Genomic DNA, 115,343 nt, shown 5'->3' with positions numbered 1-115,343 from the left:
ACGGCTATGGCAGAAGATCCGGTACAGCCGCCGGAAGTAAAAAGCGGTCTCGGAACTGTACATTTCAAAGGCTTTATTAATAACGTGCCTTGCTCTATCGACAGTAAATTCCTGGATCAGACCGTTGATTTCGGTGAAATCAGCCGTAACGAACTGACCACCGGTACTTACCGTACAGATAGCAAAACATTTAATATCGAACTGAAAAACTGTGATACCAGCACGTATAAAACAGCGCAGATTCAATTCACTGCACCCACCGTTGAACTGAAAGACGGCACGGCAACATCCAAATATGTTGGTCTGGGATCAATCCAGAATGCCGGTATCGCACTGACAGACAGCGCCGGTAAAGCTATTGAGCTGGGCTCACGTTTCCCTGCTGAAAAATACACCCTGAACGGAGGCCGTGATCAAATCACTCCGCTGAACTTTGCTGCGTATGTGAAAGGTAACCAGTCTGCCGTTGCCGGTGAACAGGCAACTACCGGTCACTTCGATACCCCGGTTAACTTCCAGATTTTCTATCAATAACAGAATAGTGACTGAATAGTTTTTGTTTAATATATGCAGTGGTCTGCAAGGACAGCTCCCGCCACTGCATAATAAATTAGCGGCGGCTGGCATATCTCATGAAGCTCAGAACAACAATTAAAATAATAACAGCTTCTGTGGTTGCAGCGATTCAGATAAATACCGCATTTGCGGAAGAAGCCGTTAACTTTAATACATCCTTTTTAGATGCAGACAGTCAGGAAATTGATTTCTCCAAATTCAGCCGGGCTAATTATGTTATGCCGGGTACGTATCTTCTGGCTACAAAACTGAATAATAATGTTATTACCAGTGATGAAAATATTCTTTTTTACGTTCCGGATTATGATCCGGAAATAACCGTTCCCTGTATTACCCCTGAATTATTTTCACAGCTTGCCATGAAAGAAGAGTGGCAGAATAAAGCCGGCTGGACAGAGCAGGATAAATTACAGTGTCTTGATATCCGCACCATTCCTGATATGCAGGCAACGGGTGATATCGCAGGTAATAAACTCAATATCCTGATCCCTCAGGCCTATATGGCTTACAGCGATCCGTCATGGGATCCGCCGGAGCGCTGGGATGACGGTATCGCCGGATTTTTATTCGACTATAACGCCACCGCCACGTACAGCAAATACCAGCCCGGCAGTGATAACGATAAAAGCAGCAAAACGGATGTTGTCAGCTACGGTGATACCGGCGTCAATCTCGGCGCATGGCGTGTGCGTGCAGAATGGCAGGCAACCGGCGGCGACAGTGCGGAACACTCAAAACGCTGGCGCTGGAACCAGATCTACGCTTATCGCGCTATCCGCGATCTCAGTGCCCGTCTGATGTTCGGTGAACAGTATCTGACCTCCGAACTGTTTGAAAGCTTCCGCTACATCGGCCTCAGCATGGAAACCGATGAAAATATGTTTCCGCCGCTGCTGCGCGGTTATGCGCCGGAAGTTGCCGGGGTTGCCCGCACCAACGCCACGGTAATTATCCGCCAGGGCGAACGTATCATTTATCAGGAGCAGGTCAGTAAAGGCCCGTTCCGTATCCGTGACATGAACTACATCGGTGACGGCACACTGAATGTCACCATTAAAGAACAGGATGGCAGCGAACAGCATTTCACCATCGAAACATCCCGCCTGTCGATGCTGACCCGCCCCGGCCAGTTCCTGTTTAAACTGGCAGCGGGTAAACCGCTGTCAGATGATCACAAAACCGAAGGCCCGGATTTCGGAACAGGGAGTTTTTCCTGGGGGATGAACAACAACACCACGCTGTTCGGCGGCGTGCTGGCGGCAACGGATTACCAGAACGTATCATTCGGTATAGGCCGGGATATTGCACCGTTCGGGGTATTTTCCGCGAAAATCTCCTATTCCCGCGCGGATATGGGGAATGTTGCCGGCAAACAAAATAAAACAGGCGGTTCTTACAGTATCACCTATTCCAAAGAATTCGATGCCATTAACAGTCAGCTGACCTTCGCCGGTTACCGCTTCTCGGAGCGGGATTACATGACCATGAACCAGTTTGTCGATCTGCGCTACCGCGGCGGTAATACCGACAGCAGTAAAGAGATGTATAACATCATCTTTAATAAAGTGTTCCCGTCTCTGCGCATGAACGTTTATCTGAACTACAGCCATCAGACATTCTGGAACAAACCAAGCATCAACAACTACAGTATGACCCTCTCCCGCAACTTTGACTGGGGAGAGAAAAAGAACCTCAGTATGAGTATGTCAGCCTACCGGACAGAATCGGATTCGACAAAAGATAACGGCATCTACGCCAGTCTCTCTGTTCCGCTCGACGACAATAAAGGCATGTTCAGCTACAGCGGCAGTTACAATAAGAACTCTCACAGTAATAACGTTAACTATTACTCTGATATTGATAACTCGAGTAACTATTCACTGTCTGCCGGTGAAGGCGACGGTAAAGTCAATCTGGCCGGTTTCTATACCAATGAAGGAGGGAATAACTACCTTTCACTGAGCGGAACCTATATTCAGGATAATGTGATGACAGTATCCGGTCAGTCACGCGGCGGCTTTACCCTGACCCGTGAAGGCGCGGCATTCCACCGCAGCGGCAACAGTATGGCTCCGCGCATTCTGGTGGATACCAGCGGCACACCGGATATTGATGTGCGCGGTACCGGCAAAGCGGTACGGACCAATAGCTTCGGCAAAGCGATTATCCCGACCGCGACAGCCTACTCGCGCGGTCAGCTGTCTCTTGATCTCGATGCCATGCCGGATAATGCCGAAGCGCTGACATCCGTACAGCAGGCAACATTAACCTCCGGGGCGATCGGTTACCGGAAATTTAATGTTGTCGAAGGCTATAAAATCATGGGTATTATTGCTATGAATGATAATACTTATCCGCCATTCGGCGCCTCTGTCATGAATGACAAAAATGCGGAGATCGGCATTGTTGCTGATAACGGTTCAGCTTACCTGACCGGGATACAATCGGGCCAGACGCTGACGGTGGCCTGGAACGGGCAGACACAATGTACTGTCCGGATCCCGGAAATAAAGGATGATAACGTTCAGTTTACTATGCTGCTGCCATGCCAGTAAATCCGGCAGCACCGGTTTGTATTTAACAGAATTAACAGATAAATCCGTAAGGAACCCTGACATGAGAAAAGTGACCACCTTATTCTGCGCCGCACTGACCACCCTGGCTGCCATTCCGGTAACCGCAGGAGCCGCCATCGCACTCGACAGAACCCGTGTTATTTATAACGAAGGTGATAAAGCCGTGCCGCTGACGGTCACCAATGAACACCTCAGCAAACCGTATCTGGCGCAGTCCTGGATTGAGAACAGCACCGGACAGAAAATCACATCACCGGTATTTGTTACTCCGCCGGTGCAGCGGATTGAGCCTAACAGCAAAAGCCAGATTAAAGTGCAGCTCTCTCCGGAAGCCACCTCACTACCGGCTGACCGTGAATCGGTCTTTTATCTGAACGTCCGCGAGATTCCGCCGGCTGTTGAGAAAAGTAACGTGCTGCAAATCGCCCTGCAAACCAAGATCAAGCTGTTCTACCGTCCGAAAGCCATTCAGGTTCAGGAGCGGATGGAAAAAATCGCCGGTGCGGATGGCATCCGTCTGTCACAGAACGGCGGGCAGTACACCATTGAAAACACCACGCCATACCATCTGTCGGTCACCCGTCTGGATGCCACCGGCGGAAAAGAAGTGAAATTTGAGCCGCTGATGGTATCACCGAAAGCCTCCGCATCCTTCAGTGCTCCGGCGCTGGGTAATGCGCCGGTTGTTTATTACGTCAATGACTACGGTGATACCAAACCCCTGAAATTCAGCTGTGCCGGAAGCAGCTGTACCGTGCAGTCAGACAGCAAATAATGAACAGGAGGAACCGCCGATGACACTGACCATGCTTTTCCGTACCGGCTGCGCGGCACTGTTGTGCCTGCCGCTGATGGTCTCCGGCGGTTCTTACACCTATATCGATGTGTATGTCCGCGGGGAAATATTTATCGCACCCTGCAAAATTAATCAGGGCGATAATATCCTGATTGATTTTAAGGATGTCTCCACCACCCGGATAGACAACGACAATTACCGTGAAAAACTGGATTACCGGATAGCGTGTCAGGATAACCGCACCCGTGCCATGAAGCTGTATATCACCGGCACCTCTTCTTCCGTCGATTCCCGCTATCTTTCCACCAGCGTCAGTGATCTGGCGGTGAAATTTCTGGCAGATGACAAGCTGATGCCGCTGAATGAAAAAATAACTATTCAGTATCCGGTACAACCCGACATTATGGTTGTCCTGGCAAAGAAACCGGCAGTAAAACTGCCCGCCGGTGAATTCAATGCCACGGCCACTATCCATATCGATTATGAATAAGGAATTGTGATGCGACATTTAATCGCACCCCTGATGCTGTCCTGCCTTGCTCTGCCGGTATATGCCGCTACAGGGGTAGCACACAGTTCTGCTGAAATCCGGATCACCGGAAGGCTTCAGCCGCCGCCGCCCTGTAAAGTGAATAATAATGAAGAAATCCTGGTGGATTTTCAGCGCATCCAGATAAAAACACTGGAAAAATCAGACATCCGCAAAGAGGTGGACATCCCCTTTGTCTGTGAGCAGGACTCAGAGAATTTCAAATATTTCCTCACCGTTGACGGGCCGCGGGCACAGTTCAATAACAAACTGGTGAAAACCAATCAGAACAATCTGGGCTTTACCGCTGAACTTGCCGGGGTAAAACTGGATTTAGGCAAAGCACATCCGGTAAACAGCCGCAATCTGACATTAACCATTGTGCTGACCAAAAACCCGGACGGGGACGTCACGCCCGGCGCTTTCAGCGGCACCGGCACTGTGACAATGGAGTATTTCTGATGAACCGCCCTGCTGCTTTCAGTCTGTTATTCAGCGGCGCGCTGGCATTCTCCGCCGCCTTTATCCCGGCAAGCCATGCTGCCGATAATCTGCGGGTGACAGGGGAACTGTTTAACGACCCCTGTACGCTGCTGCCGGAAAATAAAGATTTGGTCGTGGATTTCAGTGATGTTTCCCTGCCGGATTTGTATGAGGGGGTTGAGGTCCGAAAATCATTCTCTCTGATCCTGTCTGATTGTGATACCACAGATATGAACCGCTTTAAGGTTAAATTCACCGGAACCGGCACCCCGGATATGCCGTCCTATCTCGCACTGGATCCGTCCAGTGACGCAGGCGGGTTTTCTATCGGCGTGCGGACAGACAATATTCCGCTGATCCCGCTGAATCAGTTTTCCAACGCCATGACCATTGCCGGCAACGGCGAAAACAACATCCGTTTTACCGCGTTTCTGCAGGTTGATCCGAAAGCAAAAGCCGATAAAACCATTAAGTACGGCGCGTTTAATTCCACCGCGTTTCTGACTATCGATTATTTCTGAGGCCGGTATGACCAGGATCTTCCGTTATATCAGTGTGCTGATCACACTCTTTTTATTTACACTGCCCGCGCAGGCAACGCTGTACAGCTACATTCTCCGGTCGGAAGGCAAGCCGAAGGATATCGATTATTACTACCGGATTACCGCCTGGACGCCGCCGCCGGCAGGCAGCGTGCATCCTTGTGTGAAAGTGGGTCTGACAAAAAAATGTTACGCCAATATTAATCACCGCCACACAAACGCAGACCGGGGCGGTATATCCTCCCGTAATAACAGCGAATTTCAGGGGCGCTGCCGGAATATGAACCTGATGACACTGCCGGATGCTAACGCCGTTTATAACTATATATATAATACCTGTTTCGGCGGACTGCCGTTTGACGGTGAAACCAATCACAAAGGTGATGTTATCCGTAACGAATGCGTAACCCTCTTTTTAACCAGCAGCCCGACCGCCGGTAACGGTTATATGTATCCGGATTCTGTCTGCGGCGTGGCACCACCACCGGGCGGTATTTGCAGTTTTACTGCTGACTATCCGAGCGCCATTCTCGATCACGGCCGGATTCCGGATAATGAAATTAACGGTGACCAGGCCAGCCAGTACCTGAGAATGAAATGCAGCAAAGATGCCACCGTCCGGATTTACTCGGTGAGTGATACAGAATCCCGCCTGAAGCTGAAAAATAACCTCTACAGCAAACTGACACTGAACGGCTATCCGCTGAACGCGTCCGGTGGTGGTGTGCCTGTTTTTGTGCGCGGGGATTATGAAGCAAACGCACTGCTGAAAAGCACACTGGAAACCACCGGGCCGGTGGAAGCAGGGCCTTTTATCGGTAATATATCCATTATTATGACCATTGACTGATCGTCTTTACGCGCCGGTATGCCAGTACCGGCGCTTTTCCTCCCGCCGCCCTTTTCGTGTAGAATAGCCGTACTTTTCACCACCACCGCAGGGCTTCCATGAAGAATGTCGATTATAAATCACTGAGATTGCTGGATCTGATTATCAAAGAGCAGGGATTCGAGAAAGCCTCAGCGAAACTCTTTATCACGCAGTCTGCGGTGTCCCAACGGGTAAAACAGCTGGAAAATCAGGTGGGTTCCCTGCTGCTGACACGCACCGTGCCGCCGAAACCGACCGAACTCGGGCAAAAGCTGCTGGGTCTGCTGTACCACGTTGATTTAATTGAACATGACGCTTTTGATAATGAAAGCGGCAACCACGTGGTCACTATTCCGATCTCCATTAACGCCGACTCCCTCGCGACCTGGTTTTTATCCGCTATCAAGCCGATCCTGGATGATCGCGCCATTCGTCTGGATATTAAGGTGGATGATGAGAGCCGCACACTCGACTATCTGCTCAAAGGGGAGGCGGTCGGCGCGATCAGTATGCAGCCGCTGCCGGCTGTCGGCGGTACCTGTGATTATCTGGGGGCGATGGATTATATTTTTGTCTCGAGCCCGGCCTTTGCGGAAAAATATTTCAGCAAAGGGGTAACCAAAGAGACTCTGCTGCGGGCACCGGTGGTGTCATTTAACCATTCGTCAGATATGCACCATATCTTTTTGCAGGAGTATTTCCGTTTAACGCCGGGAAGCCTGAACAGCCATATTGTGCCGTCATCAGAGGCCTATATCCAGCTGGTACTGCAAAATTCCGCCTGCTGTATGATTGCGGAACATCAGATTAAACATGAGCTTGAATCCGGACGGATGATTAATCTGGTGCCGGAACTGGTGCAGCAAAAACAGCTTTACTGGCACCGTTACCAGCCGGAATCCGGCACATTACAGCGGATTTCACAGGCCATCATTACTAACGCCAAAGATTATCTGACCCAATCCCCGGTGACCGCCTGAGCGGCGGCCACCGCAGGATCTGACGGAATTACAGAGATTGCCCGGCAGAGCCGAACAGACGCATCCGCTCTTCCACCCGCTCCGCGACCGGCTGTAATCCCTTCATAATCACTTTGCGCGGGTCGTTGATATCATGCGCACCCTGCTGTTCAAACTGCTCTTTCACGGACAGGCACCACGCGTACATATTTTCCGTATTAACGTTGATTTTCGCCGTACCGAGTGAAATCGCTTTCTTCATATCTTCATCAGAAATACCGGTTCCGCCGTGCAGTACCAGCGGCACTTTCACCAGTTGCGCGATATGCTGCATTTCCGCAAAGCCAAGCTTCGCTTTGCCTTTATACAGCCCGTGTGTCGAGCCTAGCGCCGCTGCCAGGCAATCCACCCCGGTTTCTTCCACCAGTTTCTGACACTCTGCCGGGTCCGCATAAATCACGTGAGAATTCACAATGCCGTCCTCACTGCCCGCGATAGTGCCCAGCTCTGCTTCCACTGACACACCACGGCGGTGCGCGTAAGTCACCAGACGTTTGGTTATTGCCAGGTTTTCGGCAAACGGCATATGTGAACCGTCGAACATCACGGAGCTGAAACCGGCTTTAATGGCCGCTTCGCAGGCTTCATAAGACTGACCGTGATCCAGATGCAGTGCCACCGGCACATCTATTTCCAGAAACTCCATCGCATTCACCACAATATCGTGAATACATTTCAGCCCGAGCATATGTTTTATGGTCCCGCCGGAGACACCTAAAATAACCGGGGAACGCAGTTGCTGTGCAACTTTTAATACTGTTCCTGTCCACTCCAGGTTATTAATATTAAACTGACCGACGGCGTACTGGCGTGCAAAAGCACGATTGAGCATATTCTCCATCGAAACTAACATCGGATTTCCCCTTGTTGGCGTATAACCGGAATTGAATTAAAAATCAGAATTTAATCAAAACCAGAATTAATCAAAATAATGTTTCAGATTTCTTTCGTATTTATTCACCGCATTATGGACATCCGCCAAATCCGGCATTGATTCGCGCACCCCTTTTTTCTCAATTGAGATGGCTGCTGACAGGCTGGCAAATAAAATAATATTCTCAATATGCCAGTTATAATGAACCCCGTACGTAAATGCGCCATGGAATATATCACCGGCACCGGTGGTATCAATCGCATTACAAATAAATGCCGGTGATATTGTCAGCATTCCGTTTTGCAGATACGCACAGCCTTTTTCACCCAGCGTAATAAATGCCTCACCCCGGGCCAGTTTATTCAGTTCCGTTAATGCCGTTTTTAACTGAATATCGGTGGTGAATTTATCAATCTCAATCAGATCACGGGCAAAGTTTTCACTGGCGACCAGATAATCGGTATATTTTGCCAGATTTAAATTGCTTTCCCGCAGTGACCCCGCGTCCATCACGACGCGGGCATCAGGCAGACGGGTCAGAATATATTCACTCAGCTCCGGTTCATGACCATCAATTAATACCGTGATGACTTCCCCTTTATCCTCCTGTGTCAGGCGGGTAATCAGCTCATCAATTTTCAGTTTCTCTTCAAATGTCATACGCGGCGGAGAGACCAGTTTGCGCGTAATAATTGTCCGGGAACCATTTAACTGATTCACTAATACAGATGCCAGCGGTGTGATCATTTCATCGTTAAAAATAACGTAATCGGTATTCACACCCACATCATGAAACTCATCAATAATTTTCTGACCATAGATATCGTGGTTAAGGTGTCCGGTAAAATAAATATCCTCACCCCACAATCCCAGTAACCATGCCGCATTGGCACAGGGTCCGCCGCCGCTTTCAATAAAATCGCCGGAGAAATTTTTGGTGTTCTCCTCCGGCCAGCGGTTAAGGAAGAAGAACTGGTCGAAGCAGGATAAACCGACAGAAATTACTGCCATAACAACTCCTTAAATCCTTTCGTCAGTATCATGTTTACTTATGTGCACGGTCTTTTTCCATTAATTCGTCATAGCTCAGGGTATCACCCACCACTTTGACGGATTTAAAGGCAAACGGCGCCAGTAATGCCAGAACCAGAACAAAACAAATCAGGTAAATCGCAATCTGACCGAAGTGAGTAAAGGCTTCACCGATAACAATGCCCCACACCGCGAAGTCAAAATCTGCAAAGGTACTGTTTTCGAAGCCCAGGTTACCCAGCGCCGGTAACAGCATGGCCGGTAAGAAGGCGAGGAAAATACCGCCGATAAAGGACGCGATAATACAGCCTTTTTTGCCGCCCAGTTTGTCTGCGAATACACCGGATGTACCGCCGCAGAAGAAGTGCGGCACCATGCCCGGGATAATCAGCGCCATACCCAGCCCACCGAGCATCAGCATGCCGACAAGACCGCCGATAAAGGAGCTGATAAAGCCGATCACCACCGCTGTCGGGCTGAAGGTAAAGAAGACCGCACAGTCAACAGCCGGAATTGAATTCGGGATCAGTTTCTGGCTGATACCCTGAAACGCAGGCACGAGGTCACCCAGGATTAAGCGCACACCGCTGTAAACAATCGCCACACCCACCGCGAACTGCAGACCGGTCAGGATGGAGAAGATCACCATATTCTGCTCAGTGATAGTGCTGATATAAGCGGAACCGGCAACGATGCTGCACACCAGATAAATCACGACCATCACAATACCGGTCGTTACGGTGGTATCGCGCAGGAAGCCCCATTTTTCAGAGATTTCAGTATCCGCAAATGAGTTTTCCGCTTTACCGACTTTCGCCGCAATCCAGGCAGACAGGTAATAACCGAGGGAACCAAAGTGCCCCATGGCAATACCGCCGTCTTCCGTTACGCGTTTGGTGTAACGCTGTCCGATCGCCGGTGAAATAGCAGACCAGGCACCCAGCAGGAAACCGCCGATAATCACCATTTCCCAACCTTTGAAATGCGCGGCCTGTAATACCGCCGAGAATAAGCAGGCTAAAAAGAAAGAGTGGTGACCGGTTAAAAAGATATATTTATATTTGGTAAAACGGGCAATCGCCAGGTTGAAAATAAAGCCGAGTAATAAAATACTCATGGTTTCCACACCCAGTAATTTCTGGGCAACAGACACAATCGCTTCGTTATTCGGAATAACGCCCCGGATATTAAAACCGGCTTCAATAATACCGCCGAGCGGATTCAGGTTTGCCACAATAACGCCGGCACCTGCACTCAGCATTAAATAACCGAGGATCGGTTTTAATGTCCCGGTTAATAATTTATTGACCGGTGACCGTAATGCCAGTAACCCCACCAGGGAGATAATCCCCATAAGAAAGGCAGGCTGACTGAATATCTCAGTCAGGAATGAGAGAATATAAGCCATAATTTAATTCCTGTAACAAGAATGAACTATCAGGACTGACTCAGTTTCAGTAAAGCGTCTTTAATATCTTCCGCAATTTTAGCTTTATGCACATAACTGCGGATCACGGCAACTTCACACTGCGGCGGAAATTGTGATGCCAGCTCTTTAATCGTGACATACAGATCCGCTTTCTCACCCACGGCATTGGCAAAATCCACTGAAGCCACATCGGCTTTTATGCCCATCTCCTCACAAATTTTTTTCACGTTATTGGCGGCCATTAATGAGCTGCCGATACCATTGCCGCACACTGTTCTTATTTTAATCATGCTGTCCTCTCTATCGACGTCCGGATAAACTGTAAAATCTGTTCTTTGTTATTCTCTTTTACAAACTCAGTAATATTATTTTCAATCAGATCAGCCACGGTCTGAATCAGATGAATATGGGTATCTGAATCTGTCGCGCTGATAGCAATAATGACATTGACCGGATCAAACTCCTCATGATGAAACACCAGTGGTGTACCGGTCACCACCACGGAGAACGCGGTTTTTAATGCCCCTTTTTCCGGTCTCGCATGCGGCATCGCCACCCCGGTATCCAGCACAATCACCGGCCCAAACTCATGATATACGCGGATCATTTCCTCAATATAATCAGGGGTACAGGCACCTGATTTTTGCAGTAACTCACCGGCATAGCGGATGCCTTCTTCCGGAGAGGCAAAATTCTGATTCAGGGATAACAGCCCGCTCTCAAAATGAATATCCAAAACCGAACTCCTGATGTGATTTTTTCTTATTTTAAAGATGGCTTATTTACGCCTAAATAAATAGCGACGAAGATCACATTCCGGTTTTAAGAATGTGAGGATGATCTCGTTTGCCTGAAATAGCGCTTTATCGTGTAAAGCAAAAAATATTTCTTTTAATTCAATTAATTACTTTTTACAGAAAATTTCGCTGTTTTTATTTTCCGGGCTGAATATGTGGCCTGAGTCATATTTTCACTGGTGAAAATAAGATGTTCATCACATTTTTGAGGGTACTGAGTTGTCACTTTGCGGGGCAGATCAAATTAAGGGATAAAATTGATTTCTTTTTAACCGGTGATAAAAAAAGAAGCCCGGCAACACTGTTTTTTGTGCCGGGCTTCTGTGCTGTTTTTGCTGATAAACGGATAATTACTGCATCGTCACCCAGAACGTTCCGGTGCCGCTGACAGCCGTAAACCGCTGATGAAATGACACCATTTCCGCCTGCGGATTCAGGTCACTGAATGCCTGCGGATGGAAAAACGCGGCCAGTGCCTCGGCGGCAAAAATATTCAGCGGGCTGTTGTAGAAATTATGGTAAACCGCCATCACGCGCTGTGATTTCACCGCCTCCAGCGAAGATAATCCCCGGCGGTTCATCAGCGCATTCATCTCTTTGTGCGCCGGTTCTGCCGGTGCGCCGTAGCCGAGCGTGACCGCCTCTGAACGGCGGTTATACTGTTTCCAGTCCGCGCCGGTCAGCACATAGAACTGCGGGTTGAGATGCAGGATATTTTCAATGCTGCTTTCCGCACCGTTTGCCGGCATCGTGTCACGCACCAGGTTATCACCCCCCGCAATCTCCGCCAGTTCACCGAATCCGGTACGTCCGTATAAACGGCAGCAGTCATTGCCGAATAATCCGGCGTTGCTTTCAATCAGCACGGACGGTTTTTGTTCCGGCAAACGCTGACGCAGTGCAGCCAGTTTAAGCCGGTAGTATTCCGAAAATTCCGCGGCCCGCCCTTCGGTTTCAAACAGCGTGCCGATAAGCTGAATACTTTTCGGGGTGTTCTCTGTCATGTCACTGCGGAAATCGATAAAAATCACCGGGATGCCCGCCGCTTCCAGTTGCGGCAGCAGGTTCGAGCTTTTCATCAGCCCGTAGGACGATTTGTGCATCAGTACCGCATCCGGTGACAGCGCCAGCAGGTTTTCGGTTGTAAAGGTCCCGTCTTTGCTTTTCGGCAGAACCGGTAACCGCGCCAGTTCCGGCACGGCCTCCAGGTATGCCGCTTCCAGATCCGGCGCATAATGCGCCAGGGTATCACTCCATCCGCTGAGAGAGGAAAAGTGGGTTTTTCCCGCCGCAATATCCACCGCCAGAATGTCACGGGCATCCGCAAGAAACAGCCGTTTGACCGGCGTATTCACCGCCACTGACCGTCCCTGTAAATCGGTGACAATTTGCGTCTGAGCACGGGCTCCCATGCTCAGCAGCAGCGTCATCATCAATAGGAATATACGCATAAAACGGGCCTCAGAATGTCACCAGATAATTCAGTGCGAATGTGCGCCCGCGCCCTTTATAGCTGTATAAGTCCGGTGCGCCGTACGCCGGGCTGTACAGGATAGGTGCGCGCTGTCCCCACACGGTGGTGTAATCTTTATCCAGCAGGTTTTCGACCGCAAAACTGACCTTACCGACCGGTAACTGATAGCTGCCGAGGAAATCGACGGTGTTATATCCGTCCAGTTTCTCCCCGTCCGCATCGGTCAGGCTGAAGGATTGCTGGCTTTGCAGACGCAGTGTCCAGTCTGACGGCTCCCAGGCCACATACGCGGTGACTTTTGACGGGCTGGCAAACTTAACACTCCATTTTTTCCACTGGTCGCCCGCTTTGGTCTCGGATTTGATCAGATTGAAATTGGTGCCGACACGCCAGTCAGTATCTGCGATCGCGTAATCCGCTGCCCCTTCCACGCCGTAGATCCGGCGTTTGTCATCTTTCAGGAAGATAGTCATATCTTTCTTATTGATGTCGTAGCTGCTGTCAGACAGTGAATAGTATGCCGCCAGCTGGGTTTGCAGGCTGTCCCCGGTGTAACGCCAGCCCAGCTCGAAGGAATTGACCTTGATACCTTTTACCCGCGTATCATTGATGTTCACACTGTTGAGCAGCGGATAATGACCATTGACCGGCGAACCGTAAGTGCCGGTACCGTAGAATTTGGCGATATCGGGAATTTCAAAGCCCTGGGAGAAATTAAACCAGGTCTGTTGTGTGTCGGTCAGGTTGAGCAGCACCCCGGCATTAAATAACAGGTTGTTGTAATCCGTTTCCCCGCCCGGTACCGCATCCGCTGAAGTGGCTTTGCCTTCCGCAATCAGCTGTTGCTGCTGATAACCGACAAAATCATCCACTTTATTTTTCGTGTACTGATAACGCACACCGCCGCTCAGGGTCACCAGCGGGTTGATGTCATAACTGCTTTGCAGAAACGCCGCCATCGTGGTGGTGGTGTAACCCGGATAACGCCCGGTGTTATAGGCGGAATCCAGTGTCAGTCCGTTACTTTCTTTGGCTTTTTGCAGATTAAAGAATTTCTGATTGGCACTGAATTTTTCATGCTCAGCATCCGCACCGTACGTCAGTGTCAGATTATCCAGCGGCTTGCTGTTAAAGGTGACTTTACCGCCGTAGAAATCGGTTTTCTGCTCTGATGCACTGATACTGCTGACGACATAATCCGGCTTTTTACCGCCCAGCGCCGGGAACGGATAGAAGGTCTGGGTTTCATCACGATAATACGCCTGAGCTACCAGATCCTGTCCCAACAGATCACTGTTGCTGTATTGCAGGTTCACCATATGGCGTTTGGTGCCCGGAATACGGTCAGAATCCAGCTTATCACTGTTATGCGCCGTGCCTTTCCCTAAGACGGCCGCAAAATCTTTACCGAGATCGATCCCGTGTTTGCCGTCAGATTCACTGTTGTAATACTGCGCCATCAGTTCCAGCGACTGATGCTCATCAATCATCAGTGTCCCGGAGCCCATCACATCCAGGCGGTCAGAATACTGAAGTCCGGTCTGGGTGTTATCGATCAGGATTTCGCGGCCTTTACCGTCATACCAGCCGCCGTAACGCTGATAAGCCACGGATAAACGCCCGTAAGCCTGATCATTACCACCGCTGACAGCTGCCGCCACATTTTCATCATGATCCGAACCGTTGCGGAACCCGCTTTTGCCGCCGATCTGAACTTCAACCTGTTTTTCTTCCTGACCTTTTTTGGTCACGATATTAATCAGACCACCGCTGCTGCCGCCGCCATACAGGGAGGTCGCACCGGAAATCACCTCAATATGATTGATATTGAACGGATCAATTGAATCCAGCTGACGGCTGTCACTGCGTGATGAATTCAGGCGCACGCCATCCACCATCACAATCATTGAGCGCCCGCGCATATTCATGCCGTAGTTTGTCCGGCCCTGACCGCTGACACTCATCCCCGGGATCAGCTGCGCCAGGATATCTTTCAGCTCTTTGCCGCCTTCCGCCTGCTGTGCAATATCCGCATTATCAATGACCCAGGTGGTCTGGGCCATTTCAGACACTGTCCGGTAGCTGCGCGAAGCAGAGACCACTATCGGTTCGCCGGAATCGGCAGAGGTTGCCGCCAGAACCTCCGGCGTGGTTAACAGGGTCAGGCAGGGTGTCAGTAGACAAAGGGAGCGGATGCGCATTGGTATCTTTCCTGTGAAGATCAAAAAAGTTTATTATCAGGCTGCTGATAATATTGACTGAGAATGATTATCACAAGAAGAAATATTTTCCATTTGCTTTCTGTATTTGGTTTTCAGGGAGTGACTATTCACTGTGATTATGCCGTTTTCCTATTCCCGGGCCAGCGCAATTCCGGTAATGGCTCCCTGCTGATAAATAACTTTTTTCCGTCCATCTGACAAATTCACTTTATAAATGCAGCCGGAAAGATCAGCGACATACGCGAGATCATCATCTGTGTTCATCGCCAGACCGATTGCTTCCCGGAACCCCCGGGCGATAACCCGGTGATTATGCAGCCCCGATTCGTTAAAATCCGCCACATTCAGGCTGTTACCATCCGGCGGAGCCCCGCGGTCTGTCCAATATAATCTGCCGTTCTGTAAATCAAGGCTCAGATCGATAGGTTCCGGTAACCCGGATAACAACACCGACATATCTGCTTCATTCATTTCGTTGCCGTCACTGAATTTATCCAGACTCAACCGGAAAATTCGGCCTTGTCCGCCTTTTGATGCCCCTTTTTGAGTCCAGTACAGGTCATTATTGGATGTATCAACGGCGATGCCTACACACTGGTCAGCAATATCCGCGACAGTGCTGCCCGCAGAACGTCTGCTGACAATTGTCTGTATGTTTTCGCCTTTGGTTGTACAACGCATCACAGCACCACCTTCACGATCACACCAGTACAACTCCTGCCGGGAACGATGTAAAAACAGTTGTTTTCCGGTCATAAATATACCCGGCGGTATCAGTAACTGCGGATTTTCCCCCCGCAACCCGCAACGTCCGACAGCACCGTCTTTTTTCGTAAATGGCGCGTCTCCCATGTTTGTCCAGTAAATAACCCGGTTTTCCGTATCTGCCACAATACCGTCGAGCATTCCGGGTACCGGTCCCATAATCACTGTCTGCGAAAAATCCTGCAGATCCAGCCGGATAATCTTATTTCCTTCCGTTTGCAAAAAGTACAGTACTGACTGTGTCATCATGTTTACCCCTCAGAGAAAACAACGGTAAAATTACCGAATCACCTTACCTGATATTTCATTATTGCGGGTTAATGAAAGATATAGCAGCTATCGTTTTTTTAGTAACACAATAACTGCCGCTGCTGTTTCCCGGAGCCCCGGGCAGTGATATAGTGCCGGGATAAAACCGGCACACTGCCCGGCGGCTGTTTCCCGAACCGGAGATGATTTTGAAAAAACACCCAGAGGATGCCCCTTTCCGGCAGTCACCCGAGGATAATTGCAGATTCACCTTTATCGATCTTTTTGCCGGCATCGGCGGGATCCGGCTGCCCTTTCAGCAACTGGGTGGTCGTTGTGTGTTCACCTCTGAGTGGGATAAATTCGCCCAGCGTACCTATTTTGCTAATTACGGGGAGATGCCTGACGGCGATATCACCCTGATCGCCGCAAAAGATATTCCGGATCACGATATTCTTCTCGGCGGTTTTCCGTGCCAGGCATTTTCACAGGCAGGTGCGCGTCAGGGGTTTAACGACACCCGCGGCACCATGTTCTTCGAAGTTCAGCGCATCATGACGGAGAAACGACCGAAAGCGTTTCTGCTGGAGAACGTCAAACAACTGCGCGGTCATGACGGCGGCCGGACGTTACAGACCATCCTCGATATTCTGCGCGGACAGTATGAACGGACCGTACCGGATAATATTCCGCTGAGTGAGGAGACGCGCAGTGCGTTATCGCAAAAACTGAACTATTGGGTTGATTTCCGTGTGCTGCGTGCCGCCGATTTCGGTATTCCGCAAAACCGCGAGCGTATTTTTATCATCGGTTTCGATCGCGACCAGTTTCCGGATGCGGATTTTGATACCTTATTTTCCTGGCCGGAACCGACTCATCAGCCCACCCGTCTCGGCGATATTCTCCAGAGCAAAAAAATACTGGCGGAAGATGCCGTGCGCTATAAAAAAGATCGTTTTACCATCTCGGATAAATTATGGGCCGGCCATCAGAAACGGAAAAAAGAACATAAAGCCAGAGGTAATGGCTTCGGATATTGTCTGTTTGATAAAAACAGCGAATATACCAATACCCTGAGCGCCCGCTATTATAAAGACGGTTCTGAGATCCTGATTGACCAGTCGCGGGACGGTAAAAACCCGCGTAAACTCACCCCGCGGGAATGTGCAAACCTTCAGGGATTTCCGGAAAATTATATTACCGATGCGGTTTCCCTGGGACAAATTTATAAACAGTTTGGTAACTCTGTCTGTATGACGGTTGTGGAAGCGATTGCAGAACAACTCACGGCGGCATTAGTGCGGGCTGGTGCATTACCGCCGGTAAAATAATCTTCCGGCGGCGTACCGCATATTTTCCCGGCGAAATAGGGTAATCTGGGTTTATTCCTGAAATCAGCGGCTGAAAATCCGATGGATGTACATGACAAAGAAACCCGCTCCCGGAATATGCGCGCCATCCGCAACCGGGATACCAAACCGGAGCACCATGTCAGAAAGCTGTTGCACCATAACGGCTTTCGTTTCCGGTTATATCCGGCAGAGCTTCCCGGCAAACCCGATATATGGATGGCAAAATGGCGGACGGTCATTTTTATTCACGGCTGTTTCTGGCATATGCACGATTGTGAGAAATTCCGTCTCCCCGCCACCCGGACAGAGTTCTGGCAAAAAAAATTATCAGAGAATAAGATCCGTGATGAAAAATACAGCGCAGAACTGCACCGCATGGGGTTGCGCACATTAATCATCTGGGAATGTGCCCTGACCGGGAAAACAAAATTGTCTGACCCGATGCTGCTGACATTAATAAAAACCTGGCTGATGAGCAGTGCTGTTTCAGGCAGTATTACGGACTCCGGATTAACGATCACGCCAGGCTGATACTTTATGACACGCACCCAACGCTTACTCACCTTATTACAGATCCTGAAAGAAAACCGTTATCCGGTCACAGCGGATTCCCTCGCCTCGCAATTACACATCAGTGTGCGTTCCGTTTACCGGGATATCGAAACCCTGCGCTGCCAGGGTGCCGATATTACCGGTGAGGCCGGTCTCGGCTATCAGATGAAATCCGGCTTACTGCTGCCGCCGATGATATTTGATGTTAATGAACTGGAAGCCTTAATTCTGGGATTGCGCTGGGTACAGAGTAATGCGGATGATGAACTGAAAGCGTCTGCTGCCCGGGCGGCCAATAAAATTAATGCCGTAGTGAAAAATGAATCCCGCGCTGTTTTCAGCGACAGCACATTATTTGTGCCCGCCTCACAGCTGACACAGGTCGATAATATCATTGCCGGGAAATTGCGCCGCAGTATGCGGGAAGAGCTGAAAATCAAACTGCATTATCAGGATAAAGAGGCACAGACCAGCAACAGGATTATCTGGCCGATTGCCATCGGTTATATGAAAGAGGTGCAGGTACTGGCTGCCTGGTGTGAATTACGGCAGAGCTACCGGCATTTCCGGCTCGACAGAATTCAATCCTGTGACATATTAACCGACAGACTGCCGTACCCGAAAAAATACCTGCTCGACCGCTGGCGCAAAGACGTCCTCTGCATCCCTCCTGACAGATTCTGACACTCCCCTCACCTATGATGATGCCTCGACACACTCAACAGGAGAGCATCATGAGCGGACTGACACTTTATACTAATGCAATGTCACGCGGGAATACCGTCGATTTATTTCTGAAAATTCTGGATGTGCCGTATCAGCGCACGGAACTCGATTATGGTGCGGATATGCATACCCCGGAATATCTGGCTATCAACCCGATGGGTAAAGTACCGGCATTAACCGACGGCGACCGTGTTATCACGGAAACAGCCGCCATCTGCATGTATCTTGCCGATAAATTTATTGAAAAAGGCTTTGCACCAGCGATTGATTCTCCGGAACGCGGCACCTATTACCGCTGGTTCCTGTTCACCGCCGGTCCGGTTGAAGCCGCCTTCACCGCCAAAGAGATGGGCCAGATACTGACAGAAGAAGAACAGAAAATGTCAGGGTTCGGCTCCTTTGACCGCGTAATGGCCTGCCTGGAAACCGGACTGGCTGATGCGGCACCGTATTTATGCGGCAACACCATGACTGCCGTTGATGTGTATACCGGCTATTTCCTGATGTTCCTGGCCAAGCATGACTTAATAACTATCTCTCCGGTCATGAAAGCGTATTTAGACAGTCTGACGTTAAACCCGGCATTTGCCGCAGCCTTCTCCGGAGAATAACAGCAATCCTCCCTACCATAAGGCGGATGCAAAAATACAGCATCCGCCATTTCTGCACTTTTCTTTACTGTGTATCCGCAGTACAGTTTCCTCATTAATCTCTTTACGGTAACTCACCCGGCAGAGGAAATAATGATAATGAACGCCCTGAAAATAATCGCATTCCCGGTTCTGCTTTTTATTTCGGCTTCCGGTTTTGCACAAACGGTTACCGCCTGGGGGGATACGTTATCTGACGCAGAAGCCAAAATAGCCCGTCAGGCAGAAAAAGCCGGTGCCGGATACCAGATAACCAGTGCCAGGGTCGGCTGGGTCACGTATGTTACGGCCATACTGACACCATTACCGGAACATCTGCAAACACCCCGCAATATTTCATCTGAAGAAAAATACATTCAAAATAATGCATTACCACGCAATGAAAATAAAAAAAATCACTGGCTGACTGAAAAGTAAAAAACTATTTTATTCACGGGTATACTATACAAAATAATTCTGTCCTCTTTATTACCCTGCATCATGACAGGCAAAACTCTGCTGAATGTTGCTGCCTGACATACCCGTCAAAAATTATCCTGCCGGTATCCGGTAGCCGAATATTAAAACTCACTGTAAATAGTCTGTAACCACATCCTGAAACACTATTATCCGCTATTCGGGCGTCTGTTTTACCGCAGGATAAACGGATATTTCAGGCTACTCACCTTATAAAAGCCGGCCAACCCGTTCCTCATGGTGAATAATATTACATAGCCATTCATGAAAAGCTGATAACAACATAAAAAATAGGTAATTCACAAAACATCAGAGGAATGATCTGACCAATCCGGAAGGAAAAGTGTAAGCATGTGTGTATTCACTATCACTGTTTCCGGAGGCGCTATCCGGAAAAGTCGAAACATATAACACCTGCTGAACCATTTCACTGAAATACAAAAAACAAACAATAACCAATTGAATAAAATATAAAAAATAATATTTCGCAATGAATTTATGCGGTTTTTTTCTTACACTAATTACACGTAAAAGATCGTTAAAACCGATCAATAATAACTCCATGATAGTTTTTACCTATCACGCAGCGCGTATCGATCGTTAATAACAATTTTTTATATTTTTATATGCCTTGTATATTTCATTACCAGATGATAATTATTTATACGCGGCGGAAGAGTAACTGCAATTAATATTATTACATCCGGATTTGTAATAAATTATTACAAGATATTACGATTTTTATTTTTCTCTTAATTAATATTACTCTCTGCTGAATCAGTATCGCTGTCATATAAGGAAGCATATCACACCTGTATCCTGTTATGGCCCGGTGAGTGGAATCTATTATGAAAAATAATCAGATATTACTGCATGATGTCGGCGCACTGATACGAAAGTTACGCAAAGAAAAAAGAATGAGTGGTGTTGATCTTGGTGCAGAACTGGGGATCAGTCAGCAACAGATCTCACGCTATGAAAATGCCACGAGTGAAATATCGGTATCAACACTCATTAATATACTTGCTGTATTTAATATAACACCTGTTGAATTTTTTACCCGTATATATGATACGGAACATCATTCTTTCAGAAAATACACCACCAGGCGCCGGTAAATACCGGTTAATCAATCTGTTAATTATTGTTGTTACGCATCAGGAAGAAACATCCTGTTTTTCGCCTCACATCAATAACCATAACAATAAAAAATATCTTATTTACATAATTTTTATGTTTTCCGGAAAATAAAAATTATGAAAAGGAATACTATGAATATTAAATTGTTTATCAGGGGATATCAGGGATCCTCTTATTCTGAATTCACCGCATTATCACTCCGGGGCTGGTTAGCCGCCGCCGGACTTCTCAGCCTGAGTACCGCAGTCTGTTTACAGACAGCACAGGCTGCGGATATCGGCAGTCAGAGTGGTACCAATATTACCGTTAACGATGGCGACCGGATCACCGGCGATACCGGGGATGCATCCGGAAACCGCTATGGTGTTCTGAATACTTATAACAATAACTCAGGAACCATCAGCCTCGGTAATAATGTCACTGTTAACGTGACAGACACGGCCAAATACGCCAAAGGCGTGGTTATTCAGGGAAATAACAGCGTATTAAACGCCAATGGCTTATCGGTGGATGTAAACGGTAAAAGCGCCATAGGTATTGACCTGTCCGGTAAAAAAGTACAGGCCAGCCTGGGAACCGGCACCCGTGTTAACGTTGAAGGAACCGGGATGGCAAAAGGCGTGGTGGTCAGCAATGCCTCCTCACTGACCGCCGATCGCCTCTCTGTTGAAACCAAAGGCGACAGTGGTATCGGCCTGTCCGTTAATGATTACGGCAGTCATGCCCGCTTGGGCAGCGGCAGCACAATCAAAACTAACGGAAGCGGCAGTTCCGGGGTTTATGTCGCCGGACTGAACGGCACATCATCTGAAGGCCCGGCGCATTTTACCGCCACCGGGCTGACCATCGATGCACAGGGATCCAGTGCATACGGTATGAATATCCAGAGTGGCTCGATTGTTGATCTGGGTACCGGCAGCAAAATTATGACCAACGGCTACAACGGCCAGGGCATCTGGAGCTTCGGAAAACTCAAAGCCGATGCTCTGACAATTATTGCGCGGGGTGATATCGCCAACGCACTTGAAGTCCGGGCGGAAACTGCCGACATCGGTGCCGGTAGTCACTTTTCCTCTGAATCCGGCGGTGGTCTGGTCACTAACGGTACCACTGCGGTGATTAATTTCACCGGCACAGCGGATAACCGTAATACCATTTTCGCCGGGGGCTCTTACGGTGCATCTGCTCAGTTTTCCGGCGCTAAAATTAACCTGAAAAACACCGATATTACGATTGATCGTAACGGCAGTCTGGCTCTGGGATTGTGGGCGCTGGGCGGCGGTGTCATAACCGGTGAAAATATCTCGGTGACAGGCGCTGCCGGTACCCGTGGTATCTATGCCATGACCAGCAGTCTGATTGATCTGACCGGCGGCCTGACCATTAATATGGCAACCGCTGATCAGATAGCGATTGCCACTCAGCACAATGACGGCTATGCCGCCAGCCGGATTAATGCAACGGGCAAAATGCTGATCAACGGCGGTATTCAGTCACGTGGCGGGCTGATCAATGTGGATATGACGTCCGGTTCACAGTGGACCGGGAACGCCTACAGCGATAACCTCAACGGCGGGCAGCTGAACGTCACCATGGACAACAGCCGCTGGAATGTCACGGATGATTCCGGCCTGGATAATCTGGTACTGAATAATACCACCGTCGATTTATCGCACCGGTTATCCGGCACCGGTTACTCAACACTGAGTATCGCCAATCTCAGCGGTAACGGCGCATTCACGCTGCGCACCGATATTGTCGGTGACGGCGATGGTGTCAACAACGCCGGTGATAAACTGGTGGTAACCGGTACCAGCTCTGGTGATCATTCATTAACCGTCTTAAACCGCGGCAGCCTGGCCACAACCGGGAATGAAATTCTGACCGTCGTGGAAACCGCAGATGGTACAGCTAATTTCACTTCCGCATCTGAAGTCGAGTTAGGCGGCTATCTGTATGATGTGCGTAAGAATGGCAATAACTGGGAACTGTACTCTTCCGGCGCCTATGTTCCGCCACCGGTAGTTCCGGATCCTGATCCTGAGCCGGAACCAAAACCGAAGCCGGAACCTGAACCTGAAAAACCAAAACCACCGATCACCACCACCGCAGATGCAGGCGGTAATTTCCTGAACGTGGGCTATCTGATTAACTACGCAGAGACTCAGACACTGATGCAGCGCATGGGTGACCTGCGCCAGAACGGCGGAGATAATAATGCATGGCTGAGAGGCTTCGGCGGTAAATTCAATTCCTTTGCCGGCGGTAAAATGAGCGGATTCGGCATGACCTACGGCGGTACACAGCTGGGCTTTGATAAACGTATCTCACCCGACACGCCGCTGTATATCGGTACCTTTGCGGGCTTAACACAAGGCTCGCCGGACTATCGCGGCGGGGACGGCACTGTCCGCTCATACCACCTGGGGCTTTACACCACCTATATGGCAGAGAACGGTTTCTATGTTGATGGTATTGCCAAAATTTCCCGGCTGAAAAATAAATTCAGCGTATCGGACAGCCAGAACAATACTGTCAGCGGCGACGGCAGCTCAACGGGGGTCAGTTTATCAGCGGAAGCAGGCCGGAAATTCAGCCTGAGTCAGACCGGCAATGGTTTCTATATCGAACCGCAGGCGCAGCTGACCTACAGCCATCAGGGCTCAGCCGGTATTCACGCCGGCAACGGCCTGAAAATCGACCTCAGCAACTATGATTCCACCATCGGACGCGCCGGTACGCTGATTGGGTATGAAACCACCACCGGTGACAACCGGATCAACGTTTACCTGAAAACCGGTTTTGTCAGAGAGTTTCAGGGCAATACCGACTATAAACTGAACGGCTCCCGCGAAGCCCACAGCTTCAAAGGAAACTGGTGGAACAACGGACTGGGCATCAGCGCCGGGATCAGCAAAAAACATACCCTGTATGCAGAGGCTGACAGCGCAACAGGCAACCGGTTTGATCAGTACCAGATTAACGGCGGATACCGTTTCAGTTTTTAATATAATTCCTTGTAATAAAGTGACAGCGGAGTATTGTTTAAAACAGAGACTCAACGTACTGATAGTTATTTTCCCGGACAGTTTTAACTCTAAGGAGCAAATAATGAGTACATCTAAAGACCTGCAGGTCAGGCCCTTAAAAACCCCTTCAGATTTATCTCCGGAAGCGACTCAATCCATCAGCGCTGCAATGAATGCGATACTCGCTGATATTTTCGCTATTTATCTGAAAACAAAAAACTTTCACTGGCATATGAGTGGTCCGCATTTTCGCGATTATCACCTTCTGCTGGATGAGCACAGTGAGCAGCTATATGCAATGACGGATCCGATTGCTGAACGTGTCCGTAAAATTGGCGGTATGACATTACGTTCCGTCAGCCAGATTTCAAAAATGCAAAGAATCAATGATAACAACGCGGACTATGTTGAACCGTTAGATATGCTCGCGGAACTTTGCGAGGATAATAAACAGTTAGCTGCGGAATTCAGAGAAGCACATGAATTAACATCCGGGTATGGTGATTACCCGACAACCAGCCTGATTGAAAACTGGATTGACGAAACGGAGCGCCGTGTTTGGTTTTTATTCGAAGCCTGCCGCGAAGCAAAAACATCCGGCCACTGATTATCAGGTTTTAAAACCAAATTGATCAAAGCCCCTGTTTCCGGGGGCTTTTCTTTATCAGGGGGCTTACAAAGACTCCCGCGGATAGTAGAAATCTGCTGCAGGTGATCGCCTCCCTTTCTTCCGTACCGGTATAAATTTTAGTTCCATACCGCATAACTATGGTTAATAATACTCATTATCGTTATTATTCGTCTTTCCGGGGCGCTATGGCTAATTTTTTTTATTTCAAACCTTCGGCTATTACACTTCATGTTTTCGTTGCCCTTTGTGCTGTACCTGCGTACTCACAAACAGCAAACAATAATACTTCTGATACCGTTGTTGTCAGTGCCGGGGCGCTGAAAGTTGACACTGCATTACAGGAAACTCCGCAATCCGTTTCTGTTATTACGCAAAAAGAGCTGGAAACCCGTGCACCGCAAAAACTGGATGAAGCACTGCGCTACACCGCCGGGGTAACAGCTCAGCCTTACGGTGCAGATAATGACACTGACTGGTTTAAAGTCCGTGGTTTTGATGCCGCGACCTATCTGGATAACAGTCGTTTATTCCGCGACGGGTATTATACCTGGCTGCTTGAACCTTACGGTTTCGAAAAAATTGAAGTTGTTAAAGGGGCGTCTGCGGTTCTGTTTGGCGAATCTACCCCCGGTGGTGCGGTAAACGTGGTGACTAAAAAACCGCTGTTTACCCCGAAAGGGGAATTTTTCCTTGAAGCAGGAAATAATGATCAGCGCGGGTTTGGTTTTGATGTTGCCGGTCATGCCAGCGATGATGGTGATATCCGTTACCGGGTAGTCGGTTTAATGAAACAGGCGGACGGTGAACTGGATAAAACGGATAACAAACGAATTTATCTGGCGCCTTCGCTTGCAATGGCACTTTCTGACGATACCATGCTGACACTGATGGCAACGTATCTGCATGATGACGGTACACCAACCAACCCGTTTTTCCCTGCAGCCGGTACATTGATCGATTCACCTTACGGTAAAATTAAACCGTCAGCGAATCTTGGCGAGCCGGATTATGATAAATACAAGCGCTCACAGTTTTCCGCCGGATATCTGCTGGAACACGATATTGACACAACCTGGCGTTTCACCCAGCGCCTGAATTATGGTTATAACTCACTGACGCTGCGCAGTGTGTATGCATTTCCGAACGCAGATACATCTGCAACCTCTCTTGCCCGCGGCGTTGTATTCCGTGACGGGAACAGCCAGAGTATCACATTCGATAACAACCTGACGGGACAGTGGGATTCAGAACGTCTGGAGCACACCCTGCTGGCAGGGGCTGAAATTCAGTATCACCGGACAAAAGGGGATGAACAGGACAGTTATGCATTCAGTCCGATCAATCCGTGGAATCCGGTCTACGGACAATACGTACCACTGGATCCGGCTGACAATATTAACCGGACAATCAATAAAACGCAGGCAAGCCTCTATTCCCGGTACCAAATCAAGCTGGACGGTAAATGGATTGGTGTTGCCGGGATGCGTTATGATCAGGTAAAAACTGAGAATAAAAATCAGACAGCTCATAACGATAAATCCCGGAATGATGGTGAGGTGAGTGTCAATGCCGGGCTGATGTATCTGGCGGATAACGGGTTATCACCCTATACCAGCTATTCACAGTCATTTGAAGTGATGAGCACCATCGACCCTGCGACCGGCGATTTGTATAAACCGCTGAAAGGTGAACAAATTGAGGCCGGCGTCAAATATACGCCTTCATTCCTCGATGGTTATCTGAATATTGCCTGGTTCAGTATTGAACAGAAAAATGCACTGGTTACCAATCCGGATACTTCTGTTGCCACACAGACAGGAAAAGTCACATCAACGGGCGCAGAAGCTGAAGGATTTGTGAAGTTGACTGATAATGTCAACGTTCAGGCATCCTATACCTACACAAATGCCAAAACAGATAATACCGGTGGTCAGGGACGTAAGCAGACTGCGCTTATCCCTGAGCACATGGCTTCCGCCTGGATCAATTACACACCGCCGGTAACCGGCAGCGGAGAACTGACACTCGGCTCCGGTGTCCGCTATCTCGGTAAATCAAAAGACAACCCGGCGAGCAGTGACCGCACGGTGTCCGCTGCGGCATTATGGGATGCTGCGGTCATTTATAAGCTGAACAAACAGTGGCAGCTTCAGGTCAATGTGAATAATCTGCTGAATAAAGAATATATTTCTGCATGTGATTATTACTGCTATTACGGCCAATCCCGTTCTGTTGTCGTTCAGACCAAATACAGCTGGTAGTTATGTTTGCACTGAATGATATCCGTGTTGTCCGTGACGGGAGGGTAATTTTATCCGTCCCGTCCCTGACCATCCCGGCAACGGAACTGACGGTTGTACTTGGCCATAACGGGTCAGGAAAATCCACCCTGGTTGATCTGCTGGCCGGTCAGACCCGGCCGGATCAGGGGGAAATTTTGCTGAATAATAAAAACCTCACCGCTTACACCAAACGGGAGCTGGCACAACAAGTGGCATTTTTGCCGCAAAAACTGCCGGTTTCTGCCGGGCTGACCGTTCGTGAGCTGGTCAGTCTGGGACGTTTTCCCTGGCGCGGCACATTTGGCCGCCGGCATCCGGAAGATAACATTATTATCTCACAAGCCATGGAGAGTGCCGGTGTCACGGAATTTGCACAAATACCCGCCGATAACTTATCCGGTGGTGAACGCCAGCGTGCATGGGTTGCCATGTTACTGGCACAGCAATCCCCGGTACTGATCCTCGATGAGCCGACATCCGCGCTGGATATTCATCATCAATACCAACTGATGAGGCTGCTGCAGGATTTAAACCGCACACAGCGTACCGGTATCATCGTTATCCTTCATGATCTTAATCTTGCATTGCAGTATGCAACCCATATTATCGCCCTGAAAAAAGGCAAAGTCGCGTTTGAAGGCGATGCTGCACTGCTGGAGGATGAAACCCGTCTTTCCGGATTATATGAAACCGCTATCCGGTTAATACCGCATCCGGGTACGGAACACCGAAAAGTGGCAGTCGTATGCAACTGATATTATTACGTTTAATTCGGTTATCCGCCCTGTTTTTTTTGATGTTCGCGGGAACAGGGTTGGCGGCTGTCACAATAAATGATGACCGTGGCGGGCACACGTTTGAAACCATACCGCAGCGGGTCGTGGTGCTGGACTGGGATCTGCTTGAACAAACGCTGTCATTAGGGATAACCCCTGCCGGAGCAACAGAAACCAGCGGTTACCGGCAGTGGGTCGGACTGCCGGTACTGACAGAAAATGTGGCTGACACCGGAACCCGGGCAGAACCGAATCTCGAAAAAATTGCCGGACTGAAGCCGGATGTCATCCTGGCGGGCGCATCACAGGCAGATCTGATTCCGCTGTTAGAACAGATAGCGCCCGTCGTTTATCTGACCAATTTTTCATCAGCAGATGATGCCGCTCCGGTGGCTATCCGTCACCTTAAAACGCTGGGGATACTTTTTGGCAGAGAACAGCAGGCTGATGAACAACTGGCTGCTTTAACGCAGCGGTTTACGGAGCTGAGCAATAAATTAGCGGCGGTCTATCCGCCGGGTACACGGGTTACTGTCATTCGCTTTTCCACGCTGACCACCGTCTTTCTGCCGGCTGATAATTCTGCTGTTAACTATGTACTGCGTAACCTTAGCCTGACACCGGCAATCCCCCTGGACGCGCAGCCCTGGGGAATCGCCCAGCGGCGGATCAACGTATTACAGGACGTCGGTGATGGCTATGTTCTCTGGTTTCGCCCTTTTCCTGAAGAAAAAAAACTGGCAGACACCCGTTTGTGGCAGGCGATGCCATTTGTGAAGCAGGGCAAAATCAATGGCGTTGCACCGGTCTGGAATTACGGTGGTGTCCGTTCATTGCAGCGGATGGCGGATGCCATTACGGATAGTTTGCTGGAGATTGCGCCCGCCTCATGAAAATCCGTTACCTTATACTCTTTCCGCTGCTGTTTATTCTGCTGATAGTGATTAACTTGCAGCTTGAGCCCGGCTTATCTCCGCAACAGCAACTCAGCCTGATTTTTACGCCGGAAGCGGCACAAACGTTTCCGGCTGTCTTTTATCTTTACGGACAATTGCCGAGACTGTGCATGGCATTGCTGGCGGGTGCAACGCTGGGGCTGACCGGCAGCCTGATGCAACAACTGACACAAAATAACCTCACGTCCCCGATGACACTCGGAACATCATCCGGTGCCTGGCTTGCACTGGTTATTTTATCTGTCAGTTTCAGTGAATTGTCTGCTGATTATGCCGTTCCTGTTGCAACCGCAGGTGCGCTGCTGGCGTTTGCATTTGTTATCCTGATTACAGGAAGCCGTAATATTACAGGATTACCACTGATTGTTTCCGGAATGGTGGTCAATATTCTGCTTGGTGCCATTGCAACCGCGGTGATTACACTGAATTCGCAGTTTGCGCAAAATATTTTTATGTGGGGAGCCGGCGATCTGACTCAGGATGGCTGGCAGAATGTCACCGATGTTATGCCGCGCCTGCTGCCAGTTTTGTTTATTCTGCTGTTCGCCCCGCGGATACTGACGGTATTACGGCTGGGACACCAGGGCGCACAAGCACGCGGATTATCTGTTTTACCGGTATTTTTGCTGTTTATGGTACTTTCAGCATGGCTGGTTTCAGTCGTGATCAGCACTGCCGGTATGATTGGCTTTATCGGATTGCTGGCACCGAATCTTGTCCGGATTGCCGGTGCACGCACTGCGTTACAGGAGCTGATATTCTCCGTGATTGCCGGGGCGTTTTTACTGTTGTTTGCTGACACCCTGGCTCTGGCGCTCGGGCAACTGATGCAGACGGTGATCCCGACCGGTGTGATGACTGCCGCTATTGGTGCACCTGCACTTATTGTATTCAGCCGCCGCCGTTTCACCGCACAGGATCAGATGACAATTATTCTGAAACCGGTTATCTCTCCCCGTTTTCTGCCGCACGCAATGAGTGTTGTTGTACTTCTGCTGTTTGCCGGGCTGATGACCACGGTCTTTTTTCAGCAATCGGAAACCGGCTTCCTGTGGGGGGCTCCGGAGCCTTTCCGCTGGTCTCTGAGATGGCCGCGGTTATTGTCTGCTGCCACGGCAGGTGTTGCACTGGCGCTGGCCGGAACCCTGTTACAACGGTTAATTTATAATCCGCTGGCAAGCCCGGATATTCTTGGTGTGTCATCAGGGGCGACGGTTGCACTTATCCTGATAAGCGTGTTAACGGGAAATATGATCCAGACTTCCCTCTGGGGAGCCGCACTGACCGGCAGTGCCCTGGTACTGGGGCTTCTGCTTTTACTCGGACGCCGGCACCAGTTTGCACCGGCAACATTAATCCTTACCGGGATTGCGCTGACAGCGGGACTGGAAGCCTTTGTGCAGTTCTTTCTGGCGCAGGGGGCATTGAGTAATTACCGGATACTGCTGTGGCTGTCCGGTTCCACCTATCGCGTCAGCGGAGAACAAAGTGTACTTTTTGCATCCGTGATTGCCGGACTGACAGTGATCATACTGGCACTCAGCCGCCGTCTGACGCTGATATCCATCGGCAGAACATTTGCTCAGGCCCGCGGATTGCATACCGGCCGTACCGCTCTGCTGATGCTGACACTGGTTGCTCTGTTGTGTGCGCTGGTGACAGCAACTGTCGGACCACTGGCCTTTACCGGTCTGATTGCACCACATATGGCGGCGTTGTGCGGTGCTCAAAAAGTGAAATCACAGCTGATTTTTGCCGGGCTGGCAGGAGCCGTACTGATGATATGGGCGGACTGGCTGGGACAAACGCTTATCTGGCCATCACAGATAGCAGCCGGAACATTGGTCTCTGTCCTTGGCGGCAGCTATTTCCTGGGGTTAATGCTGGTCAGCCGCTTTCGGAAACAATCATGAAACAGACAGGTCCGATACCACCATCAGCCATTTCACCCGGCAACTGCGGAAGCGTTTGTCACTATGCACTGACAGAAAACCGCAGCCGGATTATCCGGGAAACCGGATTACCGGCTGCATTTTTCAGATTATCTCAGTTTCCGCAGAATGCCTGCGGATATTACAGCACTTCCCCCGTCAGCAAATAAGGCGAGTTCACGGGTGCCCGGTTTCGGGTAAATCCGGCTGGACAGTGTTGCATCCCCGTCATTAACAAAGACTTCCGCAGAGGAACGATCAATAAATATACGGAGTGTCAGTTGCTCTCCTGCCGGTAATGCAATACTGCGGTAACTGTTTGAATTATCTCCGGGGTTATATCTCCACAGTATCAGGCGTTTTTGCTGATTATCGGCATATAATTCCATGGCATGGCCCAGCCGTATACCATAACGTTCGGCATGACTTTCTGCGGTATTCCAGGTTATTTCCAGTTCTGTTGCACCACTATTTTCAGCTAATACCTTTTTGCCATGTAGTATACCGCCGGTTACCGGGGTGCTTTCCCGGTGCAATAACGCTGTTTCACGGACAGGACGCTGACATAACCGACCATCCCGTTCGAATAATTCCCGCGGCAGTGTCATACATCCGGCCCAGCCTTCCTGTTTTGACGGCATGGGTGATTCCCACATATCCATCCATGCCATGATGATACGGCGTCCGTCCTGCGCGGTAAAAGATTGCGGGGCATAGAAGTCATGCCCGTGATCCAGTTCCTGAAACTTTTGTGTTTGCGCAAATACAGTGCCGGGCTGCCAGTGTCCCCGGAGAGTACCGCTCTGGAAACGATTACGGTACTGATAACCGTCAGGCTGCATACCTTGCGGGGAAAACATCAGATAGTGGTGTTTACCGCAGCGGAAAAAATCAGGACATTCCCACATATAACTGTCGCCATAATCCGCATGAGCCAGAACACGATCGAATTGCCAGTCTCTCAGTGACGTTCCGCGATACAGTAATACCTGTCCTGTATCTGAGGCATCGCGGGCTCCCAGAACCATCCACCATACATTATCTTCACGCCAGACTTTCGGATCGCGGAAATGCATGATGCCGTCAGGCGGAGTCAGTACAACGCCCTGTTTCCGGAAATGTATCCCGTCTGTGGTTGTCGCCAGACACTGAACCTCGCGGATAGCACTGTCATCACCTTCATCACCAAGCCAGACATGTCCGGTATAAATGAGCGATAACACGCCGTTATCATCAACCGCACAACCGGAAAAACAGCCGTCACGGTCATATTCTTCCCCGGGAGCCAGCGCTATCAGCTCGTGGTGCCATCGGATCATATCTTTGCTGGTCGCATGCCCCCAGTGCATTGGCCCCCAGTCCGCATTTACCGGGTGATGCTGATAAAAGGCGTGATAATATCCGTTAAAATAGATAAGCCCGTTCGGATCATTCATCCATCCGGCCGGCGGGGCAAGATGAAAGTCAGGATAGAATTCATCACCACGCCGGGAGCGGAGCTGTTCAAGTGCTGATTGCGCGTCCAGAAGTTGTTGTTTCATTATATTACCGTCCGTTTTTCAATGGTGATGTGGCGGGTTCCGGGTGTGCCGGTTTGCGTAAGCAGCAGTCCTGATACCACCGTCATGATCAGAACGATGGAGGCGAGGATCATATAGGTATCAGCGAAGCCCAGAGTGTCGTAACCGTACCCTGCCAGCGGCGACAGAATCGCCGCACATAGTGAGGAAATAAACTGGAATCCGACCAGATAAATCGTTGCTGACAAGCGTTTATCAAATACAGTCGTGATATATTTAAATAATGAAATCAAAAGGATAGGAAGCTCTACGGCATGCAGTAATTTCATCAGTGAAATAGTGACAGCATCCGCCGCAAGCCCTGATCCGAAAATGCGTAACGCCATCACAAATCCGCTGATAAGCAGGCCGTTTTTGGCTCCGACGCGGTTTACCAGAAAAGGCGCGAGGAACATTCCGCCTGCTTCCAGAAAAACCTGAAGGGAATTCAGGTATCCGAACATTTCATTTCCTTCATTCACATCGGTGAACATGGACGCGAAATATACCGGAAACTGTTGATCATACACATTATAGACACTGACCCCGCAGACAAATATAACCAGTGACCAGAATGAACGCATACGAAGCAGAGCAAAGGCATCCGAATATGTCAGTGCATTGCTTTTTCCGAATTCAAGTTCATTCATTGCGTGAGGCCGTACGTCCCGCAGTGTCCATAATAAAATCAGAAACAGCACTGCGGAAACAGAGCCCATTGCAAAGTTCAGATTAGGGTCGATATTAAATAATATCCCCGCTAAAAATGTGGCACCAGCCCAGCCAAGAGAACCCCACATGCGGGCACGACCGTATTCAAATCCGGCAATGCGGCTGACCCGTTCAGTGTAAGACTCCAGAGCCCCTATGCCTGCAAAAAAAGTTGCCCCGACGTAAACGCCCAGACTGATAGCACCGGCAACAATATTCCACCGTAACAGCGGGGTACAGACAAAAATAAACCACGGACCGCTGATAAGCAGCAGCAAGCCGATAAACAACAGTAAATTTTTACGTAAACCGAGCTTATCCTGAATGAATCCGTACAGCGGCTGAGCACAAAATGCCGTCAGACTGATAACAGAAAAAATAATACCGGTATCGGTTCCCTTCAGGCCGACTTTTTGGCTGAGCCAGAGCGACACCAAAGAAAACACAGATGACCATGTCCAGAAGAATGTGAATAACAGGCCGCTCAGAGTCATGTAAGCATAGCGATTAATACGTATTTTATTACTCATGGGCAGATTCTCTTTCGTTGGATTGGTTATATTCTTAATGTCAATGCTGTTTTACGAAAACCCGAATAAGGTGATAACCGGATGTTAATCACTAATGTTAATGTTAACACTAAGGTTTTGTGACTCACGTCACGTTACTCTGATAGGCTGAATAAATAATTATATTATTGGTTGCTATACTCTCTCCGGTCGTCGGGTGACCGTTATTTCCGGGATGAAGGAAGCAGCCAGAGTAATCGGGGGGAAAGGATGGTATTTCTGAAGGATGTGGCGAAGCTGGCTGAAGTTTCCATGATGACCGTATCAAGGGCGATCAACAAGCCGGATAAACTAAAAAAAGAAACGTTGGCTCGTGTTCAGGATGCCATCCGTAAAACCGGCTACACGCCGGATCTGTCGGCGCGGATGATACGCAGCAGCCGTTCAGGACAGGGGCCGCGGACGATAGGTGTGTTAGCACTGGATACCGCAACATCACCATTCTGTGTTGATATTATTTTATCTGTGGAGGAAACGGCCCGCTCATACGGCTGGAACAGCTATATCGTCAATATGCTGGCAGGGGATAATCCGGAATCCATTGCGGATCTTTTGCTCTCGCATCGTCCGGACGGAATAATTTTTACCACAATGGGCCTGCGGCAGGTCGAAATTTCAGGGCGGATGCTGAAAGTTCCTCTGGTGCTGGCGAATTGTGAAAGTGTTAACACATCGACAGCGTCTTACATACCGGATGATGAAAACGGACAGTATGATGCGGTAAGTGCATTGCTGAAGGCAGGCCGCCGCCGGCCCCTGTGCCTGTACCTGCCGGCTGAACATCCGGCGACAGCCCGCCGTATAAGAGGTCTGACGCGCGCCTTCCGGGATTATGGTGAGGATACCGGAAACTTACTGCATCATTATTTATCTGATGAACATTATGCCGATATTCCGGATGTGGTGCGCAGGTATATCCGTCACGGTAAACCGGAATTTGATTCTGTTATCTGCGGAAATGACAGAATCGCGTTTATTGTATATCAGATTTTACTGGCCTGCGGACTGAATATCCCTGCTGATGTTGCCGTGATCGGTTATGACAATATGGTCGGGATCGGAGGGCTATTTATTCCGCCACTGTCAACTGTGCAATTGCCGCATTATGAAATAGGGCGGCAGAGTGCACTGCATATTATTAACGGTGAAACACACCGAGATACCGTTTGTATTTCTTCACCGTGGCTGAGCCGGGCCTCAGTGTGAATGACCGGAACCGGAAAATGCGCCGGTATTCCGCATAGTTTGTGCCGTAAGATTCTCCCTGAATAATGTTACTGTTTTCCGTATTTATCGGGCGGTATCTTTTGGCACGGTAGCTTAATCGTTTTAGCTTAATGTAAAATTGTCAGCGGAGTTAATTATGACATCAAAAGTATGGGTTTTAGGTGATGCCGTTGTTGATTTATTAACGGATAAACCGGGTTATCTGTTGCAGCTTCCGGGAGGCGCCCCGGCCAATGTGGCGGCCGGTATTGCACGTCTTGACGGAAAAAGTGGTTTTATCGGCCGGGTGGGAGATGACCCGTTTGGTCGCTTTATGTACCGGACGCTGACAAACGAAAAAGTGGATACCGGGTATATGCTCTGTGATCCCCGCCACCGAACATCCGTTGTTGTGGTGGAACTTGATGAAAATGGTGAGCGGACATTCACGTTTATGGTTCGTCCTTCGGCTGATCTTTTTCTGGAGCAGGAAGATTTACCGGTATTTCATGAAAATGAATGGCTTCATGTCTGCTCTATTGCACTAAGTGCCGAACCATCCCGGAGTACTGCATTTCAGGCGATGGCTCAGATATGTGAGGCGGGGGGACGTGTCAGCTTTGATCCTAATATCCGTACCGATTTATGGCAGGATGAAACATTACTGCGGGATTGTCTGCATAAAGCACTGACGTTTGCATCTGTTGTTAAGTTATCAGAGGAAGAACTCTTTTTTATCAGCGGTGAAACGAATATTCAGCGGGGAATTGACCTGCTGGCGGCGAAGTATTCTCCTGAGCTATTACTGGTAACGCTGGGAAAACAGGGCGTCATGGTCTATTGGGACGGAAAAACACAGCATTTCGCGGCAACACCTGTTGTTACCGTTGATACCACCGGAGCCGGTGATGCATTTGTGGCCGGTTTATTGGCTGGTCTTGCAATATACGGACCCGTGGAGGATGAGCAGGTGCTAAGTACGGTAATCAGGCAGGCTCAGGTCTGCGGTGCCCTGGCAACAACAGCGAAAGGGGCTATGACTGCATTACCTTACCGGCGGGAGTTGCTGAATAGCCTGTAAATAAAATTCGTTTGTCATTCTTTTACCGGGTTTTGTATAACAGAGCCGGATGAACGTTCCTCTTGAGCTTGTCGCCAATAACCGCCGGGACTGTTTTTTCCGCAGTGATAAATATTTCACACAAAAACAGTCCCTATATTGCATCCCGTCCCGAAACCCGGGTTCGTCATGACGGGGTTAATCATCGAATTGGCTTTTATCAGTTTGCGCAAAAAAGGGCCGGTAATGACCGAAAAAAAACCTGCACTCAGGAATTAACTCAGGCAGGTTTATCGGTTTCTCATTGCCCGGAACCGGACACATGAAAGCCTGAATAACCTGCCGCCTGAGCTTTACCGGCAGCAACCGGAAAACGCTAATCAGGCTGTTTCAGATAAGGGGAAGTGGACAAAATCACTTTCTGCGGCAGAAGCTGCCCCTGACACTCTAATCAACATGAACTCAATGGTGTTGCTCAACTGAGAGATATATTAGGTAATGACAAAAAATCATTCTTAGTTAATTTCTCTATACGAGGAAAAGATGGTTATACCCAGTCAAACGTTACTTAGTATGATGCACGAAAAGAACATCCTACCCGTACAGAATATCGACTTTACTTTCAAATTAATGATGTCATGAGCCAGGCAAAAGAAGGGAGTACATTAATTTTTAGTTTAGATTCAAAAACTATTTTTGGCTGAATTAATTATTTAAATATAATATCAAACGTATACAATATGCATGCTTGATATCTTATTCAAACCGTTAATAATAGTGTTTCTAAAATTGATTTATGAAATAATAATATCTACGATCAAATCATAGAGGGGACGCTTGTGTCTGAATTTCAAGATTGGCTGGCAAATAAATCAACCGATAACTATTTTCTATACATCAAACGTCTATCCGCTAACGATACCGGGGCTACCGGAGGGCATCAGGTAGGGCTTTATATCCCTTCAGGTATTGTTACTGAGCTTTTTCCTTCCATCAATCATACCAGAGAACAAAATCCTTCCGTCTTGCTTCGTGCCTGTTATTTTTCACATTCGTGTGCGGATACTGAAGCCCGTGCAATTTATTACAATAATCGTTTTTTTGGTAAAACAAGGAATGAAAAACGTATTACGCGTTGGGGGCCAAAAAGTCCGCTTCAGGACCCGGAAAATACGGGGGCACTGGCAATTCTGGCTTTTAAGCACACGCCCGGTAATGACAGCAATAGTGTAGATGTATGGGTTTGCAACACCCCGGATGAAGAGGATATTATCGAAGCTACCCTCGGTGAAATTATTCCCGGCACACTGTTATTCGGTCCCGGTAAAGAAATACTTGGAGGATTAGCTCTTCAACCCAAAGTAACAAAGAAAAATTATAAAATTCCGGGCGCATGGAAAACTGAATTCCCGTCAGGAACTGAAATAATACAATACGCCGCCGGATATTTTTCAGCTCATTGTTCAGATCCCGATGAACAATTACTTGATCGGAGGCGTATAGAATATGATATTTTTCTCTTGGTTGAAGAAATGCATGTACTCGACATAATCCGTAAGGGATTCGGTTCTGTTGATGAATTTATAGCAATGGCTAATTCAGTCAGTAACAGACGAAAGTCAAGAGCTGGCCGGTCGCTGGAGCTCCATCTTGAACAACTTTTCCTTGAGTACGGTTTAACTCATTTTGCAACTCAATGTATAACTGAAGGCAATAAAAAACCTGATTTTATATTTCCTTCTGCCGATGCGTATCACGATGTAACATTTCCCGACAATAATCTCCATATGCTTGCAGTAAAAACAACATGCAAAGATCGATGGCGGCAAGTTTTAAATGAAGCAGACAGAATAAAAAGCATTCACCTTTTCACTCTCCAGGAAGGAGTATCACCAGCACAGTTCAGAGAGATGAAACAAGCGGGTATAACCTTGGTCGTTCCTTCTGCTTTACATAAAAAGTACCCCGATGCGATTCGTTCAGAATTAATGTCTTTAGGTGACTTTATTGCCAAACTCACGGAGATTTATACTAATTAGCAGCATATTATAAAACAATCTCCGGTATATTAAACCGGAGATTATAGTTAGTTATTTTTAGATCTGATTGAAACTGACTTAAGAATATAGGGTTCAAGTAATTTAGCAACCGCTTCGAATACCGGAACAATAACCGAGTTACCGAACTGACGATAGGATTGGGTATCAGAAACAGGTATTCTGAACGGTTTTTCACCTACTTTTTCAAATCCCATTAACCGTGCACATTCTCGTGGCGTTAATCGTCTTGGTCTATTCGTTTGATTTTCCTCATCGCTAAAATCAACCTCTCCCTTAGTTTTATCCCAACCTCTATCAATTAATATTTCTGAGCCGTCTTTGTGATAGCGGGCTGATAAAGTACGGGCAATACTGGTGGCATTATTAGGATCAACAAGCCCAAAACCGAAACCATTACCTTTAGCTGCATGCTTTTTGGCGTAATTATAAAGATATTCCCATAGCTTGGGTGTTAAAATATATTTACTATCAACGGCCTGTTCAAGTAACTCACCAAATGTTGGTCTATTTTCAGGATAAAAGCGACTGATATCCCTCAGCGTAAATCCTTCATGAAGCTTCAGATCACGCCGGAATCCAACTAATACAATTCGTTCCCTGTGTTGAGGAAGGAAATGCTTACCATCAATAATTTTAGGATCCGCCGAACCGGAAACCCCGGCATCCGCTACTTCATAGCCTAATTCATCGAGTGTATCCATGATGATTTTGAAGGTTTTTCCTTTATCATGGCTTTTTAGATTCTTGACGTTCTCTAATACAAAAATACTTGGTTTCTTTGATTTAATAATCCTGGCAACATCAAAGAATAATGTCCCCTGAACTTCACATTCAAAACCATGAGCACGTCCCATGGAATTTTTTTTACTGACGCCTGCCAGACTAAAAGGCTGGCAAGGAAAGCCTGCCAACAACACATCGTGGTCAGGAATTTCTTTATCTATATGCTTATAAGCTTCAACGTCAGATACTGAAGTATCATCACTCAGTGTAATTTTGCGAATATCGAGGTTAAACTTATGCTCCAGTTCATCATTAAACCAGTTAGCCTTATAAGTACGTACAGCGTATTCATTCCATTCGCTGGTAAATACACATTGGCCACCAATCGACTCAAATCCTTTACGAATACCACCAATACCGGCAAATAAATCGATAAACCGGAAAGTATAATTTGGATGGTGTTCCGGTGGTTCCGGAAGCATCTTTTTAAGCAAAATTTCTTCCGCAGAAGTTAATAATTTTGGAGCACACTTTCCGTTGATCCAACGATTGAGGGTTTCTCTGCTCCACTCATTTTGACCAACTTTTCTTAGCAACTCAGCAACATACTTCTGATCATAAATCTCCAGAACTTTAGTAATGAGTTTTGTATCTTTTTTCTGCTGGCGCTTTTCTTCTTCTCCGGATTTTTGGAGAAGATCCTGAGCGAGTAATTCAAATTCTGACATAGCACCTCCAATGGGTCTTATTGGTGATACTTTATCACTCATTCGACCCAGAAAAAATAAAATTATCTGGTTATTTAACCAGTGATTAATAATTAAGCTAATTAGTCGTCCATATCTATCCCACCAGATATTTCATCTATCATAATCGGCAAATTGCCTTTATCCCCCAAGAGGCACTGACAGCCGTCATGAACAGTGATGTGGTAGATACACTGTACCGGCCGGATTCACCTGAAGATACAGGCCATATTCATCGGTCAGTTTGTACATCTTTTTACTGGGTTTTGCGTTCCTTGCTGCTATGTCGCTTAATGCCATAAGTCCGGATCACTCCTTTGTCGAATTGGTTTATCGCATCGTGGCTTTTACGTATTTCAGAGACAACAAAGAAGTCTATTTGCGAAATCAAACATTTATTGTGCGGGTGACAGAGAGGTGCAGACCAGCGTGGACAACCGAAAACAGTGCAGGATAAATAAACCGGTGTAATGGCGGGTTAATACAACACATGAGATAAAATTTAATGCATTGTTTTTATTTGAAAAAATAAAAGTGATGTTTTTTACTGGGATATATCGATTCCGTTATTTATTTCATGAACGCATTTTCATTATTTATTGATAGTGAATCTATTAATGTGCGCCCTTTTCAGCCCTGAAACTGACCGCTTTTTCCGGGTCAAAATGTAAATCGAAGCGAATTGACCACAGAATTGACTTTTTTTGACCCGGTAGCGCCCGGACGGCGACGGCGTAACGGGAACGTGTTACACGAACCAGTAATAGAAAATTAAAATGTTATTTTACAGTAACTTACAAATGAAAAATGCGGAGAAAAACAGCCGGACAGTGAATTTCAGGCACAAAAAAAGCCACCTTGCGGTAGCTTGATTTCACTTAAGAATGCCGAAGGCCGGAATCGAAAAAATTTATAATAAATTGATATTTATGGTAATTTACATCTAGTGGATAGAGGTGACCATGAAAATGACCTTTTGGGACAGCTATACATACGTTTATATAAACATACCATTGTACTGAATAATACTAATGTCATTGATTTATATAGGATTTAAAATTTTCAAAAAATAAAGTACATAAATTATTGTTATTTTAACACTGCAACACATTTCACTAAATATTAGTTAATAATATATTATTTATAGATTAATTAACCATTTAAAGAATGCCATTCAATACAAAAAATCAACATCCCCATTATTTCTAATGTGAATGTTTTGTCTATATTATTATGATAGAATAGACAAAACATTCTATTACATGGAAAAACCATGGCAATTACAGAGCTGTTACAGAACTTACATCGTGATACAAAAATTGTTGCCCATGCTCGTTTTAATAAAAGTAAAAGATTAACACGACAAGCGTGGTGGTCGCTTTTTTCTATATCATTTATGTCTATTTCTTTAATATTAATTACTTTATATGAAAGAACAACAACCGACCTCACTCCTATAGATTTATTCAATGGATTTCCTAACTGGTTTATTAGCATTTCTTTATCCATTATTATATTAGTTATTTCAATCACAATATCCTCAGCTAAACTAGATATAAAGAGTAAGAGACTTCATGATTCAGCAATAAGAATAAATAAAATATCTAGGGAAATTGAATTAAATACATACAATCAAAATTCAACTCTAGATAAATATAAAAAATTACTTAAAAAGTATAACCATATAATTCAAAATGATACAATCAACCATGATGAAATAGATTTTTTAATTGCAAAACACCAAGTAAATAAAAAATACGGATGTCTTTATTTATACAGAAAATACGTAAGACAATCTATATCATTAATCCCGTACTATATAATCTCATTACTTTCATTCATTATAATTTGTTCAATTATAAAAAATCTTATGTGAAATAACTATGATCAGACAAGATTTCTCGATTAAATCTCTTTTAAAAGTAACGTGTAGACATGAGATAATAAAATTCTCCCTAGGCAGAAATAAAGATGAATATAAATTAAATTTAGCACCTATATCAACTATATTATCTGATAAAGATTTCAATTTTAAATTTATAAAATCAATTAAAATAAGAGGGAAAAATGTTTATTTTACCGATAATCCAAGTGAACATTTTGCTTTAAAAGTAATATCATACAATATAAATAGATTATACAAAATATCGTTGAATAACAGAGATGAGATTTCCGAGCAAATTGCAAAAATACTAGAAACATCAAGCTGTTACGGGGTGATAAAGCTCGATGTTAAACATTTTTATGAATCTATATCATTTGACAATCTCATCGACAAACTTAAAACAGATATGCTTTTATCTACAAGGTTGATTAACATACTTGGAAGTTTAAAATTATTAGGTGCAAAAGGCCTGCCTAGAGGCTTATCTATAAGCCCTATACTATCAGAAATTTTCATGAAAAATGTTGATAGTGCAATAAAAAACATACCCGGTGTCTATTATTATTCTCGCTATGTTGATGACATATTTATACTATCAACAAAAAATTCAACAGAAATATATTGTGAAGTAATAAAAATATTGGATAAGTATGAATTAAAAACCAATAAAAAAATGTATAAAACTGATATTTTTAATACATACACACCCAACATATCAAATAAAACATTTGATCATTTAGGTTATAAATATATAATTAAAAATACCGAGTATAATAAAAAAAGGATTGTAAATATTGAGTTAGCTGATGATAAAGTCAGAAAAATAAAAACGCGGATTGTACATTCATTGTTAGACCGAGTATATAACAAATCGAGAATAAATGATAAAAAAGAATTACTTCTAAAAAGAATAAATATACTTTCTGGGAACTATCCTTTATTTTCAAAAGGGAAAACAAATCAAAAAGAAACTCAATTAAAAGGCGGGATTTACTTTAGCAATCGACTAGTTAATAATCCTGCTATATTTGAACAATTTAATTCATTTATCAAAAAATCAATATTCTCCAGGAAAAATAATTTCTTTGGTCGCACTATGAATAAAATACCTCTATCTGAAAAAATAGAATTGACTCGCATATGCTTTAGGCAAGGTTTTGTACAGAAAAAATTCATTCCATCTTCAGATAAAGAAATGAAAGAAATAAAAGAATGTTGGAAACATAAGAATCATAAGAGAAAATAAAGATGAAAGATAAAATAACTCTAGACAGAAAGGATTTCTGTCGAGTATTACTCACCGATGTTTTACCATACGAAATACCATTTATTTTAACTAACGAGGGTTTTTATAAATTCTCAAAAAATAAAAATAACCTGAAGAAAAATAAATTTATATATGATTTCTTTACTAAAAAAAATGAGAACAATGAAACTAATCCATTAATTTATAGGATAGCAAAAGATAATGACTCATCAAGAAACCTTTTTTTAATTCACCCAAAAAATCAACTGCAGATAGTTGAACTATATAAAAATTACAATCAATTAATATCTCACTTATGTTCACGAAGTACCTATTCACTTAGGCACCCATCAAAAATAGCTTATACATATCAAAAAAATAACAATAGTATACTTAAAAGATACGAAGACAAATTTAAAGATGAAGGCGTTGGTATTGACGATGATGAACCAATGTACGCCAGTACTTTCTTTGAATATAAAGAAATTAGCTTTCTCTACAAATTTTATGATTCTTATCAATTTCATCGAATAGAGAAAAAATTTGACAAATTATTCAAATTTGACATTGCAAAATGTTTTTCTTCTATATCAACATTTTATCTATCAAAGTCAATTAGAGAGATACAAAGTTACCATAACTCTATAGGATTACATAGCTTTGAGAATTTATTCCAAAAAATAATGGAAAACTGCTATTTTGGAAATTCACATGGAATCGTTGTAGGCCCTGAATTTTCACGTATTTTTTCTGAAATATTATTGCAGTCAATAGATATTGAAATAAAAAAATCATTAGAAAATCATGTTACTAGTGATGGTGGAATAATAAAAATAAAGGAAAATACTGATTATGTAATTAAGCGGTACGTAGATGATTACTTCCTTTTTTATAATAATGAAGATATTGGAAATCATGTGTATAAAGAGACATTACGTCAACTAGAGAAATTCAAATTATACATCAATGAATCAAAGAATACGAAATACACAGTCCCATTCATTACGGGTGTAACTATCGCAAAACAAGAATATAGAAAATTAATAGAAAGCTTATTTTCAAAATTTGGATATGTTGATGACAATGAAATAAAAAAAGGAATAAAATCCCCTATGCATAGATTTCATCAATTAGCCAATCAATTAATAACCGATATAAAATGCATCGTATATAAAAACAAAATATCATATTCAGCTATAACAGGATATTATTTCACACTTGCTAGAAATAAGGTATGCGAAATCCATGAGCATATTGACGACTATAAAGATGACCCTATCCAATCTGAAAAAATAACTAATTTCCTAATTATAATAATTGAATTATCATTTTTTATTCACTCTATGGATTTTAGAGTGCGAAGTACTTATTTAATATCACAGATAATTATATTAATAAATAAAATATCAGAAAACCTAGGTGTTCAAAGCTCTGAATTCATCAAAAAAAAGATATACGATGAAGCTTACTTATCAATACGAACTGCCATACAAAAAAACAACATAAGAGATATCGAATGTTTAAATTTAATTATTTCAATTCGAGATATAGATATTAATTATCAGCTAAACCAAGAAACCATAGAAAAAATAATAGGGTTAGACAGAGACAACGTTTCCCCTAATTATTTTAGTTTAATGACGTGTTTGTTTTATATACAAAACAAAAAAGAATACTTATCTACTAGAACAAAAATAGTTAATCACATTTGTACCAAACTAAGTGATAATTACTTGAGTATTTATAACGACTCCGAACTTGCACATATTTTTTTTGATTCTATAAGATGTCCTTACATTACAAGAAAAATGAAAACAGATATTGTACAAATAGCTTTAAAAAACACTATACGTGGTACCGAAGTCGCTTCAACTATAGAATTTATAGAATCTCAAAACTGGTTCATAGACTGGGATTGTTCAACAGCTGACTCAATCGAGCGGTTATTAATGAAAAAGGAGTTGAAAGCGCCATACGATAATTGATATCATCTACCGGCACGCAGAGAAAATACCTCTAATATTTATATTAGTTGTTTTCACACACGAAATAACAACTCTGCGTGCATTTAACGATAAAAAAATCTGTATATATTTCATACAGCCCTATCTTTTGCCATTGGCAACTCACTCTGCCCCATCATACCTACAAAAACCCTCTCCGCAACTCCAACCGGAAACCTCTCCGGCAACAACGCACTCACACGCTCAATCACTTCTGGTGTCCGGCCGATAATCTCATCCAGCATTGCTTCAACTTGTTGTTTTTCAAATCCCACCGTCTCGCCGTGCTTGATCCAATGGCGACGCTGAATTTTGCTCATCAGGTAATAGTTACTACTTCCCCGGACGGCCATTGCCAGTTTGCATTTCTGCCAGGCAATCTGGTTATTACCATTACCGATCAGCGGCCATGCAGATAGAACATCATACAAAGGCGTCAGGCGGTAACGGTTTTGCGGTTGCATGGATATACTGAAGTTTTTGGCATGTCCGTCTGTGGCGGCCATCAGCCAGAAAATAATCTGTGTTTTAAAAAAAGTTTCTCTGTCCTGCTCCGCCTGCTCGGAATGACTCAGTATTCCCATGATATCCGTGATACCCGGGCCACCATCAGCCTGATATTTCCGCAGCGGTGAAACACCCAGTGCCTGACACATATCCTCCTGCGGCAAACGGATAATCCACTGTCCGTCAGTTGACCAGCGCCGGTCAAAACGATCGACAATTAATACTTTCTGGTCTTCAAACTGCGCAATCTGTGTTTTTGCGACAGGAATACCATAGTGTTCAAGGATCAGCGAACACAGCCATTCATTTTCAACTGATGTGCTCATATCTGCCTTCATATTACCGACTAAGCCAAGCGGTAATTTGAAGATATGAGTTGTCGGCGTATTACCTTCCGGTAAACACCATTGTCCATCATTCCACAGTAAAGCCGTTTTTTCCTGCGCACCGGCGATAGACAAGCGCAACTCTTCATCATTGTTATGACGACCGAGAATTGACGTTGTGGTATTACGCAGTATCACTGCAATATCCGCTTCCGAAAGCGGCCGGTAATTGACAGAAAATAAGTCTGCCGGTTCATCATCCGGATGCAGCAATTGAATTGCCCCGACACAATCTCTTCCCAGTTCGGCCAGCAGATCAAAAGGTTCCAGGCTCTCCGCCCTGTAGCGCATCGCCAGACGCCTGCGGATATCCTCACTATCCGGTAATAAATTATCAAAGTAATCACGCACAACATTTCCGCGCCAGACCTGATTACCCGGCGTGAACGGCAATGAAAGAGACAGCGGTCTGCCTTGCTCATCAGCAACCCACTCCGGGAGATAGTGCAGCCGGTCTTCCCCTCTGATCTTTTCCCAGAATCCGACACGGATTCCGTTCATCCATATTGCTAAACGTTGTTGTGTCCGGCTCATATTTACCATTTCTCCCGTCTGGCCGGAGAGTTATCCGGTATTTCCGCAGATTCCTGAATAACTGAGAATTGCCCGGCAGAAAGCACTATTTCGACACCCAGCACAGTGAATACTTTGAATAGTCGTTCAATACTGGCACTGGCCGGATTGGCTTCCAGGCGGGCATAGGTCTGCTGCGTAACACCTAGTTTCTCTGAGACGTCTTTTTGCGTCATTCCGTTAGCCTTACGAAAGCCGACCAGCAACGGACGCAACTGATTGAGTGTTTTAAGCGGATAAGCAGTGTTCATAGCATATTGACCATTTCAGATGCCTGTACAGGCTTTAAGCTGTTTTCACACATTACACTCTATAAGGTGTAAATGCAAAATACAATCTATATGCTGTAAAAATATCTGTATACTCGTCAAATATCTCATCTATTAAAATCAGACGCCCGTCCCCTCCCCCAAATCTCAATCACCCGATCTACTCCTGAAATCTTTTAAAACCAAATTACAATTACCGATGCTAATTATTAGCGACCTAATTCCGGGTATTTCCTGGCTTTACAGCAGAGCGACCTTTTACGGCCATTTTCAGGATGCGTAAACCTGCTTGAACCTGCCGGTTATTCCCCCTACGGTGATATGCGTAACTCCGCTGTCACTGACAGCAGCCAAAGCCAATGTTTCCCGTGACCTGCAAGAAACGCCTTCGGGTGGTCACATGCCAATGTCATTGTGGTCTGCAACTGACGCCTTCGGGTGACCGCACTATGCCGTAAAAACAACGCTGTTAAACGTCTGACAGGCGCAATGAGTCTCAGGCGTCACTTTTACGCAGTGAAAGTGACGCCGCTGCACAGACCGCCCTCTGCCCTTGTGAGACACCACTTACACACATCGTCATGCCTCTGACACCACTGTCAGCGTCTGATAAATCACCAAAAGGAGACCACTACCACACTGAACCGATACCGGGGACGGGCTGCTCAGCCCGTGGGGATAACCTGCTTATGCAGGCGGCTGCACAGAGTGCAATACCGATGCCCCGTAATACCTCAACCTCTGCCCGCTCCGGCGCACAGGTATCGTTCAGCACACCAAACCACGCGCCGGAGACACGCAGTCAACCGCAATACAGGGAATCCGTATGAGTAAATTAACCAAGGAAATGACCACGCTGGCGAAACAGGCCGGTGGCAGTTTCAAAACCGTGCATGACCGTATCCGGATTATGGAGAGATTCAGCCGTCATCTGCTCGCGCTGAATATCCAGATCAAAGATATCCGGCATCTGAAATCAAAGCATATCGAACAGTTTATTGCGGATCGTCTGTCGTCCGGGATCACCCTGCGCTCATTGCAGAATGAGATGGCCGCATTACGCTGCGTTCTCCGGACAGGCGGCAGGGATAAGCTGGCTGAATCAGAACGGCTGACCAATAAAGCGCTCGGATTAAGCGGAGCGAGCCGTGCCGGAACAAAGCTGGCAATCCCGGATGATCGCTTTCAGGCCGCACTGCAACTGGCTCAGGTGCGTGATGAGGGCCTTGCCTGTGCGCTGCAACTTGCCCGTCTGTTAGGTCTGCGATCACAGGAAGCGGTGCAGTGTGGTGCGTCAATAAACAAATGGAAAAATCAGATAAACACTTTCCGCTCAACCGTCACCGTTGTGTTTGGTACAAAAGGCGGCCGTCCGCGGGAAGTACAGATTATCGACCGGGACGCTCTGAAACAGGCGGTGGAAAACGCGCTGCGGGTTGCGGAAAGCCGCAACGGCAGACTGATCGATAAGCCGGATTTAAAGGCCGCGATGAATTACTGGCGCACGCATACCGCACGTATCGGGCTGACCGGCTGCTACTCGCCGCACAGTCTGCGTTATGCACGGGCGCAGGATTCTATCGCGCATTACCTGTCTCAGGGCTATTCCCGCACGGAAGCCAGAGCGCTGACATCGATGGATTTAGGTCATGGTGATGGCCGTGGCCGTTATGTCGAGCGCGTTTACACACAAAAAGAGGATTGATGATGTCTGATTACACGTTATTGCGGGTTCAGGATGTGATGAAGAAAACCGGCTTTAAGCGGTCATGGGTTTACGTGCAGATGGAGCGCGGGAAATTCCCGCGTCCGGTCAGAATCGGCGGCCGCTCCATCGCCTGGGTGGAAAGTGAAATAAATGAATGGATTGCATCGCACATAAAAAAACGTGAGGACGCACGCAAGTGATTATTTTTTATTATTTTCTGACAGGCTGTTTACGTTATACTACCAGAGCTGCGGCACAATCCGCAGCCGGAATTGGCGTTCCGAAGTTTCAATTGATCACCGGAAACATCAGCAGCATGTTTCCGGTGATAGCTCGTACCTGCCTGCATTCAATGGTAGTCCGGGCGGGGCTTCCGCAAGGAAGGCCGGTATCAATTGGACCCGGTAACGCCAACCCCGTTCGGGCTGCCACCAACGAGATTGGCGTCTCAGGTGGCAGCATCAATATAAGTCCAATTGAGGCTGCCCTATGGCTACTACCCTTACCTTATCTTACCCGCGATTCTTTCTTACTTCAGCGGGGGTGCCTTATGTATGATCACACCCCTCTCACGCCTGAAGAACTCTCTGACCAGTGCTGTGCCCTCGCGTTTGCCATTATCCGGCTTGAACATCCCTATGCTGAAGAACTGCTGATGTACGTCCTGTGGGAACGTATCAATACACTTAATACCCTGCTGACAACGGAGGTGAGCAGCGATGAATAAATCAGTGACTGATGTAGTGGCGCGATGCCGTCATAACTGGGTGGCGGTGATGGCCATGCTGGATATTCCCCTGCCACCGGATGGCAGACACGGCCCCTGTCCTGCCTGTGGCGGGAAAGATCGCTTCCGGTTTGATGATAAGGCCGGTCGCGGTACCTGGTTCTGTAATCAGTGCGGCCACGGTGACGGGCTGGATCTGGTCGCACTGGTAAAGCAATGTAGTTTGTCCGAAGCGGCGCAACTGACAGAAAACCAGGTGTTGGCAGTGTCAACACCGCCCGCCAGAGAAAAAACCAGTCACCGCCGGGTGCCGCAGGAGAGAATCAGCCAGATCCTCAGCCACAGCGAAATGCGCGAAAGCCCTTATCTCACGGAGAAAGGACTCTCTGTCCGGTTGCCCTGCCTGACCGCGCAGCAAACCCTGCAAATCAGTGATATCACCTTCGGCGAAGGAAGCCTGTTACTCACGCTGAACAATACCGCCGGTGATCTTACCGGTGCTCAGTTGATTAACCCGGCCGGTGAAAAGCGGCTGCTGCCCGGCTCTCAGCTTAAAGAGGCGTTTATCACCGTACAATTTCCGGAAGTACCGGAGACCATCATTATCACTGAGGGTTATGCGACCGGTCTGACGCTCAGCCTGATTAGTACCTCAGCGGCCATTGTGGCTGCGGTTTCAGCCAATAATCTCATTAATGTTGCGAATGCCTTACGCAATCAGCATCCGGAGGCCGTTATTATTCTGGCGGGCGATCATGATATCCGCACTGACGGCACGGCCAATACCGGCAAAGCTCTGGCAGAGAAAGCCTCCCGGGCGGTGAATGGCTGGGTTTCACTGCCGCCGGCGGCCTCGCAGTGTGACTGGGATGATTTCCGCCGGCAGCACGGCATTGAGGCCACCAAAACCGCCTTTTATAAACAGCGTTACCAGCCGCAGCGCGTCCCGGTGAGCTGCATTGATTACAACGCGCCACCGTTCCGCACCTCCCTTCCGCTGCGTAAAGGCTCTGACGGCTTTGATACGCGCCAGGATTATCTCATCAAGGGCTATCTGCCCGGTTCCTCCGTTGCCAGCGCTTACGGTGCCAGCGGCTCTTACAAATCATTTCTGGCGGTTTCGTGGGGATGCCATATCGCGACCGGCAAACCGTGGGCGGGCAAGCCGGTCACACAGGGTGCGGTGATTTATGTTGTCGGTGAGGGCGGAATCGGCGTTCCCCGCCGTATCCGTGCATGGGAACAGACGCTGAACGGCGGCAGCCCGATAGATTCACTCTACCGCGTGGATTGCCCGATCTTCCCTGCCAGCCCGGACAGCGTGCAACAAGTGATACAAGCTGCCAATGATGTGAAAACCACAACGGGCATGCCGGTGCGCCTGATTATCCTCGATACCCTCGCCCGCTGTTTCGGCGGATCGGACGAGAATGCAGCGAAAGATATGGGGGCATTCATTCAGGGATGTGATTTTATCAAAGCCGCCACGCAAGCCACCGTGCTGGTTATCCATCACTCCGGCAAAGATCAGGATAAGGGTGCGCGGGGTTCCAGTGCGTTCCGTGCCGCGCTGGATGTGGAGTTCCATGTGCGCCGTGAGGGCGAAGATCCGGCCATTATCCTCAGTTGCACCAAAATGAAGGATGCGGAAGAACCACCGCGCCAGGCTTATGACCTGCATTCCGTAGATTTATATGTAGATGAGGATGGTGATCACATCACCTCGCTGGTACTGAACGACGAAGGACGGGAGGCACGGGATGACGGCCCGGCATCTGACCCTGATCTTGCCGGTGTTCCGCGCCTGACAGATAACCATGTTGCGCTGTGGCAGGCTATCCGCTCACGGACAGCCAAAGGCGAAAGCTGTACCCGTGCCGTGCTGCGTGACGATATGAAAGCAATGAATTTTGATGTCTCCAAAAAATTCTCCCGCTGGCTCGATAAGCTGGAAAAAGACAATCTGATCGCATTCCGGGGCGAGGAGATTATCCCGCTGCCGCATCAGACCAAAGTGGGGGACTAAACGGGGGAAAAGTGGGGGAAGCTGTCCGGAGAACCATAAAAACCGGTGTTTTCCCCCACTTCGCACGTATATATAGAACCTAAGTGGGGGAAATACTGTAATTTCATTATAAACAGTGAGTTATAGAGATTCCTGAAAATGAAGTGGGGGAAGAAGTGGCACCCTGCTATGTGGGGGACAAAGTGGGGGACGTTTTCACGTTTTTTCCCTGGCAGGCGCCGTTAAATCCCCCCGGTTTTTACAGACAACGCATCAGCACCGGCCACCCAAAAAATGGCCGGTGCGATGGTGATACGGACATCTTTACGTACAATATTAACCAATCATCAGTATTTCATTAGCTACAAAGTAAACACAATGTTCTTTTATTTACTCCAAATCAAAAAAATATATTACTTAATCATTTTGTTAATTTCATTAATATATCCTTTGAATACCATTTCAAGTTTTTGGATATATTCTAAATGCCATTTTGTAAGCTCAACCCAATAATCTTTATTATACCCATTTGCATCCATACAAAATTCAATTCTTGAGGATTTTTTTTCATCTAATCTCAGCCAATTTAATTCATTCCCAAACTTCTTTTCTATTTCAGCTTTTCGTTCATAAAAAAAGTCAAAAATCTTCTTATTTTCAACAGAATCCTTTCTTGCAAATTCAATATCAACTCGTAATGCCTTTTGCAGAAAAATCAGATGATATGAACATTGAGGTATACCTGTGGCAGCGCTCAGCCAATGGTCTGTTTTAGGACTAATATTATTATAGAGAGTATTATTTTTCTTTGAAAAATATTCAAGTAACTGAGCCCAATATTGATAACGGATATCAGTACTATCTGTTCTTTTTACCTTAGCTATAAATTCTTCATCATCTTTACGAATCAATCTAACCATATATTCTGATGCTTCTGGCACTGGAATTATTTGTTGAATGTCAACCAATAGCTGTTCACCTAATCGATAGGGTGATACCTTTACGCACTTTACATTTATTTTACGATCAAGTAACCAAAGAGCTGTATTAGTTACCTCTTTACTAAATTTACCAGCAACTAAAATAATACGCTGAGTATTACGTGGATTTAGTGTTATCACTGAACCATCAACATCCTGGTTTTCTTCTAAAAACCGCTGAATAAGAATTTTTGCAGTATTCCTAACTTTATTTTCTTCATATGCATCATCATCCAGATCCATAAAATATGGTTTATTTTTTAATAAATATTTTGAAAATACATCCTCAATATCATCAGATGTAAAAGGTGCAACATAAGATGCATATTTTATTGCCTGCCAAACAGCATCGCGACCACTATTATCTCTTTTGTTTTCAATTAATACTAATTGACCAAGAGTATCAAGTGCTAATAAATCAAGGCGCTCTCCTGTACCATCAAATCTATCAAATTCTTTTTGGATAATTAATAGACTCTCACCAAGAGATTCCGGATGGCTAACCAACCACTCCTGCAAATCATAACGTTCAGTTAATTTATGCTCACTGAGCTTTGTACCATTCAATGGTTTTAATTTTTTATTTATTGTATCTACAGTATATAAACTCATATTTTTATATTTAATTTAGTAAATTTAAAGTTATTTAAAGTTATTTAAAGTTATTTAAAGTTATTTAAAGTTATTTAAAGTTATTTAAAGTTATTTAAAGTTATTTAAAGTTATTTAAAGTTATTTAAATAAAACTATAATATAAAAATTAACATAAATAAACTAAATATAATTTTAAATAATTATTAACTAAAATAGTTTACTGTACCGGCCAAAAAATGGCCGGTGCGGTGGTGAAGAAAGTTACCCTCCCTCAAACTCATACGGCACAACAAATTCCCGGCTGACCGCATCGAGATAATCCGCCCACCACTGCATCATGAGTTTGCGCTCCACAATATGTTCGGCCTTGTGAATATAGGCGGCGCGGACGGTGTTGCGCTCCTGATGGCTCATCTGCCGCTCTACCGCATCCCGTGACCATTTTCCTGACTCAATCAGGGCGCTGCATGCCATGGTGCGGAAGCCGTGGCCGCACAGCTCGGTGGCGGTGTTATAGCCCAACGTCCGCAGGGCGTTGTTTACGGTATTTTCACTCATCGGTTTTATCAGGCTGTGATCGCCGGGAAATAGCAGCCCGTCATCCCCGCTGATGGCGCGGATTTCGTCCAGTATCAATAATGTCTGACGCGACAGCGGCACAATGTGTTCTGACTGCATTTTTGCGCCGCGATAAGAGAATTTCACACCGGGAATTGGTGTGCGCTGCGCCGGAATTGTCCACATGGCACGCTCAATGTCGAACTCAGACCAGCGGGCGAGGCGGATTTCACTGGAGCGCGAGAACGTCAGCAGCGTGAACTGTATCGCCAGTTTGGTTAACTCACGGCCGTTGTAATAACCCAGCTTTGTCAGCAGCTCCGGCAGCCGTTCCAGCCGCAGCGCCGGACGGTGAGTCACACGCGGCGGCATCAGTGCCCCGGCCATGTCTTTTGCCGGATTACGGTCAATCAGGCCGCACTGAACCGCATACCCCATAATGTCGGTGATCCGCTGTTTCAGCCGCGAGGCCAGCTCAAGGCGGTCATTCGCTTCCACAACCCGCAGTGGTGCCAGCAGATCTTTGGTTTTCAGCGTCCCGACATGCTGATCACCGATTGCCGGGAGAACATGTTTTTCCAGATCCCGCCAGACCCGCCGGGCGTGTGTTTCTGACCAGCGCCGCCGTCTGAGCATCTGCTGTGACCATTCCCGCGCCATTTTCTCAAAGGTATTCAGCGCGTCCTCTTCGGCTTCCTTTTCCGCAATACGTTTCTGCTTCGGGTGAACACCATCCAGTATCATCAGACGGGCCTCATCGCGTTTCTCGCGGGCGCGTGACAGCGACACCAGCGGATACCCGCCGAAGGCAATCCGGCTCTGTTTGCCGTCAAATACGAAATTAAAATACCAGCGCTTTGTACCGGCCGGATTATCCCGGATATGCTCCATCAACCGGGTTGAGATATCACCCCGGTTGTCAGGGATGGGTTTGCCATCCAGCAGAAACAGCATTCGCTCCAAATCGGCCAGTTGATCCCTCCGCCAGCCCCAGTTCAGACTAAATCCCCAGCGATTGTGACTTACCAGATTATTGATGATGATCTTCTTACCAAAGCTGCAGGGACTATTGGTTTTGTAATCCCACGACAGGCCTTTGAAGACGTTGATGATGCCACGTTCAAAGACATCCATTTTGTTGAGATGTAACTGTTCAAAGGTGCTGAGGATATTCGCCTCGGTGATTGCAGGAAGATCTCCCTCCTCCAGGTTCTTGTGCCACTGGTCGCGAGCCTGTGCATCCATCAAGGCCATCATGCCGGACTTCAACATTAAATCGCGCCAGATACTGCGGTCGATATTACGGGTGATAGAGGTAAAAATCAGGAATGAGGCTCGAAGAATTTAAATATTCATTAATCCGGTAGCTCGCCTGGCTCTGAGAATATCGATAGCGGTCAGAAATGGTGTCTGCTCTTGCCAGGTGAATCCTTTACGGTCGATGCGTACCAGTTCATAACGTTCCACCAGAAAATTAACAGCATCGGCGAGCGTGATTCCTGCGTCGATATGCTCCTCAATGGCCGCGTCGTCGTGGAATGGCGTGTCGTTAAGAGTCAGACCGTAATGGTGCTCCAGCAGATACGTTAACAGTTGCTGCCAGACCTGTACGGGCGACAGGCGTGACGGGATTCATGCTTTTCTTCGCTGAATACACTCGGCACATAATGCGCCAGTTCATCGCGGGTTAGCGGGCGGTCGCGTCGAACGAGATTGACCGCACCGAAGCGGCTGGCTAAACGTGTCATTATTAGTTCCTTATTGAGATATGAAAAAAAGACTATGTCTCAGTGTGAGGCATGGCCTTTTCTGAAAGTGAACGGTGAAAAAAGATTGTGTTAAATTCGGGTGAGGTCACACGGATAGTACAGAGATAAAAACGACTGTAATTTAAATATTACCAGCCAGCATTCTGCTTCCTGATAGCCCGGTTGAATAACGTCACTGATGAAACGAAAGTGTGGAAGAGCCGAAATAAACTCCTCACTGGCGGTGAGTGCATCAAGTTCAGGCTTTCTGCGAAAAGAGGTATCAAGAACAGTCACAGCGTTAACGTCTTCCATCCGAAATACCTGTAGCTTTCTCGCTCGAGTAGCCACAAGAAACCAGTTTCTGGACTGGAAGATCAGGCGGCGAGGAGCCACTCCTTCGTAGCTCTTACCATTGACTAATAGCGTGACGGCCCGGTAATCACGGATAGCTTCGGCCAGTTCCAGAAAGCAAGTGGTCTGGGTGATTGGCGATGGCAGCCCTCCATGCCCGATAAGGCATGGAGAGCCACCAGAACTGCTGGTAATCAGCCGGATTAGTCTGCGGTTTTGAGCCGGAATTATCCCCGAAATCCCAGAGTTGAGGATAAACGCAAAGGTATTGGGCAAATGCTCTCGACCAGTTCGCCGGATAAGTCGATAGCTGCCACTGGAATGTTCAAGATCCAGATGGATTAGACGCTGCTGAAAATCCCGCTGTAGAGTGCGCTCTGAGACACCAAACTCATTTGCCAGCGCTTTCAGCTCCAGGGATTGGCCAGCCAGTAATCGGCTTATAATGACCGATAACCTGACGGACAGGCGGTCATAATGATCATGTTGTGTTTTCATGGTGAGAACAGTCCTGAACTCCCAAAATAACCAGATATTGATATGGGAGATTATGACGTACTGGTTCGACACGTTATGTCGTACCAAAGGGAGGTGGATTGAAAAAATGGCGGGGGTAACCAAAGATATATAATACCATGAAATATAAGCTAATTAGTTACCTCCAAGGCGGGGGGGGCTTCCAAAAAACGACACAACCTGTCGCATTCCGCATTGTCAGAAATAGGATATCTGCTGCTCACGAATATGATTTAGTTCTGAAAATAGTTATAAACCAATATGAGTCCGCGCATTGATTGCTTGCCGTAGGTGAGCTATGCCCCGGAGCCCTTCAGTTTCAGTCTCTGCCTTGGGCATCCGCAGCACTAGCAATACTCCAAACTCATATACAACCCTCGCGTTCAATAGAGAAGGTCATCTGGTGCGTGCAACACAGGCCAAGCCTGACATGGTCCGCGTAACACCTGCCATCTGTGCCACTGCCTGGTAGCCTTTTATTCCGACACTCTCAGCCAGAAAGCCTGCTTTAAACGTATCGAATCCAAAATCACACTAGTGCATATGACCCCTTGTGATTATCTGGAGGAAAGCGCCAAAACTCAGGCCCGACTTCATTCCTAGAAGAAGCTCCTGTATGAGCTTCTTGCTCCATTGCGGATGCGTGACTGGCATTGCTTCATCCGTAATACGGTTTTTCGTGATGAGGAAAAGTATCCTGTGTGCGAGACGGTGATCTACTGTAAGAAGTGGGAAGAGATGGGCCAATTTAGTGTTTAATTTACGAAATTATTAAAGGTCTTGAAGATATACAAATTCCAGCGCATGATATCATCAGTTTGATTACATTCCCGGTGTGGTATGAGTTTCAGAAATAAACTTTCTTCACTTTTGGCCTGCGCACATGGTTAGCACATCCTCTCGGCATGTCGAGGATTTAAGTCTTGCCCAGCGCGAGCGACTTGCCTATATCGATTTCCGGCTTTACTTCTTCGGTGTGATTGGCCGTCCCGACCTAATCGAACGTTTCGGTGTAGCACCCGCAGGGGCCACGCGCGATCTTGCGCTGTATAGGGATATCGCGCCACAAAACATCACTTTCGATGGTAGCCATAAGATTTACCGTATCGGGCTGGCCTATTCCCCATTGTTCGAGCACGCTTCACAACGCGTTCTGTCCGCACTAGCTCTGGGCTTTGGAGATGGAATAAACGGTGAATCGCAGCCGATGTTACCTTGCGAATGGCGTTGAGAACGCCAAGCTAGCTCCGGGCTATCAAATCCCAGCAACAAATATATTACACCAAGGATAAGAAACGATGGCACAGAAAGACACCGCCAAGAACGGCAACGGCGGCAACCTCGGCTTCGAGGCCGATCTTTTCAAGGCAGCCGACAAGCTGCGTGGCAACATGGAGCCGTCCGACTACAAACACGTCGCGCTTGGACTCATCTTCCTGAAGTACATCTCTGACGCCTTTGAGGCCAAACACAACGCGCTGCTGGCGGAAGATACACAGGCTGCAGAGGATAAAGACGAGTATCTCGCTGACAACGTGTTCTGGGTGCCGAAGGAGGCGCGCTGGTCGCATCTGCAGGCCAACGCTAAGTTACCCACCGTCGGTACCTTGATTGACGATGCAATGCGCGCTATTGAGAAAGAGAACGAATCGCTTAAGGGCGTGCTACCTAAGGATTACGGTCGGCCAGCACTCAACAAAGTAATGCTGGGTGAACTGATTGACCTGATCTCCGGCATCGCACTTAACGAGGAAGGTGACCGCTCCAAGGACATCCTCGGACGTGTGTACGAGTATTTCCTCAGCCAGTTTGCCGGAGCCGAAGGCAAGCGTGGGGGCGAGTTTTACACCCCGCGTTCTGTAGTTCGCGTTCTGGTCGAGATGCTCGAACCCTACTCAGGTCGTGTTTATGATCCATGCTGCGGTTCGGGTGGCATGTTCGTGCAATCAGAAAAGTTTGTGCAGGAACACGGTGGTCGGATTGGCGACATTGCGATTTACGGGCAAGAGTCGAACTATACCACTTGGCGGCTAGCCAAGATGAACCTAGCAGTGCGCGGCATCGACTCCGACATACGCTGGAACAACGAAGGCAGCTTCCATAAGGATGAACTGCGCGATCTCAAGGCTGATTACATCCTCGCCAACCCGCCGTTCAATATTTCAGACTGGGGCGGCGACCGCCTGCGTGAAGACGTGCGCTGGAAATTCGGTGCACCGCCTGTAGGCAATGCCAACTACGCGTGGCTACAGCACATCTACCACCACCTTGCGCCCAATGGCAAAGCCGGCGTGGTGCTGGCAAACGGTTCCATGAGCTCCAACCAATCCGGTGAGGGAGAAATCCGTAAGACGATGCTTGAAGCGGATGTGGTGGATTGTATGGTGGCGTTGCCTGGGCAGCTCTTTTACTCCACGCAGATTCCCGCCAGCCTGTGGTTCCTGACTCGCAATAAGAATCCCGACAAAAGTCAGAGTGACCGGAGCAGAAAAGTGCTGTTCATAGATGCCCGCAAACTGGGCGTGCTGGTGGATCGCACTCGGCGAGAATTCACCGATGAGGAAATTCAGCTTATTGCTGACACCTACCATTCTTGGCTTGGGGAAGAGGGCGCGGGTGAGTACGCTGACGTAACGGGCTTCTGCAAATCAGTATCGATAGAGGAAATTCGCAAGCACGGCTATGTTCTGACACCAGGCCGTTACGTTGGCGCAGCGGAACACGAATATGATGGTGAGCCCTTCGAAGAGAAGATGGCGCGGCTCTTTGCACAGTGGCACGAACAGCAGGCAATATCGGCAACGCTGGATGCGGCAATTGAGGCCAACCTTAAGGAGCTTGGATATGGGGAGTAAGTGGAAGAAAAAAACACTTGATGCTTTAGGTCGCATTGTCACTGGCAGGACGCCGCCTTCAACCATTGTTGGTGCTTTTGGAGGGGATATCCCTTTCGTTACGCCATCGGATATGGATGGCACCCGTATTATTTCGACTACGGCAAGAACTTTGTCTGCTACTGGTCAATCAGCAATCAAAAATGCTTTCATTCCAAAGAACGCAGTAATGGTTTCGTGCATCGGTTCTAACATGGGAAAGGCAGCGATAGCTGGTGCCAATTGCATCACTAACCAGCAAATCAACAGCATCGTCATCGATACTGATGACTCCCCATTATTCATTTATTACAACCTCAGTCTGAGAAAGTCAGAAATTCGAGGAATAGCTAGTGGATCGGCACAGCCAATATTAAACAAATCAGCATTCGGACGACTTGAAATTGAATTGCCGCCGCCAGAAGAGCAACGCGCCATCGTCCACATTCTAAGCACGTTGGACGATAAGATTGAACTCAACCGAAGACAAAACGAAACACTGGAAGCTATGGCTCACGCCTTGTTCAAGGCATGGTTCGTGGACTTCGAACCAGTACGCGCCAAACAAGAAAGGCGCTGGCAACACGGATTATCCCTGCCCGGTCTGCCCGCGCACCTCTATGACCTATTCCCCGACCGGCTCGTTGATTCGGCATTGGGGGAGATACCGGAGGGATGGGAAAGCGTACCAGCGAGCCGACTCGTGGAGTTCAATCCCTCTTTGCCATTGCGGAAAGGTACGAAGGCGCCCTACATCGAAATGGCTGCATTGCCGACGTCGGGAAGCTGGCCCGAGCCGCCGGTATTGCGGCCGTTCGGCAGTGGCATGCGTTTTCGCAATGGCGACACTCTACTTGCCCGAATTACACCTTGTCTGGAAAATGGCAAAACGGCTTTCGTTCAGTGTTTACCGGATAACACTGTGGGTTGGGGCTCCACTGAATACATCGTGATGCGTCCCAAGGCTCCAGTGCCACCGGAATTCGGGTATTTATTAGCACGCGATGCGGCTTTTCGGGAGCAAGCCATCCGAAGCATGACCGGAACCTCCGGTCGGCAACGAGTTCAGGCTGACACAGTGGCTGAGTTCAAGCTTGCAGTACCTAAGCATGAAGCTGTGTGGGGTGCTTTCTCGCATGTTGTCACTCCCGTATTTATGAGCATCAAAAAGAACGCGGAGGCAATCGCAACGCTCGCCCAACTGCGTGATACTTTGTTGCCCAAACTCATCTCCGGCGAGTTACACATTCCGGATGCCGAATGCAAAGTCGGAGTTTGACTGGATGAATCTTCAACTTGATCCAAACAATTATGAAGCCTGTCCGTCGTACAACGAATGGTTAGATGAGCAGTACTCAGAACAAGCAGACGGAATACTCGACATTCTTGGTTATCAACCGAGACCAAGTTTTGTTCTTTTCACTATGAGTCCAGACACTTATGAAGCTGCATTTTCGGACTTTACACAACAGCGTGAAGAAGGAATTAAAGAATCCGTATGCAATCAATTCCCATCTCCGATTGCTTACTATTTCTACCGATTTGAAAATGGATACGAGAGTGACCTGCAACGTCTACACCTTCTTCGAGATACTTGGGAGTCGATAATCGATATCCTTCATGCGCTAGCCGTAGCGGAATGCCGCCATAGGAATATTCAAGTCGCAGATCCGTTGAAATTTAAGGATTTGTTCACTGATAGCATCGCAAAAAGGCTTGAGAACATCGAGAGGATCACTAACCAGCTGAGTGCTGAAGGAATTTATCCCTCAGTCGCAAAAATTTCACCGGCAGCAACACTTGCTGCGATGAAGGAGCTAAACCAATCTAGAAATGCTTTCTCTCATAGTGCGGCTCAGTCTGAGGCGCAGGCGCGAAATTGGATTAGCGATGCATATGTAGATGTAGTGGAAGTACTTGCAGACCTTGAAGGCCTTGAAGACATTCATATTGTTCGGTATTTAAGTCAGGTTGATGGAACAACTCTAAGATGTGAAATATTTAGAGGGCATAGCTCCACAAGAACAATCCAGAACATCAAGATTAGCCATCAGCAAATGCTAGATTCCGCCGAGAAATATTTTCGTCCAGGGCAGATACTTGTAATTGCAGACGGACTTATTTTCGGTCTTCGTCCGATGATTTGCTTTCGCGAGGATGGCGTTGGACATACGACTCGCCTTTGTATTTTCAGAAAGACGCGTGGTGAAGCACCTAATCGGCGGCTTGAATACGAAATTATTGGTGAAGCCGTACGCCATGAAGAAGATCGAAATAACTTTGCGATAGAAATAAACGAACTGCGTGGTCTATTTGGATTAGAAGAGGAATAGAAATGTACAAGCCCAAAATAGCAGGAGAGCAATAATGGCATTTCTATCTGAAGCCGCCGTAGAGCAAGCACTACTGGAGCAGATGCACGTTCTTGGTTACAGCATCGAACGCGAGGACGACATCGGTCCTGACGGACGCCGACCGGAACGCGAAAGTCACAATGAGGTCGTGCTCAAGAGTCGGTTCGAGGATGCCGTTGCACGCCTGAACCCTAACTTGCCATTGGAGGCACACCAAGATGCTGTGCGCCGCATGATGCAGTCCGAACTACCATCTCTTCTCGAGGAAAACCGCCGTATCCACAAGTTGATAACGGAAGGTGTGGATGTTGAGTACTACGCCGACGACGGCACACTGACTGCATGCAAGATCGCACTCATCGACTTCGAGCACCCAGAGAAGAACGATTGGTTGACAGTGAGTCAGTTCATGGTGATCAATGGAGAGAACAAGCGGCGGCCCGATGTGGTGGTGTTCGTGAACGGATTACCAATAGGGGTAATCGAACTAAAAGCACCAGGTAATGCCGGAGCACATCTGTTAGGGGCATTCAACCAACTCCAGACCTACAAGCAGGAAATTCCTTCTCTATTCAACACCAACGCACTACTAGTTACATCGGACGGCATTGCAGCCCGAGTGGGATCGCTGTCGGCAGATCTTGAGCGTTTCATGCCATGGCGCACCACCGACGGCGTGGATGTTGCACCGAAAGGAGCTCCAGAACTTTCAACATTAATCGAGGGAGTGTTCGAACAGCGACGATTACTGGCCTTAATACGCGATTTTACCGTCTTTGCCGAAACCGGATCAGGGCTCGCCAAACTCATTGCAGGATACCACCAGTTCCACGCAGTACGACACGCGGTCAACAGCACTGTGAATGCATCCTCGCCAGAGGGGAATCATCGTGCTGGCGTCATCTGGCACACCCAAGGCTCCGGTAAAAGCCTACTGATGGCATTCTACGCAGGGCAACTAGTCAAGCATCCAGCCATGGCCAACCCAACGCTAGTGGTGCTAACCGACCGCAACGATCTCGACGACCAGCTCTTCTCTACTTTCTCGATGTGCCGTGATCTGATCCGACAGACGCCAGTTCAAGCCGAGAGCCGCGAAGATCTGCAGAAAGTTTTGAGCCGAGCATCAGGTGGAGTTATCTTCACGACTTTGCAAAAATTTGGCGAGATTGAGGAGCCACTTACCACTCGGCGTAACGTGGTGGTCATCGCAGATGAAGCACACCGAAGCCAATATGGCTTCAAGGCCAAGGTAGATGTGAAGACTGGCGAAATCTCCTATGGATTTGCCAAATACATGCGCGATGCTCTGCCTAATGCATCCTTCATTGGTTTTACCGGTACACCTATAGAAGCAGGTGATGTAAACACCCCGGCGGTATTCGGCAACTATATCGATATTTACGACATCAGCCGGGCAGTCGAGGATGGCGCGACCGTACCGATCTACTATGAATCCCGCTTGGCGCGTATCGAACTCGACGAAGATGAGAAACCAAAGATCGACGTAGCGGTCAATGAATTGACTGAGGAGGACTCGGAGGCCGACCAGGAGCGTTTAAAGAAGAAATGGTCAACGGTTGAAGCCCTAGTTGGCAGTGATAAGCGCCTTAATTTAGTTGCCAAGGACATGGTTACCCACTTTGAGGATCGCGTGGCTGCACTCAATGGCAAGGCGATGGTGGTGTGTATGAGCCGCCGCATCTGCGTCAAGCTATACGACGAGATCGTCAAGCTGCGCCCAGATTGGCACAGCACTGATGACAACGCAGGCGCGGTCAAGATTGTAATGACGGGTGCGGCGAGCGATCCGCAGGCATGGCAACAGCACATAGGCAACAAGGCCCGACGTGATCTCCTGGCCAAACGAGCCCGTGATCCCAAAGATCAACTCAAGCTAGTGATCGTGCGGGATATGTGGCTGACCGGCTTTGATGCGCCGTGCATGCACACCATGTACGTGGATAAGCAAATGCAAGGCCACGGGTTGATGCAGGCGATTGCGCGCGTGAATCGGGTGTTCCGCGACAAGCCTGCAGGACTAATCGTCGATTACATCGGCATCGCACAAAGCTTGAAGTCGGCCCTACAGCAATATTCCCAGAATGATCAGGAAAACACCGGCGTTGACGAAGCGCAGGCCATCTCGGTGATGATTGAGAAGTACGAGGTCGTACGGGACATGTACCACGGTTACGACTACGCCTCCGCGATGACAGGCACTCCACATGAACGCCTTGTGATGATGGCAGGTGCCATAGAGTGGATTCTCGACCTGCAACAAAAGTTGGCGGCGAAAGAGAACACCAAGGAGGGTAAGAAGAATGCGCATCGCCGATACCAGGATGCAGTGCTAGCCCTGTCCAAGGCATTCTCTTTGGCATCAGCATCCGACGAGGCCCGAGAAATCCGGGAGGAAGTCGGTTTCTTCCAGGCAATACGTGCCGCTCTAGTCAAAAGTAGTAATGGTTCAGGTGCGACGCAGCAAGAGCGTGAATTGGCGATCCAACAGATTGTTAGCCGAGCTGTGGTCTCGACCGAGATCGTGGACATACTTGCTGCTGCGGGTATTAAGAGTCCGGATATTTCCATCCTCTCCGACGAGTTTCTCGCTGAAGTACAGCAGATGGAGAAGAAGAATCTTGCGTTGGAAGCCCTGCGTAAACTGCTCAACGATGGAATTCGCTCACGTAGCAAGGCCAACGTGGTACAGACCAAAACTTTCTCGGAGCGACTGGAAGATTCGGTGGCACGATACCACGCCAATGCTATCACTACTGCCGAAGTGCTGCAGGAATTAATCAAGCTGGCCAAGGACATCCGTGCGTCGCGCCAACGGGGTGAAGAACAAGGTTTGTCTGAGGATGAGATTGCCTTCTACGACGCATTGGCTGAAAACGAAGACGCAATTCAAGTTATGGGTGACGATAAACTGAAACTCATTGCTCATGAGTTGCTAATGAGCTTGCGTGAAAACGTGTCCGTTGACTGGGCTCATCGCGAGTCTGCACGCGCTCGAATGCGAGTGCTGGTGAAGCGTATTCTCCGTAAATATGGTTATCCCCCAGACCTTCAGGAAACAGCCGTGCAAACAGTACTTCAACAGGCTGAGGCTTTGTCATCAGGATGGTCGGTTTCACGTGGATGATCTGCCTAATATGGTAGTTCTAGTGATTGACGAATAAAGAAATAATAGGAAAGTCAATGTGGCATGACAATGAGACAACCGTTGATTACGTTAATTTTCGCCTAGTAGCAAAAGCATGTGCGGGGCTCATTCAAGATACCGGTGGGGAGCCAATCTCGATTGGGATCTCGGGAGGCTGGGGCGCAGGAAAATCTTCACTTGTACGGATGATCGCATCTGAGTTATCGCTGGAACAGACTATCGGGGTGGGAATTGCCTCTGAGGAACGACCAAAACATGTAGTGATAACTTTCAATCCATGGCTTTACCAAGGCTTTGAAGATGCACGTACTGCGCTGCTACAGACGGTTGGAGATGCAGTACTTGAGGCTGTAGTCGCTCAGAATAGTGGACTCTTAGGTAAGGCAAAGTCCCTAGTCAAGCGCATTAATTTTCTACGGTTGGCTCAACTTGGTGGAGAAGTTGCAGCCACTTTGATCACAGGGGTTCCTGTCGGTCTTATTGGAAAAGTTGTCGAGGCTGGAAAAGGTGCATTGAAGAATGAATCACTTAATGAAGGCATCGCAGTCGCCAAAGATGCATCAGAAGCTACCAAAGGACTCTTGAACGAAGCTAAACCCGTTTCGCTGCCAAAAGAAATACAATCCTTTCGGGAAGCCTTGGAAGAGCTACTCGTCGAGCTGAATATCACGTTGGTAGTCTTTGTCGATGACCTTGATCGATGCCTACCTAAGACTGCTATTTCAACGCTCGAGGCTATCCGGTTGCTACTGTTTCTGCGTCGAAGTGCATTCGTCATCGCCGCAGACGATGTGTTTATTCGTGGAGCCGTCCGTGTCCACTTTGCTGGTACTGGTTTGGATGACGATATCGCAACCAATTATTTCGACAAGTTAATTCAAGTTCCGTTGCGGGTACCAAGACTCGGCGCTAACGAGACTAAAGCATATACCGCGTTGCTATTTTTGGAACGCGCTCACCGCAGCGGACAGCTGAAAACCGAGAATTTTGAGAAAGCTAAACTCAGTGTTGAAGCTCGACTACAAGAAACTTGGACGGGAAAAACCGTAGATCTTGCATTCCTCGAAACGCTAGTGGAAAAGGAGGATGCTGAGTTGCTCGACCTAATGGGGCTGGCTGAGAGGTTGGCTCCATTACTTTTTAGTGCCAGTACAGTCCAAGCCAACCCACGACTGATTAAGCGATTTCTTAATACCGTGTTTTTGCGTAAGACATTAGCTAAACCACAAGGCATTGATGTGGATGTACAAATTCTGGCTAAATGGCATTTGCTCGAGCGGTGTGACGAAGCTACGGCGAATGCATTGGCAGAAAAGGTTTCGGCCGAAAACGAAGGAAGAGTCAGCATTCTTCATGACGCAGAGATGGCTGCTAAAGACCCGGATAATACGCTCCCCACCCTGTTTGGAGATAAAGAGTTTGTTCGTGAGTGGCTGCAGCTTAAACCTCTGCTTGGTGATATGGATATGCGACCTATATTGCACCTCAGTAGAGATAGCACCGTTAGGGATTTTGGTGCCGATGATCTTAACGTAGCAGGAAAAGCATTACGTGATGCGTTGGTGGCAGCCCGAAATTCGAACGAAGCATTAAAACAGCAAATAATGGATGCTGGTGAACTGCAGTCTGGTCTTGCCATGGCTCGCGCCTGGGAAATTCGGCGACCAAACCGTTTATGGCAAAAGGCCGAAGAGGTCTTGATGCTTATCGAGGTGTCTCATATTCACCCAAGTACCGGGGCTCGAGCCGCTGCACTCATTAGTCAGGCACCTATTTCTCAGCTCGCCCCAGGCTTGGTTTCAGCTTTGACAGAGTGTAGCTGGGCGAAAGATGTTTTATCTAAGTGGGAACGGGACGAACAGATTCCGAAACCTGTTAAACGTGCAATTGAAAATGCAAGGAAGAAATAAATGGGTACCTCGACCTCAAGCGCAGGAGCCGGTTCTGGCGCATCATTTGATCCACCATGGCTAGATGATGCTGAAACTGGCATTGACTCTAGCCATGCAGACAAACCTATATCACCAAACCCAGCTCCCGAAGATGGCTCTGATGGTGAAAATGACAGCGACCCGGAGAATGACAACACTACACCGCAGCATGTAGAAAGTCCGGCGGTAGCGCCAGCGGGTCGTTATCAGGACGCACGAAGGGCTCTCACGGGTTTCGTGCAATCTGGTAGTGGATCTGATTTACGGCGAGGTATTTCGAGTTTCATTAAAAAAGGTATGGGCGGCTCAGTAAAAGCGGCGAGCCGTATGCGCACTAGCGCTATAGCTTCTGCTTCATTAGGGGGCTTTCTGGCAACAGCCCGAGATGGAACTGACCCTGATATCGATGCGTGGGTTGCTTCGGTAAAACAGAGAAATCTATCTGCTCATGATACTGCGCTAGAAGTTGTACAAAAGCTGCTGCCCACGGGTGGAAGTATTGACGAAGAGTCAGCCAAGCATGCAATGAATCAGGCCATCTCTCATCTTTATGAAGTAGATCCCACTGCTGATATCTTCAATCTTGCGGATGACCAGATTGCCAATGTAATGGCATTCACAGTGGCGTACGATGTTTACAACCGGGTTCAACTTGAACTCGGAAGGGTTTTTGAAAAGCTAAAATATGTACCCAGCGTCATACAACAGCGATTAGCACAAGTGCTTGACTACATTATGGTTGTTGTTAACAAGTCGATGGGAAAGGTACGCTCTGGCAGTACTTCACATTCCATGCGAGAAATTGCGACTTCGGCGTTACAAGACGCCCTAACGGTGTTCTCTGAATCATGAAAATTCTTTGCTCAAGTATTAATTCGCTACCCCAAAATGTACCAGTAGGCACTCGTGCATTCACCTTCCTAGAGGCATCATCACGACCTGGCATTGGACGCATTGCCTCTGGTTGGCTGCGTAGGCTAGAAAGTGCTGGCTATGCCCCATCGATCCCAGTGTGGGATTTCATGCTTTTTTGTTTTGCTGTTTATGCCTCAGATGTTGCTGTACTTCGCAAAAATAGTGCTGATGGTTGGACTCGCCAAATTGAGCTCGATATTACACTTAATGATCCAGTTCCTTGGGAAGCAAATAAAGCTATAGCAGAGGAAATGCTTCGAGTTCTTTCTGGTGACTTTTGGACACTGCACTTCCTGCCTGGCGGCCCAACACCACCAAAAGGCAATCACAGAGAGTGCGACCGAGATTGTGTATCTCTACTTTCTGGAGGCCTTGATAGCCTGATAGGTGGTATAGATGCAACAGCAGCAGGGCGTAAGCCAATATTTGTGTCACAACTTGCTTTTGAAGATTCTGCTCGACAAGTTGCCTATGCTGAAGCGCTAGGTGGAGGAGACTGGCATCAACAGTGGAGTCATAAAGTCGTTTTTAGTGGTAAAAAAGAAACATCGACCAGAGCTCGCTCAATGGCATTTTATGGTCTTGCTGTGCTCGCTACTTCATTGTTGTCGGTCAACAGAGCCGAAATATTGGTACCAGAAAATGGATTCATAAGTATCAATCCTCCATTGCTTCCGGGAAGAATGGCTAGCCTCAGCACAAGAACAACACATCCACAGTTCATGACTTTCCTTCAAAAATTACTTGATGCCGTTGGCATCAATGCCCAATTGTGTATGCCCTATAGGTTCATGACTAAGGGAGAGATGTTGGCACAGTGTGCAGATCAAACACTGCTAGCAAGATTTGCATGTGATTCGACAAGTTGTGGTCGTTTCCGTACCTACAACCGAACACACTGCGGTCGATGCGTGCCATGTATGGTTCGTAAAGCTGCGATCCAGCACTGGGGTAGTTCTGATACGACAAGATATAAATTCACCAATCTATCGTTGGCAGGAAAAGCAAATGCTGACGATCCAATGGCAGTGGCTTGTGCTGTACTCGCCGCCGAAAAAAAAGGGATTGATGCCTTCCTAGGGGCCACACTAGCCTTTGCGTCAGCTGCGGACCGCCCTCATTATCGTCACGTTGCTGAACAGGGTTTAGCTGAGTTAGCTACATTGCTTCGAAGGGACGGTATAATTTGATGGATTTCCACTGCCACTTAGATCTTTATCCGGATGCCAAGAAAGTCTACATCGAAGCTTTAAAGCGAACCGAATTTGTATGGCTGGTTACAACTAGTCCAAGAGCATACGCAGCAACCTCGAAAGTTCTGGCCACCACTCAGAAATGTTTCATTTCCCCAGGTCTCCACCCTGAGATAGCAGATAAAAAACATAGCGAATTGGAAATGTTGCTATCACAAATGGAGGATTGCACTGGTATTGGCGAAATTGGACTGGATGGTTCATCACGGTACAGGCCGTACTTTGAACTTCAAAAGAATATATTTAAAGCCATTATTGAAAAGAGCGTAAAACTAGGTGGGCGAGTTCTCAGCATTCATTCTCGGGCTGCTGCCAAGGAAGTTTTAGATATTCTTTATGTGAATCCTGGGTTTGGCACAGCGGTTCTTCACTGGTTCACCGATTCTCCTTCCGTCCTTCGAAGAGCAGCTGATGCCGGTTGTTGGTTCAGTGTTGGACCAACAATGATGGAGTCTGCTAATGGACGGAAGCTGGCAGCACTAATGCCACGTGATCGAGTGGTCCCAGAGAGCGATGGACCATTCGCGAAAATGCATGGTGTGCATGTAATGCCATGGGAGGCAAATAATGTGGCAATTAAACTCGCCGAGATATGGCATATACCGCAAAATGAAGCTTCATTTTTGCTGAAATCAAATGGCTTACATCTAATGGGGCTGCTAAGGATCTAGTATTCTATTGCTTTTACTCACATCCCGAATTAACAAATTAACAGGATAAACCCCTATAGGTATGACGTGGCTTTGGCGTCAGGTAACGGGATAACGCAACCATATGTACAGGCTCAATATAATCGAAATTACACACTTTAGGTCACCATAAAAATCGCTTCAAAGAAAAGACATCCAGCCATCCTCATGGCTGGATGTCTTTTTGTTTTATAACTCTGTTGTACTAAGTGAGTTTGATATAGTGGGCTACCGCCCTGTCTATTTCCCCAAATTAATTTTTGCAAAATCAAACGGACTCACTACCCCTTCCCGATTAGCATCCAGAAAATCAGCCCACCACTGCAACATCAGTCTGCGCTCATCCAGATGCTGGGCTTTATGAATGTAAGCAGCACGTACTGAGTTACGTTCCATATGGCTCATTTGCCGTTCCACGGCATCCCTAGACCACAATCCAGACTCAATCAATGAACTACAGGCCATTGTTCTAAAACCATGTCCACAAACCTCTACCTTTGTGTCATAACCCATAACGCGCAGAGCCTTGTTCACCGTGTTCTCACTCATCGGTTTGCGATGGTCGTGATCGCCAATGAAAACAAAATCGCGATCGCCACTAAGTTTGTGTACCTGTTTAAGGATTGCTAACGCCTGACGAGATAACGGCACCAAATGAGGCGTACGCATTTTTGAGCCTCGCTGGGAGTGCTTCACCCCTTCAATAGCTTCTCGCTCTGCAGGTATCGTCCACATAGAGGTTTCAAAATCGATCTCAGACCAACGAGCAAAACGTAATTCACTGGAACGAATGAAGACAAGGAGGGTTAGCTCAACGGCAAGACGAGTCAAAGGTCTGCCGGTATAACTGTCAATGCGCTGAAGGAGTTCAGGAGTACGCTTCAACTCCAATGCTGGTCGATGCTGCCGGTTACTTGAAGCAACGGCACCAACCATCTCCTGCGCGGGATTGTAGTCGAGCAAACCACTCTGTACGGCATAACGCATAATTGCTGTAGTTCGCTGTTGCAGTCGTGACGCAACTTCAAGACGTCCAGACATCTCTACAGCTTTTATCGGAGCTAACAAATCCCGTGTTTTAAGTTCGGCAATATTACGTTTGCCAATAGCTGGAAAAAGATTGTCCTCCAGACTTTTCAGTACTCGTCGGCTATGTTCTTCCGACCACTTTTTATTTGTGGCATGCCACTCAATAGCAAGCTGTTCGAAAGTACGTGCTTCTTCCTGCTCAACCTTATCATTTTTCTTTTTATCTCCCGGATCGATGCCGTTTGCCAACAGCTTACGAGCATCATCACGACGAGCTCTGGCATCCGCAAGCGACACGTCAGGATAAACGCCTAAAGCCAGCATCTTTTGCTTGCCGTCAAAACGGTACTGCAAACGCCAGTACTTAGAGCCATTAGGGTGGACAAGAAGATGCATACCACTGCCATCAGTCAGCTTGTATTGCTTATCCGTTGGCTTGGCTGTTCTGACTTTGATATCTGTTAGAGCCATGCTTATGCCCTCCCTGTTGGTACAAGCATTATCGAACCGGAAATACCATCATCTGTACCAACATCTGTTGGTAGATGTACGTTGAAGTCGGTTGACCTTGAGAGAGTTAATATAGCGGGAAAGGTAGGTAAATACTGGATTTCAGGCACAAAAAAAGACGTCCGTTGACGTCTATTGATGTTCCGATGGTGCCGAAGGCCGGAATCGAACCGGCACGCCCGTGGGCGGTTGATTTTGAATCAACTGCGTCTACCAATTCCGCCACTCCGGCACAGAAGTGTGTTCTGGAAAACGTCGTTATTATACTTGCGGCACTCTGTGGTGCAACAACTATCACAGAGGCGGTTTGCTGAGTGGTTAAAAAGACGGCGTTTCAGCAGGATGCGGGATTTGTGCGGTGGCGGGAGAATCCCGCTTTATTTCCGCACTGAATAATAATATTTTTTTATTTGCCGCGATTGTGCCCCGGATGAATAGACATCAATACAATTGCTTATATAATCCTCTCCGGTTCCCGATAAATGTGAGGTGGGTATGGGCTTTGCCGGATGGGTTGCGACAGGTATTTTTATTGGTATTGTCATTGGTATCCTGTTACGTATCTTCAAAAAATAACTGACTTACAGTGTCATATCCCTGTGTCTGCATGGAAGGCTGTTGAATTATCATGAGTAAATTACACCGTCATATTGTGCGCCTGATGCCGTTGTCGCTGCTGGCTATCGCGCTGTCCGCCTGTTCTTCGCAGCCGGAGAAACACAGTACAGCGCCTGCCGAACGTCCGCCGCTTGACTGGTCTATTGTTGAAAGCAATCCGGAAGCGCTGAAGCTGGCACCGCAGCTGGTCGATGAGGTAGGTGAGAAAATTTTCGCCGAAACCGATGCCCGCGGTATGTTTATGGTGGTGATTGATAATAATGAAGTGTTTCACCGCAGCTACGGCGAGACCCGTCCCGGCAATGGTATTAAGCCACGGACGGATTCACTGATCCGCATTGCGTCCGTCAGTAAGCTGATGACCAGCGAAGTGATGGTGAAGATGGCGGATGATGGCCTGGTCAATCTCAATGATCCGCTGCAGAAATACAGTTATAAGCAGTCTTCCGTGCCGTCTTATAACGGCAAGCCGATCCGCCTGTTCCACCTGGCGAGTCATACCAGTATTCTGCCGCGTGAGCAGCCCGGCGGAAAGTGGGGTCGTCCGGTGTTTACCTGGCCGAGCCGTGATCAGCGCTGGACCTGGCTGAAAACCGCCAAACTGACGGCACAGCCGGGAACGGAAGCCGCGTATTCCAATCTGGCCTATGATTTACTGGCAGATGCCCTGGAAAAAGCCGGAAATCGTCCGTACAGCGAGCTGTTCCGCCACTATGTGACACAACCGGCGGGTATGAAAGATACGACCTATAATCCGTCTGCCGCGCAGTGTAAGCGGCTGATGGTCGGGTTTAAACCGAGTGATTGTTACAGCACGCTGGCGGCTATCGGCAGCGGCGGTGTGTATTCCACCCCGGCAGATATGCAGAAGTGGATGCAGCGCTTCCTCTCTTCCGGCAACACGCAGCGTAAAGCGACCGCCACCAAAGAGCAGACTATCTATTTTAAACGTGGTCATCTCAATGAGATCAAAGGAATGGATGTTGCCGGTGAGGCCGACGGTCTGGGTCTCGGCTGGGTGTATCTGGCACCGGTCGGGGAAATCCCCGCGATTTATCAGAAAACCGGCGGCGGCGGCGGGTTTAATACCTATATGGCGATGATACCGGAGAAAAATATCGGTGTGTTCGTGGTGATGACCCGCAAAGACGGCAGTAAATTCAGTCCGTTACCGAATGGTGTCAATGATCTGGTCCGCTCCCTGGCAGATCTGCATACCCGTAATTACCTGTGATACAAAAAAACATGCCCGCATCAGGCGCGGGCATGTTCTGTATATGCAGTGACGGTTTTCATCAGAAACCGATCCAGTAACCGGCTGTCGTGATAATACGGTGCTTCCGGTAACGGGTTCTCAGCCTCATCCAATACATCCTGTATCAGCCGGTCAACCGCCGGGCGCCGCACTCCATAGTGGCTTTCACCGGACGATGTTTTCAGTATCAGTAATTCTCTGATCTCAGCCAGCACATCCGTATCGGTTATCGTACCCGCCACCAGCGCGTCAAATGCCATCGGCGGCAGACCTTTCCCGGCGGCTATCCAGCGCAGTGCCATCACCGGCCTCAGAACATAAAAGTATTTTTTCAGCCTGACCTGCTCTGCCAGCAAATGCTCCTGTGTGTTGCGTTTTGCCATCGACAGGTAGTGATAGCGTGCCTTGCGCACAGAATAAAACTGCTCTGCAAGTGCTTTTATTTCCCCGGTGAAGGCTTCATCCTGATAATACACCACCGGTGAACTCAGCCACTCAATCAGCGCCGGGTTGGAGTTTCTCAGCAATCTCAGTGCCTTGGATAACTCCCAGCCGGCCACATCCAGCTCATCATCGATCGGTTTTTCAATCACATCCCGCTTTTTGTCGAGCGCGAGATACCACTCCGGCTGATGCACATAGATAAACCGCACATCATAGTCACTGTCGTGGGAGGCAAAACCCCACCCGCGACTGCCGGATTCACAGGCATAGAGCACTTTTACGCGGTGTGTTTTTTCGATTTGCGCCAGTGTCTCTTTTATCCGTTCCCGCATGGCAGCGGAGACGGCTCCGTCATATTTCTCACTCATTTTCTACCCCTTGACACACACCACCTGACGCAGTGTATGCACAATTTCCACCAGCGATGACTGCGCGGTCATCACCGCACCGATATCTTTGTACGCCATCGGGATCTCGTCGATCACATCGCTGTCCTTACGGCATTCCACATGGGCGGTGGCGCGCTGCTGGTCTGCCACCGAGAAACGTTTTTTTGCTTCGGTACGGCTCATTACACGGCCTGCGCCGTGGCTGCATGAGCAGAAGCTTTCTTCGTTTCCGCGTCCGCGCACAATGTAGCTTTTCGCCCCCATCGAGCCCGGGATGATCCCCATCTGCCCTTTTTGTGCCGATACCGCCCCTTTCCGTGTTACCAGTACTTCCTCACCAAAATGCTGTTCTTTCTGCACATAGTTATGGTGGCAGTTCACGGCTTCCTGCTGTGTGGTGAACGGTTTGGTGATCTCGCGGGATAGCGCTTCCAGCACGCGGTGCATCATCACTTCACGGTTATGACGGGCAAAATCCTGCGCCCAGCCGACTGCTTCCATATAGTCATTAAAATGCACACTTCCCTCTTCGAAATACGCCAGGTCGCGATCCGGCAGATTGGCAATGTGGGTCTGCATATCTTTTTGTGCCAGCGAGATAAACAGGTTACCAATGGCATTACCGACACCGCGTGACCCGCTGTGCAACATCACCCAGACGAAGTCTGCCTCATCCAGGCACAGTTCGATAAAGTGGTTCCCGGTTCCCAGCGTTCCCAGATGTTTGTAGTTGTTGGTATTACGCAGTTTCGGGTATTTATCGCAGATACGACGGAACTGTTCATCCAGCTGCATCCAGTGGTTATCAACGATATCCGGGACATTTTTCCAGGTTCCCTTATCCCGTCCGTGACGTTCGGTGGTGCGTCCGTGCGGTACCGCGGCCTCAATAGCAAAGCGGATATTTTGCAGGCTGTCCGGCAGGTCGGACGCAGTCAGTGAGGTTTTCACCGCGATCATTCCGCAGCCGATATCCACCCCGACGGCGGCCGGGATTATCGCGCCTTTGGTCGGGATCACACTGCCGATAGTCGATCCTTTTCCGACATGCACGTCCGGCATCACCGCCAGGTGTTTAAAAATAAAGGGCATTTTTGCCGTATTCTGCAATTGCAGCACCGCTTTCGGATCAACCGGCACACCGTTGGTCCACAATTTTACCGGCGCACTGTTTTCCTGAAGCAGTTCATTAAAATCACGATTTATCATTTTTACATTCCTTTCGTTTGGTACCGGTAGTATTGCGATAAGTGTGCCAGTTTTGTTTAATCGAGAAATATTTATTTATCATAATGATATTTAAAGAATAATTAATTACGCCGATTTTTGAGATAACATCCTGTCCTGAAATCCCGTATGCTGTTTTTATATTTTAATATCGCCTTTTATCCGGAAAGATAAATTATGTCATCCGCAAAGAAAAATGTTGTGATTGGTGTTCTCGGCACCGTGCTCGACCGGCGCGGCAAGAAAGCCAACCGCTGGCAGAAATGGCGACCGAGTATCGGGCTGTGTCAGCAGCCGGATCTGCATGTTGACCGCTTTGAGCTGGTTTATCAGCCGGGTGATATGCAGACCGCAGGCCGGGTAAAAGAGGATATAGAGCAGGCATCCCCGCAGACAGAAGTGATGCTGCGTGAGGTGGATATTGCCGATCCGTGGGATTTTGAGCAGGTGTATACCGCGTTGCTGGACTTTGCCACTCACTACCCGTTTGATACTGAAAATGAAGAGTATCTGGTGCATATCACCACCGGCACCCATGTGGTGCAGATTTGCTGGTTCCTGCTGACCGAAGCCAGCTATCTGCCCGCACGTCTTATCCAGACTGCACCGCGCCATGACGCACGGGATAACGATCCTGCCGGGGTGTATACCATTATTGACCTCGATCTCAGCCGCTATACACAGATCACCGGGCGCTTTCAGAAAGAGCAGCAGGCACAGGTCGCGTTTCTGAAGTCCGGTATTGCCACGCGCAATGCCGGGTTTAATACCATGATCGATAAAATCGAGCGTGTTGCTCTGCGCTCCTCCGCACCTGTTTTGCTGACCGGGCCGACCGGTGCCGGGAAATCATTCCTGGCACGGCGGATCTATGAACTGCGCCGCAGCCGCCATCTGGTAAAAGGGCGTTTTGTGGCGGTGAACTGTGCCACACTGCGCGGCGATAATGCTATGTCCGCCCTGTTCGGCCATGTGAAAGGGGCATTTACCGGGGCGGTTCAGGCGCGCGGAGGGCTGCTGAAAGAGGCCGACGGCGGGATTTTATTTCTGGATGAGATTGCTGAACTGGGTGCCGACGAACAGGCAATGCTGCTGAAAGCGATTGAGGAAAAACGCTTTTTCCCTTACGGTTCGGATCATGAAACAGAAAGTGATTTTTCCCTGATCGCTGGTACACACCGCAATCTGGCACAGCGGGTCAGCGAAGGACTGTTCCGGGAAGATTTATACGCCCGCATCAATATGTGGACCTTTGCCCTGCCGGGGCTGGCTCAGCGGCGCGAGGATATTGAACCGAACGTGGATTATGAGCTGGCGAAATACAGTCGTGATCAGCAAACCCGTGTCCGCTTTGATACTGATGCCAGACAGCACTATCTTGCCTTTGCCTGCTCATCACAGGCTTTGTGGCGCGGTAATTTTCGTGAACTGAGCGCCTCTGTCACGCGGATGGCAACCTTTGCGGAGAACGGGCGGATCACCACCGCACTGGTGCAGGAAGAAACCGGACGGTTGAAGAGCCAGTGGCACAGTACGGAAACAGCGGTGACGTTGCCTGCCGGGGTGGGTGAAATTGATTTATTTGATCGTCAGCAACTGGAAACCGTCATTGCCGTCTGCCGCCGATCACAGACACTTTCTGATGCCGGACGCACACTGTTTGCCGTTTCCCGTCAGCAGAAAAAACAACCCAATGATGCTGACCGGCTGCGAAAGTATCTGGCCCGATTTAATCTCAGCTGGGAACAGATTTCCGGCCGCTGATATGACAGAGCCGGTCAGCATACACTGACCGGCTCTGTATACCGATATCCGTAACTGCTGGTTACTTACGTTTGATCAGCATATACAAGCTGATCGCCAGGAACAGCAGGCTCGGCAGCAGTGCGCCCAGGAATGGCGGGAACTTGTAAGTGAGACTGAGGGAGCCGAAAATTTCATTGGAAACGTAGAACACGAATCCGCAGGCAATCCCCGTCACTACCCGCACCCCCATCGCTACGGAGCGCAGCGGCCCGAAGATAAACGACAGTGCCATCAGCATCATCACGGCTACGGAAAGTGGCGCAAACACCTTTTTCCACAGGTTCAGCTGATAACGCCCCGCATCCTGTCCGCTCTGCTGTAAGTAATCAACATACTGATACAGGCCGCTTATCGATAATGCTTCCGGGTCCAGTGCCGCTACACTCAGTTTTTCCGGTGTCATCTGCGTCTGCCAGGTCATTGACAGCTTCTGCTCACCGGTAATCACATAGATATCTTTCAGCACTGATTCCTGCACCTGGCTCAGTGTCCAGGTACCGGAATCCGAATTGTAATCCGCCGCCGCCGCACTGAGGATGGATTTCAGTTTATGGTCACCGTTCATCCGGTACAGTGTGATGCCCTTCAGCTGCGTCTCACTGTCAACGCGCTGAATATAAATAAAGTCACTGCCGTCTTTGGCCCACATTCCGCGGTTGGTCGCCAGCAGCGAAGCACCGTTTGTTTTCTGTGCGCGGTAGTTGCGTGCCCACTGTTCACCGGACGGCGCCAGCCATTCACCGACAATCATGGTCAGGATCACCAGCGGGATAGCGGTTTTCATCACCGAACCCGCCACCTGGAGACGACTGTAGCCGGAAGCCTGCATCACCACCAGCTCACTGCGGGTCGCCAGCGCGCCCAGTCCCATCAGTGCCCCGAGCAGTGCAGCCATCGGGAAGAAAATCTGAATATCCTTGGGGATACTCATGATGGTATACAGCCCGGCATCCCAGGTGGAGTATTCCCCCTGGCCGACTCTGCGCAGCTGATCGACAAATTTGATAATCCCGGATAATGACACCAGCATAAACAGGGTCATCATAATGGATTGCAGAATCGTCCGCCCGATGTAGCGGTCAAGAACAAGTACTTTAAACATCAGGCAACCCCCTGAACACGGGCAGAGCCAAAGCGCAGACGGCGGACGGCTGTGGTATTCCACAGATTCAGCACCACCGCGAGAGCCAGATAACTGAGATTAACCACCCACGGCCAGACCATCGGATCCAGCCTGCCCTTCTCGCCGCTTGAACGCAGCGAACTTTGTAACAGGAAGAAAATCAGATACAGCAGCATTGCCGGCAGCATACTCAGCACCCGGCCCTGACGCGGGTTCACCTCGGAGAGCGGCACCACCATCAGTGCCATCACCACCACGGAGAAGATCAGGGTCAGACGCCAGTGGAACTCCGCGCGGGCGGCTTTGTCTGTCTCTTTCCACAACTCAGACAAGGTCATCTGCTGGTAGTTACTGTCACCGGTTTTTGCATCACGGTGATCAACAATCGCCTGATAATCGGTAAAATCCGTGATCCGGAAATCGCGCAGATACGCGGTACCCTCATAGCGGGTGCCTTTATCCAGCACCACCACCTGATTACCGTTCTCTTTTTCGGTCATATGTCCGCTGTCCGCCACCACAATGGACGGGCGCTGTTCGTTTCTCGCCCAAATCTGGGCAATAAAGACATTACTGAAGCGGTTACCGTCCACATCCCCGAGATAGAGCACCATACTGCCGTCATCAGAGACTTTAAACTGCCCGCCGACCATCGCCGTCACGCCCGGGTTGGCTTTGACTTCCTCCAGGACCTTTTCCTGATACTGGGATGACCACGGGATCAGCCAGACCACGTTGACAGCGGCCACAACGGCGGTAAAGAACGCCAGGATCATGGCCGCTTTCACCAGGACATTATTACCCAGACCACAGGCATGCATCACGGTGATTTCGCTTTCAGTATAGAGTTTACTGTAGGTCATCAGCAGCCCGAGGAAGAGGCTCAGCGGCAGAATAAGCTGCGCCATCTCCGGGATACCCAGCCCCAGCAGCGACACGACGAGTCCGGCCGGGATGCTGCCTTCAACGGCGGCACCCAGGACTTCAACCAGTTTTTGACAAAAGAAGATAAGCAACAGGATAAACAGAATCGCAATCTGTGCTTTTAATGTTTCTCTTACCAGATATCTAATAATGATCACGCTTAATACGCCTGTGAAAACTTGTGTTTTTGCATGAAAATAGCTAACTTCGTTCTGTGTTGACTATTTGTGTGCATTATTTTGCCGGCCTGAGGATGATTCCGGTATCAGACTACGTTTTTTCCTTCCTGTCAGGAAAGAAACGGAATGTTCATGAGATTCAGGACTCATAAAGTGCGCACACAGCTTATCATAAACTGTTTATAATCGATGGTGCAGATTAGTGCGAACGCTATATTTTAGCGGCAGCAGATGTCTTTGTCTTTAAGATTCAGGAGAGCGCATGGAGTTTAGTGTAAAAAGCGGCAGCCCGGAAAAGCAGCGCAGTGCTTGTATTGTGGTCGGGGTTTTCGAACCGCGTCGTCTGTCTCCTGTCGTGGAGCAGCTCGATAAAATCAGCGACGGCTACATCAGTGCTCTGCTGCGCCGCGGCGAGCTGGAGGGCAAGGTCGGGCAGTCACTGCTTCTGCACCATGTCCCGAATGTCCTGTCCGAGCGTATCCTGTTAATCGGCTGCGGGAAAGAACGTGAACTGGATGAACGCCAGTACAAACAGATTATCCGGACGACCATCAATACCCTGAATGAAACCGGGTCAATGGAAGCCGTCTGTTTTCTGACCGAGTTACATGTCAAAGGCCGCAATAACTACTGGAAAGTCCGGCAGGCGGTCGAAACAGCCAAAGAATCTCTCTATGTCTTTGATCAGCTGAAAAGTAACAAAACCGAATTACGCCGTCCGCTGCGCAAGCTGGTCTTCAATGTACCGACCCGCCGCGAACTGCCGACCGGTGAGAAAGCAATCAGCCACGGTCTGGCGATTGCCGCCGGTATCAAAGCCGCGAAAGATCTGGCCAATATGCCGCCGAATATCTGTAATGCTGCTTATCTGGCATCTCAGGCGCGTCAGCTGGCAGACAGCAACTCTCCGGTGCTCAGTACCCGGGTGATCGGCGAAGAGCAGATGAAAGAGCTGGGGATGCTGGCCTATCTGGCTGTCGGCCAGGGGTCACGCAATGAATCCCTGATGTCGGTGATTGAATATAAAGGCAATCCGGATCCGGAAGCGCGTCCGATCGTGTTAGTCGGCAAAGGCCTGACCTTTGACTCCGGCGGTATTTCCATCAAACCGGCTGACAGCATGGATGAGATGAAATACGACATGTGCGGCGCGGCAACCGTCTACGGTGTGATGCGTGTGGTCGCTGAGCTGGGTTTACCACTCAATGTGATCGGGATTCTCGCAGGCTGTGAAAACATGCCGGGCGGCAATGCCTATCGTCCGGGGGATATCCTCACCACCATGTCCGGCCAGACGGTGGAAGTGCTCAATACCGATGCGGAAGGCCGCCTGGTACTGTGTGACACCCTGACCTACGCCGAGCGTTTTGATCCGGAAACCGTGATCGACATCGCCACACTGACCGGTGCCTGTATGGTCGCACTCGGTAACCACTTCAGCGGCCTGATGGCAAACCACAATCCGCTGGCGCACGAGTTACTGAATGCCTCTGAACAGGCGGGTGACCGCGCATGGCGTCTGCCGCTGGCAGAAGAGTTCTACGAGCAGATCGAGTCTAATTTTGCGGATCTGGCAAACACCGGCGGCCGTCTCGGCGGCGCTATCACCGCGGGCTGCTTCCTGTCCCGTTTTGCCACCCGTTATAACTGGGCACATCTGGATATCGCCGGAACCGCATGGCGCTCCGGAAAAAATAAAGGTGCAACAGGCCGTCCGGTTGCACTGCTGTCACAATTCCTGTTAAATCGTGCGGGTATCAGCACCGACGACTGACCGGAATTGCCGGGCCCTTGCAGCCCGGAAAAAGCATAAAGGTCACGGGGGATTGTGCTATCCTGAGCAATCCCCTTTTCTGCTATCAGAGATATTATGAAAAACGCCACCTTCTACCTGATGGAACAGCCATCCCCGTTTGATGACCTTGAGGCCCATGAGTGGCTGACCTGTCATCTGGCGGGTGAAGCCTGGCGCAACGGAAAACGGGTGCTTATCGCCTGTGAGTCACAACAGCAGGCGGAAAAACTGGATGAAGCCCTCTGGGCGCGGGAGCCCGATGCCTTTGTTCCGCATAATTTAGCCGGGGAGGGGCCGCGTTACGGCGCACCGGTCGAGCTGTGCTGGCCGCAGAAACGGGGAAACTCCCCGCGTGATTTGCTGATAGCCCTGCTGCCGCAGTTCACAGATTTTGCGACAACCTTCCGTGAAGTGATAGACTTTGTGCCTATCGATGAACACTTAAAACAGTTGGCGCGCGAGCGATATAAAATCTATCGCAGCGTCGGCTTTACGATGACCATGGCCACGCCGCCAGCTTACTGATAAACAAAGATTAAAAATGGAAAAGACAACCGACAACCAACAGGCCTGCGAGCCGTCCCTGGATAAAACCTATAATCCAACGGAAATCGAAGGTCCTCTTTATACCCACTGGGAAAAAAGCGGCTATTTCAAACCAAACGGCAGAACAGACAAAGAAAGCTTCTGTATCGTGATCCCGCCGCCGAACGTCACCGGTAACCTGCATATGGGCCATGCTTTCCAGCAGACCATTATGGATACCATGATCCGCTACCAGCGCATGCAGGGCAAAAACACCCTGTGGCAGTCAGGGACTGACCATGCCGGTATCGCGACACAGATGGTTGTTGAACGCAAGATCGCCGCAGAAGAAGGCAAAACCCGTCACGATTACGGCCGCGAAGGCTTTATCGATAAAATCTGGGAATGGAAAGCGGAATCCGGCGGTAATATCTCCAACCAGATGCGCCGTCTGGGTAACTCCGTGGACTGGGAGCGCGAGCGCTTCACCATGGACGACGGCCTGTCAGCTGCGGTAAAAGAGGCGTTTGTCCGCCTGTATAAAGATAACCTGATTTACCGCGGCAAACGCCTGGTTAACTGGGACCCGAAACTGCACACCGCAATTTCTGACCTGGAAGTGGAAAACCGCGAAGTCAAAGGCTTCATGTGGCATATCCGTTATCCGCTTGCGGACGGCGCGAAAACCGCAGACGGTAAAGATTACCTGGTGGTCGCCACCACGCGTCCGGAAACCATGCTCGGTGATACCGGCGTGGCCGTTAACCCGGAAGATCCGCGTTACAAAGATCTGATCGGCAAAGAAATCATTCTGCCGATCGTCAACCGCCGCATTCCGATCCTCGGTGATGAACACGCGGATATGGAAAAAGGCACCGGTTGTGTGAAAATCACCCCGGCACACGACTTCAACGACTATGAAGTCGGTAAACGCCACCAGCTGACCATGATTAACATCATGGACTTCGACGGCAACATCCGTACCGAAGCAGAAGTATTTGATACCAACGGCGAAGTGACTGACGCCTGCAGCAGTGAAATCCCGGCCGCTTACCGTGGCATGGAGCGTTTCGCCGCCCGTAAAGCGATCGTTAAAGAGTTCGAAGAGCTCGGCCTGCTGGAAGAGATCAAACCGCACGACCTGACCGTACCTTACGGCGATCGCGGCGGCGTGGTTATCGAACCGATGCTGACCGACCAATGGTATGTGCGCACTGCCCCGCTGGCGAAAGAAGCCATCAAAGCGGTGGAAGACGGCGACATCCAGTTCGTGCCGAAGCAGTACGAAAACATGTACTTCTCCTGGATGCGTGATATTCAGGATTGGTGTATCTCCCGTCAGCTGTGGTGGGGCCACCGTATCCCGGCCTGGTATGACAATCAGGGCAACGTATATGTCGGCCGCGACGAAGACGAAGTCCGCCGCGAAAACAATATCCCGGCGATGGTTGAACTGCGCCAGGATGAAGACGTGCTGGACACCTGGTTCTCCTCCGGTCTGTGGACATTCTCCACCCTGGGCTGGCCGGAAAACACCCCGGAACTGAAAGCATTCCACCCGACCAGCGTACTGGTCAGTGGCTTCGACATCATTTTCTTCTGGATCGCCCGCATGATCATGATGACCATGCACTTCATCAAAGATGAAAACGGCAAATCGCAGATCCCGTTCAAAACCATCTACATGACGGGTCTGATCCGTGATGAGGAAGGTCAGAAGATGTCGAAATCCAAAGGGAACGTAATTGACCCGCTGGATATGATCGACGGTATCTCTTTGCCTGAACTGCTGGAAAAACGCACCGGTAATATGATGCAGCCGCAGATGGCGGAAAAAATCGCCAAACGGACTGAAAAACAGTTCCCTGAAGGGATCGAAGCACACGGTACCGATGCCCTGCGCTTTACCCTGGCGGCGCTGGCCTCTACTGGCCGCGATATCAACTGGGATATGAAACGTCTTTCCGGTTACCGTAACTTCTGTAACAAGCTGTGGAACGCCAGCCGTTTCGTGCTGATGAATACCGAAGAGAAAGACTGCGGTCTGAACGGCGGTGAGATGGAATTTTCCCTGGCCGACCGCTGGATCCTGGCAGAATACAACAATACCGTGAAAGCCTACCGCGAAGCGCTGGATACCTACCGCTTTGATATTGCATCCAATATTCTGTATGAATTCACCTGGAACCAGTTCTGTGACTGGTATCTTGAGCTGTCCAAACCGGCCGTTCATAAAGGTACCGATGCCCAGAAACGTGCAGCACGTCATACCCTGATCACGGTACTGGAATCCCTGCTGCGCCTCGCACACCCGATTATTCCGTTTATCACGGAAACTATCTGGCAGCGCGTGAAAGTGGTTACCGGTGCGGAAGGCGATACCATCATGCTGCAGCCGTTCCCGGAATACGATGCTTCTCTGAATGACGAGCAGGCACTGCGTGACCTGGAGTGGATCAAAGAGACAATCGTTGCGGTACGTAATATTCGTGCTGAAATGAATATCGCACCAAGCAAGCCGCTGGAAGTGATGCTGCGCGGGGCAAGTGCTGATGCACAGCGCCGTGTTGCGGAAAACAGTAACTTCCTGAAAGCGATGGCGCGTCTGGAATCCGTCCGTGTGATGGCCGAAGGCGAAACGGCACCGGTTTGCGTGACCAAGCTGGTGGAAGGCGCGGAAATCCTGATCCCGATGGCTGATCTTATCAATAAAGACGACGAACTGGCGCGTCTGGATAAAGAGCTGGAAAAAACGGAGAAAGAGATCGCGGCTATCGAAGGCAAACTGGCGAATGACGGCTTTGTCAGCCGTGCGCCGGAAGCAGTCGTAACCAAAGAGCGCGAGCGTCTTGCGGCAAATCGTGAAGCGAAAGAAAAACTGATTGCTCAGAAAGCGACGATCGCTGCATTGTGATCCTGACGGAATGAGTAGCAAAACCAGCCTCCGGGCTGGTTTTTTTTTGCATAAAAAACAGGCACGGGTTCTTGCTGGTTATCCGGATTATGCTATATTTAAATCACCTATATAACCATGCAGGGAGAAACCCGATGAATGCCTTAACGCAACACCCCGGTGTATCTGCTCTGGTTGGTACACCACAGGAAATCAAACAGTATCTGGCAAAATCCAAAGCAGACAGTGTGCTTGTTGTCTCTGTCAGTCAGCAGGAGAACCCCGGCTGTATACGTTGTCTGTTTGATAATCTGACCGCAATCGCCTGCTCAATGGCTGATGTGCTCAGTCAGGAGCCGGAAAAACAGGCACTGGAAAAAATTGTCAGCGCTCTGCTGCCACCGGAACCGGTGCCGCCTGCACTGCTGAAAGAAGCTGCAATGCTCGCCCGTGCCCGAAAAGCCGTGCTGGAAAGCGGACACTGGCTGACAGCGGCAGACATTGCCGGTCTCGCGGGATTCAGTACAACCAACCCCGCCGCACAGCCGAATAAATGGAAAAAACAGGGGCGGATTTTTGCGGTACGCCACAATAATGCTGATTATTTTCCGGATTATGCTCTCGATCAGCGCGCCGGGTTCCGTCCGCTTAAAACCATGGCACCGCTGATTGAAATCCTCAGCTCACAGAAAGATGCCTGGGGAATGGCATACTGGTTTATGTCTCTCAACAGTTTCCTCGGCGGACAGCGACCGCAGGATTTACTGCTCTCCGCACCGGAAAAAGTCATTGCCGCCGCACAGGATGAAATAAACGGAGTTACTCATGGATGACAGTCACCCGACCTCAGAGCGGGACAGCAAACCGCCGGCGGACAGCGGTAATCCGTTGTCCGTTCCCGCGCCTCACCATCCCCTGCGGATAACCAGAACGCCTCTTCCTCCGGATACACTGCTTCACCGCATTCACAATGAAAAATACCACGCCTGTCAGTTCAACCCCGGACTTCACGGTAATGCCCGTTTCAGCCCGGTATCTGACAGTGCCGGTTCACCAATTCCTTCTCTCTATGGTGGTCTGACGCCCGCCTGCGCCATGATGGAAACCATTTTTCACGATATCCCCTGTGCCCCCGGTTTTAAAACCCTGGATAAAAACAAACTCTGCGGACTGATGCTTTCTGCGCTGACAGTAACCCGTGAACTGACGCTGGCGGATCTGAGCAGCATTGCGCTGCGCAAACTGGGGGTCAGCCGCAGACAGCTGATTGAGACGGAAAAATGTGATTACCCGTCCACCCGTCTGTGGGCGCAGGCTATTCACCGGCAATGTGCTGATATTCAGGGGCTGTCATGGATTTCACGCCAGGATGATTCTGCCCGTGCTGTAATACTGTTCGGCGATCGCATATCCGCCGGTATTCTTCAGCCTGCCGGAGGATCCCGCCCGCTGCTGACCGACCCGGCACTTTTTTCAGAGATCCTCAGCCTGGCCGATAAACTTGATGTTCTGCTCATCCCCGGGGCAGGATAAAAACAATCCCGGTTATCCCCCATTCTGCGTGTTTACTTTGCGTGATAATTATTTATTATCATATTTATCGTTTCATACGATATCCACAGTAATCGCCCCTCAGGTTTATCCCCCGGCTTTACTTTTCACAATAAAAATAATGAGATAATGATATCCATGACAAGCAGCACAACAGAAAACTACACCCTCCGTCTGATCCGCCCGGAAGATAACCCCGGTATCGCACAGGTTATCCGTGAGGTCTCTGCCGAACACGGCCTGACCGCAGACAAAGGCTTTGCGGTCGCTGACCCGATTCTGGACACGTTATACGAGGTTTACAGCCAGCCGCGTGCCGCCTACTGGGTCATTGAAATGGATGGAGAGATCCTCGGCGGCGGCGGTGTTTCCGGCCTTGCCGGTGGTGACGGGAAAACGGCGGAACTACAGAAAATGTATATCTCTTCCCGACTGCGCGGCAAAGGTCTGGCGAAAAAAATCGCCCTTCAGGCGCTCGAATTTGCCGAAGCGGAAGGCTACCACCAGTGTTATCTGGAAACCACTGCCGATCTTCAGGCTGCGATTAAACTGTATGAAAAACTCGGGTTTATCTTCCTTGATGCCCCGCTGGGCGACACCGGCCACAGCGACTGTGAAGTCCGGATGCTGAAAGTCTTTTGAAAATTCCCGGCGCTTTTCTGATAGTTTCTCTCCGCTGTTTCTCTTACAGTCACTGCATATGTGATGGATATCACGTTTTATAACTGACAGACAGGAGATCAGGATGATCAGCACGATTCACGGAATGAATGACCTGTTATGTACCGCCGTAACGCTGAAAGCACCGGCAGAACGGCCGGTCTGCCGCATACAGGACGATGAACAGACAGAGATACAACAGAAAGGATGGCAGGGAGAGAGCCGCAGCCCGCAGCTCAGAACACAGCAAGGCCCGGTTCTTTATCAGACCATTGAGGCGATGAAAGAGGCGGAAGATGATATCAATATTCAGGATATTGAATTTTTAGGCTGTGCGCCGTTGCGACCGATGGTACGTGATAATCAGGCCGACTCACGGCGTGAACGCACTGCCCCGCTGAAGTCTGTTTTTTCAGTCACCGCCTGACCGGCAGACACAAAAAACCCCCGATCATCGGTTGTCCAACTATCGGGGGTCACTTCACGCGGCAGGTTTTTCATGTCTGATGATCAGTGTAACGGCGCCTCATCAGCATCGTCGTCGTCATCTTCATCTTCGGCATCCGGGTCTTCGAAATAGGTGCCCCAGCCGTCGTAATCCACATCCATTTTTTCTGCCAGACGCGCCAACTGCTCGACCTGAGCATCGATATGTTCCGCCGTCAGCCCGCATTCACTGATGATATCGCAGCATAACACCACCTGTCCGCCTTCCACTTCCAGCTCCTCGGCATCCGTCACTTCATAACCCAGTTTGAATGCTTCAACTGCCGCTTTTTCCAGCTTGTCGTAATTCTCACTCGAAAAATGGTGTTCAATGGTGTATTGCGCATCAGGATCGCTGCCGTCTTCCAGCAGTTCTGCAATAATCGCACGGGTTTCTTCGCGCTGCTCTTCTAAAAACGCATCTAATTCTGACATGGCCATGTCCTCTGATAAGTGATACCCGCGCATTCTCCCACAGCCGCGCCAATTGAGCCACCCATAATAAAAAAGAATTTCCCGCCGGTGTTGCAATTGAATTTTTATTGATTTATGTTGAATATAAATTCACCGGAGAAACAACTATGAACCCATTTTATCAACAGTCATTTTTGCGGTTGCTTGACTATAAACCTGCCGATATTGAAGAACTGCTCAATCTTTCTGCTTATCTGAAACATGCAAAAAAAACCGGCTCGGAACAGCCGCTGATGAAAGGCAAAAATATTGCGCTGATTTTTGAAAAAGACTCCACCCGGACCCGCTGTGCCTTTGAAGTAGGTGCTTACGATCAGGGCGCACAGGTGACATATCTGGGGTCATCCGGCAGTCAGATAGGCCACAAAGAATCGATCAAAGATACCGCCAGAGTGCTGGGCCGGATGTATGACGGCATTCAGTTTCGCGGCTATTCCCAGAAATCCGCCGAAGCGCTGGCACAATATGCCGGGGTTCCGGTCTGGAACGGGCTGACCGACGAGTTTCATCCGACACAGCTGATTGCGGATTTACTGACTATTCAGGAGCATGTGAAAAAACCGCTGTCCGACGTGAAATTTGCATATTTAGGCGATGCCCGTAATAACATGGGCAATACCATTGCTGAAATGGCCGCCGTAACCGGGATGGATGTCCGCCTGGTGGCACCGGCCGGGTGTCAGCCGTCAGAAACCCTTATCGCGCAGTGCCGCAAAGCCGCTGAACTCACCGGCGGTAAAATCACGCTGACCGCTGATGTGGCAGAGGGCGTGAAAGATGCGGATGTACTGTACACCGATGTATGGGTCTCCATGGGCGAGGCAAAAGAGGTCTGGGCAGAACGGATTAAACTGCTGACACCGTATCAGGTGAGCCAGGATGTGGTGGATAAAACGGGCAATCCGGATGTTATCTTTATGCACTGCCTGCCGGCGTTCCACGATACGGAAACCACCATGGGGCAATCCCTCGCGAAAGAGTATGGTTTTACCAGCGGGATTGAGGTCACCAATGAGGTATTTGAATCAAAACACAGCGTGGTGTTTGACCAGGCAGAAAACCGGCTGCATTCCATCAAAGCGGTGATGGTTGCATCTCTTTCAAAAAACATACAATTTTAGATTCACCGGCAGCGTTGCATAAATTTCACCCGAAAAAGTGATGCCAAACGCTTGCGCCGGGTTGCCGATTGCGTATAATGCCCCGCAATTTTGTCGGGAGGAAACAATGGTCATTGTGATTATCAGCACCGTAAAACCGGTGCCGGACAATGTGACATATCACGGACAGCCGCAGTGCGGCAATGTTTTCCATTCCCCCGTATTTATTTCAGAACCCCTCAATTGAGGGGTTTTTTTTTGCCTGGCCGAACACATGAGGAGACCCCAATGGCAAATCCGTTATACCTGCGCGATATCATCTCGATTAACGATCTCAGTCGTGATGAGCTGGAACTGGTATTAAACACTGCCGCGGCGCTGAAACAACGCCCTCAGCCTGAATTACTGAAGCACAAGGTGATCGCCAGCTGCTTCTTCGAGGCCTCAACCCGCACGCGGCTTTCCTTTGAAACCGCCATTCAGCGTCTGGGCGCGTCTGTTGTCGGCTTTTCAGACAGCAGCAACACCTCGCTGGGCAAAAAAGGTGAAACCCTGGCGGATACCATGAGCGTGATCAGTCAGTACGCGGATGCCATCGTGATGCGCCACCCGCAGGAAGGTGCGGCACGTCTGGTATCAGAGTTCTCCGGTAAGGTTCCGGTGATCAACGCCGGTGACGGTGCAAACCAGCATCCGACACAGACCCTGCTCGACCTGTTTACCATTCAGGAAACCCAGGGGCGTCTTGAAAACCTGCATATCGCCATGGTCGGTGACCTGAAATACGGGCGCACGGTACATTCGCTGTCACAGGCGCTGTCAAAATTCAGCGGCAACCACCTGCATTTTATTGCCCCGCAGGCACTGGCAATGCCGAATCACATCCTGCATATGCTGGATGAAAACGGCGTGGCGTACAGCGAACATCATTCTATTGATGAGGTACTTCCGCAGCTGGATGTGCTGTATATGACCCGCGTGCAGAAAGAGCGCCTCGATCCGTCGGAATACGCTAATGTCAAAGCCCAGTTTGTGCTGCGGGCGGCTGATCTGGCCAATGTGAAACCGAACCTGAAAGTGCTGCACCCGCTGCCGCGCATCGATGAGATAACCCCGGATGTGGATAAAACGCCTTACGCGTACTACTTCCAGCAGGCCGGTAACGGGATCTTTGCCCGTCAGGCGTTGTTATCTCTGGTGTTAAACGAAACTTTCCCGGCTTAAGGAGCACATCATGACTCAGGATCATAAATTACTGGTTGAAGCCATCAAATGCGGTACCGTTATCGACCATATCCCGGCAAATGTGGGATTTAAACTGCTCTCCTTTTTCCGCCTGACCGAGACGGACAGCCGTATTACTATCGGGCTGAACCTGCCGTCCAACAATATGGGGCGTAAGGATTTGATTAAACTGGAAGATACCTTCCTGACCCCGGAACAGGCCAACCAGCTCGGCTTTTATGCCCCGAAAGCCACAATTAATATTATCGAAGATTATCAGGTGGTTAAAAAATTGCCGATTAACCTGCCGGAGCGGATTGAAGGGGTGATTGTCTGCCCGAACAGCAACTGCATCAGTCACAATGAGCCGGTGGAAAGCAGCTTCACTGTTAAGTCCATTGCACAGGAAATTGTGTTAATCTGTAAGTACTGTGAGAAAGAATTTGATCACCACGCAATCATTAATAACCAATAAGATAGATCCAGGTCAGTTGTCCGGGAAAATCAGACGATTATAATGAGGGCGTTTTTAAAAGCTTAACAGCAATAATCATCCTACAGGAGTCCGTAATGACTAAAGTAATCGCAACAGAAAACGCACCAGCAGCAATCGGCCCATACGTCCAGGCAGTAGACCTGGGTAACATGGTAATGACTTCAGGTCAGATCCCTGTTGATCCGAAAACCGGTGCCGTTGCCGACGATGTTAAAGCGCAGGCGCGTCAGTCACTGAACAACATCAAAGCTATCATCGAACAGGCTGGTCTGAAGGTTACGGATATCGTGAAAACAACTGTTTTCGTTAAAGACCTGAACGACTTTGCTACTGTAAACGCAGAATACGCGGCTTTCTTTGATGAGCACAAAGCAGTATACCCTGCACGTTCTTGTGTTGAAGTTGCGCGTCTGCCAAAAGACGTTAAATTAGAAATCGAAGCAATCGCAGTCCGTAAATAATTACTGCGTTTTCTGAGAACGTCAGTAAAAAGCCACCTCTGCAAGAGGTGGCTCTGAACAGAGCCCCTTTACAGGGGCTCTGTCTGTTATGCATCATAAGAATATGTATTATTATTTTTAATTAAACTGTTTTTACGCTGGTATTAATAACACTTACAAAGTAATCAGCCATCTTCTTCCGTGATATAGCGATATATTATAATACAAAACCGCTGCCCTGTTTTCAGCAAATAAATGAATACCATTGATAAACCGATTACATTAACGGTATATGAAATCACGGAAGAAATCTGATTTCATTCCGGAGACTGAAAGTGAATATTGCTTTTACAGAGATGCTTACAGACAAAAGCGGTCAATTATAGTCTCTTATTCACAAATAAACCACCTACTGTTTATTTCATAACCTTGATACAATTTGCCATAATAATATTGTTTATCATTTTTCATTGCTTTTCAATAAGAATCTGAAATGTTTCAGGCGTAAATATCAACGGTAAGTATCGGCATTAATGATCTTCTGTCATAAATGGTATCCTATAACCGGTTTTTGTCATTAAAATGCTAATTCAAGGTGGAATATGTTAGAAAAAGTAAAAATATCAACAGGAATGCTCTTTATCCTGATCGCGTTTCTTTTGATGCAACTTATATCATCATTTTATTTTTTCAGGTTTATAAACTCACAGAATGAAATAAATAATACGATGACCGTTCAGTCAGAAAAAACCCATGTACTCGACCGTGTCTGGATTGGTTTTTTAGAGAACCGATCATTACTTAATATTATATCCAAAGGTGTAATGAAAGGCGTTTATGAAAATGACGAACAAAAGAACAAACGACTTGATTATGCTGAAGAACAAGTAGAAAAAACAAAATCAGATTGGTCAGAATTTAAATCAATGCCGACAAAATTTGGTGAAGACCTTGAAAGCAAAATGGATGCTGCTTTTAATGAATATCATGGTGCCCAGCTTGAGCTAATTCATTATTTACGCAACAACAGGTTAGATGATTTTGATAACCAACCTACCAGTGACTATCAGAATACATTCGGGAAATTATATGAGAATTATTATGCTGAAGATGTTATTTATCATGACAACCTTATTCAGAATAGTAAAAGTAATGAAACACTGACAATATGGATAACAATATTACTACTTGTCAGCATTTGTATTACTATCATTTTAGTCTGGTTTGGTATTCGTCGTTTACTTATTTTACCTATGAATCACTTCCTGGAAAGCATTCAGCATATTGCAAAAGGTAATCTGATAAGACCGATTGATGTGACAGGGAGTTATGAAATCAAAAAACTGTCTGAAACATTGCGTGACATGCAGAACGAGCTTTCCAAAACGGTCAGTGATGTCCGTGATGGTGCCAATGCTATTTACAGCGGTGCCAGTGAGATCGCTGCCGGTAATAACGACCTCTCTTCGCGGACTGAACAGCAGGCTGCATCTCTTGAAGAAACCGCTGCCAGCATGGAAGAGCTGACCGCCACTGTGCGTCAGAATGCCGATAATGCCCGTCAGGCCAGTCAGCTGGCGTTAACCGCCTCCGAGACCGCAGAGCGCGGCGGGAAAGTGGTGGATGATGTTGTGGATACCATGCGCGGCATCGGCGACAGCTCGAAGAAAATCGCCGATATCATCAGTGTGATTGACGGTATCGCCTTCCAGACTAACATTCTGGCACTGAATGCCGCCGTGGAAGCTGCCCGTGCCGGTGAGCAGGGCCGCGGATTTGCCGTTGTCGCCGGTGAGGTGCGTAACCTGGCTCAGCGCAGTGCGCAGGCCGCCCGGGAAATCAAAACCCTGATCGAAGATTCAGTCGGCAGAGTCGATGCCGGAGCTGTACTGGTTGAGCGCGCCGGTGAAACGATGGATGAAATTGTCAGCGCGGTCACCAGAGTCACCGATATTATGAGTGAGATAGCCTCTGCCTCGGATGAACAGAGCCGCGGGATTGACCAGGTGGGTGTGGCAGTGACGGAAATGGACAGGGTCACCCAGCAGAATGCGGCATTAGTTGAGCAATCAGCCGCAGCGGCTGCGTCACTTGAAGAGCAGGCCAGCAGACTGACTCAGGCGGTGTCTGTATTTCACATACAGGCCGGAGAACTGAAGAACAGTACCCAAACCAGCATTATGGCACCGTTACAGCGACCTGTGCTTAAAAAATCCGCTGATAATGCCGATGATAACTGGGAAACATTTTAATGTGCAGATACTGAGACAGGCAATGGCATCATTACGTTATTACACCCGGCAGTGCTGAATTATTTTACCTCTGTTTGCCCATGCTTCATGGGCTTTTTTTTATAACGATGACGGATGAATAAATAACATCATGAATAACGGACGTTAAAAAATAAAGAGGGATATGACGATTAAATAGCAGCAATGTACTACCGCATCCTATACCCGTAAATTTTCCAGCAGCTGGTCAAAAGAGACTCTGACCTTTTCATAAGTGGCCTGCGGGTCATCACTGTGTACAATCCACATGGCACATTCATACAGCCCGCCATTAATAAATAGTGCCAGCACATCCGGTGCCACCTGTTTTATCCGTCCGGTTTCCATCAGGTGTGTCAGACGCCGGGTGATCCCCTGCACACAGGCCAGTTCGTGGGACTTGAGAATAGAAAAATCCAGTACCGAGGCAGCATCGCGGAACATAATCCGCTGAACTTCCGGCTCCAGACTCATTGCCAGATAACCCTGGCAACGGAATTTGAAAGCGGACCACTCATCAGCCTCCTCTTTTTCTGCGGTATCCAGGCGCGCATCGAGTTCGCGATCCAGATCCTGCAGTACCGCCAGAAATAATCCTTTTTTATCACCAAAATGGTGATACAGCGCCCCCCGGGTGAGACCCGCCTGAGCCGTCAGGTCATCCATCACCGTTGCGGCGTACCCTGCTTCACCAAACTGCTGGCGTGCAGCACGGATAAGCTTGGTCCGCGTTTCTTCTATCATCTCTGCACGTGGTTTGTGGCTCATTTCATTACTCCTGCGGTTACCCCTTTCAGCCGGGGGATTATAGCACTTTTTTATTGACATACATTGCGTATGTCAATAGATTCACATACGCAATGTATGTTAATTGCATTACAGCCGGCTATCTCCGGCAGTTAAAAATTATATCCGTCTGTAATATACCGGATATCTGTGAGGTTGTTATGTTCAGCTCTTATCGCGTCATCTTTCAGCATCCCGGCACCAGGGCTTTTTCAGGTGCGGGATTTATCGCGCGGATGACCGTCTCCATGATGGGGATTGGGATCATTACCATGATTGCCCAATTGCGTGATTCTTTCTTTATGGCCGGGGTAACTGCGGCTGTTTATACCTTTTCGGCGGCCTTCTGCGCCCCGCTCATCGCGCGGCTGGTGGATCGCTACGGACAGAGCCGTATCCTGCCGAAAACGCTGGTGATCAGTGTTCCCGCGACTGCTGCCCTGCTGTTATGTACGGTTTATGATGCCCCTGACTGGGCAATCTGGCTGTCAGCGGTGTTTGTCGGGGCGATCCCGAGCATGCCTGCCATGATCCGCGCCCGCTGGACACATATCTATAAAGGTGACCCGCGTTTACAGACTGCCTACTCCTTTGAGTCAGTGCTGGATGAAATCAGCTTTATTATCGGGCCGCCGCTGTCAGTCACGCTCTGTATCGCACTGTTCCCGCAGGCCGGTCCGCTGGCGGCAATTATTTTTCTGATCATCGGTACCGCGCTGGTGGTCTGTCAGAAACGGACTGAACCGCCGGTACACAAACGTGACGGGCTGGCAAAAGGCACCGTGTTGCGTCTGCCTGCGATTCAGTTGCTGATGGTGGTGCTGCTTGCGCTCGGGGTGATTGTCGGGACGGTGGATGTACTGGCTGTTGCTTTCGCCAATGCACAGGGGTATCCGGAGGGTGCCAGCTACGTTCTGTCGGTGTATGCCGCCGGTTCCTGTATCGCCGGGTTTATCTTCGGTGCTATCCGGCTGCCGTTCAGCTACACAAAGCAGTTTGTCTTCACTGCCGCCGCCACACTGCTGACCACCCTGCCGCTGCTGCTGGTCACAAACCTGACCGGTCTGGGGCTGACCATGTTTGTCGCCGGTTTCTTCTTCTCACCGACCATGATCCTCGCTATCGGTTTTGTCGAGCGTGAAGCACCGCCTAATATGCTGACAGAAGGCTTTACCTGGCTTATTACCGGGCTGGCGGTCGGTGTGGCCCTCGGCTCTGCCGGTGTCGGTATGATCATTGATACTTACGGCATTGATACCGGGTTCCTGCTGGCTATCGCTGCGGGGATTTGCGTACTGCTCACCGCCTGCATCGGTTATGTTTTCGTCTTCAAAGAGGATAAAAACAGCACTGATAAGTGACAGAAATAACTTTTACTATAATTTTCAGCAATCAAACCGCACATTTTTACACTTAACCGGAGTGTGCGGTTTGCCTGATGTCGCCAGAATTCTTTGACTTACATCAATTTCTATCGCCTTATTCCGGAGGAAATCTATATCTAGTGCTATATAATACAAAGCCCACTAGATATAGTATTTATTCACAGTGTTATCCACAACACCATCAACCCGCATGATGACAGGTTTTGCCCTGTGGATAACCAAACTGCCGGAGAGAAGCAAAGTGCACACTATCGTGATTAAGCGTGATGGATGTCAGGTAAATTTTGATGAATCACGCATCCGGGATGCCATTAAAAGAGCCGCCAGGGCCGCACGCGTTAATGATGATGACTACTGCTCTCAGGTTGCCGCACGGGTAGCCGCCCTGCTGGGTGACCGGAAAAAGGTGGATATCGGTGAGATCCAGGACGCCGTTGAAAACCAGCTAATGTCCGGTGATTACAAAGCGTTAGCCAGAACTTACATCGAATACCGTCATGACCGTGACGTGGCGCGTGAACTGCGCGGCCGCCTGAATAACGAGATCCGCGGACTGGTTGAACAGAGTGATATGTCCATTCTCAACGAGAATGCGAATAAAGACAGCAAGGTGATCCCGACACAGCGTGACCTGCTGGCAGGTATCGTTGCCAAACACTACGCAAAACAGCACATTTTACCGCGTGATGTTGTTATTTCGCACGAACGCGGCGAAATTCACTATCACGATCTGGACTACGCCCCGTTCTTCCCGATGTTTAACTGCATGCTGATCGATTTAAAAGGCATGCTGACTCATGGCTTTAAAATGGGTAACGCCGAGATAGAACAGCCTAAGTCCATCTCTACCGCAACGGCGGTAACAGCACAAATTATTGCCCAGGTGGCCAGCCATATTTACGGCGGCACCACCATTAACCGTATCGACGAAATTCTCGCGCCATTTGTCACCGCCAGCTATAACAAACATCTGAAAACCGCAAAAGAGTGGCAGATCCCGGATGCGAAAGGCTATGCCAACGCCCGCACAGAGAAAGAGTGCTATGACGCTTTCCAGTCACTGGAATACGAAGTCAACACACTGCACACCGCCAACGGGCAGACACCGTTTGTCACCTTCGGCTTCGGGCTGGGCACATCAAAAGAATCCCGCATGATCCAGCAGGCGATTTTACGTAACCGTATCGCCGGTCTGGGTAAAAATCACAAAACAGCGGTATTCCCGAAATTGGTTTTCGCTATTAAAAAAGGCCTGAACCACCAGTACGGCGATCCGAACTACGACATCAAACAGCTCGCATTAGAGTGCGCCAGCAAACGGATGTACCCGGATATCCTGAACTACGACCAGGTGGTGAAAGTGACCGGTTCCTTTAAAACCCCGATGGGCTGCCGCAGCTTCCTCGGTGTCTATGAAGAGAACGGTGAAATGATCCACGACGGGCGCAACAACCTCGGGGTTATCAGTCTGAACCTGCCGCGTATTGCCATTGAATCACAGGGCAGTGAAGCGGATTTCTGGTCACTGCTGGATGAGCGTCTCGCGCTTGCTAAAAAAGCCCTGATGACCCGTATCGCCCGGCTGGAAAATGTCAAAGCCCGTGTTGCGCCAATCCTGTATATGGAAGGTGCCTGCGGCGTGCGTCTGAAAGCGGATGATTCCGTCACCGAAATCTTTAAAAACGGCCGCGCCTCAATTTCACTGGGTTACATCGGCATCCATGAAACCATCAATGCTCTGACCGGCACTGAAACGCACATGTATGACGACGAACAGCGCCGCGCCCTGGGTATCGCCATCGTGGAACGCCTGCGCCGTGCAACGGACGAATGGAAAGCCGAAACCGGCTACGGTTTCAGCCTCTACAGCACACCGAGTGAAAACCTGTGCGATCGCTTCTGCCGCCTGGATACCGCTGAGTTCGGGATTATCCCGGGGGTGACAGACAAAGGTTACTACACCAACAGCTTCCATCTCGATGTGGAGAAAAAGGTCAATCCGTACGACAAACTGGACTTTGAAGCACCGTACCCGCCGCTGGCGAACGGCGGTTTCATCTGTTACGGCGAATACCCGAATCTTCAGCACAACCTGAAAGCACTGGAAGATGTCTGGGATTACAGCTACGACCGTGTTCCGTACTACGGCACCAACACGCCGATTGATGAGTGTTATGAATGCGGATTTGCCGGTGAGTTTAACTGCACCAGCAAAGGCTTTGTCTGCCCGAAATGCGGCAATCATGATGCCGCCCGCGTTTCTGTGATCCGCCGTGTGTGCGGTTACCTCGGCAGCCCGGATGCACGTCCGTTTAACGCAGGGAAACAGGAAGAAGTGAAACGCCGCGTTAAACACCTGAATAACGGACAATTAGGCTGAGTTGTGAACTATCATCAGTATTACCCCGTTGACGTGGTCAACGGGCCGGGTACACGCTGCACCCTGTTTGTTTCCGGCTGTGTGCATCAGTGCCGCGGCTGCTATAACCAGAGCACCTGGCGCACGGATTCCGGTGTGCCGTACACCCGTGAACTGGAAGACACAATTATCGCCGACCTCTGTGATACCCGCGTAAAACGTCAGGGGATCACACTGTCCGGCGGTGATCCGCTGCATCCGCACAATGTGCCGGTGATCCTGGCACTGGTGCAGCGCATCCGCCGCGAGTGCCCGCCGGAAAAAGATATCTGGATGTGGACAGGGTATAAACTGGATGAACTGAATGATGCCCAGCGGGAAGTCATTGAGCATATCAATGTGTTAGTCGACGGGAAATTTGTGCAGGATCTGCATGACCCGATGCTGATCTGGCGCGGCAGCAGTAACCAGGTTATTCACTATCTGCGCTGACACCCGCGCTGAACCGCGACCAGTGCAGTTTCTTGCCGAACCCCAGCGTATTATTCACCATCTTGATTTCATTCAGCCGCAGCCCCCACAGCGGGGTTTTTGCGGCAACAGCCACCGGAAAACGGCGGCAGTAACGGGCTCTTGCCTGTTTTTCCTCTTCCGCTGACAACGTTGTCACCTCGCCTCTGAACTGGATACCGCAGATTTTTGCCACAGTCACCGTCTGTGCGGAAATGGTTCCCGCCACCAGCGGATTCTGCTGCATCAGGGTACCGTGCCGTGTATGCGGTTCAGTCAGGAAATAAAGCATCATCGTTTCCGGATCTGCGATATAAAAGCAGGAGGCGCACCACAGATCATCACCGGCAGTGGCACACAGCGTAAAGACATGATTTTTCTTCAGATAAGACAGGATTGAATCGTGCGGTAATTCCATACAGTACCCCCAATAAAACCACACCGGCTGATAGAGTATATCATCCGGTGCTGGTTCAGACAGTCCCGTCAGACGGGCTGTATTGTATGGCAAATCTCAGGAATTATTTATAGAGCTCTGCAGTACCACCCATCAGGTTTTCACCACCTGCGGAGATGATACGGAAAGAACTTGCGCCAGCTTCATCAGCTTTTTTGGATAAAGCAGCAGTCACGTCAGCCAGGGTATCAACATCGCTGACAGAGACAACACCGACAGGTGCTTGTGTGCTATGTTGTACTTCGGTAGCAGCCATTGAACCAAATGAAACGGCACTTAAAGCTAAAATTGCAGGGATTACTGTTGAGATTTTCATAATATGATTCCTTAGAATAAATGTAATATCATGAGACGTTTTTGTCTCTCTCTGTGATGTGAGTCATATTATGCTCCTCCGGCGAAAAAGAAAATTAGCTATTTCTGCTGTAGTTATTCAATAAAATTGATGATGTGGGTTTTAATAAATCCGTGAAAAGAATTACCATGGTGAATACCACTGATTAATTAGTTACTTGCGTGACTATTCCGCAACGAAAACCACCAAAATATTCGCCTTTCATATAAATAATAAAACGCACGATTACACAAAAATGAACAACAATACAGACATAAACACGTGGTTTCTTTACATAATCAGGACAGAATCCGGATATCTTTACACAGGGATCACCCGTGATGTCGCACAACGTGTGGCGACACATCAGTCCGGAAAGGGAGCAAAATACCTGCGGGGAAAGAGCGGGCTGCATGTCGTGTATCAGGTGGCTCTGGCGGATCGCTCAATCGCGTCAAAAGAAGAGTACCGGGTCAAGCAGCTGACAAAGAAGAAAAAAGAAAGGCTGGTCAGTGACCAGCCCTCCGATTTGACGGCATACCTTAATGGCGGCGATTATTCACAGCTGTCAAAATGATGTGAGAAATTCACCAGCCCGTGATAACGATCTGCAGCATCATTTTCCAGCGGATAGATCAGGAAATACGGTGCGGTATCCGGCCATTTGCAGTGCAGATCAAACTCTGCTGCCGGTTTAAACCCCCACTTACCGTAGATCGCGGGATCGCCCAGCACCACAACCGCGCCGTAACCGAACTCATTGAGGCTGTCCAGCCCCTCATAAACCATCTGCTTCGCAATGCCCTGACCACGGTAAGCCTCAGCCACTGCCAGCGGTGCCAGGCCGACCCACTGGCAATCCTCGCCTTCCACATCCACGGGGGTGAAACCGGCATAACCGACCACCAGCCCCTCATCATCAGTGGCAACCACACCTAAAGTCAGCAGCCCGTCTTCCCGCAGCGAATGCAGGAGGTCGGCTTCATTATCACGTCCGAATGCGCTGCGCAACAGTGCATCGATACCGGCGGCATCAACCGGAATTTCTGTACGGATCAGCATGAGGTCACCACTGCCGGTGATTTAGCCCCATCCTCCGCCAGACCGGCCTGAATAAAGTCAGCCAGCTGCATTAATGCACTGCGCAGCAGCGGCGGCATACCATCGAGGTCAATCGAGTCCATCAGGTTTTTGACATACAGACCCAGCTCGGTGTCCCCCTCAATGCGCAGACGGCGCTGAAAGAACAGAGTATCCGGGTCCTCCTTGCGGGCAGCGATCAGCACCAGATCATTGGCATTACCGCTGAAACTGACGTCTTCCTGTTCATCCGCACTGACCACCAGACGGCCGTCACGGTTACTGATATACCAGTGAAGCGCCAGGTCACGGACTTCCACTTTCAGCCATTTATTTTCCAGAAAATCGAGATCACCTTCTGTCAGCGCCTCTTCAAACTGACGCGCCAGAACCTGCTGAAGAACCTGTTTTTGCAGGGTAAACGGCGTTAATTTCAGCGGAAACCGCAATAACGCCGGCCCGTTGTGTACGAGCGAGGAACGAATTTTGGCAAACACCGTACTGACTCCTTAATCTGAATTACTGCGTCATTGTGCCAGAATCTGCGGAAATAACTCAGGATTCCGGTCAATTTTTCGTGTCATTGTTTCTATTATATACCCGATTTTCTTCCTGCCGCAGAGAACATCCCGCTTTTATATCCGCAAACCGGGTGATTTTTTGCGGTAAATGTTCCCTAACCTGCCTCAGGTCAATACCTTTTTTAGCCTGCCATTTACAATTTCCGATCATTTTTATTATTCAGTCTGAGAGTCTCACCATGGAACTATTGTGTCCTGCCGGTAATTTACCCGCACTGAAAGCCGCTATTGATAACGGCGCGGATGCGGTTTATATCGGCCTGAAAGATGATACTAATGCCCGTCACTTCGCCGGTCTGAATTTTACTGAAAAGAAACTGACCGAGGCGGTGGATTATGTTCACCGCCACCGGCGTCACCTGCATATTGCAATTAACACCTTTGCCCATCCGGACGGTTTCAGCCGCTGGCAGCGGGCGGTGGATATGGCAGCACAACTGGGGGCAGATGCCCTGATCCTCGCGGATATCGCCATGCTGGAATATGCCGCGGAGCGTTATCCGCACATTGAACGTCATGTCTCTGTACAGGCATCGGCCACTAATACCGAAGCGATCCGTTTCTATCAGCGCAACTTTGATGTGCACCGTATCGTGCTGCCGCGTGTACTCTCAATCCATCAGGTAAAACAGCTGGCACGCACCAGCCCGGTGCCGCTGGAAGTCTTTGCTTTCGGCAGCCTGTGCATTATGGCGGAAGGCCGCTGCTACCTCTCCTCCTATCTGACCGGGGAATCCCCGAATACCGTCGGTGCCTGCTCTCCGGCACGGTTTGTCCGCTGGCAGGAGACCGCGCAGGGGCTGGAATCACGCCTGAATGATGTGCTGATTGACCGCTACGGTGCAGATGAGAATGCCGGTTACCCGACCCTCTGCAAAGGCCGTTACTGCGTGGACAGCAAGCCTTACCATGCCCTGGAAGAACCGACCAGCCTTAACACCCTGGAACTGCTGCCGGAACTGATGGCAGCCAATATCGCGTCAGTGAAAATTGAAGGCCGCCAGCGCAGCCCGGCCTATGTGACTGATGTGGCGAAAGTATGGCGTCAGGCCATCGACCGCTGCAAAGCCGATCCGGACAACTATGCGCCGGATGCCGCGTGGATGCAGACCCTCGGTGGTATGTCAGAAGGACGCCAGACCACACTCGGTGCCTATCACCGCAAATGGCAGTAACGGAGAGAAAAACGATGCAATTTTCATTAGGTTCAGTCCTCTATTACTGGCCGAAAGCGACACTGGAACAGTTTTATCAGCAGGCAATGCAAAGCAGTGCGGATATTATCTACCTCGGCGAAACCGTGTGCAGCAAGCGCCGGGAAATGAAACCGGATGACTGGATAAATCTCGCTAAAACCGTTGCCGGAAGCGGCAAACAGGTGGTTATCTCGACGCTGGCGCTGTTACAGGCGCCGTCTGAGCTGAAAGAGATCGCCAAACTGGTGGATAACGGCGAATTTATGATCGAAGCGCATGATTTCGGTGTGATTAATATGCTGCACGAGCGCGGGCTGCCGTTTGTCGCCGGACACGGCCTGAACTGCTATAACGCCCCGGCGCTGAAAATCCTGCAAAAACAGGGGATGACACGCTGGTGTATGCCGGTGGAGCTGTCCCGTGACTGGCTGGTGAACCTGCTGAAGCAATGTGAAGAGTTGGGGATCCGCGACAAATTTGAAGTGGAAGTGATGAGCTACGGCCACCTGCCGCTGGCCTACTCCGCCCGCTGCTTCACCGCCCGTTCGGAAAACCGCGCCAAAGATGACTGCGAAACCTGCTGTATCAGCTATCCTCAGGGGCGCAAAGTCCTCTCACAGGAAAATCAGCAGGTCTTTGTCCTTAACGGGATCCAGACCCAGAGCGGTTACTGCTATAACCTCGGTAATGATCTGCGTTCCATGCAGGGACTGGTAGATATTGTGCGCATTTCCCCGGATGCGCCGGATGATCTGGCCGTCATTGACCATTTCCGTCAGAATGAAACCGGCGCACAGCCGCTGGATCTGGCACAGGCACAAAACTGCAACGGTTACTGGCGTAAAGTGGCGGGGCTGGAACTGGTGGAATAACGGCCGTCCGGTGCCTGCATGGAAATATAGCCGGGCGCCGGAACGGAATAACAGAACGGGCGCGATATGTGCGCGCCCGTTTTGACCGGCTGTTATGCCTCACGTTGCCTGCCCTGATCCTCTGTTCTCCCGGAAACCGTGAGAACGGGATTTTATTTAACGGGCTTTGTTTTTCCGCCGGAACATCCGGCGCAGGGAATGTGTGATACGCCGTAATTCCCCGTCACGTAACATACCGATAAAGACGCCGAGCAGCGTATAAATAATCCCGAGCACCAGCATCATAATAATATCGTTCTGCACACTGCTGAACGGTAAATCCATCTGGTTGATACCGGCAATCGCTTTGGTCGCCCAGGTGGACGGCAGCGCGGAAGCAATAAACCGCACCCAGTCCGGCATGGCCTGTAACGGCCAGATAGTGCCTGACATATAAAAGACCGGTGTGGTCACAAACGCCAGCGTCAGGTAAATCATCTCCACACTGCGCAGGCATTCGGTAACCAGTTTTCCCAGCCCCAGAACCCCCAGCAGGAACGGGAATGTCAGCAGCCATAATTCATACATCGGCGCTTCCTGACGGTATCCCAGCACCCACGGCCACAGCGCAAAGAAGACCGTCGAGAGAAACAGCCAGATAGGCAACAGCGCACTCAGCGCCCCCAGATAGACCGCCAGCGGCGGTTTCCCTTTCGGTGTGCTGCGCACCGCGATACTGACACGGACACAGGCTATCAGCAGCGTGTGCTGCAACAGCATCACCAGCAGTCCCGGCAGCGCAATGGCGGCAAAACTGACACCGGGATTATACATACCGACCGTTTCCGACTGAATCGGGGCGATCAGTATTGATGCCTGTTCCGGTGTATAGCCATTGGCTGTCAGGATCTTGGTGTTGTAATCCGCGAGGATCTGCTGATATGCCTTACTCAGTTCCTGCTGAATCTGCCCGCTGGCGATACGGTTGGTGCCGTCACCAAAGACCGGTACCGTGATATTTTTGCCCTGCAGAAGATTGCGCTCAAAATCCTGCGGAACAATGATGATCGCAAACAGATCACGCATGATCATATCCTGCCGGGCCGTGGCCAGGTTGTCATAACTGTGCAGTTCGACTTTTGCGGTGGCATCCAGCTCCCGCACCAGAGAACGGCTGGCCACCGTATTATCCTGATCCACCACCGCAACCGGTAAATCCCACAGGACCGGATGCACATAGACCAGGCTCATGACACACAGCGAGATAATCAGCAGCATCCACATCGGTTTTTCCAGCATACCGAGCAGTACTTTCAGGAAGGTCTGGAAATAGAGTTTCATACCGCGCCTCCTTTCTGCAATGCCAGCCGTTTCGGCAGGCGGTTACGGATCAGGAAAGTGGCTCCCACCGGATAGAGCAACAATAACGCGCAGACATACAGGATATGCTGTAACGAGACTTCCCGCAGGAAAATATCAAACATGGCGTTCAGCGCATGTGTCAGCGGCTCGATATTCGCGATAATCCGTGCCGGCAGAATCATCGACAACTCCGGCACGGTCATCCCGGAAAAGGCCATTGCCATACTCACCAGCATCCCGATCATACTGTACGCCATCATCGGATCACGGGTGAATGTGTAGAGGAGCAGACCGATGCTCTGAGCAGCCATCACATAAAAGAAACCGACCATCAGCATATAAACCGGATTCCCGGTCACTTTCGCCTCAAACACGGTAACCAGGACAGCGAGTTCGATCATCAGCAGTGCCGTGAAAAACAGCGTATAAGGTGCCAGTTTGCCCAGTACACCACTGAACAGCGGTTTAATGGAGTGCAGCATGGTGCTGCGTGACATGGTGTAAATGGTGCAGGTCACCACAAATAACTGAAGCATATGGATCGTGGCGGCAAACTGCTGATAATAAATATAACTGCCGCTGGCGTTAAACAGGGTGTCATAGGACATCGTCACCTGTGCCAGTTTCGGGACGTTTTTCCCCATTTCAGAAGCGAGAACAGACCGGTACTGGCCGTTCAGTTCGGCAATCAGTCCGCTGAAGTCCTGAGTGGCGTAGCTGCCGGAAGCATAAAACAGGGCATTAAAAAACATCCGGGTTGTCGGTTGCTTACCGGACAGCACATCACTTTCAAAACGCGGCGGGATCACCAGAATGGCGTAATCTTGCGCACTCCCCATGCGCTCAAGCGCGACATCTTTATCATCCTGCGGCGTGATACTGGCATGTGATGCCGCGTTCAGGTTACGCACCAGGGTGCGTGAGAGCGGGCTGTGGTCATAATCAATGGCGGAAACCGGTAAGTCCAGTAATGTGCCTTCCGAGAAGTTGGCACTGACCAGTGCAAACAACATCAGCGGAAACAGCCAGCTCAGCCAGTGAAACACCGGACTGCGCACCGCCATCCGGGTTTCCTGTGAGAATGCGTTGCGGAAACCGCGCCATATTGCCGGAAATCTCATTACTTATCCCGGCGCCATAACGCACTCATGCCGGGTCTTAATCCGTCGACCGGCTGTGCCGGATAGAGACGAACCTCAAAGGTCTTCAGATCAAAATCCCCGGTGGCGCGGGTGGCGCGTTTGGTGGCGTAATCCCCCATAGGTGCGATATAGCGGACTTCAGCCTCAATTTCCTGATTTTTCAGTGCCGGTACCGTCAGGGTGATTTTGTCACCTTTTTTCACATCCGCGAGAATGTCCTCACGCAGGTTATAGACAAAATACGCTTCCGGCAGACGGATAATCGTCACCAGCGGGCTGCCTGCATTAAACAGTTCACCGATTTCAGCCGGAATCGGCCCGATTTCACCGGTCACCGGTGCGGTCACGGTCAGTTCATCCTGCTGGACTTTTAATTCCGCCAGTTTCTGTTCTGCCTGACGCAATGCCGCTTCGTAACGCTGGCGCTGCTCGGTGCGGTCACCGTTTTTCGCCTGGTCGAGTTGTGCTTTGGCGGCCAGTACGCCCTGCTGCGCCACATCACGGGCGCGGCGGGACTGATCAAGCTCGGTTTTTGATACATAGCCTTTTCCGGCCATGCTGCTCATGCGCTGAAAATCACGTTGTGCATTCGCCAGCTCAGCCTGAGACTTCGCCAGCTGCGCCGCATAGTTACGTACGCTCTCTTCACGGGTACCGTTCAGAGATTCGGTTAATTGTGCCTGTGCCTGGTCGCGGGCAGCCACCAGCGAGGCGACCTGCGCTTCCAGTTCAGGGCTGGTCAGACGAATCAGCGCCTGTCCTTGTTTAACGTCGTCACCGCGCTCAATCAGGCGTTCAACAACACGCCCTTTGGCTTTCGAGGAAACAATGACCTCCGGTGCATCGACTTCACCCTGCAATAAAAGATACTGGTTGTGGGCACGAAAAAGTGCAGCCATCGCAATTAAGACCAGCATCAGCAGGATCAGATAGATTGTTCTTTTTTTCATTATTGATTTCGGCCTTAACTATCATTTGTGAAACTATTCGGAATGGAATCATCCCGAAAGAAATTGTTCTGGATAAAACGATGAAGAAGGGGAAGGTTTCAGTATTACTGATTTCTGATGAAACCGTTAAGATATTTGTGCGCCAGATCACAGCACAATACTATCAATCTTAGCGCCGCGCACCTGTTGTACAACTCTTTTTAATATAAAATCTCAGATAGTTACAAATAATCGTCCCCCGGCAAGTGATCCGACAGAAAAATGTATGACTACAATCTGATTTTCCTGCTGCTTCAGCAGATGTGTGTGTATCTGGTTATCGCCTGGGTGCTCAGTAAAACGCCGCTGGTACTGCCGGTCTTACAGGTGACTGTCCGCCTGCCGCACAAGCTGATGTGCTATCTGATATTCTCCGTTTTCTGTGTCATGGGCACCTATTTCGGGCTGAATATCAATGATTCTATCGCCAACACGCGGGCTATCGGCTCGGTACTCGGCGGTCTGCTCGGCGGGCCGTCTGTCGGGCTGCTGGTCGGTTTTACCGGCGGGCTGCACCGCTATTCTCTCGGCGGGATGACGGCGTTCAGCTGTATGGTGTCCACGATTGTCGAAGGGCTGATCGGCGGCCTGGTACACCGCTACTATATGAAGCGCGGGCAAATCAACAAACTGTTCAATCCGTGGACAGCCGCCGGTGTGACCTTTGTTGCCGAACTGGCGCAGATGGCGATTATTCTGTTACTGGCGCGACCGTTTAATGAAGCCCTGAGCCTGGTGAAAGATATTGCCGCGCCGATGATTATCGCCAATACCATCGGTGCCGCCATGTTTATCCGCATCCTGCTGGACAGACGCGCTATCTTTGAAAAATACACCAGCGCCTTTTCCGCCCAGGCACTGAAACTGGCAATCAGTACAGACGGTGTGCTGCGCCAGGGATTTAATGAGACCAACAGCCGCCAGGTGGCACAAGTATTGTATGATGAGCTGAATGTCGCCGCCGTGGCTATCACGGATACGGAAAAACTGCTGGCCTTTATCGGTGTCGGGGCGGATCACCATCTGCCGGGTACGCCGATTGCTTCCCGCTATTCCCGCCAGGCGATTGCCCATAATGAGGTGGTCTATGCCGACGGTAACGAAACACCGTACTGTTGTTCGATCAATCCGCACTGTAAACTCGGATCTACGCTGGTTATCCCGCTGACCGGGGAGAATAAGCAGGTGGTCGGTACCATCAAACTATATGAAGTGAAGAACCGCCTGTTCAGCTCCATTAACCGCACACTGGGAGAAGGGATTGCCAGCCTGTTGTCGGCACAAATCCTGGCCGGGCAGTTTGAGCGAAGTAAGCAGTCACTACTGGAAACCGAGGTGAAATTGCTGCATGCCCAGGTGAATCCGCATTTCCTGTTTAATGCCCTCAATACCTTACAGGCGGTGATCCGCCGCGATGCGGAACAGGCACGGCATCTGGTGCAGAATCTCTCCACCTTTTTCCGCAAAAACCTGAAACGGCCGGGGGAGATTGCCACCCTCGCCGCCGAAATTGAGCATGTGAATGCTTACTTACAGATTGAAAAAGCCCGCTTCCGTGAGCAGCTCAGTGTGGATATCGCCATTCCGGATGCGCTGAAACAGGCCAGTCTGCCGGTCTTTTCGTTACAGCCGATTGTGGAAAATGCGATAAAACATGGTACATCACAGATATTTGAGCAGGGAAAAATTACCATAACCGCACGGGCCGAGGGCAATACCCTTGTCATCCGGATCACCGATAACGCCGGACTGTATCAGCCGACCGGAATGAGTGACGGGCTGGGTATGGGACTGGTCGATAAACGCATCAAAGTCCGCTATGGTAAACAATACGGTCTCAGTGTTCACTGCGAGCCGGAAATAAAAACAACGATCATTCTGACCTTACCCTTCGACTCACCGGCAGGTGCATCAGCACCGCCTGATAACTAAAAAAATGATAATGACACCATGAATGTTTTAATTGTTGATGATGAGCCACTGGCCCGGGAAAACCTGCGATTACTGCTCGATGCGTATCCTGACATCCATATCCTGGGTGAATGCACTAACGCCATTGATGCTATCGGTAAAATCCATCGCCTGAAACCGGACGTGGTGTTTCTGGATATCCAGATGCCCCGGGTCACCGGGCTGGAGATGGTCGGTATGCTCGACCCCGGCCACCGGCCTGCGATTGTCTTTCTCACCGCCTTTGAAGAGTACGCCTTACAGGCTTTCGAGGAGGATGCGTTTGATTATCTGCTCAAACCGGTCGAGAAAGAGCGCCTGGACAAAACCCTGAACCGGCTGCGCCAGGGGCAGATCCGCCCGGCGGAGATCCCGGAACAGACAGAGCAACTGCGCTATATCCCGTGCAGCGGGCACAACCGTATCTGGCTGATGCCGGTTGAGGATGTGGTGTATGTCAATTCCCGCATCAGCGGCGTGTTCGTGATGAGCGCACACGGCCAGGAAGGATTTACCGAGCTGACACTGCGCACTCTGGAAACCCGTACCCCGCTGCTGCGCTGCCACCGGCAGTATCTGGTCAATCTGACCCGCCTGCGGGAAATCCTGCTGGGCGATAACGGTCAGGCGGAACTGATCCTGAGTAACGATGAAACCATCCCGGTCAGCCGCCGCTACCTTAAACCCCTGAAAGAGGCTCTGGGGCTGATTTAATACCCATTCTCAGGCGCATAAAAAAAGCCCGGCGGGGATATCCCCGGCCGGGCTTTTTATGATTCAGAGAATCAATTATGCGTCATTATTGGTGCGACGGCGCGGTGCGGAATTTCCGTCTTCACGGCGGAAGTTGCGGCGCTCGCCCTGCGGACGGCGATCGCTGTTACCACGCTCAGAACGCTCGCCGTCACGGCGGTTACCACCACCGAAACTGCGGCCGCCGTTACCACCACGGTCATTACCGCCGCTGCGGCGTTCACGGTTGAACGGCTTCGCATCACCGACTAATGTCATGTTCATCGGCTTGTTCATCACACGGGTACGGGTGAAGTGCTGTAACAGATCCGTCGGCATACCTTTCGGTAATTCGATAGTTGAGTGAGTATCAAACAGTTTGATGTTACCGATGTAACGGCTGTTGATATCCCCTTCGTTAGCAATCGCGCCCACAATGTGACGGACTTCAACACCATCGGTACGGCCCACTTCAATGCGGTACAGTTCCATATCACCCACGTCACGGCGTTCACGGCGCGGACGATCACCACGCTCAGGACGATCGCCGAAACGGTCGTTACGGTCATTGCGGCGGCGATCATCACGATCGTTGAACTCACGGCGCGGACGGCGTGGTGCATCCGGTGGCAGGATCAGTTTGCGCTCACCTTCTGCCATTTTCAGCAGAACAGCAGCCAGAGTTTCCATATCGATATCTGCGTCAGACTCATCGCTGTCTGCCGGAACCAGTTTTTTCAGCAGTGCACGATATTGATCCAGGTTGCTGCTTTCCATTTCTGCATGGATAGTGGCAGCAAATTTTTCCTGGCGGCGCTGGCTGATCATCTCTGCATCCGGTAATTCTACCTCAGGAATGGTCAGTTTCATGGTGCGTTCAATGTTGCGCAGCAGGCGGCGTTCGCGGTTTTCAACGAACAGCAGAGCACGGCCGGCACGACCCGCACGACCGGTACGGCCGATACGGTGAACGTAAGATTCCGCATCCATCGGGATATCGTAGTTAACAACCAGGCTGATACGCTCAACGTCCAGACCACGGGCAGCAACGTCTGTTGCAATCAGGATATCCAGACGACCGTCTTTCAGGCGCTCCAGCGTCTGCTCACGCAGTGCCTGGTTCATGTCACCGTTCAGTGCCGCGCTGTTGTAGCCGTTACGCTCCAGGGTTTCAGCCACTTCCAGAGTCGCGTTTTTGGTACGGACGAAGATAATCGCCGCATCAAAATCTTCCGCTTCCAGGAAACGGACCAGTGCTTCACTCTTACGTGCGCCGTAAGCAGTCCAGTAGCTCTGGCTGATGTCCGGACGGGTGGTGATGCTGGTCTGGATGCGCACTTCCTGCGGATCTTTCATGAAACGACGGGTAATGCGGCGGATAGCTTCCGGCATCGTTGCAGAAAACAGGGCTGTCTGGTGCTCTGCCGGGATCTGGCTCATGATGGTTTCAACGTCTTCGATGAATCCCATGCGCAGCATTTCATCTGCTTCGTCCAGTACCAGACCTTTCAGGTTGGATAAATCCAGGGTGCCGCGTTTTAAGTGATCCAGCAGACGGCCCGGCGTCCCGACAACCACTTGTGGTCCCTGACGCAGAGCACGTAACTGGACGTCATAACGCTGACCGCCGTACAGGGCGACCACATTCACGTTACGCATATGTTTGGAGAAATCAGTGCAGGCTTCCGCAACCTGAACCGCTAATTCACGGGTCGGTGCCAGCACCAGGATCTGTGGTGCTCTCAGGTTCGGATCAATATTGTTCAGTAACGGCAGGCCGAATGCCGCCGTTTTACCACTACCTGTCTGTGCCATACCGAGGACATCACGTCCGGCAAGCAGGTGCGGAATACATTGTTGCTGGATCGGGGACGGCTTTTCGTAGCCCAGGTCGTCCAGTGCAGTCAAAATATCAGCTGATAAACCAATGTCAGCAAAAGAGATTTCAGTCTCAGTGGTCATGTAAAGGTGCCTCATACAAAATGGCGGCCAGTCTACACAACCCATCGGAAAGCATGTCGGTTGTTTTCATTTAAAAGTGTGAACTGGCTCAAATAAAATTATAAAACGAACAAAAATCCCCCCATCACTTTCGCAATGGTGAAAAATTAACGGGTTGAAGTGTGTTCGTCAGCTATTGTGGATCTGAATCCGTCAGGTCCTGTTCTTCATCACCTAACAGAGCTAATTCCAACAATGCGTAGCGGTGCTCAACGAAATTGTGTGCGTTGTTGGCAACCGTCAGCTTGAACAGCGTTTCAGCGCTGTCCGTATCCCCCAGACTCAGGTAGTATTTACCTAAATAGAAGTAGGTTTCACTGAGATGTTCAGCGAGCGAAGTGTTATCCGTTGAGAATTCCTTCAGCCGATCAAGCAGTGTCTTTTCACTGATGTCGCCGAGATAGAATTCAGCAATATTCCAGCCCCATTGTCCGCCTTTCGCCTGCTGATAGCGCTGACGTAAATCGGTCAGTGCTTTCTTTGGATCTATCTCTTTATCGACGAGATAAAGCCACAGCGAGCGGAACGGATCGTTTGGATCATCCTGATAAAACGCCAGCAAATCATCCCGCGCCACCGGATACCGGCCCCCGTAATACAGGGCAATACCGCGGTTCATACGCGCGTAGTTATAAGTTGGATCAAGCTCTAATACAGAATCATACGCTTCATAGGCAGCATCAAAGTTGCCTGCCTGCGTAAAATAAATGCCCAGGTAATTAAATATTTCCGGAATATCCGGACGCATTGATAACGCAACGGTAAAATCGTTACGTGCCAATGCACGCAATCCGAGGCTGTCATACAACACACCACGCTGATAAAGCAGCTGGGCGTATTCGTCCTCAGTTAATGACCGGCTTGCCAGTATTTGTTCCATTCGGGCGAGGATCACTTCCTGCTGTAATGATGGCTGCAGGGGTACTGCAAGTAAATCCCCGGAGTGCCAGTTTTTACCGCTGCTGCATCCTGCGATAAAAATTATAGCTGCAATGCTCCACCAACGCAGAAAAAAATTCATTTCCTACTCCCGAAGTCAGATCCCTGAAAGGATAATCCTCTGACTGACAATAACCGAGTGCATTTTTGCTTTTTTTGCCGAATGGCGCCCTTTTTACAGGACGCCACGACTTACGTCAAATTTTATTCAGCGTTATTTGCATCAGGGGTTGCATCCGAAGCCGGTGCAGCATCCTGACTGACTGCTTCTTTCATGCTCAGGCGGATACGACCCTGACGGTCGATTTCCAGTACCTTGACCGGTACTTCCTGACCCATTTCCAGATAATCTGATACTTTTTCAACGCGTTTGTCAGCGATCTGAGAGATATGCACCAGACCTTCTTTACCGCCGCCGATAGCCACGAAAGCACCGAAATCAACGATACGGACAACTTTACCGTTATAGACACGACCGACTTCCACTTCTGCGGTGATTTCTTCGATACGGCGGATAGCCATCTTCGCTTTATCACCGTCAGTTGCAGCAATCTTCACGGTACCGTCATCTTCGATTTCGATAGTGGTGCCGGTTTCTTCGGTCAGGGCACGGATCACAGAACCGCCTTTACCGATAACGTCTTTAATTTTGTCCGGATTGATGCGGATGGTGTGGATGCGCGGTGCAAACTCAGAAATATCAGCACGTGGTGAGTTGATAGCCTGTTCCATCACGCCCAGGATGTGCAGACGCGCACCTTTGGCCTGGTTCAGAGCCACCTGCATGATTTCGCTGGTGATACCTTCGATTTTGATATCCATCTGCAGGGCGCTTATACCATCACGGCTGCCCGCCACTTTAAAGTCCATATCGCCGAGGTGGTCTTCATCACCCAGGATATCAGACAGAACCACGTACTTGTCGCCTTCTTTCACCAGACCCATTGCGATACCGGCAACCGCTGATTTCACAGGAACACCTGCATCCATCAGTGCCAGAGATGCACCACAGACTGACGCCATAGAAGAAGAACCGTTGGATTCAGTGATTTCTGACACCACACGCACGGTGTACGGGAATTCTTCCTGAGACGGCATCACTGCCAGCACACCACGTTTCGCCAGACGACCGTGGCCGATTTCGCGGCGTTTCGGTGAACCGACCATACCGGTTTCACCCACACAGTACGGAGGGAAGTTGTAGTGGAACAGGAAGGTATCAGTGATTTCACCCATCACCTGATCCAGCGTCTGTGCATCACGGGCAGTACCCAGCGTTGCGGTTACCAGCGCCTGAGTTTCACCACGGGTGAACAGAGAAGAACCGTGAGTACGCGGCAGAACGCCGGTGCGGACATCCAGTGCGCGGACCATGTCTTTTTCACGACCGTCGATACGCGGCTCGCCGTTCAGAACACGGGTACGGACAACAGATTTTTCAACCGCAGCCAGGATGTCGCTGATTTCATGTTTCAGTTCGCCGGTCAGCTCTTCACCGCGTGCGGCGAATTCTGCTTCCAGTGCGCTGATGGTGGCATCTTTAATGATATCAACCTGCGCATAGCGATCCTGCTTCTCAGTGATACGGTAAGCATCACCCAGGGCTTTTTCAGACAGCTCAGCAACGCGGTCATGCAGAGTCTGATTAACAGGCTCAGGCTGCCAGTCCCACTTCGGTTTACCGGCTTCAGCAGCCAGTGCGTTGATATTTTCGATAACAATCTGCTGCTGATCGTGACCGAACACGACCGCACCCAGCATTTGTTCTTCAGTCAGCAGCTGTGCTTCTGATTCAACCATCAGAACCGCACCTTTGGTACCGGCAACAACCAGATCCAGTTTGCTTACTGCTAATTCGTCAGTGGTCGGGTTCAGAACATACTGGTCATTGATAAAACCAACACGTGCCGCACCAATCGGGCCGTTGAACGGAATACCGGACAGTGCCAGTGCCGCTGAAGCACCAATCATTGCCACGATATCAGGGTTAACCTGCGGGTTCACAGACACCACGGTTGCGATGATCTGAACTTCGTTCAGGAAACCTTCCGGGAACAGCGGACGTAACGGACGGTCAATCAGACGTGCGATCAGGGTTTCGCCTTCGCCCGGACGGCCTTCACGGCGGAAGAAGCTCCCCGGAATACGGCCGGCAGCGTAAGTACGCTCCTGATAGTTTACGGTCAGCGGGAAGAAGTCCTGGCCCGGTTTCATTTTTTTCTGGCCGACAACGGTAACGAATACCGCAGTGTCGTCCATATTAACCATTACAGCTGCTGTCGCCTGACGGGCCATCATGCCGGTTTCGATAGTGACAGTGTGCTGACCATACTGGAATTTACGGATTGTCGGATTTAACAAAATAATATCCTTCTGGGTCTCTCACCCCGGCAGGGGTAAGTAGTGAAATGGTTCCTTCAGATACATCCTCGCGACTAATGACAACCTTTTCCTGTTGCCGGAAAGTGCTCTCATTAGCCGCGCGAATAGCTGTACCGAAGAATCGTTATTATTGCGGCAACAGCGTAATGTGCCGCATTCAGAAGAAAAGGGGCCGTCGGCCCCTTTCCACTGAAACTCGTCTGAATTAGCGACGCAGGCCCAGACGCTCAAGAATTGAGGTGTAGCTTGCTAAATCTTTGCCTTTCAGATAGTTCAGGAGCTTACGACGCTGAGCTACCATGCGCAGCAGACCACGACGGCTGTGGTGATCTTTTTTATGCTCAGAAAAGTGACCTTGCAGGTGATTGATCTGTGCAGTCAGCAGCGCGATCTGAACTTCGCTTGAACCGGTGTCGTTTTCGCCACGACCGAAATCAGCGACAATTTTCGCTTTCGCTTCAGTGCTTAGAGACATAATAGAACTCCAAATATACTTTGATTAATAAAATTGAGTGCCGATCTCTAATTCAGCATCTCAGGGAAATTGCCGCGTTATTCTACGCCGCCCGCGCCCTGAACGCAAGATATGGCGGCACTTATTCCGCGTATTCCACGACAAGGCGGCGCGGTGCCACCAGGCCGTCCTCACTGATCACCGCAAGGCCGATAAACTGTGCATCATCACCCTGCGTTACGCGGGTTAATGTCTCCGGTGCCAGGTCGTGTGAAGCCCGTACCGGCTGCCCCAGCTTAAAATACCCGGCGGTCACATCCGTCAGATTGACCTGCGGGAAATGAGACACGGCGGTATCCATCGGCAGCAGCAGCGGATCCAGTGCGGTTTCAAGGGGTGTTTCTGATTCATCCGCCACCCGGCGCATGTCCTGAAGCTGTTCCAGTGTCACCATCCGTTCTGCCGGATACGTAGCCACCTGCAACCGGCGCAGCATGGTCACATGCGCACCACAGCCGAGTTTCTCACCGAGATCATCAATAATAGTGCGGATATAGGTGCCTTTCGAACAGTGAATCTCCAGCTCCAGCTCGTCCCCTTCATGGCGGATAAACAACAGTTCATACACTGTGATCGGGCGGGCTTCCCGCTCGATGGTGATGCCTTTACGGGCATATTCGTACAGCGGGCGTCCCTGATGCTTGAGCGCGGAATACATGGACGGTACCTGTAAGGTATCGCCCCTGAATGACTCCAGAGCAGCCGCAAGCTGTTCCGCCGTGAATGTCAGCGGGCGCTCACTGATCACCTCACCCTGTGAGTCTGAGGTGTCTGTGCGCTGCCCCAGGCGGGCAATCACACGGTAACGCTTGTCGGAATCCAGCAGAAACTGTGAAAATTTGGTCGCTTCACCGAGGCAGACCGGCAGCATACCGGTCGCCAGCGGATCCAGCGCGCCGGTGTGACCGGCCTTGGCGGCATTAAACAGACGGCGGACCTTCTGCAACGCATCATTGGATGAAATGTCCTGCGGTTTATCCAGCAGGACAATGCCGTTGATATTACGGCCACGACGACGGCGTGCCATCAATTACCCTCTTTGTCGTCCGCAGATTTACGCATATCCTGGTCGTGTTTGATCACATCAGACACCAGGTTGGACATACGCATCCCTTCGACCAGAGAACTGTCATATTCAAATTTAAGTTCCGGAATAATGCGCAAGCGCATCTCTTTCCCCAGCAGGGAACGAATGTAGCCGGAAATATCATTTAAGACTTTGATACCGGTTTTCACCTGCTCTGAATTCTGGTCTTCATCCATAAAGTTCAGAAAGGTGACAAACACTGTGGCATAGGCCATATCGCGGGATAAATCCACGCCGGATACCGTTGCCATCCCCACACGGGGATCTTTAATTTCACGCTGCAGGATAATCGCAATTTCTTTCTGAATTTCCTGTGAAACGCGCTGAGTACGGCTGAATTCTCTCGCCATAGTTTCTCTCCTGAAAATTAGGGGGGCCATAAGCCCCCCAATTATATCATGTTATGTCATACCGTCAGGTGATCAGATAGTTCGCTGAACTTCAATCACCTGGAAGACTTCAATCATGTCGCCCGGGCGGACATCATTGTAGTTCTTGACACCGATACCACATTCCATCCCGTTACGGACTTCAGCAACGTCATCTTTGAAGCGGCGCAGGGATTCCAGCTCACCTTCATAGATAACCACGTTGTCACGCAGAACGCGGATTGGGTTGTTACGTTTGATCGTTCCTTCCGTCACCATACAACCGGCGATGGCACCGAATTTCGGTGAACGGAACACATCACGGACT

Annotated in this window: 100 protein-coding genes, 1 tRNA gene and 3 pseudogenes (2 of these 104 cut by a window edge); 63 read left to right on the top strand and 41 right to left on the bottom strand. The window is 49.1% G+C overall.

What is annotated here, in order from left to right; all coding sequences use genetic code 11:
- The 8 genes from ACF8OF_RS19705 to ACF8OF_RS19670 form a co-directional block, all read left to right on the top strand.
- Positions 1-534: the 3' portion of a fimbrial protein gene (locus ACF8OF_RS19705; protein ID WP_262883388.1), read on the top strand. Its footprint begins 57 nt before the window's first position; only the last 534 of its 591 coding nucleotides appear in the window; its start codon lies beyond the left edge, outside the window; the stop codon is at positions 532-534.
- 98 nt (positions 535-632) lie between these two features.
- A complete protein-coding gene (locus ACF8OF_RS19700) occupies positions 633-3,131 on the top strand; it encodes a fimbria/pilus outer membrane usher protein (protein ID WP_392496658.1) in 2,499 nt (832 codons plus the stop codon).
- A 61-nt stretch (positions 3,132-3,192) separates the two neighbouring features.
- Positions 3,193-3,927 carry a molecular chaperone gene (locus tag ACF8OF_RS19695; RefSeq protein ID WP_392496657.1) on the top strand — a complete coding sequence of 245 codons (735 nt, stop codon included), beginning with the start codon at positions 3,193-3,195 and terminating at the stop codon, positions 3,925-3,927.
- A gap of 19 nt (positions 3,928-3,946) precedes the next feature.
- Complete coding sequence (locus tag ACF8OF_RS19690) at positions 3,947-4,438, top strand: fimbrial protein (protein ID WP_262883385.1); 492 nt, start codon at positions 3,947-3,949, stop codon at positions 4,436-4,438.
- A 9-nt stretch (positions 4,439-4,447) separates the two neighbouring features.
- Positions 4,448-4,939: a fimbrial protein gene (locus ACF8OF_RS19685; protein ID WP_262868059.1), complete on the top strand. Its 492-nt coding sequence runs from the start codon at positions 4,448-4,450 to the stop codon at positions 4,937-4,939.
- Positions 4,939-5,481 carry a fimbrial protein gene (locus ACF8OF_RS19680; protein WP_392496655.1) on the top strand — a complete coding sequence of 181 codons (543 nt, stop codon included), beginning with the start codon at positions 4,939-4,941 and terminating at the stop codon, positions 5,479-5,481. The genes ACF8OF_RS19685 and ACF8OF_RS19680 overlap by 1 nt, the downstream gene beginning before the upstream one ends.
- 7 nt (positions 5,482-5,488) lie before the next feature.
- Positions 5,489-6,352, top strand: a complete 864-nt coding sequence (locus ACF8OF_RS19675) for an MrfJ (RefSeq protein WP_279798674.1) — start codon at positions 5,489-5,491, stop codon at positions 6,350-6,352.
- Between the two features lie 98 nt (positions 6,353-6,450).
- Positions 6,451-7,353 carry a LysR family transcriptional regulator ArgP gene (locus ACF8OF_RS19670; RefSeq protein WP_262861119.1) on the top strand — a complete coding sequence of 301 codons (903 nt, stop codon included), beginning with the start codon at positions 6,451-6,453 and terminating at the stop codon, positions 7,351-7,353.
- 28 nt (positions 7,354-7,381) lie between these two features.
- Here ACF8OF_RS19670 and fba read toward each other — a convergent pair whose 3' ends face one another.
- The 8 genes from fba to ACF8OF_RS19630 form a co-directional block, all read right to left on the bottom strand.
- Positions 7,382-8,245: a class II fructose-1,6-bisphosphate aldolase gene (gene fba, locus ACF8OF_RS19665; protein WP_004241136.1), complete on the bottom strand. Its 864-nt coding sequence runs from the start codon at positions 8,243-8,245 to the stop codon at positions 7,382-7,384.
- A gap of 66 nt (positions 8,246-8,311) precedes the next feature.
- Complete coding sequence (locus tag ACF8OF_RS19660) at positions 8,312-9,277, bottom strand: carbohydrate kinase family protein (RefSeq protein ID WP_004234690.1); 966 nt, start codon at positions 9,275-9,277, stop codon at positions 8,312-8,314.
- 34 nt (positions 9,278-9,311) lie between these two features.
- The gene (locus ACF8OF_RS19655) at positions 9,312-10,706 is read right to left on the bottom strand and encodes a PTS ascorbate transporter subunit IIC (protein ID WP_262861120.1); all 1,395 of its coding nucleotides are present in this window, start codon (positions 10,704-10,706) and stop codon (positions 9,312-9,314) included.
- A gap of 29 nt (positions 10,707-10,735) precedes the next feature.
- On the bottom strand, positions 10,736-11,017 hold the full coding sequence (locus ACF8OF_RS19650; RefSeq protein WP_004234686.1) for a PTS sugar transporter subunit IIB: 282 nt from the start codon (positions 11,015-11,017) through the stop codon (positions 10,736-10,738).
- Positions 11,014-11,463: a PTS sugar transporter subunit IIA gene (locus ACF8OF_RS19645; protein WP_004234684.1), complete on the bottom strand. Its 450-nt coding sequence runs from the start codon at positions 11,461-11,463 to the stop codon at positions 11,014-11,016. Before ACF8OF_RS19645 ends, ACF8OF_RS19650 begins: the two co-directional genes overlap by 4 nt.
- Before the next feature lie 411 nt (positions 11,464-11,874).
- On the bottom strand, positions 11,875-12,975 hold the full coding sequence (locus ACF8OF_RS19640; RefSeq protein ID WP_392496652.1) for an ABC transporter substrate-binding protein: 1,101 nt from the start codon (positions 12,973-12,975) through the stop codon (positions 11,875-11,877).
- Between the two features lie 10 nt (positions 12,976-12,985).
- Positions 12,986-15,199, bottom strand: a complete 2,214-nt coding sequence (locus ACF8OF_RS19635) for a TonB-dependent siderophore receptor (RefSeq protein ID WP_392496651.1) — start codon at positions 15,197-15,199, stop codon at positions 12,986-12,988.
- A gap of 150 nt (positions 15,200-15,349) precedes the next feature.
- Positions 15,350-16,234, bottom strand: a complete 885-nt coding sequence (locus ACF8OF_RS19630) for a hypothetical protein (RefSeq protein WP_392496650.1) — start codon at positions 16,232-16,234, stop codon at positions 15,350-15,352.
- Positions 16,235-16,443: 209 nt separating this feature from the next.
- On the opposite strand from ACF8OF_RS19630, the gene ACF8OF_RS19625 reads away from it, so the two are divergent.
- From ACF8OF_RS19625 to fhuB, 12 genes are all read left to right on the top strand, one after another.
- Entirely contained in the window at positions 16,444-17,565 is a 1,122-nt protein-coding gene (locus ACF8OF_RS19625; protein ID WP_392496649.1) for a DNA cytosine methyltransferase, read from the top strand.
- 81 nt (positions 17,566-17,646) lie between these two features.
- Entirely contained in the window at positions 17,647-18,117 is a 471-nt protein-coding gene (locus ACF8OF_RS19620) for a very short patch repair endonuclease (RefSeq protein ID WP_262861125.1), read from the top strand.
- A 6-nt stretch (positions 18,118-18,123) separates the two neighbouring features.
- The gene (locus ACF8OF_RS19615; protein WP_279798689.1) at positions 18,124-18,822 is read left to right on the top strand and encodes a YafY family protein; all 699 of its coding nucleotides are present in this window, start codon (positions 18,124-18,126) and stop codon (positions 18,820-18,822) included.
- Between the two features lie 50 nt (positions 18,823-18,872).
- Positions 18,873-19,475, top strand: a complete 603-nt coding sequence (locus tag ACF8OF_RS19610) for a glutathione S-transferase family protein (RefSeq protein ID WP_262883643.1) — start codon at positions 18,873-18,875, stop codon at positions 19,473-19,475.
- 138 nt (positions 19,476-19,613) lie between these two features.
- A complete protein-coding gene (locus ACF8OF_RS19605) occupies positions 19,614-19,931 on the top strand; it encodes a DUF1471 domain-containing protein (protein WP_392496647.1) in 318 nt (105 codons plus the stop codon).
- Between the two features lie 887 nt (positions 19,932-20,818).
- On the top strand, positions 20,819-21,088 hold the full coding sequence (locus tag ACF8OF_RS19600; RefSeq protein WP_279798695.1) for a helix-turn-helix transcriptional regulator: 270 nt from the start codon (positions 20,819-20,821) through the stop codon (positions 21,086-21,088).
- A 153-nt stretch (positions 21,089-21,241) separates the two neighbouring features.
- Positions 21,242-24,118, top strand: a complete 2,877-nt coding sequence (locus ACF8OF_RS19595) for an autotransporter outer membrane beta-barrel domain-containing protein (protein WP_392496645.1) — start codon at positions 21,242-21,244, stop codon at positions 24,116-24,118.
- A 103-nt stretch (positions 24,119-24,221) separates the two neighbouring features.
- Positions 24,222-24,746 carry a Dps family protein gene (locus ACF8OF_RS19590; protein WP_262861131.1) on the top strand — a complete coding sequence of 175 codons (525 nt, stop codon included), beginning with the start codon at positions 24,222-24,224 and terminating at the stop codon, positions 24,744-24,746.
- Positions 24,747-24,955: 209 nt separating this feature from the next.
- A complete protein-coding gene (locus ACF8OF_RS19585; RefSeq protein ID WP_392496643.1) occupies positions 24,956-27,031 on the top strand; it encodes a TonB-dependent siderophore receptor in 2,076 nt (691 codons plus the stop codon).
- Positions 27,032-27,033: 2 nt separating this feature from the next.
- Entirely contained in the window at positions 27,034-27,807 is a 774-nt protein-coding gene (locus ACF8OF_RS19580) for an ABC transporter ATP-binding protein (protein ID WP_279798701.1), read from the top strand.
- A 59-nt stretch (positions 27,808-27,866) separates the two neighbouring features.
- The gene (locus ACF8OF_RS19575) at positions 27,867-28,721 is read left to right on the top strand and encodes an iron-siderophore ABC transporter substrate-binding protein (RefSeq protein WP_392496642.1); all 855 of its coding nucleotides are present in this window, start codon (positions 27,867-27,869) and stop codon (positions 28,719-28,721) included.
- Entirely contained in the window at positions 28,718-30,697 is a 1,980-nt protein-coding gene (gene fhuB / locus ACF8OF_RS19570; protein ID WP_392496641.1) for a Fe(3+)-hydroxamate ABC transporter permease FhuB, read from the top strand. Before ACF8OF_RS19575 ends, fhuB begins: the two co-directional genes overlap by 4 nt.
- 128 nt (positions 30,698-30,825) lie before the next feature.
- On the opposite strand, the gene ACF8OF_RS19565 is transcribed toward fhuB, so the two are convergent.
- Positions 30,826-32,259, bottom strand: a complete 1,434-nt coding sequence (locus ACF8OF_RS19565) for a glycoside hydrolase family 32 protein (protein ID WP_392496669.1) — start codon at positions 32,257-32,259, stop codon at positions 30,826-30,828.
- Complete coding sequence (locus ACF8OF_RS19560) at positions 32,256-33,515, bottom strand: MFS transporter (protein ID WP_262861136.1); 1,260 nt, start codon at positions 33,513-33,515, stop codon at positions 32,256-32,258. Before ACF8OF_RS19560 ends, ACF8OF_RS19565 begins: the two co-directional genes overlap by 4 nt.
- Before the next feature lie 249 nt (positions 33,516-33,764).
- Here ACF8OF_RS19560 and ACF8OF_RS19555 point away from each other — a divergent pair, with 249 nt between their 5' ends.
- From ACF8OF_RS19555 to ACF8OF_RS19545, 3 genes are all read left to right on the top strand, one after another.
- On the top strand, positions 33,765-34,760 hold the full coding sequence (locus ACF8OF_RS19555) for a LacI family DNA-binding transcriptional regulator (RefSeq protein WP_279798708.1): 996 nt from the start codon (positions 33,765-33,767) through the stop codon (positions 34,758-34,760).
- A gap of 157 nt (positions 34,761-34,917) precedes the next feature.
- A complete protein-coding gene (locus ACF8OF_RS19550; RefSeq protein WP_262861138.1) occupies positions 34,918-35,841 on the top strand; it encodes an aminoimidazole riboside kinase in 924 nt (307 codons plus the stop codon).
- A gap of 818 nt (positions 35,842-36,659) precedes the next feature.
- Positions 36,660-37,859: a type II restriction endonuclease gene (locus ACF8OF_RS19545; protein WP_279798712.1), complete on the top strand. Its 1,200-nt coding sequence runs from the start codon at positions 36,660-36,662 to the stop codon at positions 37,857-37,859.
- Positions 37,860-37,906: 47 nt separating this feature from the next.
- Here ACF8OF_RS19545 and ACF8OF_RS19540 read toward each other — a convergent pair whose 3' ends face one another.
- Positions 37,907-39,331: a DNA cytosine methyltransferase gene (locus tag ACF8OF_RS19540; protein ID WP_392496667.1), complete on the bottom strand. Its 1,425-nt coding sequence runs from the start codon at positions 39,329-39,331 to the stop codon at positions 37,907-37,909.
- Positions 39,332-40,622: 1,291 nt separating this feature from the next.
- Here ACF8OF_RS19540 and ACF8OF_RS19535 point away from each other — a divergent pair.
- From ACF8OF_RS19535 to drt3b, 3 genes are read left to right on the top strand one after another with little or no spacing between them, the layout of a single operon-like run.
- A complete protein-coding gene (locus tag ACF8OF_RS19535) occupies positions 40,623-41,225 on the top strand; it encodes an SLATT domain-containing protein (RefSeq protein WP_392496639.1) in 603 nt (200 codons plus the stop codon).
- Positions 41,226-41,232: 7 nt separating this feature from the next.
- The gene (drt3a, locus tag ACF8OF_RS19530) at positions 41,233-42,480 is read left to right on the top strand and encodes an antiviral reverse transcriptase Drt3a (protein WP_392496637.1); all 1,248 of its coding nucleotides are present in this window, start codon (positions 41,233-41,235) and stop codon (positions 42,478-42,480) included.
- Positions 42,481-42,482: 2 nt separating this feature from the next.
- Entirely contained in the window at positions 42,483-44,465 is a 1,983-nt protein-coding gene (gene drt3b / locus ACF8OF_RS19525) for an antiviral reverse transcriptase Drt3b (protein ID WP_392496635.1), read from the top strand.
- Between the two features lie 110 nt (positions 44,466-44,575).
- Here the strand turns inward: drt3b and ACF8OF_RS19520 are convergent, their stop codons facing one another.
- A complete protein-coding gene (locus ACF8OF_RS19520) occupies positions 44,576-45,910 on the bottom strand; it encodes a type II toxin-antitoxin system HipA family toxin (protein ID WP_392496634.1) in 1,335 nt (444 codons plus the stop codon).
- A gap of 2 nt (positions 45,911-45,912) precedes the next feature.
- Positions 45,913-46,200: a helix-turn-helix transcriptional regulator gene (locus ACF8OF_RS19515; RefSeq protein WP_166708723.1), complete on the bottom strand. Its 288-nt coding sequence runs from the start codon at positions 46,198-46,200 to the stop codon at positions 45,913-45,915.
- Positions 46,201-47,044: 844 nt separating this feature from the next.
- Here ACF8OF_RS19515 and ACF8OF_RS19510 point away from each other — a divergent pair.
- The 6 genes and pseudogenes from ACF8OF_RS19510 to ACF8OF_RS19485 all read left to right on the top strand — a co-directional run bounded on the left by ACF8OF_RS19510 (position 47,045) and on the right by ACF8OF_RS19485 (position 50,679).
- Complete coding sequence (locus ACF8OF_RS19510) at positions 47,045-47,923, top strand: integrase domain-containing protein (RefSeq protein WP_392496633.1); 879 nt, start codon at positions 47,045-47,047, stop codon at positions 47,921-47,923.
- On the top strand, positions 47,923-48,126 hold the full coding sequence (locus ACF8OF_RS19505; protein ID WP_392505298.1) for a helix-turn-helix transcriptional regulator: 204 nt from the start codon (positions 47,923-47,925) through the stop codon (positions 48,124-48,126). The genes ACF8OF_RS19510 and ACF8OF_RS19505 overlap by 1 nt, the downstream gene beginning before the upstream one ends.
- Positions 48,123-48,428 (top strand): annotated as a pseudogene (locus ACF8OF_RS19500) (ash family protein); the annotation flags it as partial. The gene ACF8OF_RS19505 and the pseudogene ACF8OF_RS19500, both read left to right, overlap by 4 nt.
- A gap of 48 nt (positions 48,429-48,476) precedes the next feature.
- Entirely contained in the window at positions 48,477-48,653 is a 177-nt protein-coding gene (locus ACF8OF_RS19495) for a hypothetical protein (protein ID WP_234420384.1), read from the top strand.
- Positions 48,646-49,536 (top strand): annotated as a pseudogene (locus ACF8OF_RS19490) (primase-helicase zinc-binding domain-containing protein); the annotation flags it as partial. The gene ACF8OF_RS19495 and the pseudogene ACF8OF_RS19490, both read left to right, overlap by 8 nt.
- Before the next feature lie 66 nt (positions 49,537-49,602).
- A complete protein-coding gene (locus ACF8OF_RS19485) occupies positions 49,603-50,679 on the top strand; it encodes a helicase RepA family protein (RefSeq protein WP_262862922.1) in 1,077 nt (358 codons plus the stop codon).
- Positions 50,680-51,071: 392 nt separating this feature from the next.
- On the opposite strand, the gene ACF8OF_RS19480 is transcribed toward ACF8OF_RS19485, so the two are convergent.
- From ACF8OF_RS19480 to ACF8OF_RS19460, 5 genes and pseudogenes are all read right to left on the bottom strand, one after another.
- Positions 51,072-52,250 (bottom strand): DUF4268 domain-containing protein, encoded by a 1,179-nt coding sequence (locus tag ACF8OF_RS19480; RefSeq protein WP_392496630.1) that lies wholly within the window; start codon positions 52,248-52,250, stop codon positions 51,072-51,074.
- Positions 52,251-52,493: 243 nt separating this feature from the next.
- Positions 52,494-54,089, bottom strand: coding sequence for a DUF4942 domain-containing protein (locus ACF8OF_RS19475; RefSeq protein ID WP_392497453.1), 1,596 nt, complete (start codon positions 54,087-54,089; stop codon positions 52,494-52,496).
- Positions 54,090-54,134: 45 nt separating this feature from the next.
- A complete protein-coding gene (locus ACF8OF_RS19470) occupies positions 54,135-54,422 on the bottom strand; it encodes a TA system toxin CbtA family protein (RefSeq protein ID WP_392497451.1) in 288 nt (95 codons plus the stop codon).
- A pseudogene (locus ACF8OF_RS19465) lies at positions 54,416-54,538 on the bottom strand (DUF945 domain-containing protein); the annotation flags it as partial. The pseudogene ACF8OF_RS19465 and the gene ACF8OF_RS19470, both read right to left, overlap by 7 nt.
- 90 nt (positions 54,539-54,628) lie before the next feature.
- Entirely contained in the window at positions 54,629-55,390 is a 762-nt protein-coding gene (locus ACF8OF_RS19460) for a WYL domain-containing protein (protein WP_392497446.1), read from the bottom strand.
- A 901-nt stretch (positions 55,391-56,291) separates the two neighbouring features.
- On the opposite strand from ACF8OF_RS19460, the gene ACF8OF_RS19455 reads away from it, so the two are divergent.
- From ACF8OF_RS19455 to qatD, 9 genes are all read left to right on the top strand, one after another.
- Positions 56,292-56,639, top strand: a complete 348-nt coding sequence (locus ACF8OF_RS19455) for a hypothetical protein (RefSeq protein ID WP_392497444.1) — start codon at positions 56,292-56,294, stop codon at positions 56,637-56,639.
- Positions 56,640-56,706: 67 nt separating this feature from the next.
- Positions 56,707-58,263, top strand: a complete 1,557-nt coding sequence (locus tag ACF8OF_RS19450; RefSeq protein WP_392497442.1) for a type I restriction-modification system subunit M — start codon at positions 56,707-56,709, stop codon at positions 58,261-58,263.
- On the top strand, positions 58,253-59,560 hold the full coding sequence (locus ACF8OF_RS19445; protein ID WP_392497440.1) for a restriction endonuclease subunit S: 1,308 nt from the start codon (positions 58,253-58,255) through the stop codon (positions 59,558-59,560). The genes ACF8OF_RS19450 and ACF8OF_RS19445 overlap by 11 nt, the downstream gene beginning before the upstream one ends.
- Positions 59,561-59,564: 4 nt before the next feature.
- Positions 59,565-60,614 (top strand): hypothetical protein, encoded by a 1,050-nt coding sequence (locus ACF8OF_RS19440; RefSeq protein ID WP_392497438.1) that lies wholly within the window; start codon positions 59,565-59,567, stop codon positions 60,612-60,614.
- A 34-nt stretch (positions 60,615-60,648) separates the two neighbouring features.
- Entirely contained in the window at positions 60,649-63,783 is a 3,135-nt protein-coding gene (locus ACF8OF_RS19435; RefSeq protein ID WP_392497436.1) for a type I restriction endonuclease subunit R, read from the top strand.
- Between the two features lie 56 nt (positions 63,784-63,839).
- Entirely contained in the window at positions 63,840-65,714 is a 1,875-nt protein-coding gene (locus ACF8OF_RS19430; protein WP_392497434.1) for a P-loop NTPase fold protein, read from the top strand.
- Positions 65,715-66,587 (top strand): Qat anti-phage system associated protein QatB, encoded by an 873-nt coding sequence (gene qatB / locus ACF8OF_RS19425; RefSeq protein WP_392497432.1) that lies wholly within the window; start codon positions 65,715-65,717, stop codon positions 66,585-66,587. It abuts the gene before it with no gap.
- On the top strand, positions 66,584-67,840 hold the full coding sequence (qatC, locus tag ACF8OF_RS19420; protein WP_392497430.1) for a Qat anti-phage system QueC-like protein QatC: 1,257 nt from the start codon (positions 66,584-66,586) through the stop codon (positions 67,838-67,840). Before qatB ends, qatC begins: the two co-directional genes overlap by 4 nt.
- Positions 67,840-68,574 (top strand): Qat anti-phage system TatD family nuclease QatD, encoded by a 735-nt coding sequence (gene qatD, locus ACF8OF_RS19415; RefSeq protein ID WP_392497428.1) that lies wholly within the window; start codon positions 67,840-67,842, stop codon positions 68,572-68,574. The genes qatC and qatD overlap by 1 nt, the downstream gene beginning before the upstream one ends.
- A gap of 258 nt (positions 68,575-68,832) precedes the next feature.
- On the opposite strand, the gene ACF8OF_RS19410 is transcribed toward qatD, so the two are convergent.
- Positions 68,833-70,092, bottom strand: a complete 1,260-nt coding sequence (locus tag ACF8OF_RS19410; protein ID WP_392497427.1) for a tyrosine-type recombinase/integrase — start codon at positions 70,090-70,092, stop codon at positions 68,833-68,835.
- Positions 70,093-70,278: 186 nt separating this feature from the next.
- A tRNA-Leu gene (locus ACF8OF_RS19405) sits at positions 70,279-70,363 on the bottom strand.
- Positions 70,364-70,759: 396 nt separating this feature from the next.
- On the opposite strand from ACF8OF_RS19405, the gene ampH reads away from it, so the two are divergent.
- Positions 70,760-71,983, top strand: a complete 1,224-nt coding sequence (ampH, locus tag ACF8OF_RS19400) for a D-alanyl-D-alanine-carboxypeptidase/endopeptidase AmpH (RefSeq protein ID WP_279798722.1) — start codon at positions 70,760-70,762, stop codon at positions 71,981-71,983.
- A 20-nt stretch (positions 71,984-72,003) separates the two neighbouring features.
- Here the strand turns inward: ampH and ACF8OF_RS19395 are convergent, their stop codons facing one another.
- Positions 72,004-72,816: a nucleotidyltransferase domain-containing protein gene (locus ACF8OF_RS19395; protein WP_392497424.1), complete on the bottom strand. Its 813-nt coding sequence runs from the start codon at positions 72,814-72,816 to the stop codon at positions 72,004-72,006.
- A 3-nt stretch (positions 72,817-72,819) separates the two neighbouring features.
- A complete protein-coding gene (locus ACF8OF_RS19390; RefSeq protein WP_392497423.1) occupies positions 72,820-74,046 on the bottom strand; it encodes an RtcB family protein in 1,227 nt (408 codons plus the stop codon).
- A gap of 195 nt (positions 74,047-74,241) precedes the next feature.
- On the opposite strand from ACF8OF_RS19390, the gene rtcR reads away from it, so the two are divergent.
- A complete protein-coding gene (rtcR, locus tag ACF8OF_RS19385; RefSeq protein ID WP_392497421.1) occupies positions 74,242-75,828 on the top strand; it encodes an RNA repair transcriptional activator RtcR in 1,587 nt (528 codons plus the stop codon).
- A gap of 61 nt (positions 75,829-75,889) precedes the next feature.
- On the opposite strand, the gene lptG is transcribed toward rtcR, so the two are convergent.
- Together lptG and lptF are read right to left on the bottom strand one after the other, a co-directional pair.
- The gene (gene lptG / locus ACF8OF_RS19380; protein WP_262861510.1) at positions 75,890-76,972 is read right to left on the bottom strand and encodes an LPS export ABC transporter permease LptG; all 1,083 of its coding nucleotides are present in this window, start codon (positions 76,970-76,972) and stop codon (positions 75,890-75,892) included.
- Positions 76,972-78,075: an LPS export ABC transporter permease LptF gene (gene lptF, locus ACF8OF_RS19375; RefSeq protein WP_262861511.1), complete on the bottom strand. Its 1,104-nt coding sequence runs from the start codon at positions 78,073-78,075 to the stop codon at positions 76,972-76,974. The genes lptG and lptF overlap by 1 nt, the downstream gene beginning before the upstream one ends.
- A gap of 283 nt (positions 78,076-78,358) precedes the next feature.
- Here lptF and pepA point away from each other — a divergent pair, with 283 nt between their 5' ends.
- The 7 genes from pepA to ACF8OF_RS19340 all read left to right on the top strand — a co-directional run bounded on the left by pepA (position 78,359) and on the right by ACF8OF_RS19340 (position 85,947).
- The gene (gene pepA, locus ACF8OF_RS19370; protein WP_004234614.1) at positions 78,359-79,870 is read left to right on the top strand and encodes a leucyl aminopeptidase; all 1,512 of its coding nucleotides are present in this window, start codon (positions 78,359-78,361) and stop codon (positions 79,868-79,870) included.
- Between the two features lie 96 nt (positions 79,871-79,966).
- Positions 79,967-80,416 carry a DNA polymerase III subunit chi gene (locus ACF8OF_RS19365; RefSeq protein WP_214181675.1) on the top strand — a complete coding sequence of 150 codons (450 nt, stop codon included), beginning with the start codon at positions 79,967-79,969 and terminating at the stop codon, positions 80,414-80,416.
- A 58-nt stretch (positions 80,417-80,474) separates the two neighbouring features.
- Positions 80,475-83,330 (top strand): valine--tRNA ligase, encoded by a 2,856-nt coding sequence (locus ACF8OF_RS19360; protein WP_279798754.1) that lies wholly within the window; start codon positions 80,475-80,477, stop codon positions 83,328-83,330.
- Between the two features lie 134 nt (positions 83,331-83,464).
- Complete coding sequence (locus tag ACF8OF_RS19355) at positions 83,465-84,142, top strand: hypothetical protein (protein WP_392497418.1); 678 nt, start codon at positions 83,465-83,467, stop codon at positions 84,140-84,142.
- Positions 84,135-84,842 (top strand): RES family NAD+ phosphorylase, encoded by a 708-nt coding sequence (locus ACF8OF_RS19350; RefSeq protein WP_392497416.1) that lies wholly within the window; start codon positions 84,135-84,137, stop codon positions 84,840-84,842. The genes ACF8OF_RS19355 and ACF8OF_RS19350 overlap by 8 nt, the downstream gene beginning before the upstream one ends.
- Positions 84,843-84,998: 156 nt before the next feature.
- Positions 84,999-85,502: a GNAT family N-acetyltransferase gene (locus ACF8OF_RS19345; protein ID WP_262861514.1), complete on the top strand. Its 504-nt coding sequence runs from the start codon at positions 84,999-85,001 to the stop codon at positions 85,500-85,502.
- Between the two features lie 103 nt (positions 85,503-85,605).
- On the top strand, positions 85,606-85,947 hold the full coding sequence (locus tag ACF8OF_RS19340) for a hypothetical protein (RefSeq protein WP_025152399.1): 342 nt from the start codon (positions 85,606-85,608) through the stop codon (positions 85,945-85,947).
- Positions 85,948-86,030: 83 nt separating this feature from the next.
- Here ACF8OF_RS19340 and rraB read toward each other — a convergent pair whose 3' ends face one another.
- Positions 86,031-86,447: a ribonuclease E inhibitor RraB gene (gene rraB / locus ACF8OF_RS19335; RefSeq protein WP_024474281.1), complete on the bottom strand. Its 417-nt coding sequence runs from the start codon at positions 86,445-86,447 to the stop codon at positions 86,031-86,033.
- A gap of 140 nt (positions 86,448-86,587) precedes the next feature.
- Between rraB and argF the strand changes: the two genes are divergently transcribed.
- The 5 genes from argF to ACF8OF_RS19310 all read left to right on the top strand — a co-directional run bounded on the left by argF (position 86,588) and on the right by ACF8OF_RS19310 (position 91,992).
- On the top strand, positions 86,588-87,601 hold the full coding sequence (argF, locus tag ACF8OF_RS19330; RefSeq protein WP_392497413.1) for an ornithine carbamoyltransferase: 1,014 nt from the start codon (positions 86,588-86,590) through the stop codon (positions 87,599-87,601).
- 267 nt (positions 87,602-87,868) lie between these two features.
- Entirely contained in the window at positions 87,869-88,804 is a 936-nt protein-coding gene (pyrB, locus tag ACF8OF_RS19325; RefSeq protein WP_262861516.1) for an aspartate carbamoyltransferase, read from the top strand.
- Between the two features lie 10 nt (positions 88,805-88,814).
- Positions 88,815-89,279, top strand: coding sequence for an aspartate carbamoyltransferase regulatory subunit (pyrI, locus tag ACF8OF_RS19320; protein ID WP_025152396.1), 465 nt, complete (start codon positions 88,815-88,817; stop codon positions 89,277-89,279).
- Positions 89,280-89,374: 95 nt separating this feature from the next.
- On the top strand, positions 89,375-89,761 hold the full coding sequence (gene ridA, locus ACF8OF_RS19315; RefSeq protein ID WP_004234600.1) for a 2-iminobutanoate/2-iminopropanoate deaminase: 387 nt from the start codon (positions 89,375-89,377) through the stop codon (positions 89,759-89,761).
- A gap of 581 nt (positions 89,762-90,342) precedes the next feature.
- A complete protein-coding gene (locus ACF8OF_RS19310; protein WP_392497410.1) occupies positions 90,343-91,992 on the top strand; it encodes a methyl-accepting chemotaxis protein in 1,650 nt (549 codons plus the stop codon).
- A 198-nt stretch (positions 91,993-92,190) separates the two neighbouring features.
- Here ACF8OF_RS19310 and ACF8OF_RS19305 read toward each other — a convergent pair whose 3' ends face one another.
- Positions 92,191-92,778, bottom strand: coding sequence for a TetR/AcrR family transcriptional regulator (locus tag ACF8OF_RS19305; protein WP_262859284.1), 588 nt, complete (start codon positions 92,776-92,778; stop codon positions 92,191-92,193).
- A gap of 179 nt (positions 92,779-92,957) precedes the next feature.
- Here ACF8OF_RS19305 and ACF8OF_RS19300 point away from each other — a divergent pair, with 179 nt between their 5' ends.
- The 3 genes from ACF8OF_RS19300 to nrdG all read left to right on the top strand — a co-directional run bounded on the left by ACF8OF_RS19300 (position 92,958) and on the right by nrdG (position 97,032).
- The gene (locus ACF8OF_RS19300) at positions 92,958-94,157 is read left to right on the top strand and encodes an MFS transporter (RefSeq protein WP_392497408.1); all 1,200 of its coding nucleotides are present in this window, start codon (positions 92,958-92,960) and stop codon (positions 94,155-94,157) included.
- A 217-nt stretch (positions 94,158-94,374) separates the two neighbouring features.
- Complete coding sequence (nrdD, locus tag ACF8OF_RS19295; RefSeq protein WP_392497449.1) at positions 94,375-96,561, top strand: anaerobic ribonucleoside-triphosphate reductase; 2,187 nt, start codon at positions 94,375-94,377, stop codon at positions 96,559-96,561.
- A gap of 3 nt (positions 96,562-96,564) precedes the next feature.
- Positions 96,565-97,032 (top strand): anaerobic ribonucleoside-triphosphate reductase-activating protein, encoded by a 468-nt coding sequence (nrdG, locus tag ACF8OF_RS19290; protein ID WP_262859286.1) that lies wholly within the window; start codon positions 96,565-96,567, stop codon positions 97,030-97,032.
- On the opposite strand, the gene ACF8OF_RS19285 is transcribed toward nrdG, so the two are convergent.
- Both ACF8OF_RS19285 and ACF8OF_RS19280 read right to left on the bottom strand, forming a co-directional pair.
- Positions 97,013-97,468, bottom strand: a complete 456-nt coding sequence (locus tag ACF8OF_RS19285; RefSeq protein ID WP_392497405.1) for a YhbP family protein — start codon at positions 97,466-97,468, stop codon at positions 97,013-97,015. The two genes, nrdG and ACF8OF_RS19285, sit on opposite strands and share 20 nt — an antisense overlap.
- Before the next feature lie 103 nt (positions 97,469-97,571).
- On the bottom strand, positions 97,572-97,823 hold the full coding sequence (locus tag ACF8OF_RS19280; protein WP_262859288.1) for a YdgH/BhsA/McbA-like domain containing protein: 252 nt from the start codon (positions 97,821-97,823) through the stop codon (positions 97,572-97,574).
- 274 nt (positions 97,824-98,097) lie between these two features.
- Between ACF8OF_RS19280 and ACF8OF_RS19275 the strand changes: the two genes are divergently transcribed.
- Positions 98,098-98,418 carry a GIY-YIG nuclease family protein gene (locus ACF8OF_RS19275; RefSeq protein WP_392497403.1) on the top strand — a complete coding sequence of 107 codons (321 nt, stop codon included), beginning with the start codon at positions 98,098-98,100 and terminating at the stop codon, positions 98,416-98,418.
- Here ACF8OF_RS19275 and ACF8OF_RS19270 read toward each other — a convergent pair.
- Together ACF8OF_RS19270 and ACF8OF_RS19265 are read right to left on the bottom strand one after the other, a co-directional pair.
- Complete coding sequence (locus ACF8OF_RS19270; RefSeq protein ID WP_262859289.1) at positions 98,397-98,903, bottom strand: GNAT family N-acetyltransferase; 507 nt, start codon at positions 98,901-98,903, stop codon at positions 98,397-98,399. The two genes, ACF8OF_RS19275 and ACF8OF_RS19270, sit on opposite strands and share 22 nt — an antisense overlap.
- Positions 98,897-99,418 (bottom strand): SCP2 domain-containing protein, encoded by a 522-nt coding sequence (locus ACF8OF_RS19265; RefSeq protein ID WP_262859290.1) that lies wholly within the window; start codon positions 99,416-99,418, stop codon positions 98,897-98,899. Before ACF8OF_RS19265 ends, ACF8OF_RS19270 begins: the two co-directional genes overlap by 7 nt.
- A 263-nt stretch (positions 99,419-99,681) precedes the next feature.
- Between ACF8OF_RS19265 and ACF8OF_RS19260 the strand changes: the two genes are divergently transcribed.
- Positions 99,682-100,677 carry a peptidase U32 family protein gene (locus ACF8OF_RS19260; RefSeq protein WP_025152386.1) on the top strand — a complete coding sequence of 332 codons (996 nt, stop codon included), beginning with the start codon at positions 99,682-99,684 and terminating at the stop codon, positions 100,675-100,677.
- A 14-nt stretch (positions 100,678-100,691) separates the two neighbouring features.
- A complete protein-coding gene (locus ACF8OF_RS19255; protein ID WP_195432500.1) occupies positions 100,692-101,570 on the top strand; it encodes a U32 family peptidase in 879 nt (292 codons plus the stop codon).
- Positions 101,571-101,726: 156 nt separating this feature from the next.
- Here the strand turns inward: ACF8OF_RS19255 and ACF8OF_RS19250 are convergent, their stop codons facing one another.
- Genes ACF8OF_RS19250 through ACF8OF_RS19240 form a run of 3 tightly spaced genes read right to left on the bottom strand, consistent with a single transcriptional unit; the run spans position 101,727 to position 105,003 of the window.
- Entirely contained in the window at positions 101,727-102,890 is a 1,164-nt protein-coding gene (locus tag ACF8OF_RS19250; RefSeq protein ID WP_262859293.1) for an ABC transporter permease, read from the bottom strand.
- Positions 102,887-104,032 (bottom strand): ABC transporter permease, encoded by a 1,146-nt coding sequence (locus tag ACF8OF_RS19245; protein ID WP_274371274.1) that lies wholly within the window; start codon positions 104,030-104,032, stop codon positions 102,887-102,889. Before ACF8OF_RS19245 ends, ACF8OF_RS19250 begins: the two co-directional genes overlap by 4 nt.
- On the bottom strand, positions 104,032-105,003 hold the full coding sequence (locus ACF8OF_RS19240) for an HlyD family secretion protein (protein WP_004241398.1): 972 nt from the start codon (positions 105,001-105,003) through the stop codon (positions 104,032-104,034). Before ACF8OF_RS19240 ends, ACF8OF_RS19245 begins: the two co-directional genes overlap by 1 nt.
- Positions 105,004-105,264: 261 nt before the next feature.
- Between ACF8OF_RS19240 and ACF8OF_RS19235 the strand changes: the two genes are divergently transcribed.
- Positions 105,265-106,974 (top strand): sensor histidine kinase, encoded by a 1,710-nt coding sequence (locus tag ACF8OF_RS19235; RefSeq protein WP_262882600.1) that lies wholly within the window; start codon positions 105,265-105,267, stop codon positions 106,972-106,974.
- Positions 106,975-106,992: 18 nt separating this feature from the next.
- Entirely contained in the window at positions 106,993-107,706 is a 714-nt protein-coding gene (gene btsR, locus ACF8OF_RS19230; RefSeq protein WP_025152380.1) for a two-component system response regulator BtsR, read from the top strand.
- Positions 107,707-107,781: 75 nt separating this feature from the next.
- Here the strand turns inward: btsR and ACF8OF_RS19225 are convergent, their stop codons facing one another.
- The 8 genes from ACF8OF_RS19225 to infB all read right to left on the bottom strand — a co-directional run.
- Positions 107,782-109,686 (bottom strand): DEAD/DEAH family ATP-dependent RNA helicase, encoded by a 1,905-nt coding sequence (locus ACF8OF_RS19225; RefSeq protein ID WP_262882599.1) that lies wholly within the window; start codon positions 109,684-109,686, stop codon positions 107,782-107,784.
- On the bottom strand, positions 109,676-109,741 hold the full coding sequence (locus ACF8OF_RS19220; RefSeq protein WP_225875391.1) for a hypothetical protein: 66 nt from the start codon (positions 109,739-109,741) through the stop codon (positions 109,676-109,678). The genes ACF8OF_RS19225 and ACF8OF_RS19220 overlap by 11 nt, the downstream gene beginning before the upstream one ends.
- 117 nt (positions 109,742-109,858) lie before the next feature.
- On the bottom strand, positions 109,859-110,746 hold the full coding sequence (gene nlpI, locus ACF8OF_RS19215; RefSeq protein ID WP_004234572.1) for a lipoprotein NlpI: 888 nt from the start codon (positions 110,744-110,746) through the stop codon (positions 109,859-109,861).
- A gap of 122 nt (positions 110,747-110,868) precedes the next feature.
- Positions 110,869-113,025, bottom strand: coding sequence for a polyribonucleotide nucleotidyltransferase (gene pnp, locus ACF8OF_RS19210; RefSeq protein WP_392497397.1), 2,157 nt, complete (start codon positions 113,023-113,025; stop codon positions 110,869-110,871).
- 226 nt (positions 113,026-113,251) lie between these two features.
- Positions 113,252-113,521 carry a 30S ribosomal protein S15 gene (rpsO, locus tag ACF8OF_RS19205; protein WP_025152377.1) on the bottom strand — a complete coding sequence of 90 codons (270 nt, stop codon included), beginning with the start codon at positions 113,519-113,521 and terminating at the stop codon, positions 113,252-113,254.
- 121 nt (positions 113,522-113,642) lie between these two features.
- The gene (gene truB, locus ACF8OF_RS19200; RefSeq protein WP_025152376.1) at positions 113,643-114,587 is read right to left on the bottom strand and encodes a tRNA pseudouridine(55) synthase TruB; all 945 of its coding nucleotides are present in this window, start codon (positions 114,585-114,587) and stop codon (positions 113,643-113,645) included.
- Positions 114,587-114,997: a 30S ribosome-binding factor RbfA gene (gene rbfA / locus ACF8OF_RS19195; protein WP_262859298.1), complete on the bottom strand. Its 411-nt coding sequence runs from the start codon at positions 114,995-114,997 to the stop codon at positions 114,587-114,589. The genes truB and rbfA overlap by 1 nt, the downstream gene beginning before the upstream one ends.
- Positions 114,998-115,069: 72 nt before the next feature.
- On the bottom strand, positions 115,070-115,343 hold the 3' portion of the coding sequence (infB, locus tag ACF8OF_RS19190) for a translation initiation factor IF-2 (RefSeq protein WP_279800527.1). 2,459 nt of this gene lie beyond the right edge of the window; only the last 274 of its 2,733 coding nucleotides appear in the window; its start codon lies off the right edge, out of view; it ends in the stop codon at positions 115,070-115,072.

This window comes from Morganella sp. TYF_1, from assembly GCF_043105645.1.
Lineage (GTDB): Bacteria > Pseudomonadota > Gammaproteobacteria > Enterobacterales > Enterobacteriaceae > Morganella > Morganella morganii_B.
This window is presented reverse-complemented; position numbering and strand designations above follow the sequence as displayed.

Bases quoted from the DNA above. Each gene is read 5' to 3' on its own strand.
- ACF8OF_RS19700 (WP_392496658.1), top strand. From the start codon at position 633: ATGAAGCTCAGAACAACAATTAAAATAATAACAGCTTCTGTGGTTGCA.
- ACF8OF_RS19695 (WP_392496657.1), top strand. From the start codon at position 3,193: ATGAGAAAAGTGACCACCTTATTCTGCGCCGCACTGACCACCCTGGCT.
- ACF8OF_RS19690 (WP_262883385.1), top strand. From the start codon at position 3,947: ATGACACTGACCATGCTTTTCCGTACCGGCTGCGCGGCACTGTTGTGC.
- ACF8OF_RS19685 (WP_262868059.1), top strand. From the start codon at position 4,448: ATGCGACATTTAATCGCACCCCTGATGCTGTCCTGCCTTGCTCTGCCG.
- ACF8OF_RS19680 (WP_392496655.1), top strand. From the start codon at position 4,939: ATGAACCGCCCTGCTGCTTTCAGTCTGTTATTCAGCGGCGCGCTGGCA.
- ACF8OF_RS19675 (WP_279798674.1), top strand. From the start codon at position 5,489: ATGACCAGGATCTTCCGTTATATCAGTGTGCTGATCACACTCTTTTTA.
- ACF8OF_RS19670 (WP_262861119.1), top strand. From the start codon at position 6,451: ATGAAGAATGTCGATTATAAATCACTGAGATTGCTGGATCTGATTATC.
- fba (WP_004241136.1), bottom strand. From the start codon at position 8,245: ATGTTAGTTTCGATGGAGAATATGCTCAATCGTGCTTTTGCACGCCAG.
- ACF8OF_RS19660 (WP_004234690.1), bottom strand. From the start codon at position 9,277: ATGGCAGTAATTTCTGTCGGTTTATCCTGCTTCGACCAGTTCTTCTTC.
- ACF8OF_RS19655 (WP_262861120.1), bottom strand. From the start codon at position 10,706: ATGGCTTATATTCTCTCATTCCTGACTGAGATATTCAGTCAGCCTGCC.
- ACF8OF_RS19650 (WP_004234686.1), bottom strand. From the start codon at position 11,017: ATGATTAAAATAAGAACAGTGTGCGGCAATGGTATCGGCAGCTCATTA.
- ACF8OF_RS19640 (WP_392496652.1), bottom strand. From the start codon at position 12,975: ATGCGTATATTCCTATTGATGATGACGCTGCTGCTGAGCATGGGAGCC.
- ACF8OF_RS19635 (WP_392496651.1), bottom strand. From the start codon at position 15,199: ATGCGCATCCGCTCCCTTTGTCTACTGACACCCTGCCTGACCCTGTTA.
- ACF8OF_RS19630 (WP_392496650.1), bottom strand. From the start codon at position 16,234: ATGATGACACAGTCAGTACTGTACTTTTTGCAAACGGAAGGAAATAAG.
- ACF8OF_RS19620 (WP_262861125.1), top strand. From the start codon at position 17,647: ATGGATGTACATGACAAAGAAACCCGCTCCCGGAATATGCGCGCCATC.
- ACF8OF_RS19615 (WP_279798689.1), top strand. From the start codon at position 18,124: ATGACACGCACCCAACGCTTACTCACCTTATTACAGATCCTGAAAGAA.
- ACF8OF_RS19610 (WP_262883643.1), top strand. From the start codon at position 18,873: ATGAGCGGACTGACACTTTATACTAATGCAATGTCACGCGGGAATACC.
- ACF8OF_RS19605 (WP_392496647.1), top strand. From the start codon at position 19,614: ATGAACGCCCTGAAAATAATCGCATTCCCGGTTCTGCTTTTTATTTCG.
- ACF8OF_RS19600 (WP_279798695.1), top strand. From the start codon at position 20,819: ATGAAAAATAATCAGATATTACTGCATGATGTCGGCGCACTGATACGA.
- ACF8OF_RS19595 (WP_392496645.1), top strand. From the start codon at position 21,242: ATGAATATTAAATTGTTTATCAGGGGATATCAGGGATCCTCTTATTCT.
- ACF8OF_RS19590 (WP_262861131.1), top strand. From the start codon at position 24,222: ATGAGTACATCTAAAGACCTGCAGGTCAGGCCCTTAAAAACCCCTTCA.
- ACF8OF_RS19585 (WP_392496643.1), top strand. From the start codon at position 24,956: ATGGCTAATTTTTTTTATTTCAAACCTTCGGCTATTACACTTCATGTT.
- ACF8OF_RS19580 (WP_279798701.1), top strand. From the start codon at position 27,034: ATGTTTGCACTGAATGATATCCGTGTTGTCCGTGACGGGAGGGTAATT.
- fhuB (WP_392496641.1), top strand. From the start codon at position 28,718: ATGAAAATCCGTTACCTTATACTCTTTCCGCTGCTGTTTATTCTGCTG.
- ACF8OF_RS19560 (WP_262861136.1), bottom strand. From the start codon at position 33,515: ATGAGTAATAAAATACGTATTAATCGCTATGCTTACATGACTCTGAGC.
- ACF8OF_RS19555 (WP_279798708.1), top strand. From the start codon at position 33,765: ATGGTATTTCTGAAGGATGTGGCGAAGCTGGCTGAAGTTTCCATGATG.
- ACF8OF_RS19550 (WP_262861138.1), top strand. From the start codon at position 34,918: ATGACATCAAAAGTATGGGTTTTAGGTGATGCCGTTGTTGATTTATTA.
- ACF8OF_RS19540 (WP_392496667.1), bottom strand. From the start codon at position 39,331: ATGTCAGAATTTGAATTACTCGCTCAGGATCTTCTCCAAAAATCCGGA.
- ACF8OF_RS19535 (WP_392496639.1), top strand. From the start codon at position 40,623: ATGGCAATTACAGAGCTGTTACAGAACTTACATCGTGATACAAAAATT.
- drt3a (WP_392496637.1), top strand. From the start codon at position 41,233: ATGATCAGACAAGATTTCTCGATTAAATCTCTTTTAAAAGTAACGTGT.
- drt3b (WP_392496635.1), top strand. From the start codon at position 42,483: ATGAAAGATAAAATAACTCTAGACAGAAAGGATTTCTGTCGAGTATTA.
- ACF8OF_RS19520 (WP_392496634.1), bottom strand. From the start codon at position 45,910: ATGAGCCGGACACAACAACGTTTAGCAATATGGATGAACGGAATCCGT.
- ACF8OF_RS19515 (WP_166708723.1), bottom strand. From the start codon at position 46,200: ATGAACACTGCTTATCCGCTTAAAACACTCAATCAGTTGCGTCCGTTG.
- ACF8OF_RS19510 (WP_392496633.1), top strand. From the start codon at position 47,045: ATGAGTAAATTAACCAAGGAAATGACCACGCTGGCGAAACAGGCCGGT.
- ACF8OF_RS19505 (WP_392505298.1), top strand. From the start codon at position 47,923: ATGATGTCTGATTACACGTTATTGCGGGTTCAGGATGTGATGAAGAAA.
- ACF8OF_RS19495 (WP_234420384.1), top strand. From the start codon at position 48,477: ATGTATGATCACACCCCTCTCACGCCTGAAGAACTCTCTGACCAGTGC.
- ACF8OF_RS19480 (WP_392496630.1), bottom strand. From the start codon at position 52,250: ATGAGTTTATATACTGTAGATACAATAAATAAAAAATTAAAACCATTG.
- ACF8OF_RS19460 (WP_392497446.1), bottom strand. From the start codon at position 55,390: ATGAAAACACAACATGATCATTATGACCGCCTGTCCGTCAGGTTATCG.
- ACF8OF_RS19455 (WP_392497444.1), top strand. From the start codon at position 56,292: ATGGTTAGCACATCCTCTCGGCATGTCGAGGATTTAAGTCTTGCCCAG.
- ACF8OF_RS19450 (WP_392497442.1), top strand. From the start codon at position 56,707: ATGGCACAGAAAGACACCGCCAAGAACGGCAACGGCGGCAACCTCGGC.
- ACF8OF_RS19445 (WP_392497440.1), top strand. From the start codon at position 58,253: ATGGGGAGTAAGTGGAAGAAAAAAACACTTGATGCTTTAGGTCGCATT.
- ACF8OF_RS19440 (WP_392497438.1), top strand. From the start codon at position 59,565: ATGAATCTTCAACTTGATCCAAACAATTATGAAGCCTGTCCGTCGTAC.
- ACF8OF_RS19435 (WP_392497436.1), top strand. From the start codon at position 60,649: ATGGCATTTCTATCTGAAGCCGCCGTAGAGCAAGCACTACTGGAGCAG.
- ACF8OF_RS19430 (WP_392497434.1), top strand. From the start codon at position 63,840: ATGTGGCATGACAATGAGACAACCGTTGATTACGTTAATTTTCGCCTA.
- qatB (WP_392497432.1), top strand. From the start codon at position 65,715: ATGGGTACCTCGACCTCAAGCGCAGGAGCCGGTTCTGGCGCATCATTT.
- qatC (WP_392497430.1), top strand. From the start codon at position 66,584: ATGAAAATTCTTTGCTCAAGTATTAATTCGCTACCCCAAAATGTACCA.
- qatD (WP_392497428.1), top strand. From the start codon at position 67,840: ATGGATTTCCACTGCCACTTAGATCTTTATCCGGATGCCAAGAAAGTC.
- ACF8OF_RS19410 (WP_392497427.1), bottom strand. From the start codon at position 70,092: ATGGCTCTAACAGATATCAAAGTCAGAACAGCCAAGCCAACGGATAAG.
- ampH (WP_279798722.1), top strand. From the start codon at position 70,760: ATGAGTAAATTACACCGTCATATTGTGCGCCTGATGCCGTTGTCGCTG.
- ACF8OF_RS19395 (WP_392497424.1), bottom strand. From the start codon at position 72,816: ATGAGTGAGAAATATGACGGAGCCGTCTCCGCTGCCATGCGGGAACGG.
- ACF8OF_RS19390 (WP_392497423.1), bottom strand. From the start codon at position 74,046: ATGATAAATCGTGATTTTAATGAACTGCTTCAGGAAAACAGTGCGCCG.
- rtcR (WP_392497421.1), top strand. From the start codon at position 74,242: ATGTCATCCGCAAAGAAAAATGTTGTGATTGGTGTTCTCGGCACCGTG.
- lptG (WP_262861510.1), bottom strand. From the start codon at position 76,972: ATGTTTAAAGTACTTGTTCTTGACCGCTACATCGGGCGGACGATTCTG.
- pepA (WP_004234614.1), top strand. From the start codon at position 78,359: ATGGAGTTTAGTGTAAAAAGCGGCAGCCCGGAAAAGCAGCGCAGTGCT.
- ACF8OF_RS19365 (WP_214181675.1), top strand. From the start codon at position 79,967: ATGAAAAACGCCACCTTCTACCTGATGGAACAGCCATCCCCGTTTGAT.
- ACF8OF_RS19355 (WP_392497418.1), top strand. From the start codon at position 83,465: ATGAATGCCTTAACGCAACACCCCGGTGTATCTGCTCTGGTTGGTACA.
- ACF8OF_RS19350 (WP_392497416.1), top strand. From the start codon at position 84,135: ATGGATGACAGTCACCCGACCTCAGAGCGGGACAGCAAACCGCCGGCG.
- ACF8OF_RS19345 (WP_262861514.1), top strand. From the start codon at position 84,999: ATGACAAGCAGCACAACAGAAAACTACACCCTCCGTCTGATCCGCCCG.
- ACF8OF_RS19340 (WP_025152399.1), top strand. From the start codon at position 85,606: ATGATCAGCACGATTCACGGAATGAATGACCTGTTATGTACCGCCGTA.
- rraB (WP_024474281.1), bottom strand. From the start codon at position 86,447: ATGGCCATGTCAGAATTAGATGCGTTTTTAGAAGAGCAGCGCGAAGAA.
- argF (WP_392497413.1), top strand. From the start codon at position 86,588: ATGAACCCATTTTATCAACAGTCATTTTTGCGGTTGCTTGACTATAAA.
- pyrB (WP_262861516.1), top strand. From the start codon at position 87,869: ATGGCAAATCCGTTATACCTGCGCGATATCATCTCGATTAACGATCTC.
- pyrI (WP_025152396.1), top strand. From the start codon at position 88,815: ATGACTCAGGATCATAAATTACTGGTTGAAGCCATCAAATGCGGTACC.
- ridA (WP_004234600.1), top strand. From the start codon at position 89,375: ATGACTAAAGTAATCGCAACAGAAAACGCACCAGCAGCAATCGGCCCA.
- ACF8OF_RS19310 (WP_392497410.1), top strand. From the start codon at position 90,343: ATGTTAGAAAAAGTAAAAATATCAACAGGAATGCTCTTTATCCTGATC.
- ACF8OF_RS19305 (WP_262859284.1), bottom strand. From the start codon at position 92,778: ATGAGCCACAAACCACGTGCAGAGATGATAGAAGAAACGCGGACCAAG.
- ACF8OF_RS19300 (WP_392497408.1), top strand. From the start codon at position 92,958: ATGTTCAGCTCTTATCGCGTCATCTTTCAGCATCCCGGCACCAGGGCT.
- nrdD (WP_392497449.1), top strand. From the start codon at position 94,375: ATGACAGGTTTTGCCCTGTGGATAACCAAACTGCCGGAGAGAAGCAAA.
- ACF8OF_RS19285 (WP_392497405.1), bottom strand. From the start codon at position 97,468: ATGGAATTACCGCACGATTCAATCCTGTCTTATCTGAAGAAAAATCAT.
- ACF8OF_RS19280 (WP_262859288.1), bottom strand. From the start codon at position 97,823: ATGAAAATCTCAACAGTAATCCCTGCAATTTTAGCTTTAAGTGCCGTT.
- ACF8OF_RS19275 (WP_392497403.1), top strand. From the start codon at position 98,098: ATGAACAACAATACAGACATAAACACGTGGTTTCTTTACATAATCAGG.
- ACF8OF_RS19270 (WP_262859289.1), bottom strand. From the start codon at position 98,903: ATGCTGATCCGTACAGAAATTCCGGTTGATGCCGCCGGTATCGATGCA.
- ACF8OF_RS19260 (WP_025152386.1), top strand. From the start codon at position 99,682: ATGGAACTATTGTGTCCTGCCGGTAATTTACCCGCACTGAAAGCCGCT.
- ACF8OF_RS19255 (WP_195432500.1), top strand. From the start codon at position 100,692: ATGCAATTTTCATTAGGTTCAGTCCTCTATTACTGGCCGAAAGCGACA.
- ACF8OF_RS19250 (WP_262859293.1), bottom strand. From the start codon at position 102,890: ATGAAACTCTATTTCCAGACCTTCCTGAAAGTACTGCTCGGTATGCTG.
- ACF8OF_RS19245 (WP_274371274.1), bottom strand. From the start codon at position 104,032: ATGAGATTTCCGGCAATATGGCGCGGTTTCCGCAACGCATTCTCACAG.
- ACF8OF_RS19240 (WP_004241398.1), bottom strand. From the start codon at position 105,003: ATGAAAAAAAGAACAATCTATCTGATCCTGCTGATGCTGGTCTTAATT.
- ACF8OF_RS19235 (WP_262882600.1), top strand. From the start codon at position 105,265: ATGTATGACTACAATCTGATTTTCCTGCTGCTTCAGCAGATGTGTGTG.
- btsR (WP_025152380.1), top strand. From the start codon at position 106,993: ATGAATGTTTTAATTGTTGATGATGAGCCACTGGCCCGGGAAAACCTG.
- ACF8OF_RS19225 (WP_262882599.1), bottom strand. From the start codon at position 109,686: ATGACCACTGAGACTGAAATCTCTTTTGCTGACATTGGTTTATCAGCT.
- nlpI (WP_004234572.1), bottom strand. From the start codon at position 110,746: ATGAATTTTTTTCTGCGTTGGTGGAGCATTGCAGCTATAATTTTTATC.
- rpsO (WP_025152377.1), bottom strand. From the start codon at position 113,521: ATGTCTCTAAGCACTGAAGCGAAAGCGAAAATTGTCGCTGATTTCGGT.
- truB (WP_025152376.1), bottom strand. From the start codon at position 114,587: ATGGCACGCCGTCGTCGTGGCCGTAATATCAACGGCATTGTCCTGCTG.
- rbfA (WP_262859298.1), bottom strand. From the start codon at position 114,997: ATGGCGAGAGAATTCAGCCGTACTCAGCGCGTTTCACAGGAAATTCAG.